The following is a 113,506-nucleotide window of genomic DNA, read 5'->3' as shown; positions in this document are numbered from 1 at the left end:
CGGGCAATGCTTCAAAGGATGCCCGCAAAAGGCCGAGATCTTTGGTGCTGGTTGCGGTGGGCATCAATACCACCACGGCAGGCAGTGGGTTGTCACTGAGGGTGTCGAGCACATCGCTAAACCCCGAGATACGTGCAAACTCACGTAAGCCTTGCTCACGGCTGATCATATCTATGGCGGCGATATCATCGCGCAACATGAGTTGGCGCCCGAAGCGGTCGGCGTCGGCATCGCTAAGGCTTGGTTGTAGATAGAGTGAAATGCGGGTTTCCCCTTCCCAGCCGGTGGCGATGGTACGCATATTATCGAGTGCAGAGAACAAAAAGCCCGGCAGCGTCAGTGCGATCGCGAGTACGGCGATGGTCATTGCGGATGCCACCGGTGTTGTCAGCAATTTTCGCAGTGCGCTTTTGCATACATCCACATGGTGGCGTCGCCAATTATCGCTATGCCCTTTTCGGTCGATATGATGATGTTCTGCACCGCGCGGACCTTTAGGCTCAGCCACCGGTTTTGGGGTAGGTTGGACGCGAACCGCGCCACGTTTTTTATCCATCGCTGAGAAGCCTGCCTGATTGGAGGGTGAGAACACGTCGGCCCATGCTGCGAATCAGTGCAATATCATGGCTGGCGATCAGTACGGTGGTGCCGACGCGATTAAATTGGGTAAATAGCTGCATGATCTCTGCGGATAACTGGGGATCGAGGTTACCGGTTGGCTCATCGGCGAGCAAAATCTTCGGCTTGTGGACAATCGCCCGTGCGATACCAATGCGTTGCTGCTCACCACTCGAGAGCGCCAGTGGGCTCATCTTCTCTTTTGTTAGCAGCCCAACTTTATCAAGTGCTGCCCGCACCCGCCGTGCTGCATCGTCGGGCGCAAAGCCACTGATTTGAAGCGGTAGCAAAATGTTGTCGAAGACCGACCGGTCAAAGAGTAGCTGGTGATTTTGGAAGACCACGCCGATTGAGCGGCGCAGATACGGTATATCACGGCGGCCCAACGCGTTGAGCTGTTGCTCTCCCACCTGAATTTGGCCTGCAGAGGGGCGTTCCATCAGCATGATCAGCTTTAGCAAGGTACTTTTGCCCGCACCTGAGTGGCCCGTTAAAAAGGCCATCTCCCCCGTGGCGAGTGTGAAGTTCACATCTTTCAGGGCATCATGCCCCTGAGCATAACGCTTGCTCACATGATTAAACTGAATCATGGTCGGTCGACTCTATCTTCGAATGTGCGCGATATCTTATCATAGCGTTATCAATCTGCGATCCTTGGTGCCTTATGGAGTCAGAATATAAGCCGTTGTTTAACCGAACCTATCTAAAGATCTTGTTGTGGCTTGTTGCGGTCGCCATTGTGCTGCTTTCGGCGCTCAATCAGCAGAACCGCATCGCAAGTCCTGAGCCGTTTCAGGAGCAGCCATGGCTAGCGAGTTTAGAGGATGAGCAAGCGACCCAGGCACGGATATATCTGACCTATGCACTGCCTCCTGCCTATAACCCTACGGCACAGCTGCGCCAGCGTGCCCTGCGTGATGCATTGACGCAGGTGTTGCAACGCGCTGACCAGTTGCAAGGCCAGTTATTTGCGGATCGTCTGCAGCTCTCGATAGCCGTGCAAGATATCGATCAATTGGATACGCAGCTGCAACGCCTCGCTGAGAGTGTCACGCGGGCCCTGCCTGATGCACTGAGCAGAGCGCAAGCGACTCAATACCTAGAAACACAGGCCAGTGAGGCATTTGCGCTTTATAACCTGAAGTTACAACTCGCGAATAGTGGCCCCGCGATCACCGACAGCGTTCAGTTGTTCAACTATCGCCCGACCGTTCTCGTGGTGGCTCAGCAGCAAGACCAGACACTTCTAAAAAGGTTGCAGCAACGTTTTGATAGCTCACCTATCTATGGTGAATCACGCCACGCTACAACGGCGGCTACCCAAGTTGTGTTACAACACCGCGACCGTAAAGCGCTGACGCTATTAGCTGCCGATATTCACAGCGCCACTGCCCCGCCACTGGTATGGCCGCTGGCGCTGCGCTATCTGCAGCAAGAACTGCCCACACTCTTTTCGGGAGCGGTAACATATCGTCTGGTGTTAACACCGGGCGCGCCGGGATTTGCCGCTCTGGTGTTAAGCGCAGATAGTTCTCTGAGCCGTGAGCAACAGCGTAAGCTCTGGGAGCATTTCGAGGCCTTAAGTACATCACAGTTAGAGGTGGGTAAAGCCCAGCTTGCGAAGCTCAATGATCGCCAACTCAGCGAGCTGGAAGGGCGTGTCGCCCGCTTCGCTGCCACGCAGTTTTATGGGCAGCCGCTCAACCTACCGGTTGCGTTTCGTGATACGCTAGCGGCCATCGATACGGCTCAAGTGCAGCAAGCCTTGCAACGGTTACTTGATCCCAACCAGAACATCCGCATCCTTGTTGAACCTCAGTAAAGTAGTGTCTATGCCTCGTAAAAACAGTGTGAAACGCAGCTCTCCACGTAGTCAGTCCGCCGCGCAACTTCGCATTATTGGTGGACAGTGGCGCAGCCGCCGTGTGCCTTTTCCTGATGTTGAGGGTCTACGCCCTACGCCAGATCGAGTCCGTGAAACGCTTTTCAATTGGCTACAGGTGGCCGTGCCCGGCGCGCGTTGTTTAGATCTCTTCACCGGCAGTGGAGCACTCGGGTTAGAGGCCCTCTCGCGTGGTGCAACGGCGGTGACGTTTATCGATCAGTCACCGGCTGTTATTAAGCAGCTTAAAGCCAATTTGCAGCTATTGAAGGCTCCGCAGCATGAGGTTGTTCAGGCGTCTGCGCTAGATTGGCTACGCCAACAACCCGAGGATTTGGGCGTGCGTTATGATGTGGTGTTTTTGGACCCGCCTTTTCACAAAGGGCTGGTGAGCGAAGCGGTTGCGTTGTTGGAGTCGAAAGCATTGTTGGCAGACAACGCCTTGATCTATATAGAGACAGAGTCCGAGCTGCGCGTATTAGATCTGCCGGCACACTGGCATGAACACCGAGCAAAAACAGCAGGCCAAGTGACATATCGTCTGTTCACCCGCGCGTCCGCTCATTAGTGCCTTAACCCATCCAGTGCTCGCTGTACGCTTTGCCGTATCAATGTTTTGCGATCAGCAGGCTTAGGCTGGTAATGGCTGCTGTCTAGCAAGCCGAATATTAAACACAATAGCAGCTCAGCATAGGGCTGCTCTTTCGTGCTTTTACTCAATTGCTTTTGCTTGCGTGCTTGTTTCAAGAATTTATTGATGTAATCAGTCCAAGTTTGCCAGTCTTGCTGAAGTAGCGGCTCTAAGTGTGGTACTTGGCTCAGTTCGCATGAGCGCTTGTGAAAAAGTGTGTAGATTTGGTGATAGTGCGTATTAGCTTCGATCTGGGTAACGATATCGATCAGCAGGTTTTTTAGCGCTTTGAGGGCGTTTTGGTCAATCGCTTGAAGATGCTCGAAGTAATGCTCGGCGAACGGGAGGGTGTAGTGCTCTTTTAAACTGAGCACAAGATCATCGCGGCTTTTGAAATGCCAGTAGACAGCGCCGTGCGTGACGCCGGATTCTGCGGCAATACGCTTCAGGCTCACGCTATAAATTCCGTGCTCTGCGTATAAGGCTAAAGCTGTTTCGAGCAGCGTTTTCCGAGTTTGCTCCGCTTCTTCAGGTGTTCGCCTGGCCATGATCTCCTCCGTGTCATGAATGGCTCAGCGAACATTCTACCCTAATAACGTTTTTATCTCTTTACAGCTTGGCATCATCTAAATAGTAGCGAAGCTGCATGTGACGCAGATCAGCAACTTTATGATTTTTAAGCGTGAAAGTGCCGGAAAACGACTGGCCTGGCCGGATGTTACCTTTAATGTGCGTGATCAGTCTTGAAACATTCCCTTTGGTATCTTTGAGTAATACACCCATAATGACATTCTTTAAGGTATGTTTATTTCGATTCTGCCATGTCACGCGCCACGAGCGTTGATTGATCACCTTCTCTTGGCGTACCACAAGCTGCTTCTCTAGTGATCTCAGCATTTGCATCTGCTGGCTTTGACGCTGGGCCTCTTGCTTTGCTGCATGGTGTTGCCCATAGGCGTTCAATGCCGTTGATAGTAAGGCTGCAAACCCACCTCCTTGCCCTGCTGCCGTTTCTGATTGTTGTTTCCGCCACAAACTGTTGCTGTTGAGTAGTTGTGCAAATTGTGGGTTTTGGCGCCCGCGCTGATAATAACGTTTCACCTTATCGGCAACGCTGCGTGTCAGAGCTGCCCTTTCTGAGTTAACTGGGTGGTCGTGGAAAAAGAGGCTGCGTGCGGCGCCCTCTTTTCTATATTGGCGTGCCCAGATACGGCTTGCTGCGTAAGGGTCATAGCCGGCGAGTGCAGCGTAAAGGATGCCTACTTTGTCCGCTTCGATCTCGCTTTCATGGGTAAACGCGGCTTGATAGCTGTTTTGTCGGGCGGTTGAGGAACCGCTTAAAACCGCAGCGGTTTGGTGAGTCTGGCGCTCAAATACATGGTTGGCGACCGTGTGAGCGATCTCATGGCCGATAACGGCTGCTAGCTCTGCATCATCAGACAGCTGATCCATAAGGCCGGTGTGAACCACGATATAGGTGCCACCGGTGGTAAAGGCGTTAAACGAATCACGTTTAATCAGGACAGGTTGCCAACGTTCATGGCGCAAGTGGCTGATTTGGTGAATGCGATCGAAAACGCGTACCAGACGTTGGTAGGCTTTACGGTCGAGTTTTGCGTTAATTGGCCGCCCTGCTTGGCGCTCTTTTTTCAGAATTTGGTCGATATAGGCGTTGCCTTGGGCGATCTGTTGTTGGCGTGATGCCATACTTAAAGAACGGCGGCCTGTTACGCGGTCTTTTTCGCTGATGGCGTCGGCGACGGTATACAGTCCTTTATCGACATTTGCTAATGTTTGACAGCCGTTTAGAATGAAAAAAGCGGCTAAAATCGTAAAAAATTGCGTGATCTTCTTTAAAGTGATCGGTATCATAGCCTATAACCTTATATTCTATATTGAAATATAGAATAAGTTTTTTATAACTGATCGAAATCAATACATTCCTTTAATGTATTTGTGCGGACTCAGCAATTTAGATAATATGCCGCACTTGCATTAGTGCTAATATGCACAGCAAAACAAGGCTAGAGTGAATCTCTTATGAACATTGCCATCTACCCCGGAACGTTTGACCCCATCACTAACGGGCATTCGGATTTGGTGCATCGAGGAGCACGTCTCTTCGATAAAGTTGTGGTTGCTGTTGCGGCTAGCCCCAAAAAGAAACCTCTACTTCCTTTAGATGTCAGAACAGGACTTGCCCGTGAAGTTCTGGCTGATTTAGATAATGTCGAAGTGGTGGGTTTCGATTGCTTGCTGGCTGATCTAGTGCAAGAGCAGAATGCGAATATTATTTTGCGCGGCTTACGAGCAGTGTCGGACTTTGAATATGAGTTCCAGCTTGCCAATATGAACCGCCAACTGGCGCCGCAAGCGGAAAGCTTGTTCCTGACACCAGCAGAAAAACTCTCTTTTATCTCCTCAACACTGATAAGAGAGATCGCAGTGCTAGGTGGTGACGTAAGTAAGTTCGTCCACCCATCCGTCGCCGCTGCGATGAAAAACTATACATAATAACGATATACGACAAAAGAACCGTTAAACCTTGTGAGTAAGTGAGGTAGCCAAAATGGCATTAATTATTACCGACGAATGCATCAACTGTGATGTATGCGAACCAGAATGCCCGAACGAGGCGATTGCTCCGGGTGAAGAGATCTATGAGATCGATCCAGGTAAGTGCACCGAGTGTGTAGGTCACTACGATACACCACAGTGTGTTGAGGTGTGTCCGGTCGACTGTATCCCTAAAGATCCTGACCACGAAGAGACACAAGACCAGCTGATGGCTAAGTATCAGCGTCTAACTGGCCAGTAATCTGGCTTGCAGCGTGGGCACTCGCCTACGCTGCTCCTTCCTCTTCCTCTCCTTTACATCCTTCCCTGCTGCTTGATAACAAACGTTTGTTGATCAGCACGTCCGCCAAACAGTGTGACGAGTTGCTGCTGTAGCGTTGCGTCTTGAGTTTTGAGCTGCGCGTCTAGCTGGTAAGCGCCTTGTGCAGACAGCGTAGCGCTGCCGGTAAGAGATATCGGCGCATTCGCGTTACGAAACTCAACATAGTAGCGGTTACCTTGGCAGTTGATATCGCCCGAGACCGTCCCGAAAGGTAGCTCAAACACTTGGGTGCGCGCCAGTATAATCTCCCCTTGCGTTGCCTCGCAGTTGCCAGCTGTCAGGTTTTGCAGCTGCATATCCAGTTGGGTAGCAACGCCTGCTAAAACAGGAAATTGACGCTGAATAGGTTGGCTATCTGCCGTGAGCTCAACGCTGGATAGGCGAGGCAACTGCCAAGGTTTAGCGGCAATCAGTGCGTTCGCACCTAACTGCGGCAGGGTTATCTGCCAGCCTGTTTCTAACCTGATCAGGCGCGGTACGGCAAAGCGCCACGTGACTGGCCCGACTTCGAAGCGGTCCACTCTCAGCTGCGCGTTGCCGCGCCATAGCGTCCCATTTAGCTGAGTAACTTGAGTACCTTTGGGCAGCATGGGGGCCACAAATGGATACAGGTAGCTGACCGGTAAATGCGCCACTAAGGAGATTATGAGTACGCCTATAAATAGCCCGAGCGCGCGTTTCATTGTGAGCCTCCAACAAAGGTTAGTCGTGCACTCACGATCCCCGGCTCAGTCGTCTGGTTGATCTGCGCCTTTTCAATGCGCAGTCCTTCCCTAACCGCTTGTTGCATGGCGCTCAGGAGCTGATTGAATGAGGCTCTCTCTGCCCAGACATTAACGCTATCGTCGTTACCCTGCTCGATACGGCTCAATGTGACGCCATACTGGCCCAAGGCTCGCGTGACGCGTTGGCGTATCGAGCCGCTATTGACAGGCTGTTGGCCAGAGACGCTTGGCCGAATCTTGGTTGCCGCTTCTTTCATCCAAGCAATATCCGTTTGCTGACGTGTGATTCGATCTTGTAGTTGGCTGCGCGAGTCGAGCAATGGCCGAAAGACCGCCAGCCAGAGTACCAAGATAACGACAACCGGTAGGGCGATCAGTAAAGTGTGCTGCTCGCGTTGGGATAAATTACTAAACCTATCTTTGAGCACTTTGGCCTCCTGAAATGGTTACCAGACCGGAGACGCGGCTGCCGTTCTTCACGAGCGTACCCAGTTGTATTTCGAGGCCAGCCGCTGTTAGCTCTTCGCTGAGTTGCTCGACACGGCGATAGTCAGGGGCCTGAATCTGTATGCGTAAGGCATTAGCGGTATAGCGAAAGTTAAGCAGTTCTATATCCGCTTGCCCCAGTGCTTTTGCGCCTTGATTGAGCCACTGTAACAGTAGGTTTTCACCCTCATTACTCGTTACCTGCTTTAGCTGCGCCCGCATCTGGCTAACCGGATTTACAATGCGTCGTGCATTGGGGAATGTTGCGCGGTAGATCTCCGTTTGTGCTTGGGCTAGGGCTTCGGATTGGCGTTTGAGCATCATGTTGTCGACGATCAGTCCACCGAGTACAACCATAACCAGCGCAATAGCAGCCACCATAGGCCAGCGCAGTCCGCTCCATAGGTTCTCTAGCGCACCCTGTTGTTTATACCTTCCTTGTAGCAGGTTTGTTAGTGTGGACTTAGGTAGCCACTGCTTAGCGGCTAACTCCAGCAACGAGGCTGTTTGTGCAGTTGCTTCAACGTTGGGTATAGCTACTGGTGTGCGATCGGGAGCGTGATAGTAAACGAGCTCTTTGGCGCCAGTGCGCGCTAGTACCAGTGGAAGCGCTGCCTCCGAGACGGCGCATTGGGTTTGATCATCTGCATAAAGAACATGCTCGCCCTGCTGCCAGATTATGGCGGGCTCTTGTTGGATCGCCGTGAGTAGTTGGTAATCGGCAATGACCCATTGCGGCTCAATCGCTGCGTGTGCCAATGGTTCCAGCCAGCGCTGCATTGAGGTATTGAGCACCGCGTAGCAGTGAGCATGCTGCTGAGTGGGTGCGCTGCACGCAATATGGTATTGCTCAAGTGGCTGGCTGAGCTGCTCTTCGATCATGAAGGGTGCTGCTGCCAGCAAGGCGCGCTTATTGCCGGGTATATCGATCAGGACATGCCGTACATCACAGCCAGGCAGCACCATAATGATATGGCATCCCGTGACATCCAGTTCAGACAAGGCCTGTGCGCTGGTCTGTCCCTGCTCGGTTTGGCCGGTAGCATCGCTGCGTAGCCACTGCCATTGGATCGCATCCCGATCAGGATAGAGAAAAATTCGTTTACTCAAGAGTTAACTCCGTAGCGTCTTCCCAGTACGCGGGTTTTCTTGTTCTCGTCCACATGCAGTAAAGAGATCAGACGAAAGCGTGCAACGCCAAATTGTACTTCTGTTATCAGTGAAAAATAGTGCCGCTTCATGACAATCGCTGCTTTGCTGGCCTCGCTAACCGATAGGTCTTTTAAGACCGGTTGCTGCCAAAACTCAGCGGCATTGCTCCAGCCCTCGCGGGGGCGATCTTCGATAATATTCAACGCGGTGCGTGCGTCGATGGCTCCGCCCATCAGCGCTTGCAGTAGCGGTGCATCCTGCGGTTGGAGATCATTTGGGTTGATGGCGATAGCCAAATCGTTAGGCCGCGCGCAAATGAGCGGCAGTATTTGCTGCCGTGGCTCGGCGGCTAAGGCCTCTAGGTAGCGAATCTCGCTGGGTAGCAAGAAGGTGCGATTAGCGGGTCGCTGCGCAGGTGCCTGGCTGGCATAGAAACTCGATTCAGCTCCGTAAACACCGGTGGGCAGCTCGTCTGGATCGGTCCAGTCATGGGCGCGCTGGATAAGCTGATCGGCACTCACCGTGTCGGCTTGGGCGTGCTCGGTGATGAGATAGCGCCAAACCGCTTCGGTATAGCTTTGCTGTGCCTTTTGTTGCTCTCGCTCGGCTGCGTTCTCTTTGGGCTCGGGCAACTGTAACGAGTTGAGATTGAGACAACGATGCAGCGAGGTTAGCTCGTAGCGGATAAAGCCCTGTTCGATAGGAAACTGGACTTCGCGGTCTTTAAGTGCCAGCTGTTTTTTATCGATATAGTCGCCAAGTTTGCTGGTGGCGTAAAACTCGCCCGCCCGAGCGTACCAGCGGGCCTGTTGCAGATCTCGCTGGGCTTTGAATGCCTGTGTGCTCTGGCGGCTGGTCTCAAGGATTTGGGTGGCGAGGATGCTGATCACTGCCATCACACCTAACACGAGGATTAACGCAGCACCACGCTGTTGTTTGCTGCGTCTGTTCATGGTCGCGCTCCCGTCATGCTGACCACCTCAAAGGTTTGCCAGCGCTCGGTATCGAAAGCGAGCCGCAGTGCCGCCAGTGGGGTGTTATCCGTTGCCGTGAGCTGTTCCGACCATCGCTGGGCCAGAAAGTAGGGCGTCACACGGTTAACGCTATCCAGCAGTTGATGGCGATACCAGCCATCCTCTTGGGCGGGTTGGGCGACGGGTAAACTGTAGCGCACGAGGGTGTCTGTCTCGATGACGTATCTAACGCGCTCGAGTAGATCCGTTGTTGCACCAGCGGCCGGAGTGGCACGAAAGCGGGTAAATTCCAAGATCAGCCCCGGAATGTTGGTGCGCTCGGCGGTGGTGATATCTGCGCTCAGCCGGCGATCCGATAGCGCGATTTGGTCAAGATCTGACTGGATGATGGTCAGCGCGCGCTGCAACTTGGCAAGCTCCGCTGTGTGCGTTTCTAGCTGTTGGTTGTTGGTGATCATACCGCTGAGCATTTGGCTTGCAATCACACCGACCAATGCTGTGATTGCAATGGCGATGACCAACTCAATCAGCGTCATACCCCGTTGTCTAGTCACGATGGCGGTACCCCGTGAGGCTCGTCAGGATATAGCCGCGCTGTTCTGCTGTACTGACATCGACGGTGATACGCTGAAAGTCTGCCAGTTCTGTGGCGGCTTTCGAGGCTTTCCAGTAGAAGTCGAAACCTGCAAAGGTCACTTCGCCGTCAAGCTGTTGCTCCGTTTCGAGCAACACGAGCGCGAGCTGATTCTGCGCGACCCATGTTGCATGCTGGCGTATCTCAAGCGCAGCCACCGTTTGAGTGGACTGGCCTGCAGCGCGGCTTAAAGCCGCCGCCGCTACCGCGAGTATAAAGATCGCGACCATCACTTCGAGCAGCGTAAACCCGCGTTGGCTATTCGATGGCGCCATAAGGATCACTAAGCGAGAAGCGTTGATTATCTTGTGATAGCTCAAGCCGAAAGGGAGTGAAGAGGCCATCGGGGGATAATTGGATCTGTGGTGCTTTCGCCTCCTGCTGCTCGCTGGTAGCGGAGGTTAACTGGATAAAAATGGTATCGGCCAGCGTCGCTGCACTGGCGGCAGTGCTTGGCTGCCATTGGCCTGCACTAAATTGCATAACGCGGTAACGTTGCTCATCGAAGCGTACCCCAAACCAGCGCTGCTCCTGCGTCGCGCGTAGGCTCACGGCCTGCAACTGAACCTTAAGCTGTTGCAGAGCTGCCAGTGCTGAGCTCTCGGGGCGGCTGCTGGGCAAGGTGACAACAACTGTGGCAGAGATGAGTCCGACCAAGGCGACCACAACCATCAGCTCCAGCAACGTGAAGCCGGCTTGATTACCAGTTACCGATGTCTGCGGCTTGGCCTTCACCACCGTTCTCACCATCAGAGCCTAAAGAGTAAAGATCGAATGCGCCGTTTTCCCCCGGCTGTAAGTACTGATATTCATTGCCCCACGGGTCGTTTGGTAAGCGCTTAATGTAGCCATCGGGGCGGTAGTTTTTGGGCTCTGGGCTAATGGAAGGGCGCTCAACCAAGGCTTCTAAGCCTTGATCGGTAGTGGGGTGCTGGTGGTTATCCAGCTTGTACATATCCAGCGCTTGCTCCAGTGCCGCGATGTCAGCTTTCGCTTTTTCCACCATCGCTTTGTCTTGGTTATCCAAAACATTTGGGGCTACAACCGCCACTAACAGGCCAAGAATCACCACAACAACCATGATTTCAAGTAAGGTGAAGCCGCGCTGGCGATGATTGCGGTCTTTCATAGGACGCTCCTGCAATTAAAACTGGGTCAGATTATTAAGTTGTAAAATCGGTAGCAAAATCGCTAACACGATGGTGAGCACAAGCGCACCAAAGATGATGATGAGCATCGGCTCAATTAAGCGGGTCGCGATATTGATCACACCGGTCAGAAGGCTCTCTTGCTGCTGCGCAGCTTGGCCCAGTGCATCCCCTAACTCCCCGCTGTGCTCGCCATTGGCAATCATGTAGACGGCGATCGGTGGGAAGATCTTCGCATCAGTCATCGCTTTGCTGAGCAACTGGCCTTCACGTACGCGCTCACTCGCCTCAGCGATAGCTTGTTGGACAACAAGGTTGTTCAGGGTGTCTTTGCTAATACGTAGCGAATCCAATAACGGTGAGCCGCTCTGCGTCATGATGCTGAGGGTATTAAGCAGCCGCGCAGTTTCTAAGTTGATGACCAGTGAGCCGATCGCGGGCATTTTTAGCAGTGACTTATGCACCTTGAAGCGAAACGCAGGGTAGGTGAGTAATTTTTTCCACAGCACCGTAGCAACAACGATCATCAACAACACCAGCCAGCCGGAGTTCACGATAAAGTCAGACACAGTGATCATGATGCGCGTTAAGAAGGGGAGCTGCTGGCCCATATCTGCAAACTGTTCCACAACTTTGGGCACAACATAAGCCATCAGCATGGTGATGACGCCGATCGAAACCAGCGTCAGTACCGCCGGGTAGATTGCCGCCTGCGTGACGGTGCCCTTGAGCGCCTGAGCACGTGTTGTGTAGTCGGCAAGGCGCATCAGAACTTTGCCAAGATCACCGGAGTGCTCGCCCGCGGCAACCAGCGCACGGTATACCGCTGGGAACACTTTGGGATGCTCTTTGAGCCCATCGGCGAGCGAGTGACCCTCTAGAATTTTGCTGCGCACGGCTTGCAGTGTGCGGCGTAGTGCTTTGTTGCGGGTTTGCTCCGCCGCTACCCGTAACGCTTCTTCGAGCGGAATAGCGGACTGAATCAGCGCTGCAAACTGCTGTGTGAACAGCGCGATATCGCGCGCGGGTACGCGGCCAAAATGGCTACTTTGGCTCTGTGTTTTGGGGGTGCTCGCGCTGAGGGAGATCGGTATCAGCTGTTGATCGCGCAGTAATTGGCGCGCATGGCGCTCGGAGTCTGCATCGATATAGCCCTTGCGCTTTTTACCGTTGGGCGCTGCTGCTTGGTACTCAAAGGATGGCATTGTCCGCAGACTCCTTCACCATTCTGAGAACTTCGGAAGGTGATGTCTGACCCTCCAGTACCATTGTGCGGCCTTGATCGAGCATGGTGATCAGATGTTTATTCACATGCTGAGCCATCGCGTGTTCGCTGGTTTTATCGTGGATAAGTCGAGCTAAACTTTTATCCACAACCAAGAGTTCATAAAGCCCTTTACGGCCACTATAACCGGTGTTTTGGCAGGCCTCGCAACCTTGGCTCTCTTTGACCGTTGTGCCCGCTAAACTGATATCACCCAGTGCTTTAGCATCTTCACTATTGAGCTGGTAATCCTGTTTGCAGTGGCTACAAAGGGTACGTACTAAGCGTTGTGCTAACACGCCTTTTAACGAAGAGGCAATGAGATAGGGCTCAACGCCGATATCCATTAATCGTGTCACAGCACCTAGCGCATCGTTGGTGTGCAGGGTGGATAGCACCAAGTGGCCTGTTAAGCTGGCCTGTACGGCAATTTGTGCGGTTTCTGGGTCACGTATTTCACCCACCATCACCACATCGGGGTCTTGTCGCAAAATGGCGCGCAACCCTTTGGCGAAGGTCATTCCGCTCTTGGCGTTAACCGGGGTTTGGCCCACGCCCTCAAGCGCATATTCGACCGGATCTTCCACCGTGAGAATATTGCGGCTGCGGCTATTGATCAGCGTTAAGCCCGCGTAGAGGGTGGTGGTTTTACCCGATCCTGTGGGGCCGGTTACCAAAATAATGCCGTTGGGTTGATGCAGTAGCTCTCTAAACTGAGCCAAGGTGGCCGCGGGCATACCAAGATCTGCGAGGTCCATACGAGAGGCTTGTTTATCGAGCAAACGCATAACCACGCGCTCACCATGGATAGAGGGCATAGTCGAGACCCGCACATCCAGTGCTTTGCCAGCCATCTTTAGCGAGACACGCCCATCTTGAGGCACACGACGCTCGGCAATATCGAGCTTGGCCATGACCTTAATACGCGAGATCAACAGCGGCGCTAGCGGGCGGCTAGGGCGCAGAATCTCTTGGAGTACGCCATCTACGCGCAGGCGCACCGACATGGTTTGCTCGAAGGTTTCAAGGTGGATATCCGATGCCTGCTTTTTCAACGCTTCGGCAAAAAGTGCGTTGATCAAGCGAATCACAGGGGCGTCGTCTTGAGCGTCCAATAGATCTTCGGATTCGGGGATGCTCTGCGCTAATGCATCGAGATCGATGACATCGTTGATCTCGGAGATGCTCTCAAGGGCGTTGTCTGCTGCTTGATAAGCGAGGCTGATGGCATCATCCAGTGCGTTCTCTTCAATCTCGATAAACTGCGCTTGGCCTAAACAGAGACGATCAGCCTCCAAGATGCCATCCAAGCTGGTAGCTGCGGTAAAGCGCACCTGTGCAGGCTGACCCTCTTGGCCAGTTGCAAGGATCTTGTGCTTACGGGCAAACGCAAAAGGGAAGAGTGGCTGGGCAATCATCGCCTTAGTCGTCCCCGTCCAACATTTTGAAGATTAGGTCTTCATCGGATTGCGATGTGGCCTCTTCAACACGCAGTGGGTTATTGCGCGTCTTTGGCCAGGCTGGCAGCGTTGAAGGCTGGTTTTTCATACCGGTTTTGCTGTTGCCAAGTAGTACTTGGCGCGCGTGAATATAGTTATATTTCTGGCGGCTAACAGAGGTGGCAACTGTAGAATCGCGGATGATGGTCGGGCGGATAAATACCATCAAATTACGTTTTTTCGTTGTGTTGCTATCGGTTCTGAAAGCGCGGCCAACGTAAGGGATATCGCCCAGCAATGGCACTTTCGAGGTGCTAGCTTGCTCATCCTCTTGAATCAAACCACCAAGCGCTAGCGTGGAGCCATCATCGATCAAGACCGTGGTTGAGATCACGCGCTTGTTGGTCACGATATCAGAGGCTTCAATGCCCGTTAACGAGGAGACCTCTTGCTCAATGGTTAGGCGAACCGCATCGCCTTCGTTGATTTGCGGGGTCACTTTGAGCTTAACGCCAATATCTTTACGCTCAATTGTTTGGAACGGGTTGCTGTTGCTGTCGCTCGCGGTTGACCCTGTGATAATCGGTACTTCTTGGCCGACTTGAATGTAGGCTTCTTCATTATCCATGGTGACCAGACTCGGTGTTGAGAGCACGTTGGAGTCCTGATCATCGTCGAGTGCGGTGATAAAGGCCGCAAAACTGAAGCCATCTTCGTTGAAACGCCCAAAGCCCAGCGAGATGCCGTTACCAATCACACCGGGAGTGATGTTGTCGGATGCTGCCGCCGCGGCAATATCGACGATACCTGGGCGTGTTTCTGAACCGAAGTCGATCGCACCTGCCGGCACCGTGCCATCGCCGCTGCCGTCAAAGAGCAGCCACTGAACACCGAGCTCTTTAGCTTTGTTGTCGGAGACTTCTGCAATGACCGCTTCAACCATCACTTGGGCGCGGCGAATATCGAGCTTCTCGATAATACCCTCCAGCGTTTTGATAATGTGAGGGCTACCCGAAATGACCACGGTGTTGGTTTGTTCATGTGCATCGATGTTGAGGTTGCTTCCCTGAGCCGCAGCGCCTTTTGTCGTGCCCTGTTGGCCTTTTTCCTCTTTGATAATGGTATCGCTAACGCCCTTAAGAACGGGTACCAAATCTTTTGCTTTTGCGTACTTGAGATAGACCACACGGGTATTTGAGGTGGTTTGTACCTCGCCATCAAGGTCTTTAACGATGCGGCGAATACGGCTGCGTGTGGTGGCGTCTGCGCGCACGATGAGCGTATTGGTGCGCTGATCGGAGGTAATAAGTGGCGAAGGCCCGGTTTGCTCTTTACGCGAGTCCTTTAGTACGCTGCTAAGAATACGCTCAAGCTCGCTGGCTGAGGCGTTAGTAAGCGGCATCATCTCTAGTGATTGGGAGTCGGCTTGGTCGACTTCGGCGATGATCTTCGCGATGCGGCGCACATTAGCGGCGCGATCGGTAACCAGAATGACGTTCGATGTTTCATAGGCTGCAATAATGCCTAAACGGTTATCAATCAATGGGCGCAACGTTGCAGCTAGCTGATTGGCGTTGACGTTCTGCACTGCGACAACGCGAGTGACAACCTCTTCACTTGCACGCGCCGGTGTACCGATCTGTACATCCGTGCCCTCTAGCTTAGCGCCCTGTGCAGGAATAACCTTCAGAATGTTATTGCCGGTATCGACAACGGCGTAGCCTCGAATGCCCAGTTGTACAAGGAACACCTCGTATAGCTCATCGGCGGTGAGCATGCTCGGGCTTTGAATATCAACCTTGCCGCGTACCTTATCGTCGACGACGATTGTTTTGCCCGTCATCTTCGAGATGGTGTTGATGAATTCGCGAATATCCACACCGCGCATATCGAGTGTGTAGTCCTCAGCGATAGCCGCTGAAGAGAGCGAAAGAAGTACAGCAAGGGAGAGGGATTTAAGGTTAATCATTACAACCGGATGTCCATTGTCACAGGCTTGCCGTTGCGCTGTAGCGTCAGAGAGACGGCCGCTGTGTTGCTAATTATCTGGTATAGCTGCGGGATATCGAGATTCGCAGCCGGAATATTGTTGATATGGGTAATGAGATCGCCGCTGTTGAGGCCTGCACGTTCCAGCAAGCGGGTATCACGCCCTGCTTGAATACGATAGCCCGCTAAGCGATTGCCATTGCGCTGGGGCGCAAGTGACATAAACCGAGTCAATGCTAATGGGTTTGAGGTGAGGGTGCGCTTGGGGTTTTGCCCCAGTAGTTCAGTAAACGCGGGGTCACTCAAACTAACCTCTCTGGGTGTTGAGCTGGCACTTGCGACCGCCGCTGAGCGTGCGGCTTTCTTCGGTAGCAGCAACTTTTCTGCCACATCGTTGTTATAAATAATCACGTGATCTTGGGCGATAGCGGCCAGCGTGACGCGGCGGCTGCGCTTATCGGAGATAACCTCATCGATCCGATAGGCGCCCTGTTTACCTTCAAAGTTAATAACGGCAACGCCGTTTTGGCCCGATACCAGACCGAGCAATTTGATATTGAGGCGTGTCTGTTTCACCTCTTGTGTCGCTGTAATGACTGCCGCGGGTTTATTCTGCGCGGGGCGCGCTGCTTGGCCAAACAGGTGATGTGCTTGAATCTCAGCAACCAGTGATGCGGTATCGGTATTGGGTGCGCTAATAGCTGCGCTTGAGGTAACACTGGCAGGAGAAAATTGCGGCGTTGGGACGTCCTTAAAGAGTGCGGCGATCTGCCAAATCAGCGGTGCCAATAACCATGCTGTAAGTACCACAAGCACGCCAGTGACGAGCTTGCTGAGTTGAAGAAAACCCATTGATAAATCCAATTTAAAGTGACGTCCGCTTGAACAGAGCAAGCACGCTATTTTTGCCAGCATCTGTTACAAAAACATGACACAAGCAAAGCATCCATAATACAAGGGGTTTTCGCGAATTGAAAAGAGCCTTGTTCACCAATGTACCACGGCCGCTCGATTGGCGTAAGTGCGCGTTAAATCGGCGCGTATCCGGTACGCAGTGCATGAGCCCAGTCTGCTCGGTTACGTGCTAGCGCTGCCTGCGCGGCAGGTTCAAAATCATAGGCAATCGCGCGCTGCTCGCAGTGCCATTGCTGGTTAGCAAAACTGATGATCGCATATTGCGCGCAGTTTGATCTGGTCTCCATGCGATGAGGGGCAGGCTCGTCATCGGCATAAGCCGGTAGGCCGACACTTCCGGGGTTTACGATAGTGAGGGTTGTATTAAGCTCGACTTGGCGTGGCAGATGCGTATGCCCACACAACAGCAGCCGAGTAGCAGGTGGTAGTTTACCCACTAACGCCTCGATCTCAGATGTTGAGCGCAGCGTAGTGCGCATATTTTGGATCGTCTCAAGCAGGTAGATTAAATCGCTCTGAGGTGTCCCGTGGCACAGCTGTAAACCATTTGGTAAATGCGCGTCGAAGGGGAGGCTGCTTAACCATGCTAAGGCATCGTCGCCAAGCTCTGTGTGGATAAAGCGCAGCGTAGGGTTGGCAGCCAATGCTGCCTCCGTTGCAGCAACAATATCTCGATCCTGATTGCCGCTGATGGTGGTGACAGCATAGTGTTTTTCCAGATCGACCAAGCGCTGATACGTGGCGTGTGGAGCTAACGGCCCGTAAAGGATATCGCCTAAATTAATAAACTGGGTAATGCCGCTGTTCAGCGCATCCTCTAGGACGGCGTTGAGCGCCCAGATATTGCTGTGAATATCCGAGAGCACCGCATAGCGGCTCACTGGGTATACTCCTGTTGGTGCAGGCCGAACTGCTCATCAAGTAACGCGCCGATGACGTTACCCTCTGCAAGGTGATGCGCATATTGCATGTGTAGGCAGCGCACCTTGTCCCATTGGGAGATGCCGCCGATGCCATAGCGCTCGAACATCTCGGTAAAGCCGAGCGCTTCGATACGTGCTTTATCTTCGGGTTGCATCAGCTCCCAGCGGCGGGCCACGTAGTCGCGCTGGTTTTGTAAATAGGCTTCACGCAGGGCCTCATCCGTTTGCAGGCGGGCCTCGATCTCCTTAACCCACCCCTGTGTCTCGATGCTACCAATCGCTTTGCAGAGCGCTTTTGAAGTGAGCCAATAGAGCGTTGGAAACGGGATGTCATCCACTAACGAGCGCATCTGAACAACCAAGGGGACCCCTTTTGGTGTTGCGACGGTGACCGCCACTAACCCTTTGGGCTCTCGGCCAATCTGCTGGCCGACCAGCGCTATCTGTTCTGCTGTTAAACTCATATTTCTTACCTTGGCTGGTTAAACGTGGCCGTACTCTTCACCCTGTGCTAACCAGCGACGAGTAATCGCGCTGGTGAGAGTTGGCTCTTGGGTTAGTTGGGTGGCGGCATCTCGTACGGCATCTAACAGATCAGAGTCGCGCTGAAGGTCGGCGATACGAAACTGCATATCGCCGGTTTGGCGTGTGCCGAGCACCTCACCGGGGCCGCGCAGCTCTAGGTCTTTCTCGGCGATCCGGAAACCATCGGTGGTTTGGCGCATCACCGCTAAACGCTCTTTACCCTGTTTGGAAAGGGGCGCATGGTACATCAGAACGCAGTGGCTCGCGACCGACCCACGCCCGACGCGGCCGCGCAACTGGTGGAGCTGTGATAAACCGAGCCGCTCCGGGTTTTCGATGATCATCACGCTGGCGTTGGGTACATCCACACCCACTTCGATAACGGTGGTTGCAACCAAGAGATCAAGCTCAGCTTGTTTGAAGCGCTGCATCACCTCGGCTTTTTCCGCAGCTTTCATACGGCCATGAACCAAACCAATGCGTAACTCCACAAGCTGCTCTTTCAGCTGTTCGGCGGTGACTTCCGCTGCTTGGCATTGCAGCGCCTCGGACTCTTCAATCAAGGTGCAGACCCAGTACACCTGCTTACCCTCTTGGCAAGCGGCGCGCACGCGACTGATCACTTGGTCGCGGCGTGAGTCATCGATCACCACCGTGTTGACCGGGGTACGCCCCGGCGGCAGCTCATCGATGATAGAGCAATCCAGATCCGCATAGGCACTCATGGTCAGTGTGCGTGGGATTGGCGTGGCGGTCATTATCAGCTGGTGCGGTGTTTGAATGCCATCACGGCCTTTTTCGCGCAGACTCAAGCGCTGATGAACGCCGAAGCGGTGCTGCTCATCGATAATGGCAAGCCCTAGGTTGTAAAAACGCACCTCATCCTGAAAGAGTGCATGGGTGCCAACCACCACCTGTGCGCTACCATCTGCGATGCTCGCGAGCTGTTGCTCACGGCGTTTGCCCTTGAGCTTACCCACGAGCCACGCCACCTGAATACCCAGTGGCTCAAGCCACGCCTGAAAGTTGTTGAAGTGCTGCTCAGCCAATATTTCGGTGGGCGCCATGATCGCAGCTTGAAAACCGTTCTCCACCGCTTGCAGGGCCGCCAGTGCAGCAATCATCGTTTTACCTGAGCCAACATCGCCCTGAATCAAGCGTAACATGGGGCGCGGTTGGGCAAGGTCTACTGCCACCTCTTGGCTAACACGTTGTTGAGCGTTAGTGAGCGAAAAGGGCAACTGGGCAAGAAAGGGCTGCGAGAAATGCCCCGTGGCTGCCATGGCAGGGGCTCCATCTTGTTGGATCTGCTGGCGCAGTTTCAGCAACGTTAAATGGTGTGCTAGCAGCTCTTCAAAGGCGAGGCGGCGCTGCGCAGGGTGTCGGCCTGCCAACAGTAGGTGCTGATCGGCATCCACCGGAGGTGTATGCAGGTAGCGCAGTGCGGCTTTTAACTCAGGCAGTTTCCAGTAGCTACGCACACTGGCGGGCAGGAGCTCCTCGATATGGCCGGTATCCAGCCAGCTGAGTGCTTGCTCCATAAGTTTGCGCAGTTTGTTTTGCTGTAAGCCCTCGGTCATCGGGTAGACGGGCGTTAGGTGTGTATCAGTGGGCTGTAGTCCATCGTTACCGCTGGCGCGATACTCAGGGTGCACCATCTCGAGTCCGTTGGGGCCTGGGCGTGCTTCGCCAAAGCAGCGTACGCGCTTGCCAGGTGCAAGGCCGTTTTTTTGTGCAGCGCTAAAGTGAAAAAAGCGCAGTGTTAATGTCCCTGTGCCATCTTGAATACGACACAGTAGCGCGCGACGGCGTCCCATCTGAATATCACTAACGCGTACTTCGCCCTCCACGACCACTTCATCGCCGGGCTGCAATGAGCCTATGGGTACGATGCGCGTGCGGTCTTGATAGCGTAGTGGCAGGTGGAACAGCAGGTCCTGAATCTGCGTAATGCCCAAGCGCTCAAGTTTAAGCGCCATCGCTGCACCCACCCCTTTGAGCTGGGTGATATCGTTTGCCGATGCCATGATCTTGCGGTGTCCTTAGTGGGGCGTCACGTTGCACAAGCTGACGGCGTTGATCAGCACATCGATCGCCTGTGGACGTGGGAAGCTTGCACGCCATGCCACGGCCACGGTGCGGGTGGGCTGCGGCTGCTTAAACGGCTTGGTGATGACCAGATCAGACTGGTAGTGTCCATCGGTCGCAGAGATCGGTAATACACTTGCGCCAAGGCCTGTAGCCACCATCATGCGGATCGTCTCTAGCGAGCTGCCTTCGGTCACGCGATGTTGCTGCTGAATCGCTTGTGTGAGCGTTGGGCAGGACTCAAGCACTTGGTCGCGGAAGCAGTGACCCTCGCCGAGCAATAGCAATTCGGTGCTGCTGAGGCTGGCTGCATCGATCTGGCGCTGATCTTTCCACGGGTGTTGCTTGGGCAGTAGCATGACGAAAGGCTCGTCATACAGAGGCCGAGTGACCACATCGGGCTCCTCAAAGGGTAGGGCGATGATAATCGCGTCTAGCTCCCCTTGACGCAGCTTTTCACGTAGGCGGGCGGTAAAGTTCTCTTCGATATAGAGCGGCATATTGGGCGCTAGTTGGCGTACCTGAGGTACCAAGTGTGGAAACAGGTAGGGGCCGATGGTGTAGATGGCACCAACCCGCAGCGGTGCCAGCAGTTGGTCTTTACCGTTTTGCGCCACATCTTTTATGGCATCCGCTTGTTGCAATACCTTTTGTGCTTGCTCCACCACTTGAGCGCCGACATCCGTTAAGTGCACGGAGTTCTTAGACCGCTCAAACAGCGCCACGCCCAACTCCTCCTCCAGCTTTTTAACGGCAATCGAGAGCGTGGGTTGGCTGACAAAGCACTGCTCAGCGGCACGTCCAAAGTGCTGCTCTTTTGCTAGCGTTACGATGTAGCGCAGCTCAGTAAGTGTCATAGTCGGTCCTCTGTTATGATGCAGCTGCAAACCAAAAGGAGAACGAGATGCCGCAACGTGTTTTGATTGCTGGATGTGGTGATGTTGGCAGCGCTCTAGGTGTGTTGCTGGCCGAACAAGGGCTAACGGTTTGGGGGATACGCCGTGATATCACCAAACTACCGGCCGCTATCCAAGGGATATCAGCCGACCTTGGTGATAAAGATACACTATCAAACCTGCCTGAGATAGATGTTTTGATCTATTGTGCCGCCGCATCTGGCCGCACTGAAGAGGCCTACCAACGTGCGTATGTCGATGGCGTTAAACACGTGGTTGCAGCACTGCCCAAGCCGCCCAAAACGCTGCTCTTTACATCCAGTACGAGCGTTTATGGCCAAGCCGACAGTACAACGGTTGATGAGCAGTCTCCCGCTGAACCGCGCACGGCGACCGGCAAAATTATGCGTACAGCTGAGCAACAGGTTCAGGCGCTAGGCGGCACTGCGGTGCGCTTTAGCGGTATCTATGGTCCTGGCCGTGGTTTTCTACTTGAGCGGGTGAAGCAGGGCATCTCTGCCCCTCTGGAGCCGGTGAGTTTCACCAATCGTATCCACCGCGATGATTGCGCAGGTGTTTTAGCGCATCTAGTGAAGTTGGCGACTCAAGGGGAGCGGTTAGCGCCCGTTTATCTTGCCTCTGACGATCAACCTGCACCCCTTGCTGAAGTGATGGATTGGTTAGCGGATGAGTTAAACGTGACGATTACCGAGCGCTCGATGAGTCGTGGCACGGGGAGTAAGCGCTGCAATAATGGCTTCTTGAGAGCAAGCGGCTATCAGTTTATCTATCCAAGCTACCGCGAAGGCTATCGCGCGTTGTTAGCAGCTGCGCCCCCTGCTTAACGCTTTAGCCTTACATTAAAAAACCGCTCAATAGAGCGGTTTTTTATTTACTGCTTTTCAACACCGAGTGGGTCGATAGGCGGTTTGTAATACTGGTAGCGGTTGAAGTAGCTTTCCATCATGCGGAACAGCCCGATAACCAAAGCCGCCATCACAAGGTAGATCACACCCGCGGCGGTAAACAGCTCCACCGGCGTGTAGGTTCTGGCTTGGATGGTGCGCGCCATACCGGTCAGGTCGAGCAGAGTGATGGTGGATGCCAGCGCACTACTTTTCAGCATCAGTACCACTTCATTGCCGTAGCCCGGTAGAGCAATACCAAAGGCACGCGGCAACACGATGCGGCGCGTCTTCTTAAACCAACTCATACCAAACGCGTCAGCGGCTTCTAACTCTCCGCGCGGTATCGCCTGAATCGCACCGCGGAAAAGCTCGGCACTATAGGCTGCGGTATTGAGTGAAAACGCGATAATGGCGCACCAGTACGGCTCTTTCAGAATTGGCCACAGGCTCGACTCTCGAATCGCCTCGAATTGCGAAGCACCGTAATAGATCAAGAAGATCTGAATCAGCAATGGTGTACCGCGGAAGAAGTAGATAAAGCAAAACGGCAGCGTACTGATCAAACGGTTAGGCGAGACGCGGGCCAGTGCGGTAGGTACAGCAAGCGCCACCCCGATAAAGCCAGAGATCAGAACCAGCTCTAATGTTAGTAATGCACCATCAAGGAGTTTTGGGTAGTACTTGATGATAACGTCCCAATCCCAGCTCATCCTTTGTACCTCGCTTGTGGGTTGCTCAAACGCTCAAACCAGTGTGTTGTACCTGTGGCTATGGCAGTAAGAATCAAATAGATACAGGCTGCGGCTAGGTAGAAGGTGAACGGCTCTTTTGTTGCTGCGACCGCTGTAGATGCTTGGCGGATAATATCCTGAAGACCCACAACCGACACCAGCGCCGTGTCTTTGAGTAGCACTTGGAACAGGTTGCCAAGGCCCGGCAGCGCAACACGCCAAACCTGCGGTAAGATGATGCGGAAAAAGGTTTTAGAGGGCGTCATCCCCATCGCTTGTGCAGATTCCCATTGCCCTTTAGGGATCGATAGAATCGCCATGCGGAACACTTCGGTTGCATAGGCACCGAAAGCGATGGAAAGGGCAGTGACACCGGCCATAAATGGGTTGATTTCGATATACTCGTCATACCCAAACCAGCTGGCGATCGCCATAACGATCGCTGAGCCACCGAAGTAGATCGCAAATACGATCAGCAGCTCAGGAATACCACGCACCAGCGTTGTATAAGCGGTGCCGATACCACGCAAAATTTTGTAGTCAGATAGCTTTGCCGCTGCGCCCAATAGGCCAAAAATCAAGCCAACAATAAGACTGACAACGGCCAGTTTTACCGTGACCCATGTGCCGGCTAGCAAAAGATGCCCGAAACCATGAAGATCAATCACGTTAAAATACTCATGCGTGGAAAAGTGGGAGAGTCCACTTGTGTTTACGGTACGCTAAGCACCGTAAACGATGCTCAGCGTATGTGTTGCTTTGCGTTACGCGTAACGGCTTAGTAGATCGAGAATGGGAAGTACTTAGCGTTGATTTTCCCGTATGTACCGTCTTGTACAATCGCTTTCAGCGCCTTGTTGAACTTCTCTTTCAGCTCGTTATCGCCTTTACGGATGCCGATACCGATTTTATCGACCGTCGCTGTTTTGATTTCGTCGCCTTTGAACTCGTAGCTTTTACCGGCGTCTGTACGCATCCAGTCGTATGCTGGGAATTTGTCAGATACCAAACCATCGAGACGGCCTGATGCAAGATCAAGATAAGCGTTGTCTTGCGTGTCGTATAGCTTCACATCAACGATATCGCCAAGCTCATCTTCTAAGTACTGACCCGCGATAGTGGCACGCTGTGCACCAAGCGTTTTACCCTTCAAAGAAGCTTTGTCAGTTTTGAACTCAGCACCTTGTGCGGCAACGAATGCCAGCGCGTTGGTGTAGTAAGGGTCGGTGAAGTCGATCGCGCGCAGACGCTCTTCAGTGATCGACATAGACGCGATGATTGCGTCGAACTTCTTACCGCGCAGCGCTGGGATCATACCGTCCCAATCCTGCTCAACGATTGTGCAGTCAGCTTTCATTTCAGCACACAGCGCTTTAGCGATCTCTACATCAAAGCCGATCAACTCGCCCTGTTCGTTTTTCATATTGAAAGGTGCGTATGCGCCTTCCGTTGCGATGCGGATTTTATCGCCTGCCAGTGCTTGTGTGCCTACCAGTGCGGTTGCTGCCAGCGTTGCCGCTGCGATAATTTTACGTACACTCATCAGGTTTCTCTCTATATTGTGAAATTATTATGTCTATAGATGGATGGAGATCATACATGGCTCGACATGAAGTCACGCACACGTTGTGATTTCGGGTTATCGAATACCTGTTCTGGCGGGCCTATCTCTTCAATTTGCCCTTGATGCAGGAAAACGACCTGGCTTGAAACTTCGCGGGCAAAACGCATCTCGTGGGTCACGATCAGCATAGTGCGCCCCTCTTCAGCCAGCTCTCGCATAACGCTCAGTACTTCATTGACCAGCTCGGGATCCAAGGCCGACGTCGGTTCGTCGAATAGCAAGACTTGTGGATCCATCGCCAGTGCACGGGCGATTGCGATGCGTTGCTGCTGACCACCGGAAAGGTTGCCAGGGTAGGCATCTTTCTTCTCATACAACCCAACCTTTTTTAACAAGGTTTCGGCACGCTTAACGGCTTGCTCTTTGGAGTGACCCAAGACCTGCATAGGCGCTTCGATAATGTTGTTAAGAATGGTTTTGTGAGGCCATAAGTTGAAGTTCTGGAATACGAAACCGATACGTGAACGCATCGATTCGAGTTGCTTGCGGTTGGCCGCTTCGAGCTCGTCGTTTTTGCCAGGTTTCAGCAAAAGCTCCTCGCCACTGATCACAACTCGGCCACTGGCCGGTTTTTCCAGAAGGTTGATGCAGCGTAGCAATGTACTCTTTCCTGAACCACTCGAGCCCAGAATCGAGATGACGTCCCCGTCTTTCGCCTGAAGGGAAACACCTTTCAGAACTTCTAGATTTCCATATGACTTGTGAATGTCGACCAGTTCTAGCGCGATCGAGGAATCGGACATAGTGTTTTCCATTATTGGGCGAATGAGATAAGCCTTTAGTACAGGACTAAACGCTAATGATACGCCAACTTTTTTCTTATATGAAATTCTTGACCACAGAGTCTACTCTGTTGATGGTCTGTTCGTCATCATGTCAAAACAGATAAAAAGTGGTCAAATGGGCACGTCGCTGGAGTAGATGTTTTCTAAAGAGCAGGTCGCTATAACTGAAAATGGGCATCGAAAGATGCCCATTTTGGTCGATTTTGCTGCTTAAGTCGCAAAATCTTGTAGTAATTGTTGTTGTGCACTGAAAGGTTCTTCACCCTCCTCGGGTAGATTCAGGGTATAGCGGCCATCTGCCTGCAGCTCCCAGCTTTGCGTATTGTCTTGCAGGTAGTAATCGAGCTCGCGTTTGACGCGATCAGCCAGTTTGCCGGTGAGCGGGAAGCCGGTTTCAACACGGTTGAGCATGTTACGCTCCATCCAGTCGGCGCTCGCACAGAACACTTCATGCTTGCCGTTGTTACCGAAATAGTACACACGCGTGTGTTCTAAGAAGCGGCCGATCACCGAGCGTACGGTGATGTTTTCTGAGATCCCTTTTAGGCCCGGACGTAGGCGGCACATGCCACGGATAATCAGCTCAATTTTTACCCCAGCCTGTGATGCCTCATACAGTGCACGAATCATTTTGGGCTCAGTGAGGCCGTTGACCTTCACAATGATGTGCCCCGGCTTGCCGGACTTCGCGAGTTTCGCTTCGTGCTGAATGAGCTCGATCATTTTTGCGTGCAGTGTGAACGGCGCGTTATAGAGCTTTTTCAGGCGCTGGATTTTGCCCATGCCCGTGAGCTGCTGAAACACTTTGTGGACATCTTCGCCGATATCGTTATCGGCGGTCATGTAGCTGTAGTCGGTGTACAGGCGTGCTGTGCCTGAGTGGTAGTTCCCCGTGCCTAAGTGGCAGTACCGCACGAGTTTGTTCCCCTCTTGGCGTACTACTAACACCGCTTTTGCGTGGGTTTTGTAGCCTACAACCCCGTATACGACCAAGCAGCCTGCCTCTTGGAGACGGCTTGCAAGGTGCAGGTTGCTCTCTTCGTCAAAACGGGCGCGCAGTTCGATAACTACGGTCACCTCTTTACCGTTACGCGCGGCTTCAACCAGTGCATTAACGATGTCGGACTTGTCGCCGGTGCGGTAGAGCGTTTGCTTGATTGCCACCACATCTGGATCTTTTGCGGCTTGGCGTAGCAGATCAATAACCGGCGTGAAGGACTGAAACGGGTGCATCAACAACATGTCACCGGTTTTCAGTGCTTGAAACATGTCCTTCTCTTTCTCTTTCTTGATCTTGCCGGGTAACCCAGGTGAGAAAGGCGGCCAACGCAGGTCTTTGCGCTCGATAAGATCTCTTACCGCCATCAGACGTGTGAGGTTCACAGGACCATCCACCCGATAGACTTGATCATCGGATAAGTTGCATTCGCGCATCAGAAAGTCGATCAACTCTTGTGGGGTGCGGTTATCCACCTCAAGGCGCACGGCATCGCCATATTTACGCGAGTGCAACTCGCCACGCAGTGTGCGTGCAAGATCGTCGACCTCTTCGTAGTCAAAGGTGAGGTCGGCGTTACGGGTAATACGGAACTGATAGCAGCCCTCTACCGTCATACCCGGGAATAACTCATCGGCAAACTCGTGGATGATCGATGAGAGGAAGATTAGGTTATCGCCCTCTTCACAGAGCTCGTCGGGTAGACGAATCAAGCGTGGTAGCGAGCGCGGCGCGGGAATAATCGCCATACCTGTTTCACGGCCAAAGGCGTCCTTACCTTCCAGTTCCACAATGAAGTTGAGGCTTTTATTGACCAGCCGTGGGAATGGGTGGGCCGGGTCTAACCCGATGGGGCTAATGACAGGGAGAATCTTCTCTTCGAAATAGGTGCGTATCCACGCTTTTTGCTCATCAGACCAATCACGGCGGCGCAAGAAACGTATCCCTTGCGCGGCCATCTCAGGGAACATGATCTCATTTAAAATGCGGTACTGACGATCCACATTGGCATGGCAAATTTCGGAGATCTTCTCCAATACTTTGCCCGGATACATGGCATCTGGGCCGACGGCCTCACGGCCATACTTCAACTGACTGAGCTGATCGGCAACACGAATTTCAAAGAACTCATCCAAGTTACTGGAGAAGATCAGCAGGAACATCAGCCGCTCTAAAAGCGGATGGCGCTCATCAAGGGTTTGTTCCAGCACGCGAACGTTGAACTGCAGGTGGCTCAGTTCGCGGTTGATGTAGAGCTCGGCGGCTTTGAGATCAACCGGTTCGACTTCGTCGGGATGGTCGACCGTCGGGAGTATCTCCCGGCTATCAACCAATGCTTGTGCGGCTTGATTTTGCATCTCTTCTGTCATTTGCTGTTCCTGCTCCGTCAGTGAATCCACCTGCCCTGTCATCTTCGTCTCCAGTAATGCTTGAGACCGATCCTACTCGTTTAGCAGTTGGGCAGCACGTTTCGCAAAGTAGGTCAGAATACCGTCACAACCGGCACGCTTGAATGCCAGCAATGATTCCATCATTACACTGCGTTCATCGAGCCAACCGTTCTGAAATGCTGCCATATGCATGGCGTACTCACCGCTTACCTGATAAGCAAAAGTCGGTACTTTAAATTCGTCTTTCACCCGGCGCACGATGTCGAGATAGGGCATGCCTGGTTTGACCATGACCATATCTGCACCTTCAGCAAGATCGAGAGCCACTTCATGCAGCGCTTCGTTGCTGTTAGCCGGATCCATTTGATAATTAAACTTGTTACCTTTGCCTAGGTTTGCGGCGGAGCCTACGGCATCTCGGAACGGCCCGTAGTAGGCACTCGCGTATTTAGCAGCGTAGGACATAATCCGCGTATTGCAGTGGCCCTCTTCCTCCAAGATGTCGCGGATCGCGCCGATTCGGCCGTCCATCATGTCGCTCGGTGCCACGACATCTGCGCCCGCTTCAGCGTGTGACAGCGCTTGCTTCATCAATGTTTCAACGGTGCGATCATTCAGCACGTAACCTTGGTCATTCAAGATGCCATCTTGGCCGTGCGTTGTGAACGGATCGAGCGCAACATCGGTGATGATCCCCATCTCTGGGCACGCATCTTTAATCGCTTTCACAGCGCGCTGAGCTAACCCGTCTGGGTTATAAGCTTCTTCGGCAAATTCAGACTTTGCGGTCAGCGGTGTGACCGGGAAGAGCGCCATCGCAGGTACGCCAAGCTGATCCAGTGCCTTCGCTTCTTTAACCAGTAGATCGATGCTCATTCTCTCAACACCCGGCATCGAAGCGACCTGCTCGGTCTGGTTCTCACCTTCGAGTACAAACACAGGGTAGATCAAATCGTTTGGCGTCAGCACATGCTCTTGCATCAAGCGGCGTGAAAAGCTATCAGCACGCATACGGCGCATACGGGTATCTGGGAAGTAGCGTTGGGAGTCGTTAAAAGCCACAGCGTTATCCTTTCAAAGGTAAGTGAATTGGACTCAAAAAATATGACAAAAATATGACGAATGCCGATTAGATAAGCAAACGCTTATCACATAGGACATTATCAGGCGTGTAAAAGCGGGGCAAATGGGGGCGCTAAGCCCCCAGTGAATTAACCAGCAGGGTGCGAAGGTACTGAGCCCGGCTTAGCCCGGCTGATTGCGCGGGCCAGCAATGCTGCGATGAGCGCTTTGATCAGATCGCCCGGGATGAACACCAAAATCGCTTTTGCCGCCGCACCAAAGGTTAAGGATGTCATCAAAGCCATACCCGGCACCCCGAAGAGGTAGAGCACTATAATGCCGCCGCAGACGGAAGCGATTAAAGCGGCAATAAACAGCTGATTTTGACGTAACTGCTGCATCAGCCACCCTGTCACGAATGCAGCCACAGGGAAACCAACCAAAAAGCCGACAGTGGGGCCTGCAAACACGCCGAGACCACCACGGCCACCGGCAAGCAGAGGTGCACCAAGCGCAACCACAAACAGGAACAACAGCACTGATAGCGCGCCACGTACTGGGCCCAACATAATACCTGCCAACATCAATCCAAGCGTTTGTGCCGTAATAGGCACACCACCTGCCAATGGGATGTTGAATTTTGGTAGCAAACCGAGTGCGGCGATAATGGCGGCATAGAGGGCGATTTGTACTAATGAACGATCTCTATTCATGGTGCGTTGTTTCCTTGTAAGTTAAATGCGCTTATTGAGCCCGGCACTACCGCCACGAGCGGCGAGGGCATCGGCTACATGCTCAGATAGGGTAATCCCTTGAATAATTAGCGGCACCAGTAGACGCCACTTTTGTTTGCCGCCGCCGCGTGCACGCCAAGCCTCATCGAGACTCTCCAGTACTTTGGCCAGTACAGGAGCAAAGCGGATCATCAGTGCAATCGCCAAGGCCAGTGAGCGCGGCTGAATACCAAACAGCTGCAACGGTTTAAAGCATGGTTGCAGGGTGTTGATCATATCATTCATTCGTGTGGTTAACGTAACCAGGTTGGCGATCAAAAACAGTGTGAGTAGCCGTCCCAGTGAAACGCAACCCTCGACGAGGGTGTCGGTGAAGTAGTGGATCACTAAAATCGCAAGCAGGAACGGAATCAGTGGCCGTGCGGCGCTGAGATGGCGCCAGCCTTGCGGTGCCAGCGAGAGGTAAATCAGTATCGCACCCAGCAGCGCAGCTAGCATGATCCATGGGCTGGCTACCGTCAGCAGCGCAACACTTGAGAGCGCTAAGGCGATCAACTTAGCGCTGGTGGGCAAGCGATGTAGCCAGCTTTGTTGCTCCAAGTACAGACTAATCATGCCCGTTCCTGTGTTACCGCGTTGCGATAGGCCTCGATTACATCGGCAGGTTGGCCATCGGCACGAATTTGGCCTGCATCTAGCCAGATGAGACGGTCAAACTGCTCGTACACACTGAAGTCGTGACTGATCAGCAAGAGGTGGCAATCGCTCTGCTCGAGCAGAGCCATCAGCTGTAGGCGTGTGGGTAGGTCCAGTGCAGAGAAAGGCTCATCCAAGACGAGCAGCTTAGGCTCCATAATCAGGATGGCGAGGATACACACTTTTTGCTTTTGCCCCTCGGATAGCTCACTTACCGGGCGGTTTGCCCAGTCCTGCATCGAATACTGGGATAACAGATTGAGCGCTTTTTCGCGCGCAGTGTGTGGCGAATCCCCTAGCTGCTGGCAGCCAAAGGCGAGCTCTTCAGCAACCGTTGGAAAAATGAGCTGGTGGTCTGGGTTTTGAAAAATAAAACCAACCAAAGAGGGTAGTACTTCCGGCTGCTGCTGGGTGTTGTAGCCAAATACCTCAACCTGCCCTTGATCGGGCAGCAGTAAGCCGTTTAGTAGACGAATGAGCGAGCTTTTACCTGAGCCGTTATTGCCGATCAAGCCTACTTTTTTCTCGTGCCAATGCAAATTTAGGCCTTTGAGCACGTCGTGTTGTCCACGGCGTAAATGCACACTTGAGAGCGTGATATGATCGCTCTGTTGTGTGGAGGTAGGTGGTGTTTGTTGCCACGCTTTTGTGTGTTGGGTTTTCCTAAACCAAGCCACCGATCGCCCTTGCATCACTGTCCAAAAAGGGAGCTAAGTATAAAAGGCCGATAAGCGATTGGGAATCTTGCGAAAAGGCTATTAAAAACGGCACCTTAGTCGGTGGTGCTTTTACATCTGGAAAAAGTCTGCTTAGATCAATTAGAGGGAACAGGAGAGTCGAATGAAAAATATCGCGGTAATTTTATCAGGCTGTGGTGTGTTTGATGGTGCGGAGATCTATGAGTCAGTACTGACGCTATTACGTATTGAGCAGCAGGGCGCCAAGTATCACTGCATGGCACCGAATAAATTGCAGATGCATGTTGTAGATCATCGAACGGGAGACGCCGTTGAGGGAGAATCTCGCAACGTTTTGACGGAAGCTGCACGTATTGCCCGTGGCGAGATTATCGATCTTGCCCAAGCGAATCCTGATGATTACGACGCGCTCATTATCCCAGGCGGATTTGGTGCGGCAAAAAACCTCTCTGATTTTGCAGTAACAGGGGCTGACTGTACGTTAGACCCTGAACTGACGCGATTTACACAAGCGATCCATCAGCAGGGTAAGCCCGTTGGCATGATCTGTATTGCACCGGCGATGGCGCCGCGCCTGTTCGGTGAAGGGGTGGCATGTACGATTGGCTCTGACGAAGGTGCTGCAGGTGCCATTAATACCATGGGTGGCGCACATCAGACCTGTTCGGTGAGTGATATCGTGGTAGATGAGCAGCGCAAACTTGTGACAACCCCCGCTTACATGCTGGCTGGGTCGATCACAGAAGCGGCCAGTGGAATCAATAAGCTAGTCGATAAAGTACTTGCGATGAGTTAACAGCACTTGGTGCCAGCACGTTGTTGATAGCGCCCGAGATGCTGCCGGTTTCTCTTTATTTAGGAAGTTAAAGATGCGAACAGGTTTTTTTAAAGCCACATTGTTATTGATGATTGTTGGGTGGCTCGGCTTTTCCCAAGCATATGCGCGGCCTATCGTGCTGGCACAGGTCAGTGATCGCCCTAAAAAGGACTTCAAACAGCTGCGCCCGATGGCAGCGGAAGTCGCAAAACGATTAAGCCAATACGGCATTACAGAAGGGCAAGTTCAGCTATATCCTAATGTTGAGGAGTTAACTCTTGCCATGCAGCGAGGTGAGGTAGATTGGGTCACAGAGACCCTCTACTCCGCCGCTGTTTTAGTCGCGGAAGCCAACGCTAAGCCGCTGGTGCAAAAGTGGAAAGGCGGGGATCACGAATACCGCAGTTTCCTTTTCACCCGCCGTGATAGTGCACTGAATAACCTGAGTGATCTTGTGGGCCGCTCGGTTGCCTTTGAGCATCCGGCATCATTCAGTAGTTATTATCTGCCACGTCATCTTTTTGATAGCCAAGGTCTTGTTACTCACTATCTGGAGAACATCCGGGCGCACCGAAAACCGGATGTGGTCAATTTTCTTTTCAGCCGCAATGAGAAAAATAATGTGCTTTGGGTTGAGAAAGGGCTTGTTGATGCAGGGGTCATCAGCGAAGCGGATTGGAAGGATGAAGCGCGCGTCTCTGCGCAGCAGCGCCAGATGTTCAAAGTGATCCACCGCTCAGAGTTTTACCCCAGAGCACTGGAGCTTGTTAGCCCTCATTTAGATGCGCAGGTTGCCGAAGGTTTACGATCGGTATTGCTAGAGATGTCACCGGTCGCTGATAGCGATGTGATGGCGCGTTATGAAGGGACAACGGGCTTCAGCAAAATCTCCAACCACCTTTACCGGCAGTTGGAAGAGATCTATCAGCACCAAAAGGCGTGGGGCGTGAATTGAAAGTTTCACTCGCGACTCGCTACGGTGTGATCTTTGCGCTACTTGCAGCGCTGATCGGTAGCGCCGTTATGCTTGTTAATTTCTATTACCTTGAACGCTACTCTCAAGAATCAACCAGCTTTGCCCAGCAACAGCTGACGGCGGTGATGGAAAAGCAACTCATCAATGATGCCGAGATTGTTACGGAAACGATCGCCAATAATATTGATGTGGCGGTATACAACTTGGACTTCAGCGAGATGTACCGTCAGCTCAGCTTTTTGAATGAAGAGGGTGATGTGCTCTATGCGTTTATATACGACAGTGACTATCGCGTTATCCATGACGATACCGCGGAGGCAGTGCGCTTTGGCCAATCGGTAAAGCCTTGGCTACCCGACACCGTACCGCGTGATTTTAGCGAATACACCCAAAAGCGCGGCCGTTTTGTGCATGTTGGGCGCTATATCACCGCAGGTGGTGAACGTATCGGGATGCTGAGTGTTGCGATCAGTTATACCGGAGCGGAGGAGGATATTCGCCAGTTTACCGCGGGGTTGGCGAGTAAAAGCCTGACGTTACAAAAGCAGATCACAACGTGGCTGCTGGTGTTGATCTCGGTTGGGTTATTAGTGGCGGGTATCGCCGTTTTTATCTTCTCTCGGCGGTTGTTGTCACCGTTGCGCGCATTAGCAGAGTACTGCCGCCGTTACGCTGATGGCGATAAAAACATGGTGTTTTTGTTAAAGCGTGACGATGAGATAGGTCAACTTGCTGAAGCGTTGGAAGAGATGCGTACAGCCATTGCGTTGTCACAATCTAAGATTGAGGCGCTCGCTTACCAAGACCCGCTGACCCTGCTGCCGAATCGGCGCCACTTTAATCGTGCCATCGAAGATATGATTAGCGCATCACGCGAGCGCCGCCGCTCGGCTGCGGTGGTGTTTATCGACTTAGATCGCTTTAAAGAGGTGAACGACACCGTTGGACACGTGCTTGGCGATCAGCTTCTCAAAGATGCTGCACAACGCTTGATGCACTGTTTGCGGGATCTTGAAGGGCATTATCTCAATAAGCCTGAGTTCTACCTTGCCCGTTTAGGGGGCGATGAGTTTGTACTGTTGGTACAAAACTATAGTGATAAAGCCTACTTACGCACGGTAGCTGAGCGTATTTTGGCAACTTTTAAAGCGCCGTTTACCATGGATGAGCACCGCTTTTCCCTATCGGCCAGCGTAGGTATCACCCTATATCCTGACAACGCAAACAACGCCATTGATCTGCTTAAGCAAGCGGACATAGCGATGTATGACGTGAAAAGCTCTGGCCGTCATGGTTATCGTTTTTATGACGAGCGTATGGATGTGGATGTGGCCCATGACTTGATGATCCGCACCGATATTCTCGAAGCGCTCACAACCGGTCAGCTTTTCTTGGTTTATCAGCCCATCGTGAATTTAAAGACGGGAGGCACCGAAGGGGCTGAAGCGCTGATTCGCTGGAACCATCCCAAAAAAGGTCTTATGAATCCCGCCAGCTTTATACCGCTCTTGGAGAAAAGCGAACTCATTGTGCCCTTGACGCTGTGGGTTTTGCGGCAAGCCTGCTACGACCTGAAACACGCGCTGTTGCCGCTCAAGCCCGATTTTAAACTGTCGGTTAATGTCTCGGGTAAAGCAACCGAAGACGAGATGGTTCGTCACGAAGTGACCGAGTTGATGCAGCGCTATGAGATTCCACTCAACTGCTTACATGTCGAGCTAACCGAAACGAGTTTGATGGAAAACTTAGGCACCTGTACGCGTACGTTACAGGCGTGGAACGATGCGGGCGCTGATATCTGGGTGGATGATTTTGGGACGGGGTATTCGTCGTTAAATTATCTGCATCAATTGCCCATCAATGGCCTCAAGATCGACCGTAGTTTTGTGGAAGGTATGGATGATCCCGCTTCGTTACGGATCGTTGAAACCATTATCAATTTAGCGTCGGCACTGCACCTAGAGATCGTCGCGGAGGGGATCGAAACAGCCGAACAGCATGAAACCTTGAAGCGGCTCGGAAGCCACTGTGGGCAGGGCTATCTGTTTAGCCGCCCCATTCCTTTGGAAGAGTTTAAAGCGCGTTTAGTCGCCGAAGTAGAGAGAGCGAATGAAACGAGCTAATACAGCCACTGCTGCAGCGCTCATGGTGTGTTCGCACCTTGCGGTTGCCGGAGAGTGGGAGCTAAAAACAGATGCCACTTATCGTGATGGTGCTCGTCTAGATCAGACCACATACGAGGCTGATGGCAGCTTCGATAAGCGTAAAATCAAAGAGAAGCACAGTAAGGAGTTTGAAACCCAGCTAGTCCACTACTGGCTCTATCAGGATGATTTGAAGTGGGGTGTGCGGGTGGGACATCGCTACAAAACACAGCGCGACCGAGAGCTGCAGCTTAAAAAAAGTGGCAAGGTCAAAAAAGACAAAAGCCGCACTGAGATTGATCGCACGACCTACTTGGGATTAACCGGTGAGGCCAAGGTGTATCAACAGTTGGGTGCTGATGTATGGATCGCATCATTCTACTACGATCATTATCTGCAGCGTGAATACAGCGCACACCGTCTTGGTAAAGACGCCAACGATCGTCGGGGAAGCGTATCAGGCTATGAGTGGCAAGCTCGTCTGTACGCTGAGTATTCAACTCCGTGGCCAAGCATCTTCGTACTGCCTTACGTGCAGTTTAAAGAGGAGCGTTTAGGGTTATGGTACAACAGTGCCCGCGACAAAGTTGAAGAGGCCGAGCGAGAACTCCAATACGAAGCGGGTATGTCGCTGAGTTGGGTGATGCCAGCGCCGGGTTGGGAGCTTAATATCGGAGGGTACTGGCAGCGTGAGCGTGATGCCGAGCGGCGTGAAAATGAATCACGTTGGACATGGCAAGATGACGAAAGCGGCGTGGCACGGATCGTTTTAGAGTATGAAGCACCGATGCCAGGGTTCGAGTTTGAGGCGCGCTTTGAAGAGACGCTGCGCGGCCCAGAAGAGGGCAAGCAGCGCTTCAATGTAGAGTTAAGTTACGAGTTTTAATTAGGGCGTGATCGAATCTATCGCGCCGCTACAGGTTTTATAGGACTCTGTAAAAGTTTTTTGAAAAAGCGCCCGCCTGGGCGCTCAACATATCGAGTCAAGACACTGGCCAGCAGAATTGAGCAGATAACCGCGATCAAAATGGCTAAGTCGGGCGCCATGCCTTGTGCTTCGAGCAAGTGAATCACCTTAAAGCCCAGCATCTGGTGGGTGAGATACAGCGTGTACGAAATGGCACCCATGTACAGAAGCGCTGGATGCTTGAGAAGCGTTAGCTGCCCGCGAATCGCGAGTAAAAACAGCGCGAAAAACGCCGTAAAAAAGATAAAACTGGTGATGCTTACACAGATGAGCTCTAGCACCAAGCACGCGATTAGCGTTGCTACGCGCAGCACGCTAAATCCATGATGATAGATCTGATAAAACACAATCCCCGCCATAAACGCGTTGGTGTATTTTAGAACGCCCAGCAGTTGCAAGCGCCATGGAATCTCGAAGCCTGTGTAGGGCAGCAAAAAGTTGGCTAACATTGCGCTGAGCCACACTATGATCAGATACTCCATCGCGTGTAACTGCCTTGATAGAAAGATCATGAGCATTACAAAATAAAAGCTCAACTCAAATGCTAAGCTCCAATAGACTCCGTCGACGGATGGAATGTAGAAAAAGGCTTGCAGCATCGACAAGTTTACCAGTAGCTGTGTCATGGTTAGCTCCTGATTAGGCAGCGGTGCAAAGTAGCCTACAGAGAAGGTGATTAACACAGCGACCCAGTATGCTGGAAAGAGCCGACAAAAACGCGACACGAGAAAATCTCGTGATGAAGTGCATTTTTCGAGGGTCATAAAGATGACAAACCCCGAAATCATGAAGAAAAACTGCACACCATAGTCGCCATAAGGAAGCGAGAAAAAAGGTATCTCGTTATGGTGATAAACATGCTCATACCGCAGCGTAAAGTGATATAGCACTACAGCGAGTGCTGCGAGCCCCCGAAAGCTATCAAGTTCTTCAAATCGTTGGCTATTGGTCAGCATTTAACCTCTCCATTACTGCCTGCTTAAGTATTGCATAGCCTTGTGCATTCAAATGAATGCCGTCTGGTTCATAAAGGGAAATGTCGGTTTTACCTCGCGTGTGAAAAAGTGAGGCAATATCGAGCGGCTTGCAGTGTTGGTAACGAGCGCAAACTGAAAATGAGTCTTTATTTAACTGCTTGATGGCCTGGTTATTTATGTCAGTTCCCTCGGCCGTTGGTAATACCGAAATCAGGTGAATCGAGACACTTGGAGGGATGCGTTTAATCACTTCCTCAATATGACGAGCGGTACCCGTTACTTGTCGCATCAGGTCATTGATGCCAACTAGCAGAAACACGTGTGATGCAGCATCGAGTGAGTGCATTCGCTTTGTGCGCTGCGCCAAGAATTCGGAGGTATCGCCTCCTATACCGAAATTTTCAGCCGGTTGAGGGAGGTCAGCAACAGACATTCCCTGGGTAATGCTATCACCAATGAAGAGAATGGCCCCGGCGGGTGTATTATCATCGCGGCGCCTTAAATGGCCCGCCATTTCATGCTGGAAATTCGTTACAGCGGGAGGCTTATAAAGCCCCATATTCTTCTGAATAAGCTCAATAAAATTACTTTTAGCTAACACCGCGCCCATCGCCAGTGTTAGCAGGATGCAATAGAGCCATAAGCCCCAGTGAATTGGTGTCTTCTTCTGCATTCTCTTGGCCTGCTGGCTAAATAATCCCGATGTTCGACCTTCGCCTAGTTCCCGAATTTTATTGATCTATATCTGCATAAGTAGATACCCCTAAATCGTAGACTCGAACCACTGCTGCTTATTTGCAAAGCGCGGCACCTAGGTCGAAAGGGGATCAGAACGATGTCAGCTCAAGAACAAAATCTTATTAATCAGGCCTGTTTTGTCTCAGGTAATGAAGCGGTTGCGCTAGCAGCACGGGATGCTGGCTGCCGAGTTGCTGCGGCATATCCGGGCACACCTTCGACCGAAATTCTTGAGTACATATCCCATTATACGGATGTGTACAGTGAGTGGTCTATTAACGAGAAAGTCTCGCTGGAGGTCGCGATTGGTGCCTCGTTAGCTGGTAGTAGAGCCCTCTGTGCGATGAAGCATGTGGGCATGAATGTCGCTTCTGATGCGTTGATGACGCAAACACTGATCGGTGCGGTTGGTGGTCTCGTGATAGTGGTGGCAGATGATGTGGGCCTATCTTCATCTCAAAACGAGCAGGATTCACGCTATTGGGGACGCTTTGCCCACCTGCCGGTACTTGAGCCGAGTGATGCTCAAGAGGCGTATCAGATGGTCCGGGAAGGCTTTGCGCTTTCTGAGGAGTACCAAGTTCCGTTTATCGTCCGCTTAACGACGCGAATTTGCCATGTCAAAGGGTTGGTGCGCTGTTATCCCGCTGAGCTTGCCGCGCAACAGGGGGCTTTTGAGAAAGATGTATCGCGGTACGTGATGGTGCCGGGCAATGCTAAGCAGCGCTTGCCGTTAATGTTAGAGCGTGACGCAAAGCTGCGTGCTCTGGCGGAACGAACCACCCTCAACGCAGTGCAGCAAGGATCTGATAAGCGCGTCGGTTTTGTTACCTCTGGTGCGGCATATTGCCATGTGAAAGAGGCGTTTCCAGAGGCTCCAGTGTTAAAGCTGGGCTTAAGTCATCCTGCGCCGCTCGACAAAATCGCGGAGTTTGCTAACAGCGTAGCGCAGTTAGTGGTGGTTGAAGAGGTGGAGCCGCTGCTTGAAACAGAGCTACGGGCAGCGGGGGGTGAGGTTATCGGTAAAGAGCATTTGCCGCGCATCGGCGAGCTCACGCCAAGCGTGTTGTTACCTGCGGTGAAGCCGCTGCTCGGCGAAACCTATAGCAGTCCGAATCTGCAGTCGTCAGTTTTTCCGCGCCCGCCTACGATGTGTGTGGCGTGCCCGCACTTGGGTATCTATTACTGCCTATCTCATGTGAAGAACACGATTATCTCGGGGGATATCGGTTGTTACACGCTTGGCGCAGGACACCCATGGAACGCACTGGATACCTGTATCAGTATGGGGGCTTCACTCAGTGTTGCTCAAGGGTTGGATAAGGGGCGTACTGCAGCCGACGAGAAGAAGCGTGTCCTGGCGGTTATAGGCGATTCCACCTTCTTGCACATGGGGATGCAAGGCTTGCTCGATATCACCTATAACCGTGGCAACGTGACCGTATTGCTGCTCGATAACCGAGCTGTTGGTATGACCGGAGGGCAAAACGCACCCTCCTCTGGTTTGAACTTGCAGGGCGATGAAACGATTCGAGTCGACTTCCGCAAGTTGTGCGAAGCGTTAGGTGTTCGTTCGGAGCGTATCCGTGAAGTTAACCCTTATGAGCTGCCGACCTTATTTAAGGCGTTACGTGAGGAGGTGAAAGTTGAAGCGCCATCGGTCATCATCACCAATCAGCCCTGTGTGCTCACTGAGCGTTACGCGAAACAGCCGCCGCTTGCGGTCAACGCGGATGATTGTACCGGCTGCGGGAACTGCCTCGATGTGGGGTGCCCCGCCATTCATGTTACCCACCGTGAACAGGTGATCAAACCGAACGGGCGCGAAAAGACGCTTGCGTTCGTGAAGATCGACAGTGCCGCCTGTACGGGATGTAACCTGTGCTTAGAAACCTGTGCGCCAGATGCCATCGTTCCACTTGAAAATGTTAATCGAATCAACGCAGTGGAGGTGTGAGATGTCTGGTGTTTTCAATATTCTTGTAGTTGGGATAGGCGGGCAGGGGGTCATGACCGCCGCAGATATCATTGCTCATGCGGCCATCGCAGAGGGTTTAGATGTCAAAAAAACTGAGGTTGCTGGCATGGCGCAACGTGGCGGTGTGGTGACATCCCATGTGCGGATTGGCAAACAGGTGCTGTCACCTGCCATCACTCCCGGAGAAGCCGACATTATGTTGGCCTTTGAGCCAGCAGAAGCGCTGCGTTGGGTGAGCCATATGCGTCCGGGGGCGACGGTCATGGTAAACAGCTATCCGCAAAGCCCACCGGTCGTATCGATTGGACTATTCGACTATCCCGAGGCGCCGGAACAGCAGTTGCGTGACTCGCCTGTGAATGTGATCAGCTTTGATGCTGGACAAATGGCGATCGAGTTGGGTGACCGTCGTTTGGTGAACTCCATCATGCTCGGCGCGATTGCACCCCATTTGCGTTTGAATGAAGCTAGCTTAAAGCAGGCGTTGTTGGGGCGCTTCCAATCGAAAGGTGAGCGTTTACTTGCGCTCAATGACCAAGCATATCAGGCAGGGCATAGCGAGGCAGAAGTGGCGGCTTAGCATTGAATTCCGTTTAGTCCCGTTATAGTGTTGGCTTATTGACACATTGCGCAACTGCCAGTTATTGGCTGGATGTCCAATCGAGAAGGAGTTCGCTTGACCAATCAGCCTTTGCCACGCCCTAGCGGGCTTCGCGAGCTGGGCCGGCTCAAAGAGTATGTGGTACCAGCTATCTTCAGTCTGACGATGACTTTTATCATCGGCGCAGCTTTTCTTTTTGATCAAATCAAAGAGAGCAAAGCTGAGCGTTTGCACAGCTTGCAATCACGCGCTGAAGTCACCGCCCAATGGATCGACCAAAACTTTAGTGAGATTAATCAGCAACTGATTGGTTTGGAGCGCTTTGCTGGCCGCTGTGATGATGAGGTCTTGTTTCAAATGCGCTCGACCCTCTTTTCGTTATCGCAAGTGGTCGAGCTAGGCTTTGTTAACCCGACAGGGGAGCTTGATTGCACCAGTTGGGAGCAGTTGGATCAGCCGCTCAAGGTATCGAAAGCGCCGCAGCAGTATGGCCTGCGCTTTCTCGGCCCGCTGGTGGTTGAGTTTATGCGCCAGCCCGCGTTTGTATTAGCTCGCACCATCCGCGATAAAGGCGAGATCAACGCGCTGTTGCGGGTCAGTTGGTTACGCGAGCAGATTCGTAACCGCACCAGTAATCTTGGGTTTATCGCGCTAATTGATAGTGATACCGGTGTGCCCATCGTGCTAAATGGCGATTACACCTTACCGCTCAACTCCAAAGAGAAGCTGTTTCCCGTCGATGGGATCCAAACATTCGAGGGTATATTTGATAACGGCCGAGAGCAGGTTATCCACTTTGCGCCGTTGCTGACATTACCGCATCTCAGTGTGGTTGTGAGCGATGAATCGAATGTGTTGTACACCAATTTGGTGACAGTACAGCCGATGTGGTTCTTGGCGGGTAGTGGTGTCTTTCTGTTTTTCCTAGCGCTTTCGATACTACTACAGCGTTATATTCTAAATCCCGCTCATCAGCTAAAACATGCCATTCAACAGCGTGAGTTCTTTAATCTTTATCAGCCTTTACGATGCTCTGAGACCGGTCAGTTAGTCGGTGTGGAGGTGTTGGTGAGGTGGCTCCATCCAAGTGAGGGCCTAAAAAGTCCGGTCACCTTTATACCGGAGGCCGAAAGTACCGGGCTTGTTAAACAGATGACGGCCTTGCAGCTAGAGCAATGTGCAGAGGAGTTGGCACCCGTGTTAGCCGAGCTGCCTGAGCTTTGGGTGCACGTTAATATCAGCGCGCAGCACTTGATCGATCGCCGCTCCATCGAGCGCTTCATTGCATATAAGCAGAAGATACCGGGGCTGGTGCTGGAGATTACCGAAGGTCATATGTTGGCGCTCTCATCGGATCTGATTCGTCAGTCCCTACAGCAGTTGAAAGCGGCTGGCGTGCGGATTGCCATCGACGACTTCGGCACCGGTTATTGCGGCTTAAGCTACTTGCGTGAGCTTCCTGTGGATATCTTAAAAGCGGATAAGAGCTTTATCGCCGCGATGGGAACGGATGCCGTCAATGCTGATGTTCTCAAAACGATTCTCACCTTAGCGCGTCAGCTTAACCTGACCACCGTCGCCGAAGGAGTGGAGACGGCAGAGCAGGATCAACAGCTCCGCACCATGGGTGTTGATCTTCAGCAAGGCTGGCATCACGGTTACCCCATGACCGCGGAGGCGCTGCTCAATACCCATCTTCGCGCTGACACATCAAGCGGTTGATGCTTGGTACACCAGATGCGCTGCAGCAAGATCGGAGAGTGCGCTACCGACCGATTTAAACAGCGTGATATCGTTGTGCTCGGTGCGGCCCTCGATTTTACCGCGGCACAGATCGGCTAGCTCGCCCAGTACATGGGCTTCGGTAATCTCTCCCTCCTGCAGCGGAATTAACAGCTCTCCGGCTTCATTTAGTACGTTCAGGCGGCTATCAACAAAAACCTGTGCCGTAGCAACCGTGGCTGAGTCGCACTCGCGGCGATCACGATGATGGTTGCCCACCAGATCGATATGTACACCTGCGCGGATATCCGCATAGCTAAACAGGGGTGTCGGCGAGCCTGTGGCGCAGCTGATAAGATCAACTTCCGGCACTATCTGTGCTGGATTCTCGATGCTGATGACATCGCAATGGGGCAGGTGCGCCTTTATATCAGCAACGGTTTTGGCGGTTTTATCTTCACTACGGCCCGCGACATAGATAACTTCGATACTAGGGCGCACCGCCGCGTGCGCGCGCGCCATAAAGGGGGCGAGGCGCCCCGTGCCAAACAGCAACAGGCTGCGGCAGTGAGCGCGGGCAAGGTAGTCCGCAGCTAGCGCGGAGGTGGCTGCTGTGCGCCACAAAGTCAGCTCGGTACCATCGACCACCGCTAATGGCGCGCCAGTATCGCGTGAAAACAGCAGCACTTTAGAGGCTAAAATGTCGTGTCCAAACGCTGCGTTATTTGGAAAGTGGGTGAACGCTTTGACGCCGATGACGGCGTCATTCCAAGCAGGTAACAGGGCAAAGGAGTCTGCTTGATCGGTGCCGTTTGGTAGATGGAAGAGGCTGCGCTGGGGCATCCCGAATTCACTCTCAAAGGCATGACGCAAGGCTGGAATCAGGGTGTCAAACGTCAGTGTTGCGTTGATGTGTGGTGCGTCAATCACGCGCATCGATACTCTCCTCTACGACACAATAAGTACTTAAAAGCGCAAGCTCCCTTCAGCAGACAGCGCGAGAGCGCATTTGCTCCGCACGGCTATACCATTGGTACGCTTTTCTTATGTTTTCGGCTCATAAACAGTCGATAGAGCAGCGGAACAACAAAGAGCGTCAGCAGTGTAGAAAACGCCAATCCACAAACGATAGAGGTGGCAACCGGCCCCCAGATCAACGACTTACCGCCCAACCCCGTCGCGAGGGAGAAAAGGCCAGCAATCGTGGTTAACGAGGTGATCAAAATAGGGATAACACGGCGCCGAGCAGCATAAAGCGTTGCATGTAAGACACTCATACCAGCCGCTAAACGCTGATTGGCGGCAGAGATCAGCACGATAGCAGCATTGACGGCGATACCCGCAAGCGCCACAACTCCGTAAAGTGTGTAAAGGCTCAAAGGATTACCTGTGAGCCACAAACCCAGTACGACGCCGGTAAAGGCCATCGGCACCGTTGCAATGATCATAAAGGGCTGCCAGTAGCTGGAAAATTGCGTGCCCAAAATCAGATACATCAAGCCCAATCCAAATAGAAACAGCACGGCAATCGAGTCCATGCTTTCTTGGATATCATCCAGCTCGCCAGAGAAATCGAGGTTAATGTTAGGGTAACTGGCTTGCAGCTTTTCTTCCCACTGTGCCACTAGCCACGCGTTTGCTTGTACGGTATCCATACCGCCCTCGACGAGATCCGCCTCCACGGTGATAGCGCGGCGGAAGTTATAGTGGCGAATATTTCCTAAACTCTTCGCGTAGTTGGCATCGACTAGCGCTGATAGTGGGATCAAAGCACCTTGGTTATCAGGAATACGGAACTTCAATAGATCATCGATATTGGCATAATCCCGAGCGTTAGCGCGCACACGAATCTCGAGCTTTTTGCCCTGCGATTGCATATCCGCAACCACTTCGCCATCCACCAACAGCTGCACAGTGCGCATTACATCACTGGGCTGTAAACCTGCGGTGGTGATAGCGCTGTAATCGGGTTTGACCGTTAACGTCATACGACCGGCACCGGCATCATCGCCGATATCCCGTATATCGGGCTGTGTGGCGAGGATGGCTTGGAGGTCGTTTGCGGCGCGTCGAATCTCAGCATAGTTGTCGCCGCGCACCTTGACGCTAATCGGCTTAGAAACGGGTGGCCCGCCTGCCATACGCAAAAATGAGATGCGCAGAGGCCCAGCCACCTGCTGTACCGCATCCCGCATACTATCCATCACGGCATCCACATCACGGTTTTCGGGCGTTTTCGGGTTTAAGCCGACTAAAATTTGACCGTATTGGTTGCCGAAGAAGGGCTCTGTCTCGGTGAACATCTGGCCGGCATAAGTGGCCACTGCACGAGCTTCATCGGGTGCTAGGTGGCGCTTAACAATCGCCTCCACTTCGATCACTTTGGCTTGGGTTTTTTCCAGCGGATAGTCGGGTGGCATCTCCACGTTGACATAAAATAGACGCAGCGGGTCTGAGGCAAAGAAGTCCATCTTGATCTGCCCCGAGGCGATCAACCCTCCGGTGCTTATGACTAACACCCCTATTCCCATGAGCGTGAGCACAGGGCGGCGCAAGCTGCGCAGCAGCAGACGTAGGTAGGTACGTTGAATTTTTGCTGTCATCCGCTCACGCAGCTGTTGGGAGCGTTTGGGTTGGGTGACATTGACCTTGGCGACGACAACGTGGGCCGGCAGCATCCAGAAGGCTTCGAGCAGCGAGATCGCCAACGCCAGTGTGACAACCATGGGAATGACGCGCATAAAGTCGCCAAGAATACCCGGTAATAACATCAGCGGTAGAAAGGCCGCCATCGTTGTTAAGACCGCGCTCAAAACGGGCTGAGCAACTTCATGTAGGGCGTTCACTGCTGCGGCTAGCGGTGCTTCGCCATGTTGCAAGCGATAGTAGATCGCCTCAACAACCACGACAGCATCATCTACCAGCATCCCTAGCACAATGACGACGCCCAATAGCACCACAACATTGAGGGTTTCACCCATCATCCAGAGTACCCAGAACGTGCCTGCCAAAATAAAGGGGATCCCGATGGCTGTGAGTAGGGCGATGCGAAAACCTAAGAACAGCCACGCGACCAGCAACACCAACAGTAGCCCGATGGCGGCATTGTTCTGCATAAGATTGATCGCTTCTCGGGTCGGCACGGTTTGATCGTCCACCAAGGAGAGCTGCACACCCGTCTCTGCAGTGAGCGCATTGCGGCCTGTTACGTAGGTTTCAACCCGCTCCACAAGGGAAAGCGTATTTGCGCTGTCTTTCTTCATCACTGCCATCAGCACGGCGGGTTGGCCATTCACTGTGGCGAGTTGCGCCGCTTGCTCTCTGGCGCGCACGACATCGGCAATACGCTCAAGTCGAATCTCACCTACTTGGGTGGTGAGTGGCAAAGCTTTGATGGTATCGGGCTGTTCACTGCGGCCAACCAGACGCACGAGCCAGCTTTGGTCGCCAACATTGACGCTACCGGCAGAGATATCCTTAAACCATTGCGCTACGGCATCCGACACCTGTGCTGGATTGATGCCGAGGCGTTCTAGCTGCGGCAGATCCAAGTTGATGTGAATTTCTGGGTCATCTAATGCGATGGCATCGACGCGATCGACCCCTTTGATGCGCTCAAGATCGTTTTCGATATTCACCGCTTGGCGGCGCAAATTCTCATCCCGAGCCGGGCCTGTTACGGCCACCATGACGCTTGGGAAGGCGTTGGCTGAGGTGATCTCTAAGATAAATGGATCGCTGGCTTGTTCGGGGAGTTCATCTTCGGCGTTTTGTATCTCGCGGCGGATTGCACTCAAGTGTTTGTCGAAGGTGCGCTCGTCAATATCGTTAAAGCGGATAAGCAGGCTTGAGATGCCTTCGCGGCTGTTGGATGAGACGAAGCGAATGTCGGAAATCCCCTGAACCGCCTGCTCTAGTGGATCAGTTACGCGGCGTTCGACATCGCTGGCGCTAGCACCCGGTAGCGCCGTAACGATACTGATCCAGTTAAAGTTAATCGTCGGGTCTTGCTGGCGCGGCAGCATTTGATACGCGATGATGCCAATGGCAAGCACCAATACAAAGGTCAAGTTCGCCAACACATGGTTGGTCAGTAGGCGTGACCACATCAGCGTGACTCCGGCTGCTTCACAGTGATGGCAGCGCCATCCTCTAAACCATGTTGCCCCGCGACAATAACGTATGTGTCTGTGGGTAGATCGATGATCGTGCGCTGGCCTTCACGGGCATCTGGCAAAGGCAGAAACTCAGCTCGGTCGTTGTTTGCGATCATAACACCGAGCTGCTTGCTGCGGCTAACCAGCAAATGCGCGGGTAAGGCGCGAGTTGCTAGCTGCCAAACTAATTCGCCTGTTGCTCCGCTGGTGGCCGGTTGCTGGGTAAAGGTTAAGCGTATCTCTTGGGTGCGGGCGCTGCGCTGGATAAGCGGCACGGCTTGGCGAATCTTGACGGGATATTGGGTATCACCAAGTTGGAAGAAAACCGCCTCTGCATCTTGCAAGGTGGCAAGTTGCTCGCGGCTCAGTGCTGCGCTTAACTCGGCTTTGGTGGGGTCGAGTACTTCCAACAGTGGCGTTCCCGCAACCACATAACCGCCTAGTTGGTTCATCACGCGGGTGATAACCCCGTTAAAGGGCGCCGTTACTGCACAGCGGCTGAGATCAAATTCGGCTTGGGCAATACGCGCTTGTTGCTCGCTGACTTGTGCACTCAACGATTGGAAGCGCGCCTCACGTTCATTCAATTGCTCTTGTGAGGTGCTGCCACTGCGTTTTAGCTGTTTAGTTCTGTTGAGCTGTTGCTGAGCCAAGCGGCGCTCACTTTGCAGGCTCCGTAAACGCTGCTGATATTCCGTTAGGCGCAGTGTTGCCGGCGTACACTCTATTTGGGTGAGTTCGTCCGCTTTTGCAACGATCTCGCCCACTTGCGGTAGGGCTGCTGTTAAGCGCCCGTTGCGCTCGGCACTGACGGTGATGAGATAGTCATTTACCACCTCCGCTGGAGCACTATCGCTCACTGGTTCAGCAACGGCGTGCCATGCTTTTATCTCGACAAGGCTTGCCGCGTGTAACGACTGACTCATCAATAATCCCAATAGCGCGGCAGTGGCAAAGCGGCTCATCACGGTAGTCCTTTCTCTGATGTGAAAGAGGATGATACTAAAGTTGAGGTCTATTACCAGTCAGTGATTAGCGTGTGCAATGACCCTTGTCGCGCATTATTACCAGAACTAGTGATAGGTTCGTTAGCTAGGATCGAATAGGGTCTGTATGGCTATCGAAATGTCTGCTTATGGTAACAAGAGTGCGGCTATGTATGAGAGTTGATTCTGAGTTATCCATGCGTAAGGAGACAGTAGATGATAAGCAATTTGTTTTCGACCTGTTTTCTCAAATCCACTCCGAGCGTTTAGGGCTCAGTGATTATGCGCTGCTGGCTCCCTTATTACAGCAACAGTTTGCGGCCCAAACACGCAGCTTTGAGCAGCACTTTCCAAGTGCGACTTATTTTGTAGCGCAGGTAGGCTTTCAACCGGTCGGGCGGCTTGTGCTTCATCGTGAACACGGCTGTTTTCGGGTAGTAGATATCATGATATTGCCTGCGCAACAGGGGCGGGGATTTGGGCGGTGGTTACTGAACAATGTGTTAGATGAGGCGAACGAGGCGGGGGTTGCGACCCGCTTGAGTGTCTCACAAGACAATATCCACGCGAAGCGCCTCTATAAAAAGCTTGGTTTCCGAGCTGAGCTTTCTCGTGGCTTACACGAAGAATGGGTGAGAAGTCATACCGTAGTAAATGCCGTTTAAACGGCGGGAGTTGTTGTTATGTTGCCACGTTCTGCTAAGGACAGGCCCGACGATGGGCGGCGTAGATTACTAAAAGCTATACCGGCAGGGATTGCGGCAGGTTTGGTGAGCCCTGTGGTTGTCGCTCAAGCCCAGACCGACTCAGACTCGGATTTGGGGTTCCTTGCTGCTGATTTTGAGGCGGGGGACTGGGTGCAAGCCTATCAAAATATGGCCTGGTCAGAACCCTTGCCGAGCACCAATGGTGTGCAGCTTACGGTTTCAGGACAGGTGAGCGAAGATTTTCCCGAGTCTTTTGTATCGTTAGCATTGTATCTGGTTTATCCGCGCGATAAGGGCGAGCCTACGCGGCAAACGGTCTGGAGTTATACGCGAGATCAGATTGTTTCGCAGGGCGCTGAAGTGACCTTGTTGCACCCTCTCACAGGTGGTGAGCTGACACTGCAATTAGTGGGTAGACGCAGCCAAGCAAATGGTGCGGAATTTCACTGGACAAAGCAGGTTCACTTTTCGGTCAATAAAGCTTCGGAGCATGAGCTGCTACTGCGTGAAGGCCACTATTTTCTCCCATGCAGAGACGGGCTAACTGATATTCAGTGGCAGCAGTTTGGTGCTCGGGCCATAGAGTCACAGGCATTGCCAGTGATCTATCCATTGTCAGATACCGCTCCGTTGTCGTTTATCCAGCTTCAGATAAGGCCGGTGAGTGATACATCAAATGTCCAGGAGATCTCATAATGTCTGAGCCGTATGTTGGCGAAATTCGGATGTTCGCAGGTAACTTTGCACCCCGTGGTTGGGCATTTTGTGATGGACAGCTGCTGGCGGTTTCACAAAACGATGCTCTGTTTTCTTTGCTCGGAACGATCTATGGTGGCGATGGTAGAACGACCTTTGGGTTGCCAGATCTGCGTGGGCGAGCGCCGATTCATGCAGGGCAGGGTTCGGGTCTCACCAATAGAACGCTGGGTGGTTCTGGCGGTCGCGAGAACGTATACATAACGGCAAATCAGCTTCCGCCTCATAGCCACTCTCTGCTCGTATCAAGCAGCCAAGGTAATCAGAGCGACCCGACAGGACATTACTTCTCCGATACATCGGTGGCAGGTCGAGATTTAGACGGCTATAGCAGTACAGATAATAGCGGCATATCAGTGCTGTCTTCTTCATTGCAAGGTGGCTCCCGGAGTCATACGAATATGCAACCCTCTTTAGCGGTGCATTACATTATCGCTTTAGTAGGTATCTACCCTTCACGTTCATAGCTACGACTCAGCAGTTAGAGATTGATATGTCAGAACCTTTTATCGGTGAGATTCGAATATTCTCCGGAAACTTTGCGCCACGTGGCTGGGCGTTTTGTGACGGCCAATTGTTAGCGATCAATAACAACACTGCGTTGTTCTCTATCTTAGGAACAACTTACGGTGGTGATGGGCGCACAACCTTCGCATTGCCTGATCTTCGAGAACGAGTGCCTATCCATCCAGGGCGAGGACCGGGGCTTACCTCAAGATATTTGGGCGAGGCTGTCGGTGTATCTGAGGTGACACTCTCGCAAGAGCATTTGCCCTCGCATGAGCACGGTGAGCTACCTGTCGCTAACGGGGCTGGGGATACGTCACTGGTGCAAAACGGGGCGTTGGCTCAGACAGAGCTTGCCGGGCTTGATGCCGAGCGTTTTGCCGCCACCAGCGATACACGTATGGCTGACTTAGCCGCACAAGGTGGTGGACAACCGCACAACAATATGCAGCCCTATATCGTCGTGAACTACATCATTGCGTTAGTGGGTTTATACCCATCACGTAGCTGATTGAGGAGTCAGTCATGTCAGAACCTTTTCTAGGTGAAATTCGTGTATGCGGCTTTAATTTTGCGCCGCGTGGCTGGGCTTTTTGTGATGGACAGATATTGCCAATCAACCAGAACCAGTCACTCTATGCGCTATTAGGTACAACTTACGGCGGTGATGGGCATACTACGTTTGCGCTGCCCGATTTGCGCGGCCGGTGTGTTGTTCATCCAGGAGACACTTTGAGGATAGGGCAAACCGCTGGTGAGGAGGCACATGCGTTATCGTTAGCAGAGATGCCTCAACATAGTCATGCGTTGCCGGCGACGGGACAGTTAGCAGATCGCGCGTCACCTACTGCGGCTTATCCAGCTGTCGGTGCATTAGCTGGCAGGCCGATTGCCGCATTTAGTGACAGTAGCGACCAAGCGATAGATGCATTAGCCAGTGTAGGTCTCGGGGATGCACATGAAAATATGCAACCCTACTTGGCCGTAAACTACATCATAGCGCTACAAGGTTTGTTCCCTAGTAGGAATTAAAGTTGCGTTAGCAAAAGGAAAACTTGATGCGGACAATGTTTAAAAAACTACGCGAGTTGAGAGCTCTTGCGGCAGTGGTAGTTTTTTCGCCTCTTTCGATGCCTGTGTGGGCTGTACCTAACAGTGTAAGTTTTGATAATCCGGCAAAGCCTTCAGTGGTGGATAACACTCTAATCGAGGGAGATTGGGCGTTTCAGCTCATTGATGATGCGAGCGTGTCAGATAAGGGTACATTTAGCATTAACGATAATGGCGTTAGCGACCTTGGAACTGACCCAGATCTATACCTGATTGCAACCGGAAACCTTAACGACACTGATGGTATATTGGCGACGCCTCACACGGATACTGATGGATTCAGCCTTACTAGCCTTGCTATAGCGAAAGGGCTTTTTGGAGAGGCGGGTATTACGTTTCGTGGCTTATTAAATGGTCAGGTTGTTGCCGTTCAGAGTGTTGTAACTACTAATACGAGTCAGGTCGTTAACTTTACGGGTGCGGGCTGGGGAGCACTAGATTCTATCCGTATAGAGACCTCGACCTCTAATCCAGATTTTGATGTTGAAATAGATGACATGGTCGTTGCCGCACCCGTCGCTGCGGATGTCAGTATCACACCGTCGACTCTGGGTCTTGCCGAGGGGGACAGTGGCAGTACTGCTATGAACTTTACTGTGACTCGCTCCGGTACGACCACCGAGGGTAGTGTGGTTGCATTTAGTGTCACTGGCAGCGGGGCAACTCCCGCGACAGCTAGCGATTTTGGTGGCACGCTTCCTTCAGGGACAGTGCTGTTCTTGCCAAGTGAGGTCAGTAAAACGATTACGATATCTGTCAGTGGTGATGCCGCTCCAGAGCCTAATGAAACCTACAACGTTACACTGACCAATGTGACCGGTGCTAATGTGGTGGCGGGGGTTGCGCAGGGTACGATTCAGAATGATGACCCTTTCCCAACAGTGGCGCTGGCGACGAATACGTTAAGCCGCGCTGAAGACCAGCCTGGTCTGTTCAGCTTCAGCGTTACGCGTAGCGGCGATACCTCGGTTAGCTCCTCGGTTGCTTACGCGGTGACAGGTAGCGGTGCTTCACCTGTTGTTACGGCAGACTTTTCGGGTGGGGTACTTCCCTCGGGTACGGTTTCTTTCGCTGCCGGTGAAACCAGCAAAACAATCGATTTTGGCGCTGCAATGGATAGTGTTATTGAGCCTGATGAAAGCTTCACTCTGACACTTAGCACGCCAGTGAACGCTAGCCTCGGCACAAGCACAGCACTAGGCACGATTGAAAACGACGATTTTCCGCAGATAACAGCGGTGAGTATCCCTGATGTAACAATGTATCCAGGTGATGTTGTCACGGTAACGATCAATGTCGTTAATGATGCTGGGGATACCTACACTAACGTTAGCGGACAGATAAGCGGTTTGTCTTTGAGTAACCTTGTGCGCGTTGATAGCACCACCTATTCCGCCGAGTTTACAGTACCGCTCTCTTCTTCGGGGGTTGGAGCTGCTCAAGATCACCCTGTTTCAGTACGCATAGATAGCAGTAGCGGCGTACCGTCGGCGTTGTACACTACCCCTATTAACCAAGCGAATGACCCAATTATTGCAGGTGAGGTGAAAGCAATCCCTCTGCTGCCGTGGCCATGGATGCTAATGCTAGGCGCTGCCTTAGCGATGATGGTGAGGCGGAAGTTGTAGTGCAAAAAAGGAGAGCTAAGCTCTCCTTTTTTATTGCTTGGTAACGACTTACACGCGAACTTCGATCTTACAGGCGAACTTCAATGCCGCGCTCTTGCATGTAGCGTTTGGCTTCAGGAATGCTGTATTCATTGAAGTGAAAAATGGATGCTGCTAACACGGCATCGGCTTTCCCTTCGATGCAGCCTTCAACCAGATGGTCTAAATTTCCCACCCCGCCCGATGCGATGACCGGAACGTTAACTGCCTCAGAGATGGCACGCGTCAGGCCGATGTCGTAGCCGTTTTTCACACCGTCTTGATCCATGGATGTCAGCAAAATTTCACCCGCGCCAAGGTCTACCATCTTGCGTGCCCATTCAATCGCGTCAATCCCAGTTGGCTTACGGCCACCGTGAGTAAAGATTTCCCAGCGCCCGGGCTCATCTTTTGCGGAGACGCGCTTGGCATCAATCGCCACGACGATACACTGGGAGCCAAAGCGTTCTGCGGCTTCGCGCACGAAATCTGGATTGAAGACCGCTGCGCTGTTGATCGATACTTTATCGGCGCCAGCATTCAGCATGGTGCGGATATCGTCACAGGTGCGGATACCGCCACCGACGGTAAGCGGAATAAACACTTGCGATGCCATGCGTTCCACCGTCTGTACCATGGTGTCGCGCCCTTCGTGCGTGGCCGTGATATCTAAGAAGGTGATCTCGTCTGCGCCTTGCTCGTCATAGCGCTTGGCAACCTCTACAGGGTCACCAGCATCGCGGATATCAACAAATTGCACCCCTTTCACAACGCGGCCGTTCTCCACGTCCAAGCATGGGATGATGCGTTTTGCTAATGCCATCTAAATTCTCCGTTATAGCGTTGCAGGACAACTAAGGACTAGAACTGTCCATCCCAATTGAGGAAGTTTTTCAGCAGCTGTAAGCCCACTGTATGGCTTTTCTCCGGGTGGAACTGCACGCCAAAGACATTTTTATGTGCCAGCGCGACGTCAAAGTCCACGCCGTAGTGGCAGCGGCCAGCGACGTGTGCTGCTTGCGCCAACTTTACGTAGTAGCTGTGGACAAAGTAGAAGCGGCTACCCTCATCGATGTTGTGCCAAAGTGGGTGATCGATGCTTTGTTGTACTTCATTCCAACCCATGTGAGGCACTTTCAAGCGCTCCCCTGCTTCTTGCAGGTCGTTGCCGAAGAACTTCACTTGGCCATCAAACTCATTGAGGCAATCAACCCCACCGTTCTCTTGCGAGTGGCTCATCAACGCTTGAAAGCCAACACAGATGCCTAAAAAGGGGCGGCCAGAGCGGATCGCTTCAGCGACCTCTTTGTCCACATCTTGGCGGTAGATTTCAGCCATGCAGTCACGAATCGCGCCAACGCCTGGTAGCAGAACACGGTCGGCCTCGGCAACGACTTTAGGGTCGTTGGTAACTTGTACTCGGACATTAGGTTCAACGTGTTCTAGGGCTTTAGCAACGGAGTGTAAGTTGCCCATGCCATAATCGATAACAGCGATGCTGCTCATTTACAGCACTCCTTTTGTGGATGGCATCATGCCAGCCGCGCGCTCGTCATGTTCGAGTGCCATGCGCAGTGCACGTCCAAAGGCTTTGAAAATCGTCTCGGCCTGGTGGTGCGCGTTGAAGCCTTTGATGTTATCGATATGTAGCGTCACGCCAGCGTGGTTCACAAAGCCTTGGAAAAACTCCCAAAACAGTTGTGTATCCAAGCGGCCAATCGTGGCGCGCGTGAAGTCGCACTTAAAGTCCAGCCCTGGGCGGCCCGAGAAATCGATCACAACACGCGAGAGTGCTTCATCTAATGGCACATAAGCGTGGCCATAACGACGGATACCTTTTTTATCGCCCACGGCTTTGTGGAACGCTTGGCCAAGCGTGATGCCGATATCTTCAACGGTATGGTGGTCATCAATATAGATGTCGCCATTGGCTTCGATATCGAGGTCGATTAGGCCATGTCGAGCGATCTGGTCCATCATATGCTCTAGAAATGGCACGCCAGTATCGGCACTGAATTGGCCGGTGCCGTCGAGATTAATTTTAATCTTAATCTGCGTTTCCAGAGTTTCGCGATACACTTCTGCGATGCGCTCAGACATGCTGTTCTCCACTGATACTGAGGTAAAAAAGCTATTATATAGCGAGCCGCTTAAGGATGCACCGCACAACAGCGCTGTGCGATGTAGAACTTAAGCACGGGCTGGTGCGCGCCTTAACCTGTGGTTCACATCCCTTGGGCACCCTAATACACTACGAAGCATCGTCATAGGATGATCGAATAAAGGAGTTTGGTATGGGAAAACTGCTCAAAGGGTTGGTTGGTATTGTTGCTGTTTTGGTTGTGCTCGTGGTCGCTGCAGGTGTAGCACTTGGCCTATTAGTAGACCCAAATGATTACAAGCAAGAGATTCAACAGGCAGCACGTGATCAAGCGGGTGTTGAACTAGAAATTTTGGGCGATATCGGTTGGTCGGTTTTCCCGCGTTTGGGTTTGTCGGTGAGTGATATAAAAGCCGGTTTCGCTGAACGTGATACCTTAGCGCAGTTAGCGAGCGCCAATGTTGCCGTGCAACTGCAGCCGCTGCTCTCTGGCAAAGTTCAGATGAGTGCCGTGTCGATTGATGGTTTGCAGCTGTATCTGAATCGCGATAAAGCGGGGCAGGTTAACTGGCAGGGGAAAAACCTTCCAGCGCAAGCTAAAACACCTGAAACAGAAAAAACACCTAAAACTGAATCAGCAGAGCCACAAACTGCCGCGTTGCCGGCTGAGATCGACATCGAGAGTGTGACCGTCTCAAATGGCGTAGTGGTCTACCAAGATGCCCAGTCTGGCCAACGTTTTGAAGCTAAGCAGATCAACCTAACAACAGGGCGTATCCAAAATAACCAGTTTATCCCCGTCACGTTAGCGATGCAGGTGGCGCAACAGGGCGCGGAGCAGCCGCTCAATATCGGACTGGAGACGCAAGGTGAGTTGCGTTTTGATTTGGCAGCTCAGAGCTATCAACTACGCGGTTTTAATGCCGTAACTGAGTTGTCAGGCGCCCAAAACCTTACCGCTGAAACGGCGTTTGATCTGAGTGCCGATATGGCCAAAGGCACTGTGAGTGTTAACCCTCTCAAGCTTTCGGTGGGTGATCTCAATGTGACCGGCCAAGTGGCGGTAACCGACCTTGAAAAGATGGCGCTGACAGGAGAACTCGCTGTAGCACCCTTTGCGCTGAATCCGCTGCTGAAAAGCTTAGGGCAAGCTGAGTTTGAAACGGCGGGGGATGTACTGCAAAAGATTAGTTTATCCACACGCTTAGAAGGCGATGCTGCGCGCATCAATGCTAAAGATCTAAAAATTGTTGTGGATAACACCACGCTCAAAGGTACCGCGGGTTTTGCCACGGAATCAGGGCGTATCTTTGCGGATCTTAAGGGTGATGCGATCAATCTGACCGACTATCTTCCGCCTCAAGCGGCCAACGGCTCTCCTGCTGACGCACAAGCAAACAGCCAGCAAAAGAGTGGCGAACGTTACTCGAAAGCCGAGGTTATTCCCCTTGCGCCGCTGCAGGCACTGAACATGGATGTGCAACTGAAGTTTGCCAAGGTTCAGCACGATAAGTTACAGCTGAGCAATGTGGATGTGGCGATCGACGCTGCTAACGGGTTAGTGAAAGCGCCACGTATCAATGCCGCTGTGTTTGGTGGACAAGTGAGCAATCGGATTACGCTGGATGCGCGTAAGAAACCGCTGACGATTCATAGTGTTAAATCGGTCAAAGGCCTCGATCTGGAGCAGATGCTAACTACCTTGACGGGCGATGCGCCCATTACCGGGACGCTGGAAACTCGCTCTGATGTGCGTATGAGTGGCCAATCAGTGCATAGCTTTGTTAACACCCTCAATGGTACGGCCAATGTCGCGCTGAGCAACGGCGTGGTGAAAGGGATCGATATGGCGCAGCAGATGTGCCAAACAATGAACAATCTGACGGCGCTAGGTTCACTGCAAGCGGCTGAGCAGGTGGACCAATCAACGCCCTTTGCGAAGATGGGTGGCCAGTTCAATATCCGCAATGGTGTGGTGAGTAACAAAGACCTCAAAGTTAGCTTAGATGCGATCGAAGCAACGGGACGCGGCTCTGTAAATCTGCCCAGCGCGCTTATTGATTACCGCTTAGGGCTGCTAATTCAAGAGAATCTCTTTAAAAAGAGTTGCTCGGTGAACAATAAAATTCAAGGGATTGAGTGGCCAGTAGATTGTAAAGGCGCGTTTGATACGCCCCCTGCACAGCTATGTAAACCCGATCTTTCAGTGATCAAAGATATCGTGCGTAACTCAGTTAAAGAGAAAGCGGAAGATAAGCTTAAAGAGAAGCTGGAAGAGAAACTTAAAGACAACGAGAAGGTAAAAGGGCTGTTAAAAGGCCTATTTAAGTAGTTAATGACACCCTCACAATTCCATAACGCCGTGTTGGAGTGGTTTGACCAACACGGCCGCCACAATCTTCCTTGGCAGCAGCATAAAACAGCCTATAACACGTGGATTTCCGAAATTATGCTGCAGCAAACGCAGGTAAAGACAGTTATCCCTTATTATGAGCGTTTTATGGCGCGCTTTCCCACCGTGGAAAGCCTAGCCGATGCCGATACCGATGAGGTCTTACACCTCTGGACGGGGCTTGGATACTACGCACGTGCGCGCAATCTGCATAAAGCGGCCCAGCAGGTGGCTTATGAACTGGGCGGAGTGTTTCCAGATACCGTCGACGGCCTTGAGGCCTTGCCCGGCATTGGCCGCTCGACCGCAGGGGCCGTGCTATCTATCTCTACCGGTAAACGCGCCGCAATACTAGACGGAAACGTCAAGCGTGTTTTAGCCCGTTTCTATGCGCTGGAAGGTTGGCCAGGTACCACGGCGAATCAGAAAACGTTATGGCACTATGCCGAGCAAAATACACCGCATAAGCGTGTGGGTGATTACACGCAAGCGATGATGGACCTTGGCGCAACGCTATGCACGCGCTCTAAACCTAGCTGTCTGTTATGCCCGCTGCAAAGCGACTGTGAGGCGTTAAAGCAGGGTGATCCTGCGAGTTATCCTCATCCCAAACCGCGCAAAGCGATACCCGAGCGCAAAACCTACATGCTGTTGCTGCAAAACGCCCAAAGCCACACGTTATTGCAACAGCGGCCGCCAACGGGTTTATGGGGTGGATTGTGGTGTTTACCGCAGGTGGATGACCTGCGCGACAGCGATGCGGTGCTCGGCTTGCCGCTTGATTTAGATACGATTGAGGTGCTTGAGCCATTGCGCCACACCTTTAGCCATTTCCATTTAGATATCACTCCAGTGAGGGTTGTGCTAAATACCCCTACAGATCGTGTCATGGAAGCTGCGCCATCACTCTGGTATAACATACAGCAACCGCAGAATGTCGGGTTGGCGGCGCCTGTAAAGCGTTTGCTGGAAACATATGCCCGCAGCAATGATTAATCTGGAGAAGAACACCATGAGCCGTACAGTGATGTGCCGTAAATACCAAACTGAGCTGGAAGGGTTGGACAAGCCGCCGTACCCAGGTCCGAAAGGTCAGGAGATCTTCGAAACGGTCTCTAAAAAAGCATGGCAAGCGTGGTTGGACCACCAAACGATGATCATCAATGAAAAACACATGAGCCTGATGGATCCCGCGACGCGCACCTTCTTGCAGGAGGAGATGGAGAAGTTCATGGATGGTGGCGAACTCACTCAGGTTGAAGGTTACGTACCGCCGAAAAATTAATTGCGAAAAGGTGCTTGACCTCATTCGTAGGATGGGGTTTAATACGCGCCTCTTGAGTTGCCCAGATAGCTCAGTCGGTAGAGCAGGGGATTGAAAATCCCCGTGTCGGTGGTTCGATTCCGCCTCTGGGCACCATTCAAGAACTCTTTTTAGAAGCCTCGCTAATCGCGGGGCTTTCTTGTTTTTAGCGTTAAGCTACTGTTGTCCGTGAATCCTTCTCAAGTTGCAATGCTTGCAATCTGCCATTCCCGAGTAATGCTTAAAGAACCCAATCGCTCCACTTAAGATGAGGCACGTATGCTCGTTCGCTATTGCTGCATACTACTTTTATTGGTTTCTACGGCGGCTGCAGGCGTTGTAGGAAATACCGACACTCGCCCGCTGCACCTGTTGACGCTAATGGACTTCAGGCCCTTTAGCTGGTGTGAAGATGGTGAAGTCAAAGGTGCTGACCAAGCGATCATTAAGCGCCTATTTGCCCGTATCGGACGGCCCGTCACGCTAGAGTGCTTACCTTGGAAGCGCGCGCTGTCGATGGTTGAGAGTGGCAGTGCAGATGGCCTTTTTGCGGGCTATCGTACACCCGAGCGTGAACGGTTTGCTGATTTTCTGGCCAAGCCGCTGCACTACAGCAAATTTAAGGTATTCGTGTGTAAGAGCGCTCCCTTTCCCTTCGAGCAGCTAACTGACCTTCATGGGCGCCGTATCGGCTTGCAGTTGGGCTATTCAGTTAATCCTCAATTTGATGCCGCGCGCGCAAGTGGCAAGGTCGATGTGCAGGAAGCTTCGGATACCTATAGCGGTCTTGGGATGTTGATGAATGGCCGTGTGGAAGCCTTTATCGGAGGCGAAGAAGCGATCTGGTATGCAGCGCATAAGATGCGCCGCCAAGATGAGCTGCTTATGCTTGAGCAACCCTTGCATCCTGCCCGCCCTGCGTATCTGATGTTATCGAAAGCTGCGCCGATTGATGATCGTGAGCAGTTGATCGATGCGCTGAATCAGGCGCTTGAACAGATGTGGCAGAGCGGTGAGGTGGAGGCTGTTATCGACCGCTATGTTGCGGCTGATTAAATCCTATTATTGATGCGTGAAGCACTGCACGCGGTTCCTGCCGTTCTGTTTGGCGAAATACAGCGCTTTATCTGCGTTGCGATATAGCGCTTCGCCATCATCCCCTTCATGCAGTTGGGCACATCCATAGCTAGCCGTCACATGCATGGCAATGGGGGATTGGGGGTGTAGGATATTCGCACCATTCACAGCACTGCGAATCTGCTCTGCTAACTGCGCGGCTTGCTCGATATCGCTGCCCGGTAGTACGAGAGCAAACTCCTCTCCGCCGAGTCGGGCGGTAACATCAATAGCGCGCTTGGTTGCGTTTTGTAGCAGGCTGGCAACCTGAGTGAGGCACTTGTCTCCGGCGGGGTGGCCAAGTGCGTCGTTATAGTGTTTAAAGAAATCGATGTCGATAATGACCAAGCTTAGGGGCTCACCAAAACGCTCAACGTGGTTGAGCGCGTTGCTCAGCGCTTCATTAAATCCTTTACGGTTTAACAGACCGGTCAACTCATCCGTGCGTGTGATGGCCTCGAGCTGGCGTACAAGGCGCAGATTTTCCACGTAACGCCGTTCACCAATAACAAGTCGCTTACGTATGGTAACGAGAAAGAATGCCAGCAACACCGGAAAGACGGATAGCGAGATCAACATCGCAAGTAGTGGTGCATCGGTACCATGGACCATCAAAAATGCATAGGTTGCGAAGAGCGCTGCTAGGGTTGTTAGTAATAGCCCGATGCGTGAATAGAACCCCAGCATGAAAACAAAAAATCCCACCAGTAGCAGTTTCTGAGCCGTGTTTTCATTGTTCGTGCAGTAGTAAACCGATAGCGCAGCACAGGCCCATGCACCCGCTAACGCGAGGGCGCTAAGGTCCCATGTATCTAAGTGACGCGTTAGGGAGCGCGGGTAACGAAATAGCGCTGCCGCTAACACACACAGGCTGACCGCCGCATAAGAAAAATGGTACGCAGGCTCTGCAATTTGAGGTGTGCGCAGAAAAAAGAAAGCCACAGTGAGTAAGCTGATAAGCGTCGTAAGACTGACCCACTGAAAGCCTGTACGCAGGATACGTCGAGCGACAAGATCAGCAGTGCGACGAGCGGTAACAGGCATGGACTAGCGTCTCCTTCTGAGCAGACTAGGCGGCTTCTATATTTTACAAATGATCATCTTTTGATCACCTTCAGTGTAATACAGAGTCCCTAAATACGCTGGTTTGCGTGCGATTAGTTTTATTAAACCCAACCGCTTGCTTTAGAATGGCGTTTTTTGTGCAGGTAGATGCCATCGAAATGTCGAAGTCGAGCCGCTTTGTTCCACTTTTGCTTGTTGTTGTTATGCTCTCGTTGGCGGGTACATGGCAGCTAGGGCAATACGCGCGCGACTGGTCGATGCGGCAGCTGAAAACAGAGGGTGAAGATCGCCTGTTAGATACTGTCAGTGAGATTCGCTTGCTGCTGGCGCGTTTTAGGTACCTGCCGTTTTTGATCTCCCAAAATAAAGATGTACATACACTCCTCAAGGCTCAGACACCGAATCAGGTTGAAACGGTCAGCCGTTTTCTGGAGCAAACGAATCTTGTTGCAGGCTCAACCGCTCAGTTTGTATTGAATCGTGAAGGGTGGCCGGTGGCGTTCAGTAACTGGCGCGAGCAGCAAGATTTCTACCAAGTTTCCCATAGTGCCAGCCCCTACTTTCAGCAGGCGTTAAAGGGGGATCAGGGCCTCTATATTGCGATTCCAGAAGGGCCCTTTCGAGGGGCGTTTTACCTCTCGGCTCCGGTCTATGCTGCGGGGAACTTTGCTGGAGCTGCTACGGTGCGGGTTGATCTGAGTCAGCTACGCCCTGATCTGCCCCAAGTACGTGACTATCTGTTGAGCTTGCAGGATAAAATTCTGCTCGCCAGCCAAACCAAATGGCAGCAACGCCCGATGGCTGAGGTATTGAAAGCGGCTCAGACGCAACAACTCAGTGATGGCAGTACCGTTGAGTTACGCTATCTACCCGATGGCCAGCGTGTATTGAGCCAAAGCGTATTGCTGGACGATTTAGGCTGGCGAGTCACGGTGCTGAGCGATATTTCCACCGCGCAGCGGGTCGGGCGCACCGCGGTGCTCTATGGCTTGGGTGGTTCAGTGGCGCTGCTCTTACTATTGCTGTATCTGCGCGAGCGCCACCTAAAAAACCTCTCCCGACAAGAAACCCGTCAAGCGCTGGAGCGCAACGCCCGCCAGCAACGACGTATTATCAATACCACTCAAGTGGGTATGATCACGTTGGATGCGCAAGGGCGTATCACCTTTATCAACCCGATGGCGCGCCAACAATTTGGTGCGGAGATGTCGCAGCTGTTGCAGCAGCCGATTACCGCGCTGATCGCAGATCAGCCTGAACAGCAGAGCCTACGTGCAGCGTTAGTCTCCCTCCCGAGCGCCAGCTTTACACCGATCACAGCTCTGGAATCAGTCGCGTTGCGCCAAGATGGCCGTACCTTTCCGATGCTGTTTTCCTTAAAGCCGATGGAGCAAGGGGTGAACGCTACGTATTTGGTAACGGTGATCGATATTACACCGCGAAAGCGAGCTGAAAAGGCACTGCAGCGCGCCAATGATCAGCTCGAGCACAAGGTAAAAGAGCGCACCCGTGCACTCGAAGAAGCCCAGTCTGAGTTGGTGCAAGCTGAGAAAATGGCTGCGCTGGGGCGTATGTCATCGGCGCTGGTGCATGAGTTAAATCAGCCGCTGACGGCGCTACGCACTTATATCGCTATCAGCCGTGCATTAATCGCCCGAGAAGAGACGGTGCAACTGGGGCAGAACCTAGATCTTATCGATGATCTGACTGGGCGTATGGCGCAGATGACTCGCCAACTCAAAACCTTTGCGTTCAAAAAGCCTGAGCAACTGATTACGCTCGATCTGGTGACCGCACTCGATCCGGTGCTGCAACTCTTTGCTGAAACATTTCGCCAGCAGCAGATCGACGTGGTGTACGAGCGGCCAACGGAGCCGATCTATGTTGCCGCCGATAATGCTCGTATCGAGCAGGTCCTGACAAACTTGATCACCAATGCCTGTGATGCGGTTGCTGAGATAGCAGCGCCACGCCTTGTACTCACGCTAACCGCTGATAGCGATATGGGCCGCTTTAGCCTGCAAGATAATGGCTGCGGCCTTGCGGACCCCAGCCAACTGTTTGAACCCTTTTACACCACGAAAAAGATGGGAGAAGGCCTCGGCCTTGGGCTATCGATTGTGCGCACGATCGTGCGGGATTTAGATGGCACCATTCAGGCGAGCAATCGTCCTGAGGGCGGTGCCTGTTTTACCTTGTTACTGCCACTGATTAAGGAGCGTCCAGAGTGATTCGAGGCGAAGTGTTATTAGTTGATGATGACCCACTCATTCGTCAATCCACCGAGCAGTGGCTAACCATGAGCGGCTTTGCTGTCACCTGCTGTAGCACTGCTCATGAGGCGCTTAGCCATTTAAGCATGGAGTTTGGCGGTATCCTTGTCTCTGATGTGATGATGCCCGATATCGATGGTCTGGAGTTGATGGCACAAGCACAGGCGCGGATACCCAATCTGCCCGTGATCTTGATCACCGGCCACGGTGATGTGGATATGGCGATCAAGGCTGTACGCGATGGCGCTTATGATTTTATCGAGAAACCCTTTGTGCCTGAGCGGCTGGCGGAGGCGGTGCACCGTGCCTGTGAAAAGCGCCAATTGATGTTAGAGAATGTGCGCTTGCAGCAGAATTTAGCCACACAGAGTGGGTTGGACACGCGCCTGATCGGTATTTCGCCGTCGCTGCAAAAGCTGCGCTCTGATCTACTCAAGTGCGCTGAGCTGGATACGAATGTCATCATCTATGGTGAAACGGGCACCGGCAAAGAGCTGGTGGCGCAGTGCCTGCATGAGTTCAGCAAGCGCCAAAAGAAGCCGTTTGTGGCGTTAAATTGCGGTGCGATTCCCGAATCTTTGATTGAGAGTGAGCTGTTTGGTCATGAGTCGGGCGCATTTACAGGCGCAACGGCAAAACGGATTGGCAAGTTTGAATATGCTGATGGCGGCACTTTGTTGCTTGATGAGATCGAAAGTATGCCGCACCACCTGCAGATCAAGCTGCTACGTACCTTGCAAGAGGGTGTTATCGAGCGCTTAGGGTCAAACCAGCAGATCCCTGTTGATCTGCGTATCGTGGCCGCATCGAAAGCTGATCTGAGCATCGATGATAATTTCCGCCAAGATCTTTTCTATCGCTTGAACGTTTCAACGCTGTATCTGCCGCCGCTGCGCGAGCGTACCGAAGATATCCCGCTGCTGTTTGAGCACTATGCGCGCCTAGCCGCAACACAACACAGCCGTGAACCGCGCCGTATTAGCGGCCAAGATGTGCGGACTATCCAACAGTATCGCTGGCCGGGCAACGTGCGTGAGCTGAAAAATATCGCGGTACGTTATGCGTTAGATGGTGAGCAAAGTGCGGCTCAACTACTATACCCGCAGCAGGGAGAACTGACCCACGAACGCTTTGTAGACACCTCGCTGCCACTAGCTGTGCAAGTGGCTAATTTTGAGAGTGCGGTGATTCAACATGCTTTGATGACACACCAGGGCAACATCAAAGCGGTGATGGATATGCTTGATTTACCGCGCCGTACCCTGAACCAAAAGATGGCGAAGTATGACCTTAACCGCAGTGATTTCCTGAGTGACGCTGAACGTGAAACGCAGAGTGATTAACCGGTCGGCAAAAAACGGCCTATAGCGGCTGAGCGATGGCTTTTACCCCGTTGTGAGCGCATTACCGGCGTTTCTTATACGACAAAAGTCGCGACTTGGCAGCTGTTCGAACGGCGTGACAGAGGTGATGTGCTGAGCTTGACCCGGTTATCGGCAAGTTTTTGCTTATCCAAAGCGACAGTTATCAGCAAAAAAGTGCCGACCGTGCTAGCAATGGCTGTTTTTTAAAATTTTAAACCAATAAAAACAAAGGGTTATAGTTTTTTCTGGGTTGGCATTTCGTTTGCTATGCCTACGTAGGTAAAACAATAACAATGTCTGCACGATAGGAATGCATCTATGAAAATCAGCAAACGTAACCTGTTAAAGAAAGCCGGTATTGCAGCGGCAGTCGCGTCCGCAATGAGCTTAACAACACTGGCACACGCCGAAGATAAGCGCTCTTACATCATGGCAACGGCCACAACAGGTGGTACTTATTACCCCGTGGGTGTTGCGCTAGCGACGCTTACCAAAGTGAAGCTAGAGCCTAAATACAAGATGTCGTTGTCGGCGATTAACTCTGCAGGTTCAGGCGAAAACGTTAAGCTACTGCGTGAAAACGAAGCGCAGTTTGCGATCTTGATGGGTGTTTACGGCGCATGGGCATGGAGCGGTGAAGGTAAAATTGCTCAATCTGGCCCGCAAAAACACCTCCGTTCAGTGACGATGCTGTGGCAGAACGTTGAACAGTTCATCGTGAAAAGTGATCTGGCGAAGAGCGGCACGGTAAAAGACTTAGCTGACTTCGGTGATGAGAAGTTCTCAATCGGTAAGAAAAACTCCGGTACGGAAGGGGCTACGCAAACGATTTTGGGTAACCTTGGCATTGATACCAGCAAAATGTCACTGGCGCACCTTGGCTATGGCCCATCGGCTGATGCACTACAAAACGGCACGATCTCCGGTATGAATATTCCATCGGGTATCCCGACATCGGCTGTTACGCGTGCTTACGCCGCGATGGGCAATGACATCACGATGCTGAGCTTCACTGATGAGCAGATTAAAGAAGCGAACGGTGAATATGATCTATGGACGCGTTATGTGATCCCAGCGAACAGCTATCCTGGGCAGACCAAGGCGATCAACACCATGGCGCAGCCAAACTTCCTTGCGGTGCGTGATGATGTGTCTGAAGAGGACGTATATCGCCTGACGAAGGTAGTGTACGAGAACCTCCCGTTCCTGAATGGTATCCACAAAGCGACCAAAGCGATGTCTATCGAAAAGGCGATCGCCGGTTTGCCAGTACCGCTGCACCCAGGTGCTGCACGCTACTACCAAGAGCAAGGTATCGAAATTCCTGCTCACCTGATTGCGGATAAGTAATACGCCGCACCTCAGAGGCGCTTATTTAGGCGCCTCTGACCTCTTGGTTGCCCTAGCTGGCAATATCGATTGAGACCACAACTGACGGAATGATTTTGCTATGAGTGCGAGTGCATCAGTTGCAGATAAGTCGCTGGATCCTGATCAGGAAACGGCGGATAAATTAAAGAACCTTGAGCTGATCCAGCGCCCTGAGCAGTCTTTTGTGGGGCGGAGCATCTATTGGGCTGGCGTCCTGTTTGCGCTGGCGCATATCTATTTTAATACGCTGGGAACACTACCAGAGCTGTGGGTTTCGGCGATCCACTTTGGCGGCTTTGCACTCTTGTGTGCACTGATGGTGCCAGCCTTTGACAGCCAAAGTGCTGCAGGCCGACGCATGGCGCTGCTGTTGGATGTATTGCTCGGTGTGGCAGCGATCATCTGCACGCTCTATTTGATTGGCTTCGAAGATGCGCTCTATGACCGTGGTGTGAAATATATACCCACCGATTGGGTCGCCTCGATCGCGGCAATCTTTATTTCACTCGAGATGGCCCGCCGCACCACCGGTTGGTTTATCCCCTTGATGATTCTTACGGCGCTGACCTACGTATTTTGGTGGGGGCAGTATCTGGGCGGAATCTTCAACTTCCCGGGCCTCAGCTTAGAGACCGTGCTGTACCGCAGCTATTTCTCATCTGAAGGGATGTTTGGCTCAATTGCGCGCATTTCGTGGACCTATGTGTTCATGTTTATCCTGTTCGGTGCCTTTTTGGTGAAGTCCGGCGCCGGTGATTTCATTATCGAGCTTTCACGTTGTGCGGCAGGCCGTTTCGTTGGTGGGCCGGGCTTTGTGGCGGTACTGGGTTCTGGCTTGATGGGCTCGGTATCAGGCTCTTCGGTGGCCAATACGGTATCAACTGGTGTTATCACTATTCCATTGATGCGCCGTGCAGGCTTTCCCGCGCGTTTCTCTGCTGGTGTTGAAGCGGCTGCATCCACCGGTGGGCAGTTGATGCCTCCCGTGATGGGCGCTGGTGCGTTTATTATGGCGTCTTACACACAGGTGCCTTACGTGGATGTGATCGCAGTGGCGGCGCTCCCAGCATTGTTGTACTTCTTATCAGTGGGTTTCTTTGTTCGTGTGGAGGCGATGCGCAGCCATGCCGAAGCGGTGGAACTGGATACACGACCGATTGGTGAAGTATTGAAAGATGGCTGGCACTACCTGTTACCGTTGGTGGTGTTGGTGGCACTGCTTATTTACGGCTTTACGCCTACGTATGCTGCGGGTATCGCGATTATTTCAGTGGTAGCTGCATCTTGGCTCTCTAAGCACCCGATGGGCGTACGCGATATCTTAGATGCCCTAGCCCAAGGTTCAAAAAACATGGCGACCACGGCGATGCTGTTGATAGCGGTGGGGCTGGTGATCAATGTGGTTGCGATGACCGGTATTGGTAACACCTTCTCGCTGATGGTGGCTGAATGGGCCAATGGTAGCTTGCTGATTACGCTCGTACTGGTGGCGCTCGCGTCGCTGATCTTAGGCATGGGGCTACCTGTGACCGCCGCCTACATCGTGTTGGCCACGCTGTCTGCTCCGGCGCTTTACAACTTGATCGCCGAAATGCAGGTGATCGAGATGATGGTGAATGGCACGCTGCCCGAGGTAGCACGGACGATTTTCCTCCTGGTCGATGCTGAGAAAGCCGCTCTGTTAGCAGCGCCGATGAGCGAGGTGGACGCGCAGCAACTGTTGGCATTGGTGCCGGGCGACTTTAAAGGTCAACTTTTAGAGCAAGCCATTGCACCTGAAAAGTTGGCTATGATTCTGCTAGCAGCGCATATGATCATCTTTTGGTTATCGCAAGATAGTAATGTCACCCCACCGGTGTGCTTAACGGCATTCGCTGCCGCTGCTATTGCGAAAACACCGCCCATGGCGACAGGTTTTACGGCGTGGAAGGTGGCGAAAGGCTTGTATATCGTCCCGCTACTGTTTGCTTACACAAACTTTATCGGCGGTAGCACTGAAGAGGTGTTACGTATCTTCTTCTTTGCGGTCTTTGGTATCTATGCACTGGTTGGCTTTATGGAAGGCTACCTAGAGAGCGAATTAAATATCGCTTTGCGCCTGTTATCCGGTGCTGCCGGTGTGGCGATGCTGTGGCCCCACGCTATGTTGTGGCTTGATTTTGCAGGCCTTGCGGTGTTCATTGCGCTGTTTATCTACAGCCGTAAACAAGGCCCTGCTGCAGCGACCGTGTAAGCACTTTAGATTGGCCAAAACCCGCCTTAGGCGGGTTTTTTTGTATCTATGAAAACCGAAACGTAGCAGGGTACGTAAAGGCAACGCTAACTAGGAGATCATACGATGCACAATGCCGCTGACCAGTCGCGTATTATCGAGATGGCTTGGGAGGACCGAACCCCTTTCGAGGCCATTGAAACTCAGTTTGGCTTGTCGGAGCCTGAGGTTATCCGGCTGATGCAGCGTAGCTTAAAGCCGAGTAGCTTCCGTTTGTGGCGCCGCCGCGTTTCTGGGCGCGCAACCAAGCATCAGCAGCGCAGACCGGCGGGCGTCATTCGCGGCTATGCACCGGGCCAATATAAGCAGCGCTAACCTAATTGCTCTAAGGTTTTTATCGCCGGCGCTGTGGTGCATATGCGGCTTTTTGTTGCCGCCTGCCAGCACCTCTCGTAAACTCAACAGTCTAATATTGAGGGCTGTCTGATGTTTGAAAATTTTGCTTGGCTTCCTTTCTTGGTGGCGATTACGGCGCTAACGATGGTGCCTGGTGTCGATACGCTGGTGGTAATGCGCAACGCCGCGCGCGGCGGAGTACGCGACGGACTGCTAACAAACTTAGGTATCTGCTCAGGACTGTTCTTTCATGCATTGATCTCGGCGGCGGGGTTATCTGTCATTCTGTTGGGCTCTGCCGAGCTATTTATGCTGCTAAAAGTGGCCGGTGCCTGCTATCTGATCTGGTTGGGTGTGCAAAGCTTACGAGCCGCTTACCGAGCGAAGCCTCTGCCAATCGACGCAGTGAGTACTCCGATGCCGCAGGTGTCAGGCTGGGTGTCGTTGCGTGAAGGACTGCTCTCAAACGTGCTTAACCCCAAAACTATCATCTTCTATATGGCGTTTTTGCCCCAGTTTATCGACCCGAACTACCCCGCGATGCCACAAGCGATGTTGATGGCAGGTATCCACTTTGTGATCGGTTTATGCTGGCAAGGCTCGCTAGTGTTGATGGTGCATAAGGCACGTATCTGGTTGCAGCGCCCCCGCGTTGCGAAAACCATGGAAGCGATTACCGGCTCCCTACTGGTGATCTTTGGCCTTAAACTGATCACCAGTCGTTAACCTGTTAGCGCTGTGCTTGATCTTTGCGATAGATCGCAAGTATCACTCCCGCAAGGATTAAGCTCGCGCTGAGTAGATGAATACTGCCCAGCGTCTCACCTAAGAATAGATATGCGGCCAAGCCGCTGAAAATTGGTAAGCTGTAATAGATAATGGCGGGTGTCGTTGGCCCCAGCAATGCGATTGCATGGCCCCAAAGCACGAACGCCAGCAGTGATGCGGCGACTCCCACATAAGCAATAGCGGCGAGTATGGAAAGGTCGGCTTCGTGGATCTGAAAGTGGGTGTTGCTGGCCTCCCATAGATAAAAAGGCAGCAGTAATACCCAGCCAATGATAAAAGTAATGAGCTGAAAGGCCCATGCCCCAAGTGCTGCGGGTTTGCGCTTTACCATCACACTGTAGAGTGCAAAACAGATCGCCGCTGCCAGCATCCAGATATCGCCCTGAGCAAACTCGACACTCAGTAGTTGAGAGGGCTTTCCCTGTGTGACCAAATTGATCACCCCAATAATCACTAAGCCAACCCCGATCGCTTTGGGCCGAGTAATACGCTCATGCCAGTAAAAGCGGGCGAGCAAGATAACGAAGATCGGAAAGGTGATGGCGATTAACGAGAGGTTGATCGCGCTGGTGCTATGGCTGGCGATATAGATAAGGGTATTGAAGAGCGTTACACCGCACAGGGCGGTCAAGGTTAAGTAGCCAAGGTGAATGCGGATAGGCTGCCATGCGCGCAGCATTGGTTTAAGCGCAAAGGGCAGAAACACCAGAATAGCCAGCGTCCAGCGCCAGAATGCCAAGCTGATGGGCGGTACGCCATCGACTAAGCCGCGGGCGATAACGAAATTGCCAGACCAGATAATGGTGGCGGCCAGTGCACAGAAGCCACCGATAAAAGCTGAGGAGCGCAGAGAAAAATTCATAGAGCAACTATAGACCAGCACGATAAATAAGCCCCTACCGACGGACGGGTCGGCAGAGGCTAGTATGCACTTCTAATTATGCAGCGAGGTGCTGCGCATGAAACCGCAGATGGTCCTCAATGAAGCTCGCGATAAAGTAGTAGCTATGGTCATAGCCTGCTTGGCGGCGCACTTCTAGCGGGTAACCTGTTTGTGCCACCACGCCTTCGAGCACATCAGTATTTAGCTCAGTGGCCAAAAAACTGTCGGCTTCACCCTGATCTACCAAGCCAACAACCGGTTGCTGTGCGTTGGGCAGTAGCACTGTGGTGTCGTATGGCGCCCATGTATCACGGTTATCACCGAGGTACGCCGTGAACGCTTTTTCACCCCAGGGGCAGTTAATCGGGTTACAGATCGGGCTGAATGCTGACATGGAGCGGTAACGCTCGGGGTTACGCAGGGCGATCATCATCGCACCATGCCCACCCATCGAGTGGCCAGCAATGGCGCGTTGCTGATTAACCGGGAAGTGGGTTTCAATTAGCGCAGGTAACTCATCTACGATGTAGTCATACATGCGATAGTGTGAGTTCCATGGCGCTTGGGTTGCATTGACGTAGAAACCTGCCCCTTGGCCTAAGTCGTAGGCTTCATCGTTGGCGATATCCTCTCCGCGAGGGCTGGTGTCGGGCGCGACAATGGCGACACCTAACTCGGCCGCAATACGTTGTGCACCCGCTTTCTGCATGAAGTTCTCATCCGTGCAGGTCAGGCCTGAGAGCCAGTAGAGTACTGGCACTTGTTGGCCACTCGCCACTTGCGGTGGAAGGAAAATCGCAAAGCGCATGGCACAGTTCAACACCCCGGAATGGTGCTGATACTGCTTATGCCAGCCACCAAAGCAGCGGTTTTCGCTGAGGTTTTCAAGGTTCATATCAGCGCTCCCAATTAGGCCGGATCGTAGTGGATAACGCTACGAATACTCTTGCCCTCATGCATTAGGTCAAAGGCCTCGTTAATGCCCTCAAGGCCCATGGTATGCGTGATGAAGTCGTTGAGTTTAAACTCGCCAGCGAGGTAGCGCTCGACGATCTCTGGTAACTCAGAGCGGCCCTTCACACCACCAAATGCGGTGCCGCGCCAAACGCGTCCAGTCACTAGTTGGAATGGGCGGGTGGAGATCTCTTGTCCAGCTCCCGCAACACCGATGATGACGGATTCCCCCCAACCCTTGTGGCAACACTCCAGCGCTGAACGCATAACATCGACATTACCAATACATTCGAAACTGTAATCAACGCCGCCATCGGTTAGCTCAACAATCACCTCTTGGATCGGCTTGTCATAGTGTTTTGGGTTGATGCAGTCGGTGGCGCCAAGCTGCTTAGCTAGCTCAAACTTACTTTCATTGATGTCGATAGCGATGATGCGGCTTGCTTGTGCCATCGTCGCGCCGATAATGGCCGATAGACCGATGCCACCTAAACCGAAAATAGCGACCGTTGCGCCGGGCTCCACTTTGGCGGTGTTCAGGACCGCACCCATCCCTGTTGTGACGCCACACCCTAAAAGGCAAACCTCTTCAAGCGGGGCAGTGGGATTCACTTTGGCAAGGGAGATCTCAGGTAAGACGGTGTACTCAGAGAAGGTTGAGCAGCCCATATAGTGATAGATCGGCTGGCCATCTTTTGAGAAACGGGTCGTGCCGTCTGGCATCAAGCCTTTGCCCTGTGTTTCGCGAATCTTTTGGCACAGGTTGGTTTTACCTGATTTACAGAACTTACACTCGCCACACTCTGGTGTGTAGAGTGGGATGACGTGATCGCCGACTTTTACGCTAGTGACACCCTCGCCCACGGACTCCACGACACCGCCGCCTTCGTGGCCTAAGATCGCTGGAAAAATACCTTCAGGGTCTTCACCAGAGAGTGTAAATGCGTCGGTATGGCAAACGCCGCTGGCAACAATACGTATCCGTACTTCGCCCTTTTGCGGCGGCATGACATCGACCTCTTCGATAGATAGCGGTTGATTTGGGCCCCAAGCGATTGCTGCGCGCGATTTAATGACCTCAGCCATGATGATGCTCCTATGGTTTGTCTTGGTAGATGCTCTAACGGCATGTTCAGTAGCGTTAGTGTAATTGCTCTGCTTCAGTTAATAATCAGGGATATGTAAAATCACTTTTACTGTATGGTAATAGTTGGGCGTATTGCGGGGGGCGTATCGATGTATAACTGGGAAGGTATCTCAGAGTTTGTTGCGGTAGCCGACACCGGCAGCTTTACAGCGGCAGCGGATAAACTGGGTGTGTCTACGGCCCATGTCAGCCGCCAAGTTAGTAAACTTGAGCAGCGTTTAGCGGTAAAGCTGCTGTATCGCACCACGCGTAAGGTGTCGTTGAGTGAAGATGGCCGCAGCTTTTTTCAGCAGTGCCGCACCTTATTGGAGGGGCTGGAAGATGCCGAGCGGGCGCTCTCCGAACGCCAAGGAATGCTGCGCGGTAAGCTGCGCCTAACAGCCCCTGTCACCCTCGGTGAGCGAGCCATCGCACCGCTGGTGAATCAGTTTCTTGCCGAGCATCCAGAACTTGAGATCACGCTGCGCTTAACCAACCAGCCCCTTGACCTAGTTGAGGGTGGTTATGATCTTGCGATTCGTTTGGGTAAGCTCGAAAGCTCGTCGATGATGGCCCGAAAGCTGGCACCGCGTATCCCCTATGTGTGTGCTTCTCCAGATTACTTGGCGCGTTGTGGTGTGCCGAATACGCTGGCCGAGCTTGAGCAGCATAACTGCCTACTGGGGACGCTGGATTATTGGCGCTTCCAAGTGGAGGGACGCGAGCGAGTGGTGCGCGTGCGCGGTAATTTAAGCTGTAATAGTGGCCATGCCTTGCTGGATGCGGCGCTGCAGGGGCTAGGCATCGTGCAACTACCCGACTACTACGTTGAAAATGCGCTCGCTCAAGGGCGGTTGGTCTCGCTGTTGGCACAGTATCGTATCCCCGATGAGGGGATTTGGGCGCTCTATCCCAATAACCGGCAGCTCTCACCAAAGGTACGGCAGTTGCTTGATCACTTTGCCAAGGCGTTTGAGAATAAGTTGATTTAAATAGACCCTTTGGTACGCGATACAGATGACGGCGTGGCCGTTTTCCCGCAAGATGGGCACTCTTTTCTGGGGTGTTAACGAAGAGATTCACAATGCAGTTAGAGACAATCGATAAAGCACGCTATAACAAACACGTCAAAATCACCTTTTTCGCCATCTGCGGATTTATGCTGGTGGTGGCTTTGGGTACCTCGGCGGTGTTGATTCACTTTTGGGGTGGGCCGGAGGGCGATAATTTCTGGCTCAACGCCTTGGGTGTGGTTATCGCTGCGTTGGCATTAGCGCAGATTCTTTCGATGCTGCGTCATCACCCATTTTTATACGAAGTGGCGTACGTGCGGCGCGTTAAAGGGGAACTCAACCGCATCTACCGTAAGCAGCAAAAGATAAAAGCGGCAGCCGAGAAGGGTGACCCGGTGGCGATGACCATCCTTGATTTTAGCTACCGTGCCTCGCGACAAGTCTATGAGCTGGATAATAATACGCTCACGCTGGAAGAGCTTGAGCGGGCACAACGTACCCTAGATGAGCAGCGTGAAGCATTTAGTGTGGCATCTTTGATGGACTACTCAGGCGATTTGCTGGAGCGCTTCTGAGGTCGGCTTCGCTGCTTAAAGAGGCTCGCATTCCATTGGCGCATCGCCATAACTAGCGTGGTGCCGTGGCGCTCTTCAACCGGTAGCGCCATATCTTCACGCATAAGTTGGTTAAACTCTTCGGCCAAACGCTGCATTTTCCGCTGCAGTAGCGCGTTGTTGGCAGCACTTAACAGCGCATTGGAGACCAGCAATTTTTCGGTGCTACGATCAAAGCGCGAACTAAAGAAATCCTGCTCGATTTTGTCATGGAAAAAGCGCTGAATTGGCCCATCGGGACGCCAGTGAAAGTTAGGTGCGATGCGTAACTTAACGCGATTGCCTGGCAATAGATCGATGATCTTTAGACGATCAAGCTTCGCCAGTTTACTGATGCAGTCAACTTCACTGAGGTCGTAGTAGCGCAAGATATCCTCAAAACGCATCCCGTTGATCACGTTGATCGCCACCAAAAGCAGCTCCACATCATCGGCAATCTCTTGCTCCTGCTCTCGGGTGAGTTGGCTCAGTTGCGCGTGATGATAGGTCATACGCTGAACTAAATCCGATAACTCAATCCCTAGTAAGGTGCACACCGCTTCGAGGCGTTGCAGGGTAAAGCTGCGCTCGGCAAACAGGCGCTTGACGGAGGCTTCGCTCAGATTGAGATGTGTAGCGACATCCGCGTAGGTTTTGCCGTGGGCTTTTAACTCGCGTTTTAGCGTATCGATAAGGGCGGTAACCTGAGCCATATCTCATCCTTGTGGAAACTGAGTGTGCGAGTATAAGGGATCTGAGCCAGTTTAGCTGGCTTGGAAACTGTCGCTGATTGTCCTCATCTTGCTTTTGATAGATGTGCACGCTGTAATTGCTCACTCAATCGCATAGGAGGCACACAGTGGCAGATCAAGAGTGGGACCCGCGTTTTGCAGCGGTAAAAGAGTGGGAACTGTTGCAAACTCAGGTGGAAGATTATGAGAAGCATGGGCTCTATATCAAGCTTGTTGCGACTGCGCTCGTCGCGATAGCACTATTGACTGCAGCGGGCAGCAGTATTTTGATGGCCGCTATGATTGCACTGCTATGGCTGCAAGAGGGGATCTGGAAAACTTTCCAGAGCCGTTTGGAAGCTCGCTTGCTTGAACTTGAGGGCATGATCGCAGGGGATAAGCCTGTGGCACCATGTCAGTTACATAACCAGTGGCAAGCAACGCGTCCAGGCCTGGTGGGTTTGGTGCAAGAATATGTTAAACAGTCGTTGCGTCCAACGGTGGCGTATCCATATGTGGCGCTGATAGCTGTATTGGCACTGCGCTGCTGGTGGTAATATCGGTTGATCAGCAGCAGGGCTATGCCTGCCGCTGATCATGATGACCGCTAGCACTGATCTATAGCGGTTTCCATCTCGGTTACGATCTCATCTGATAACTCGCAAACGCGCTGATAACTGCGTTCTGCTCGTTGCAGGTCCCCTTGTTCTTTTGCGCTTACGATCTCGCCTATTAAGCGGTGTAGCTCTTCGTGTGGCTTTTCGATAGCGCGTAGCGGAGAGAGTTGGCTACAGATGCTGTGCCCATCGCCATAGTACCAGCGCCCAAAATCACACTCTTTATGGGAGACGGCCTGCTCTTTGGACAGGGTGCTCTTGCCATCTAAGAAGGCGCGTAAGCGCATCTTCCACGCTTGGTGTGCACTGAGCGCAACGGCAAGCTCAATTTTGGGGTCTTTGGTGACTTTAAAACGGCGTACCACGCCCATCAGGCTGGTAAGCTCCAAGCCAACGTTCGCAGAGGCGTCTAGTATTTGGTCGGCCCCGCTTGCCACATTATGGGCACGGTCTGCGATCTCAACCACATTGCGATTGATCTCTTCCGATACTTGGCTTTGCTCTTCAGCCGCGGCTGCAATTTGCAGCACCGCATTATTCACCTCAGCCATTGTGGCTCGAATTTGCTCCAGTACGCGGCCCGATTCGCTAGAGACATCGACGGTTGCCAGCGCCTGAGACTGGCTTTCGTTGATAACGTTTACGGTTTGTTGGGTACCGGATTGCAGATGTGAAATCATCGCGTCGATTTCTGAGGTAGAGGCTTGTGTGCGTGAGGCTAGCGAGCGCACTTCGTCGGCTACTACGGCGAAGCCGCGGCCATGTTCACCCGCGCGAGCGGCCTCGATCGCTGCGTTGAGTGCTAACAAGTTAGTTTGCTCCGCGATACTTTGAATCACATCCAAAATAGTGTGAATGCGGTTGCTTTGGTCGCCCACATCACGCATCAGCTCGACTGTTGACGCGACATTGGTGGCTAAACGGTTGATATTGTCGATCGACTTTTCAACAGATTGATAGCCTTGGTCTGATTGCGCCTGGGACTCGGTGGTGAGCGTGGTCGCACGTTCCGCATTATGGGCAACTTCATGGGCGCTAGCGTTCATTTCGTTAACCGCTGTTGCGATCTCGTCGGTTTTCGCCTGCTGCTCGCGTACTGAGTTAATGGTGCGCTCGGTAATGCTGAATAGCTCAGAACCGTTGCGGGAAACGCCGGAGATCGAGCGCATCAGCAGTTTAATCAGCTCCTCGGTATTACCAACAAAGTGGTTGAACGCCGTCGCGATATCTGCCAGTTCATGCTTGCCGCTATCATCCAAGCGTTGTGTTAGATCGCCATCGCCACTGGCAACATTCTCCATCGCATCGCGCATCTCCTTAAGTGGCTTGACGATACTGCGGGTAATGAGCATGGCTATAAGGCCACCCAAAACAAGGAAAACAACGCCGATAATCACGGTGTGGATAAACGAGCGATCCAAAATTTCGAGGTAGTCGGTACGAGGTATGGCCACGGTGATAACGCCAATACCGCGCCCGGAAAAGTCTTGTAGCTGATCGGCATAGAAGGCGTACTCTGTTTTTCCAATCGCACCGTTGACGATCTGTGGCTGGCCATCTGCAGCTTGATTCAAGACCTGAGCAGAAAGTACAGCGGGTGCTTTAAAGGTGCTGGCAAAGGGCTCGAGGGAGCGCTGCTCCTGTATGTGGATCGCCACTTCGGTGCCCTGTTTGCCTTTAAATTGGTCGAGCATCGCTTGGCCAAGAGAGAAACCAAACTCCAACGACCCCCAGTGCTCGCCGGCGATTATCACGGGCACCACGCCGCGGATACCGAGGCCAGCAACGCCTTTCTCAACTCCTTTTACGGGCTGGCGCTGTTGGTTGGTCTGTACCACTGTACGGCGGAAGCTGGACAGGTCATCTCCAAACTTGGCCGGTTTATGAACACGCAGGAATGAGGTGGCTGGCGGTTTATGGAACTGTAGTTGGCGCAAACCGTATTGGCTTTTCAACTTGGCAAAGCTGCGCTCTAGTGTTTGCAGTAGCGCTTGGCGATCACCCGATTTGAGTTGTGCTTGTACTACGGGCATCTCTGCGATGAAAGACGCTAATGCAGTCGCGACACGCTCCTCTTGATGTAGTTTTTCGTTGAACTTCAGATAGATTCTCGACAATTCACGCTTTTCCGCTTCGCTGATAATGTGCTTCATATCACTGAGCATAAAAGGCATGACAACGGCACAAACTAACGCGATTAATAGTGTGAAGCCCACTAATAGGCGCGTTCTTATCCGCAACTGAGACAACATCGACGATATCCTTGCAGGTATTATGGAAATTAAATAAGTGTATTCTAATTGAGTCGGCAGCGGATTAATAAAAATTACTTTTTTTCACAGAGTGAACGTGGTGACTGACAAAGCGAATGTGGGTTTTGGTCGCACGGCGCGCTGCAACCGGATCGCGTTGCACAATGGCTTCATACATCTGTTGCTGCTGTGACCTCACTTGGTTTTGTACCTCAGCGTCTTGTATGAGCAACGGCAGGCAAGTTTGGATGGCCTTACAGAGCAAGGCTTTGAGCTGGCACAGAGTTTGAACCAATATAGGGTTATGGGAGCAGAGGATGACCATATGATGGAAGTTAAAGTAGGTATCCATCGTTAGCTCAGTGTCAGGGGAAGCCAGCCTTTCGTAAGCTTGGGTCAATTGATACAGGTCGGTTTGTGTTGCGCGCTGTGCCGCCAGAAACGCCGCGTGGCTCTCGAGTTGCTCTCTGACATCAAGGAGATCGAATAAGGTCCGCTCATGGCTATCGAACAGGTGGACAAGAGGGTCGATAAACTCCTCTTCTATGCTGTGAAATACCTCAACAACATAAGAACCGATACCTTGATGTGTGATAATGAGCCCCTTCGCCTGCAATTGGCGTAGGGCCTCTCGAATCACGGTGCGGGAGTATCCAAAACGCTGCGCGAGTCTGCGCTCGGAAGGCAGTTTATGGTTGGGCCGCCAGACGCCTTCAAGGATCATCTCCTCTAATTGATAAACCAGTTTACCGGTGGCAGAGGTGTTGCTGTTGGTCATCGGGCACTCCGTCCTATCACGCCACGTACTACTGTCTTAGAAAACATGCATTAACTATATAGTTTATAGGGGAATTCACCACCTCTGAGCAATCCGGATAGTGGTTTGGATATTAAATTACTGGTCATACCAGTGTTTTAAACCATCATTTAGATCGCTAGGATGGGCCTCCACGTGCAATGCACCACATTTTTATGCCGGTTAGTGTCAGATGTTGCCATCCATTTGCTCAATCCCGTTACGAGCGGTGATGGTGACATCTGACCCCTTTGTCCCTACCCATGCTGTTGTGAATATGGTAACTCTAACGTCACGATAAACCTCTCGGTGGTAGAGCCAAGGAGGCAGTGTGCAAGATGCAAGGTCTGCGCTGCGGCGTGAGTTAGCTGCGGCGTTTGCGGATTTTATCGATCCTGAATATGTTATTGCCGATCGCGAAACGCAGAAGCCATATGAGTGCGATGGCCTTTCGATGTACTGCGAGATGCCGTTGCTGGTTGTTTTACCAGAGACGCTCGCGCAAGTGCAGCAGGTGATGACACTTTGCCATCAACAGGGTGTGCCTGTTATCGCAAGAGGCGCGGGAACTGGGCTGTGTGCGGGTGCCATGCCCCATCCCGACGGCGTTGTCTTATCGCTGGCCAAGTTTAACCGTATCCTCGCTATCGACCCATTAGCGCGTACCGCGCGTATTGAGCCAGGCGTTCGCAACCTTGCGATCAGTGAAGCAGCGGCTCAGCATGGCCTCTATTATGGGCCAGACCCTTCCTCACAAATCGCCTGCTCAATCGGTGGTAATGTCGCTGAGAACTCTGGCGGCGTGCACTGCCTCAAATATGGTCTTACCGTGCATAACGTGTTGAGTGTGCAACTGGTTACCGTGAGTGGCGAGCTGGTGACATTGGGAAGCGAAGGTTTGGATAGCTCCGGTCTTGATCTAATGGCACTGATTAATGGCTCTGAAGGCCTACTGGGTGTGGTGACCGAGGTGACAGTTCGTCTCCTGCCGATGCCCGAAAAAGCACAAGTGGTGTTAGCTGGTTTCCCCACCGTTCAAGCGGCGGGAGATGCGGTGGGAGCGGTGATTGCCGCTGGCATTATTCCAGCAGGTCTTGAGATGATGGATCATCATGCGATTGTGGCTGCCGAAGCCTTTGCGCAAGCGGGATATCCGCTCGATGCTCAGGCCTTGCTGCTATGTGAGCTTGATGGCACTGCTGCTGAGGTAGATCAGTATATTGCGGCAGTTGCCGAGATCTTCACCGCACAAGGTGCCTCCTCTATTCGTGTATCCCAGAGTGAAACGGAGCGTGCGGCGCTCTGGAAAGGCCGTAAGTCGGCGTTTCCTGCGGTTGGGCGTATCTCGCCAGATTACTACTGCATGGATGGCACGATCCCGCGTAGCCAGTTGGCCTATGTCCTGACCCAGATGCAACAGATGTCGCAGACGTTTGGTCTACGCGTGGCAAACGTCTTCCATGCAGGCGATGGCAATTTACACCCACTTATCCTGTTTGATGCGAATAAGCCGGGCGAGTTTGCGCGTACAGAGGCATTTGGTGCGCGTATTCTGGCGCTATGTGTTGAGGTCGGGGGCTGCATCACAGGTGAGCATGGTGTGGGCTTAGAGAAGATTCGCCAGATGGCTGTGCAGTTCAATGATGCCGAAATTGCGCAGCTTCATCGTTTGAAGTCCGCTTTTGACCCCCACGGGACGCTTAACCCAGGAAAAGGTATCCCGGTGCTTGGCCGCTGCCAAGAGTATCGGGCGTTGGCGAAAGGAGAGACCTCCTAATGGATAAAACGACCCAACTCGTTGCTCAGGTTGAGCATGCCATTGCCACGGGCCAGCCGCTCTCCATTCGTGGCAACGGCACCAAGGCCCATTTAGGGCGCACCACGAGCGGACTAACCAGTTTAGATCTATCTGAACATACCGGTATTGTCAGTTATCAACCGGTTGAACTCGTTATGACCGCACGTGCTGGAACGCGCCTTGATGAGATTATCGCCCACCTCGACGAACATAATCAGATGCTGCCCTGTGAGTCTCCGCTGTTTGGTGGCGCAGCAACCATTGGCGGAACTTTGGCTAGTAACGTATCTGGGCCTGCAAGACCGTGGGGCGGGTCCATTCGTGATCTGGTGCTAGGGACACAGCTGATCAATGGGCAAGGTGAACGCCTGCGCTTCGGCGGCCAAGTGATGAAAAATGTCGCAGGCTACGATGTATCGCGGTTACAAGCGGGAGCGCTGGGTACGTTAGGAGTGATCACCGAAGTCAGCTTTAAAGTGTTACCCAAGCCCGAGGCAACCACTTATCTCGGGCTAGCGCTTACGGCAGAGGATGCCGTGATCCTGATGAGTCAGCTCGCCGGAACCTCCGCGCCAATCAGCGGTGCTTGTTGGTATGCGGGCCAACTTCACATGCGTTTATCGGGGGCTGAGGCTGCAGTAACGCAGACGATGGCGCAGTGGCAGCGTGATTACACTATGACAGAAGAAAACGGTAGCCAGTTCTGGCGCTCGTTACGCGAGCAAAACTTATTGCTAGGTGCTGATCCTCTTTGGCGATTCAGTGTGCGCAGCAGTGCCATGCTGCCCCATGATGCCGACAGTGTGATTGATTGGTGTGGCTCACAGCGTTGGCTACGCGGCGAGTATGAGCTTGAGACGTTGTCGCTTATCGCTCAGGAGGCCGGCGGCAGTATAGCGAAGTGGCAAGGCGGTGATCGTCAAGCCGAGGTGTTTTCTCAGCCCAATGCGGTTCTGAAGCATTTACAGCGTGAGGTAAAACACGCGCTGGACCCACATGGCATCTTCAACCCCGGACGCCTCTACGGCTGGATGTAGGAGCGCTGTATGCAGACGAAAATTCACAAGCGCTGGAATAAGATTCCAGCCGTTCAGGAAGCTGAAACCATTTTGCGCAGCTGCGTACACTGTGGCTTTTGCACGGCCACGTGCCCAACGTATCAAGAGTTATCGGATGAGCGTGATGGCCCGCGTGGACGCATCTATCTAATCAAGCAATTTTTGGAAACGGGCACATTAACAGAGCGCTCGCGCCGCCATCTCGATCGCTGCCTCGCATGTCGTAGTTGTGAAACCACCTGCCCTTCGGGGGTGCGTTACGGCAGGCTGTTGGATATTGGTCGGGCACTGGCTGAGCAAACACTGCCAAGGGGGTGGTTAGCGCGTGCGCAGCGATACCTATTGAGAACGATTGTCCCCAAGCCTAAACGCTTTCGGACCTTGCTGCGGGTGGCTCATTTATTCAAGCCCGTGCTTCCTAAGTCCCTGCAAAAGCAGGTTCCTCCGTTAGTCAGTGCTAACACTTGGCCTGCACAACGCCATAACCGCGTTATGTTGGTGTTACAGGGTTGTGTGCAATCAGTGTCGAGTCCGCAAACAAACGAAGCAGCCACACGGGTGTTGGATCGATTAGGTATTAGTTTGGTGGTCGCGCCGGATGCGGGTTGCTGCGGTGCGCTCACACATCATTTAAGTCATGAGCAGAGTACGCTGTTGGCGATACGCCAGAATATTGATGCGTGGTGGCCAGCGGTGGAAGCGGGCGCTGAGGCGATCGTTGTAACGGCTTCGGGATGTGGTGTGACGGTCAAAGAGTACGGTAAGCTATTAGCCGCTGACCCTCAGTATGCTGAAAAAGCAGCATGTGTCAGTGCTATCGCCAAAGATATTGCCGAAGTGATCGCCTGCGAGGATGTGAACTCGTTAGCTGTTAAGTTGCCGAAAAAAACGGCCCTGCATTGCCCTTGTTCACTGCAGCATGGGCAAAAACTGCCCGATATTGTTGAGCAATTGGCGTTGCGTATGGGGGCAAACTTAGCGAAAACACAGGAGAAACATCTGTGTTGTGGCTCTGCAGGAAGTTATTCTTTACTACAGCCTGAGTTAAGTGAGCGTTTACTTACACGAAAGTTAGCGGCTTTGGCTGCCGATAATCCTGAGCAAATCGTGACGGCGAACATCGGGTGTCAGTTACACCTTGGTGCGCATGCCGACGTACCTGTTAAACACTGGATTGAATGGCTTGATGAAGCGCTCAGCTAAGCTGCTCTTGAAAGAACTGCTTGGGTGGCTTACCTAGTGTTTGCCTAAACATCGCTACAAAAGCGCTGGGGCTTGCGTAGCCAAGAGATAATGCCACGTTGGTAACGCTGTCACCGCGGCTGAGACGGTTGATCGCCTCTTGCAAGCGCAGCTGCTTGCGCCAAGCGTTAAAGCTCATATTGGTCTCTTTCTGAAAGAGCCGTGTGAGGGTGCGGCGGCTTGCTCCCACCTCTTGCGCCCATGCTTGCGCAGATTGCTCGTTAGCTGGGTCCTGCATAAGGCGCTGCATAATACGTAAAATGCGGCGATCTTTAGCCAGTGGCAGGTATAGCTCGGCTGGCTGTAATGCTTCAAGCTCATCCATAAGCACGTGAACTAAGCGCGCCTCACGGCCATCAGGTGAATAGTGCTGTGTAAAGTTAACCACACGTTTGATCAGCTCACGCACCAGCGGCGGCACATCCATGACAGCACACACGGTTGGATAACGTGCTGCAACCGAAGCATCAATATGTAGGTGCCGCACTAACACATCGGTTTCGGCGACCACATGGTGCAGAATATTTCCTGGAATCCATACCGCCTGTTGGGGTGGAATCAGCCACGTACCGGTATCGGTTATCACCCGTATGACACCCTCTGCAGCAAAAGCCAACTGCGCGCGAACATGCCGATGGGGCACAACTTCTAGGCCGCTATTCATCTGCCCTTGCGTCCCAATGATGGGGCGGCTCGGGTCTTCGATATCACCGGAACCCGAGGGCTGGCGATGTGTCCTTTTCTCGCTATTCATTGTCTTTTTGTCGCTACTGCGCCATCTGAATTGATGCCAGAATAACGCTTTTACTCTTTCTGTAAAGTTGTTGGTAGCACCATGTCGACTCGTAAACCTGGGGTTTTATCGGCGTTAGGGCCGCTCTCTGTTGCCCATTGGGCCAGTATCATCATCGTCAGCGGCGCCCTGCTGCTTGGGTATATTGCACCCGCTGGGCTGACTACGCAGCAAAGCTGGAGCGCTGCACTGGTGGTGGCTGCTCTTGGGTTGATGGCGACAGCTGTTGTGGCCGATTACCTAATAGCGCTGCTGTTCTTTTTGGCAGCAATGCTCTTTGCAATAGCCCCTGCTGAGGTGGTCTTTGCGGGGTTTTCGGCTGGCGCAACTTGGCTCATCATTAGCGGGTTTGTGATCGGTATGGCGGTAAAGTCCACCGGGCTTGGGCAGCGGCTTAGTGGCTATCTGATGGTGTTTGCCTCGAGTTATACGCGCCTGACCAGTGCGGTGGTTGTGCTAGGGGTCGGTCTCGCATTTTTGATGCCATCTTCAATGGGGCGGATTGTGCTGTTGATGCCTATTGTCCTGCTGTTGGCAGAGCGTTGTGGCTTAAAGCCGGGATCACAAGGCTATGTCGGTATGGCGTTGGCTGCAGGCTTCGGCGCGCATGTGCCCTCGTTTGCTGTGCTGCCTGCCAATGTGCCCAATATGGTTTTGGTGGGCGTGGCTGATACGGTGCATGGTTTAACGTTGGGTTATGCCGAGTATCTGTGGCTGCATTTTCCGGTACTCGGCGTCTTAAAAGCGGTGCTTATTATCTGGCTGATTATCAAGATGTTCCCGGCAGGTTCGTTGGTGGCCACGCAATCTGAGATCAAGCCGCTCCAGCGCACCGAGATCTATCTGTTGGGGTTACTTTTGGTGGCCTTGGGGTTCTGGTTAACCGATAGTGTCCACCAACTCTCTCCGGCTTGGGTGGCGTTAACGGTGGCGGTGATTTTGTTGCTACCGAGGATAGGCTTGGTATCAAAGCAGCAGTTCTCTGAGCAGTTCAACTTTAATACGGTGCTGTTTATTGCCGCTATTTTAGGCATTGGTGCGGTGATCAATCATAGCAGTTTAGGCGCTTGGTTCGCGCACTTACTAGCGCCTGTTTTACCGCTTGCGCCCAATGAGCCATTACAAAACTATCTCTCGTTATCACTTCTTTCGATGAGTTCTGGGGTGGTGGCGGGGCTGCCGGGTATTCCGGCGGTGTTAACGCCGGTGGCAGCTGAGTTTGCCCAAGCATCTGGCTTACCGTTGAAAGCGGTTTTGATGTCTCAGGTGGTGGGTATATCGACCTTCCTCTTTCCCTATGAGTCAGGCCCGCTATTGCTGGCGTTGAGCATGGCCAATGTGCCGATGCGTTTGGCGCTCAAGTATACGCTCGTGCTGGCGGCCATGAGTGTGGTTTTGCTTTGGCCGCTGAACTACCTCTGGTGGCTGCTGCTAGGCTGGTTGTAGCGGTGCAGAGGTTTCCTCCTCAGTTGTTTCGGTATCAGCATACGTTTTCGCGATCGAGATAAAGTCTGCCTCGGTGGCTAAAAAAGCATCCACAATGGCTGGGTCAAAGTGGCTGCCTCGACCTTCGAGGATAATCGACTTGGCTTTATCGTGAGAGAAGGCTGGTTTGTACACACGTTTAGAGATCAGCGCGTCGTAGACATCCGCGAGCGCCATCAAGCGGCCCGCCAAAGGGATATCGTTGCCTGTGAGTCCTTGTGGATAACCACTGCCATCCCACTTCTCGTGGTGGGTGAGGCTAATTTCGCGTGCCAAACGCAGGAACGAGTTACTGCCCAACTGCTGCTCTGCTTTCCATAGCGCATCTGCACCGATCTGGGCGTGTTGCTTCATAATCGCAAACTCATCATCTGTCAGCTTGCCGGGTTTCAGTAAGATCGCGTCGGGGATACCGACTTTGCCCACATCATGCAGTGGTGCCGATTTGTATAGGAGGTCGATCACCTCGTCAGTGAGCTGCTCGGCAAATGCGGGTTCTGTTTTAAGCTGATTTGCTAAAGCACGCACATAGTGCTGAGTGCGGATGATATGGGCGCCTGTCTCGTTATCGCGGGTCTCTGCGAGTGTTGCTAAACCTAAAATACTGACATCACGCGTCTTATGTAGCTCTTGAGTACGGTCGGCGAGCTTCGCAATGGTCGCGTTAGTGCTGGCAGCGATGTGGCCAAACTCATCGTTGGACGCAACCGGCACATGCACATCGAGCGATCCTTCTGCCACTTGGCTGAGGGCCTCATGTTGGAAAGATAGGAAGCGCTTTAAGTTGCGTGAGTAACCTAAAATAATGGCGAGCACATAGCCCATAACCGCTGCAACAATAAAGAATATCTCCGTCAGAATATAGCGCTGCGAGGTGCTCAGTGGGATTTTATCACCGGTATGGATCAGCCACTCAAGGTCTTTGTTGATCACCAAAAAGACAACACCGACAACAGCAAATGCACAGGCAGATGCGAACAGTGTGAACTTGCGGCTGATAGGAAAGTGTGAGGCCGATAGCGGCAAGCTTTGTTGGCTCGCGCGCAGTTGTTCTGCGATCGTATATTCACGATAGAGTGCTAAATCGCAAGCGATAAAGAATCCGAGCACCAACATGCCAATCATGACTTTACCGGTGCTTTCTAAGGGGAAGCTATACACAATGCTGTTGTAGCTAGCGAGTACCGCACCTGCGATCAAGAAAAGCCCAAGATCTGTCTTGAACTGTACCCGCACCTGCTCTGCGAGAGGGCGGCGTTCTATGTAGCGGGTGACATAGTGTCGAGCAAGACTTTTTCCAGCAAACACCAGCAAGATAGGGAGGAACAATTGCAACGGGGTAAGGGAGTCCAAAAAGGGACACACCTGCATCCCGTAAATGGCGAACAGTAGGAGCGCGATACCATCATGAAGATGGGCGCGTTGCGATGTCGTGATCACCCGATGATCCTCTTATTATCTTATGACTGCTGTGTAAGGCGTACACACAGAACAAAAGATAGTACAGCTCGGGCAATTTGTAGAAAAAATGCGACGACCTAACGTTAGCTCGCCGCCTGTTTGAGAATGCGTTGCTTCACGGTTAGCACAATATTGGTAACCTCGGTATGGAGCGGGTGGCGGAACAGATAGAGGCCACCTAACCATGCGGCTACAAAGCAGATACCTGTTAATAGCAGGGACCAAAACTCATTCCATGTGGCCGTGATACCGCTGAACTGGATCGCTACGATTGTTGCGATACAGAGCAAGGTGACACCGCCACTTTGTACAAACATGGGCTTAAAGTCAGCGAGGGTAACTGACATACATTTGCCTAGTTCGCGATAGAGAATAATGGCACGAATCGCCTTTTCAGCAACAAACGCCGCGGCGACTGCATACAAGCTGATCTGCGCTGTGATGATAAGTAAAATGATGGTGATGATCAGATAGAAGGTGTGCAGCTGAGCGACTTTCCCTGTTTTACCTTGGGTCACTAGAATTCGCTCTGTCAGCGTAATACTGAAATAGATCATCGCCGCCAATGACGCGAGCTGCAGTAATGGTGCAGAAGCGGTCCATTGATCACCGAAAAGGAACAATACGACTTCATCGGACATTAAAATGAAGAAGCTAAAGAATGGCCATGCGACGGCGGTAAGCGCTGTTGTCGAGTAGAAAAATACGCCTTTCAGGTCTCCATCACTATGCTTAATTTGCGCGAAATATGGCTGTATGACTTGCAGCATCCCCTGATACACCAGATCAGTAAACATGCTAGTGGTTGCCAGACCTTTACCAAGTAAAGCGACGGCTTGTGCATCAATTGCTTTACCAACAATGATCTCAGGTGCCGAGCGGGTTAGGTGGTTAGCGATATATGACCAGCTCATCTTCCAGCCAAAAGAGATAACCGCAGGAATGGATCTAAAACCGGGAAGCCAGGGAATGATGGCAGGTCTAAAGAAGATGAGTAGCGCAATCGTGGTCGCGGTGCCTGAGATAGCGGCCCATCCCAAACTCATATAACTAAAGCCCAGATAAGCTAGGCTGATGGAGACGGTACAGTTAACGACTGTAGAACTCACCTCAACCAGCATTAGCTTTTGAAACTGCATCTCACGCTTTAATACTGAGAGTGTCAGTGTGCCAAACGGAATGAGCAAAAAGTTAATTAGCAGTAGCGAAATAACATCCTCGATCTCTGGCCGGCCGTAATAGCTGGCGATCGGTCCTTTGAGGAAGTAGAAGAGCGCAACAAGGGAGTAACAGATCGATAACGATATCGTAAAGGCGGATGCCAACTTCGATTTGGTGAGATCTTTTTCGAGGATAATATAATCTGAAATACCGAAATCACGAATGACTTGCCCGATAGCGAGCAGAGCAACTGCGATAGAGAATATCCCGATCTCTTCTGGCGTTAATAAACGAGCCAGCACAATCACAGAAACAAAATTTAATGAGATTACTAAGTAGCGCGAAGCGAAGGACCACGCGAAGCTCATCCTAAGTTTGTTGGTCACCAGTTGTTCCTGTTCTGTGGGTAGGTTTTAGCAGATAATATTACAGTATGGCGCTTGCATCATTAATGAACCATTAAATGTGATGAGATATTCGCGCTGTTCGGTCTAATCAGTTGATGTCTAAGGTGATTAGTCGCGGCTATCGAGTAGCGCGTTGAGCATTAATTACCGGTTAGTGATGGCGGTAACTGCGCACTTGCACGTTATCTATGGACACTAGAAACGTGCAGAATGGCGCGCAGTAGTATGATTACTCTTCCAGCTCAGGGATTGGTGTGGGTTTACCTGCGCTATCAATCGCGACAAATTTAAAAATCGCTTCTGTTACTTTCTCGCGGTGTCCGATGCGTCCACGTCGTACCCATGCTTCCACATGGATATTCATTGATGTGCGGCCGACGGACTCGACTTCGGTATAAACACCTAAGATATCCCCAATCTTAACGGGGCGGATGAAGCTCATGCTATCTAGCGCGACGGTTACCACGCGGCATTGAGCGCGCTCTCCGGCGCAGATACCGGCTGCCATATCCATCTGTGACAATACCCAGCCACCAAAAATATCGCCCGCCGGGTTTGTGTCTGCGGGCATAGCTACGGTGCGGGTTGTCAGGCGCCCTTGTGGTTGTTCACTCATACATCACCTCCAGTGCTTAAGTGCTCATCATGCCTTTTCCTGATTTAGCTGAAAAGGCAACACTGTTTTTCGCACCGATTCATTTTAACTCTGTCACACTAGGGGTAATGAGCTTATAGGGAAGGTTTATGGGTCTGAAAAAGCGCCTTAAGGGGCTACTGGGTGATGATCTGGTAGATGACCTGCACGGTCAGGTTAAAGATGTGTTGGAGCACGGGTTAGATCGTCATGTGCGTATTGCTGTGACGGGCATGAGCCGCAGTGGAAAAACGGTGTTTATTACCGCACTCACTCAGCATCTGTTGGCATCTGACAAGGGAGAGTCGTTACCATTTTTTGCGCTATCAAGTAGCGACCAAATTATCAGTGTAAAGCTGTTGCCTGTGGATAAAGACCACGCGTTTCCATTACAAACGGCGGTGCAAAACCTTGCGGCAGAGCCACCCACATGGCCAGCGTCCACAACGGGCCTGTCAGAAGTCCGTTTGGCGATACGCTACCGGCCCGCGAGCCGTTTGCAGCGTTTAGTCAGTGATATAGCAACGTTGTATGTCGATATTATCGATTACCCCGGAGAGTGGCTGCTCGATCTGCCGTTGCTGCATAAGTCCTTCGAGCAGTGGTGCAGTGAGCAGCGGGAGCTCTTTGCCTTGGCGCCGCGCGCCGCTCTGGCAGCTGATTGGCTGGCGGCTCAAGCGGCAATCGATTGGTCGCAGCCGGTCGATCAGGCGCAACTAAGTATTTTGAATCGTGAATACGTTAAGTTGCTCCACCTCTTTCGCAGTGAGCAGTACGGCATGAGTGTCATTCAGCCCGGGCGGGCGGTGCTGCCTGCTGAGTTAGAGAACGACACACTCATCGAGCTATTTCCACTGATCGCGACGAAACCGGCTGGGACACTTGAGGATAACAGTGGCTATCGAGTCATGGAGCAGCGTTATCTTGATTACCGTGAGCAGGTTATCAAGCGCTTTTATCGCGAGCATTTTGCCCGTTTCGATCGCCAAGTGGTGCTTGTGGATTGTTTGAAGACATTAAACAAGGGGCAGCAATGTTTTGATGATATGCGCTTGGCTGTAACGGATGTGTTGCAAAGCTTCAATTATGGTCCATCTGGGTTTTTACGGCGCTTGTTGAGTCCGCGTATCGATAAGGTTCTCTTTGCATCGACCAAAGCTGATCATGTCACAGCGAATCAGCACCACAACCTCGATCGCTTTCTTGAACTAATTATCGCGGATGCTCGACGGGAGATGCAGTTTGAAGGGATAGAGACCACCTGTATGGCGTTGGCATCGGTGCGCTCTACCGAAGCGGCTGAAGCGGTGTTAGATGGACAGACGATCTCGTGCTTGAAGGGTTATAAGAAAGCGAGTGGTGAGCCCGTGGCACTATTTCCAGGCGAGGTGCCTATTGAGCTACCCACAGAGAAAGATTGGCACAGTCAGCGTTTTCGCTTTGTTGATTTTGCGCCGCGTAAGCTACCAATGCAGCAACTACGGCCTGAGCACCATATTCGCCTCGATCAGGCGATCGAGTATCTATTAGGAGACCTGTTTTAATGTCGGACAAAAAGCAATGGCAAGCCCCTGTTGATATCCCGCTTGATCAGGTCGATCACCAACCAGCGCAGGAGGAGTCGTTTGCTCACGCGCGCGAAGTGCCTGTGGAGCAAGTGGTATCGGTCACCGAAGAAGCCCCCAAGGTGGAGCGCGAACCTGCCGTACGAGTGCGGAAATCGCGTTGGCGTAAAGTGTTTGCGTTGTCGGCAGGTGTCGTCCTCTTTGCTGCCGTTGTGAGCGAAGTGAACCGCTTGGTTGATTGGGCATTTTCGCTTCATGTGACGGTGGGTTATGCGGCGGTTGCTGTTGTGACGACGGCGGTTGTCAGCGCAGGCATGTGGTTGTTGCAAGGGATGCGAGGGCTGCGGCAGTTAAAAGCACGCGAGGATATTCGGGCACGCGCACAGCAAATGACAGAAGGCCAAGGTGAGGCCATCCAGTTGATCAAAACGATCGAAGCTCACTATCAAGATAATACCCGGGGCGCTAAGCAGGAGTTTCTTGCAGCAGTCCACCAACTTGATAGCGCTTACAATGACAAAGAGGTTGTGCGTTATCTATCAGCACACGGGCTGACGCAACAAGATGAGGCCGCAAAACGCTGTATTCAGCGCTATAGCGTCCACTCGGGGGTCTTGGTCGCCGTTAGTCCCTTTGCCACCTTTGATATGTGGCTGGTGGGATGGCGTAACTTGAGAATGCTCCGTGAGCTTGCGGAAATTTATGGTATCTCTGCGGGGGCAACCGCGCAGTGGCAGTTACTCAAAGGCGTGCTGCACAACATTGCGTTTGCGGGTTTGAGCGAAGTCACAATACATGCAGGGACTCACGTGTTGGGTGGGTCATTGAGCGGTGCGGTATCTGCACGTATTGGACAAGGTATTGGTGCGGGGTTATTCACAGCTCGATCAGGTTTGCATGCGATGCGATTGTGCCGACCATTGCCGGATGATGGACATGTGAAGTTAGACCTATCCACAATATCGGCGGCGATACAGCAAGACCTCAATAGAAAAAGTGGATAAACCTTGTGTATATGCTGGGAATAATGTGTATAAGCGTAATGGGCCTCGTTAAGTGTCCGTTATCAATAGAGTAAGGTGTTGATAACTATTTAACGCTACTTTGTGAATAACAACGGATATGATTATTGTTATCCCCGTTTTTCCATAGGTTATGCACGTAGTTTGACTGCGTTATTAACATTATGAGGCGTGCATTTATCAAGCTGCTTTGTGAGTCGTTAGGGTAGCTGATTGCGATAACGGTCGATGATGCTTTGTATCTCGCCGTTCGCTATGAGTGCTTTTAACACGCGATCCACTTTTGCTCGAAACTGGTCACGAAAGGGGTAACGAACGGTGTCAGCGCTGTAACCGAGGTGGCCCGATTGGCCAATTTGGGTGCCGGTAAAGTTAAGCGTTGTCAGCTTTTTTTCGAGCTCGGGTTGTTCTTTCGTCAGCTGGTCAAGCTCCCATCGCGTAGGTAGCTCTGCATGCATAAAGCAGTCGGCTCGGTTTAGTAACATCATATGGATAGCACTGCGTGCACCAGAAACTTCGATATGGGTAATACGGTTAGTGGCGATGCTCTGTAGAAAGTCTGGTGTGAGGAGATAGCCCTTGTTGGCCGTAATGCGTTTGCGCTTAAAGTCTTGCGGCCAGATGAGTGTCTGGGTACCGCTCACGCGGCTGGAATCGCACATCAAGACCACATGCTCGGTTAAGATGGGGATGGAGTACGCACCAATATAGGGTCGCTCTTTTGGGAAGTAGTAGGGTGGGAAGATCGCGAGAGCTCGGCTATTTTTAATCTCTGCCAAGCCCCGCCGCCAAGGCATCATCATGATATCGATATCGTACTCTGGCAACTGAGCGAACACCTTTGTGAGTACGTCGACATAGATACCGCTTGGTTTTCCCTCGTCTAAAAAGGAGAAGGGTGGATAACTTTGATCTCCAATAACCGTTATCTTGGTGGGTGCATCTGCGGCCACAGCGTTAGCCCAGAGCAGCAAGCTAATGAGCGTTAGTCTAGCTGCGTGTCTCATCATTGGAGGCAGACTCTTCTGTTTTTGTTGTCGCCGCTTGTTTTGCTTGCCAAGCGTTTAACTCAGCGTAGTAGGTGTCCCAGACGCATGGCTCGCAGCCTGACTCGCAACACTCATAATCGCCAGGTGGTGTGGGGCGCTCGGGGTTACTCATGTTATACCTCGTTACATCGTATTATGATTTAAGTCTAAACCGATTTTTGTAAGTCTCAACTGCTCGCTGTGCATTCCTTACCCAGAGGGTGAGCAGCAGCGATGCCGTTGAGCCATCACAGGAGGATCTATTATGACGCGTTTAGCCATCAGTTTTCTCTTAGCTTTTGGGTTGATCGGGTGCTCATCCGTGCCTAAGCCGGTGGACGTTGAGCAAACTCAGCCGCTGGTGAGCTACATAGAGGCGCAATCGCTAACCCAGCCTTCGCAGGGTGTCATGGCGCGCTGGGGTGGTACGATCGCTGCAGTTACGAACCTTGCCGAGCACACTGTGATCGAGGTGGTGCACTTTGAGCTAGATAGTTCAGCTTATCCGAATAAGGGGTCTGACCAGAGTGCGGGTCGTTTCAAAGCCTACGTGAACGGTTTTCTCGACAGTGAAATTTATAAACCGGGCCGTTCGATTACTATTCTTGGCACGGTGTCAGCTCCCGAGACCGACAAAATAGGCGAGTACACGTATCGATTTCCGGTATTAAAACAGGCTAAAGTTCATCTTTGGCCGGAGAAAACGCCTCAAATAGAGCCGGTGTACAGAACCCCGTTTATTCTGCACACACCCATTTACTATCGGTACTAAGCGGCTTGGCCTGAATCTTTTGACCTTCGCAAACGGCGCATATTACTACAACGCATATCGAGCGAGACTGACATGACATTTGAGAGTGCCTTAACGTTTTTTGTAGCGATCTTCATCTTTGGCATTACGCCAGGGCCGGGTATTTTTGCAGTTCTCGCGCGCGCGCTGGTGTTAGGAGGGCGCTCTTGCTTTTGGCTTTCGTTTGGCATGGTGATCAGCGATATCTGCTACCTAATCTTCGCGTGTTTAGGCTTGGCAGCGATTGCAGAGCACTGGGGCGAGCTGTTTACCGTCATTCGGTGGGCGGGTGCGGCATACTTATGCTATCTGGGCTGGAAGCTATGGACCACGCCACTTGATACTGAAGGTGAGGCGAGCAGCACTGCAGTACCTGGGCGTACCGGCAGTTTTGTGCAAGGGTTCTTAATCTCGGCGTCCAACCCAAAGGTGATTCTGTTCTATATTGCGTTTTTGCCAACCTTTATGGACCTAAACGCGCTGGTGTTTAGTGATATTGTACTCGCATCTGTGCTGACGCTGGTGGCATTGATGATGGGGCTAACCCTTGTGGCTGGATTTGCGTCTATGGCCAGACGTCAGTTTAGCTCCCCTGTAGCCATGCGCCGTTTGAACCGCTCAGCGGGGTCGTTGATGATTGGCGCGGGTGCTTATTTAGCAACCCGCTCCAGTTAATGTGTGATGAGTCACTGTTAATCAGACAAGCTTGGTGGCGATATCGATCTCGCCCTCAAGTGTTCTATGTACGGGACAGCGGTCTGCAATCTCGAGTAGCCGCTGTCTTTCCGCTTCTGTTAGCTCGCCGCTCAGTCTAATTTCACGAACAAACTGATCGATCTTACCGCTTGTTTGTTCGCACTGGTCGCAATCGGTAGCGTGGATTTTGTCGTGCTTAATATCCACCTCGACGTGTTCTAATGCGATCTTCTTACGGCGCGCATACATACGAATTGTCATTGCGGTGCAGGCGCCTAGCCCCGCAGATACCAATTGGTAGGGCGTTGGGCCTAGGTAATGGCCACCGTAGCTGGCTGGCTCGTCGGCGATCAAGTGGTGGCCCGATACGCTGATATCTTGTGTGAAGCTGGTTGGGTCTGCTTCGCTAACGCGGGTTACACCTTCGGGTGCATCCATGAGCTTAGGCAGTGTTTGGATATCGATGTAGCGCTGCACCCATGTTGAGATCATCTCGGCGGCATACTCTGCGTCAGCGGCTTTGGTGAGCAGATGGTCGGCATCATCTAACGTAATAAAGCTTTTCGGGTGGTGCGCTTGCTGGAAGAGTGTTGCGGCGTTATCGACCGTAACGGTTGTATCCAGCGGCGCGTGCATGATTAGCAGCGCTTTGCGCAGTTTCCCGACCTTTTCACTCAGGGACTGAGCGGAGATATCGTCCACAAAGTCGCGCTTAATCTTAAAGGTGCGCCCCGCCAGATCAACATCGGCTTCACCTTGCTCACAGATCTGTGGCAGATCTGCTGAGAAATTGTGCAGCACGTGGTCTGGGGATGCCGGTGCATTGAGCGTAACAACAGCTTTGGCTTCAGGAATAGCGTCGGCGGCGGCTAATATCGCAGCGCCCCCTAAAGAGTGGCCAATGAGCAGCTGTGGTGCTTGAAAATCGTTGCGCAGTAGGTCTGCTGCCAAGATCAAGTCGTGGATATTTGAGCTGAAATTGGTATTAGCAAACTCGCCATCTGAGTGCCCAAGCCCCGTAAAGTCAAAGCGCAACACAGCAATTCCCAATGAGGCCAAACGACGTGCTATGCGTCGTGCTGCGGGAATATCTTTAGAGCAGGTAAAGCAGTGTGCAAAAAGCGCGAATGCAGCGGGTGTGCCGCTGGGCAGGTCTAGTCGAGCGGCAAGAGTAGAGCCATCATGTCCTGTAAACTCAAGGCGTTGCGTCTTCATCGTCTTCCTCACAGATTGAACTCGGATGAGAGGCAGTATTGACGATGCCCTAACGCAACACCAGTAAGAATTTGCTATCGAGGTGATAGTTTATTTAGTGAGCAGCTTCTCTTTTAAAGAGTTTGCTGCCCAGCGTCACCAAAGTGACGGCGACTGCACCTGCCGCAATACCAAAGAGTGCCTCTAGCAGAGTCGGCACTAAAAAGCTCAATACGCTGCCAATGCCCTCGATGCTCGCAGCATAAGTGCCTGCCGCTTCTATCGCATGGTGCACCACCGCAATGCCATGGCTAAGAATACCGCCACCCACCATAAACATGGCGGCTGTACCAACAACTGCTAGCGTTTTCATTAGCCAAGGAGCGGCAACTAATATCTTTTCGCCCACGGCTTTTTTAAACGCGCTCGATTGTTGGGTGAGGTAAAGTCCCAGGTCATCTAACTTGACGATGCCGGCAACAAGCCCATAAACACCAATGGTGATCAGTAGCGCAATACCCACCAGTACTGAAAACTGTGTCACTAAGCTTGCACCAGCCACGGTACCTAGCGTGATAACGATAATCTCAGCCGAGAGAATAAAATCGGTGCGAATAGCCCCTTTGATCTTCTGCTCTTCAAACGCGACAAGATCCACTTGTTGGTCGTGAAAGGCCGCCTTGAGCGCCGCTTTTTCGGCCTCTTCGTCCTCGTGAAGGTATTTGTGAGCGAGCTTTTCGACGCCCTCAAAGCAGAGAAATAAGCCACCTAGCATTAGTAATGGCATGATCAGCCACGGGATAAAATAGCTAATCGCGAGCGCGCCTGGCACCAGAATCGCTTTGTTCTTGAGCGACCCCTTTGCGACCGCCCAAACGACCGGTAATTCGCGTTCGGCTCTAACACCGGACACTTGCTCCGCGTTGAGGGCCAAATCGTCACCGAGTACCCCGGCTGTCTTGCGTGCCGCAACCTTAGTCATGGCTGCAACGTCGTCTAGCAGCGTGGCAATATCATCAAGTAGAGCGAGTAAGCTAGCACCAGCCATGACTTTCCTTCCTTAACTATAAACAGCGCGTCACATTAGCACAGGGCTATGAACCCTGTATTACTTGCGCGGTGTTGGGTTAGTAACCTTTCTTGAGTTCTTCTGATGTTAAGTTCACAACGCCATCGATGAGTTGGTTAATGACAGGCGTAGCTATTTGGCGCTGTACCCGAGGATAGCGTGGCTGGGCACGGTCGTTCAGGGTGGGGAAATGCCAGCCTTGGGTATGGTTGAGAAACTCCTGCGCAAAAGCGGCACTGATCTCATGACAGCCTGCAAGGATCACATCAGCATAGCTAAGCACAATGGGGTTTTGAGGGCAGGGTGCGGTGATCACATCGGTATGATAGATCCAAATATGGCCCTGCGGCAGAGGCGCTTCGGAGAGTGATGTTAAACGCGAAAGAGGCACTGCGCTGCGTTGATAGCCTTGCTCACGATGATCAAAAGCCGGTAACTCTGACTCCGCTACCTCGACGATAACGCCGTTGCAGTGTGCCGAAGCTTTAGGCACAACGGCCACCGAGCTCATGCCAAACTCATCACTCATCACCGACCAGTGGCGCTCGTAACCGGCCACGCGAGCTGGCCAGCTTTGACCTGTCTCACCCGTGGCTGAGCGGCTAATGCCATTGATCAAGCTGCCATAGCCAAAGATAAAATGCCTGCTCATTCCTACCTACCCAATTGATGATAAACGGCTATTGTAACCTGCTCTTGGATATCGCGTACAAGCCAGCAGCGGAGTTGGCTTCGCTTTTAATACTAACCTCGTTACTATATGGACTTCGCAAAACGACCTATTCGAGCTACCTCACGACTTTATGCGGCAACTTCTTCTCAGCGCTGACCAGTTTTGGTCGAGCTTACCCAAATTACATAAACTGCTCTCATCCGTACTGGCAATCATGGTGTTCTTACTGCTGCTTCTGTCGTCACAGACCGCGGAGCGTAATGTGCGGTTGCCCCTGCAGATTAGCGAAGCTGAGTTTGGTGATATGACAGCGGATAACAGCCAGCGTGCACGCCTAGCCGATTACGAATATGAGATTGCCAAGGGCGATGTGCTCAGTGGTATTTTTGATACCTTGAGAATCCCGCAAAAAACCATGTACGAAATCTTGGAAACGGATCTTGCGGTACTTGCGCTGGATACGCTGAAACCCGGTAATAAGCTGAGCTTTTGGCTAGATCCTGCCAGCCGTGAGCTGAGCAAGCTTGAGATTGAGTTTAGTTTGGCGCATCGCGTGACTTATGTGCGTGCGCCGGGCAAGGGGTTTGAGTACAACGTCACCATTTTACCGGGCGACTGGCAAGAGGAGGTCTTGAGTGGCGAGGTGCGGGGTAGCTTTTACCTGTCAGCTAAGCGCAGTGGCTTAACCGCGGGCGATATCATGTCTATCTCGGCGCTGTTTAAGAATAAGCTCAACTTTAACAAAGGCTTTCGAGCAGGTGATCAGTTTCAGGTTGTGCGTGCAAAGCAGATGGTCGATGGACAAGAGACCGGCGAAACGCGGGTCGAAGCTGTGCGCATACTCAACCGCAAGCGCGAGCTTACCGCATTCCTCTATAAAGATAGTTACTATGACGAGACGGGAACGGGCCTAGAGCGCGCATTTTCGCGCTATCCGCTGAAGAAGCGTTATCGTATCTCTTCTCCCTTCAATCCTAAACGCCGTCATCCGGTAACGCGTTTAATACGGCCTCACAATGGCACTGATTTCGCTACCCCGATTGGAACACCGATCTATTCGACGGGCGATGGTGTAGTGATTGAGTCCAAACGCCATCCTTATGCTGGGATCTACATCAAGATCCGCCACGGTCAGAAATATAAAACCCGTTATCTGCACCTCAGTAAGTCTTATGTACGCAAAGGGCAAACGGTTTCTCGTGGCCAGAAAATTGCGCTATCAGGTAATACAGGTCGCTCAACAGGCCCGCATCTACACTATGAGCTGCATATCAATAATCGTCCTGTGAATGCGATGTCTGCAGATATCCCAATCATGACTGAGATTGAAGGAAGAGAGCGTAAACCTTTCAAAGCGAAGGTGGCTAAGGAGCTCGCGCTGATGAAAGCCAACGCAAGCTGATATTTTAATACGCTTAGAAAGGCTGCCAAAAATGGCAGCTTTTTAATTTAAACTGTCGATTATGTCAGTTTTTGCTTTGCGCCAATCATAGCTACGCTACTCGATATATTCTTTATCTTTTAAAATCAATGTCTTATTGGTTTTGTAAAAGTTGGTATATCGCTTGCTATCTACTGAGTAACTCACACAGTTATGAAAGGAGTAGAGCCATGGGTAGTGCACATGATGAAAGCGGCGTAGAAGTGATCGGTATTGTGCCATCGGTATTGATGGTTTTGGTCGGGCTACTCGTTGCTATCTTTCCAGCGATTATGCAGTTGGTGTTGCTGTCTAATTAAACACCGAAGTCTCCTACCAACTCTTTTAGCCGGGCTTGCTCGGCTTTTTTGGTTTTGAGAGCAGCGAAAGTGACATTGTCTACGCAAGCGGCGCATGTTTGCCAACGAAGTTGAGCGCGAAGTGAAGAGTTAAGTGCGAAGTAAGATCTTGGCGGAAAACAATGATTGGTGCAGATGGGGAGACTCGAACTCCCACGCCCGTGAAGGCACTAGCACCTGAAGCTAGCGTGTCTACCAATTCCACCACATCTGCTCGAAAGAGGGCAGCATTATATAGAGCGCCTTTTTGTTTGTGAAGCACTTCAAATAAAAAAATGGCACGCTAGACAGCGTGCCATTTTTGGGTGTTTGGGTGGGCTAAACTATTGGCCGAGACAATCAACAAATTGCTGGCTGAACTGGGTTAGAAACGTGATATACGCGCCCTTTTCAGCGCTCACATCCTGCCCTAATGGGTCTAGCTCTGCCGTTTTAATCGGGTTGCTACCGATGATGGAGCGCACTAGTGCGTCGCTGAACTGTGGCTCACTAAAGATGCAAACCGCTTCACTGGCAGCGATCTTGTCGCGCAGTTGCGCAAGATGTTTGGCACCAGGTTTGCGGCTTGGATTCACGGTGAAGTTATCGATCTGCTTTAAGTTATAGTGGCCAATAAAGTGCTGATAGGCATCGTGGAATGTGATGAAACCTTGACCGCTAAGTGGGTTCAATTGGCGTTGTAGTTGGCGGTCAACGGCGATCAGGCGTGCTGCGAAATCGTCGTAGTTGCTGTTCAGTTGCGCTGTATATTCCGGCTGAATCGCGATGACTTGGTCACGCAGCTTTTCTGCTGCGGCCAATGCATTGAAGGGGTCTAGCCAGATGTGTGGGTCTACGCCACCATGGTCGTGACCTTCGTGACCTTCGTGACCTTCGTGACCTTCGTGACCTTCGTGACCTTCGTGACCTTCGTGACCTTCGTGACCTTCGTGACCTTCGTGACCTTCGTGACCATCTTCACCTGCGTGCTCTTGCGCGTGCAGTCTGGCCTGATCATCCAGCAACATGAGCTTTGTCGCGCTGGATTGGCTGATTGGCTTTGTTAAAAACTGCTCCAGCTCAGGCCCTACCCAAACGACAAGGTCGGCATCATGAATTTTACGGGTATCGGATGGGCGCAAAGAATAAGCATGGGGAGAAGCGCCGGGTGGAATGAGCACCTCAGGCTTCGCAATACCATCAAGAACTTCGGCTGCGATGAGCTGTAAAGGCGTTATACTAGCCACAACGCGAACCTCAGCGGCCGCGAAAGGCGCAGAGAGTAGAAGAAAAATAGGGAAAAAAAGTTTTCTAAACATCGCAACTGTTTCCTAAATAATTAGTTGTTACAATATAACAAAACATAAAGATGCTGCCTATGAAGAACAGTGAAGTGGCGTTTCAGCCAGAGCATGATCACTCAAAATGTGTTGATACCGCGCTACGTGAGGCTGCCGAGCGCTGCCGTGAGCGTCAGCTGCGCCTGACACCGATTCGTGAGTTGGTGCTTAAGTTGATTTGGCAAAGTCATCGGCCGCTTGGGGCTTATGAATTACTTCCTGCTATGGCAGAGGCGGGTTTTAACTCGGCGCCGCCAACCGTGTATCGCGCGCTTGATTTTCTGCAAGAGCAAGGACTGGTGCATCGTATAGCTTCCTTGAATGCGTTTATCGGCTGTAGCCACCCAGATCATCGCTGTACGAATAGTTTTTTAATCTGCACGCAATGCAAAAGCGCGGTAGAACTCGACGCGCCCGATGTATTGACGGCTGTTAGCCGCCGAGCTGAAGAGGTGGGCTTTAGGGTGGAGTCAGAGATCGTCGAAATCGCTGGCACGTGCCCGAACTGTCAGAAAGGTACTGAACATGGCTGAGCCAGTGGATTTGGTTCGCTTGGAGCATGTGGATATCCGTTTTGGAAGCAACCATGTGTTGCAGAATATCTCACTCAACTTGCACAAAGACTGCATCACAACGCTGATTGGCCCTAATGGCGCAGGTAAAACCACGTTAGTGCGGGTCGTTTTAGGTTTGATGAAGCCGACGCTGGGTGTTGTTTGGCGCCAGCCGAACTTGAAAGTCGGCTACATGCCTCAGAAGCTACAAATCGATCGGACTTTTCCCCTTACTGTGCTGCGCTTTATGCAGACATCGGGTATTAAAGCGATGGCTGAGATTGAAGCGGCGCTCGCGGCAGTGCGCGCAGATTACCTGCTTAACCACTCGATGCATGACCTATCTGGCGGCGAGACGCAGCGTGTTCTGCTGGCAAGAGCGCTGCTGCGTAACCCTGATTTGTTAGTACTGGATGAGCCGGTGCAGGGTGTTGATATTAACGGCCAGGTTGAACTGTACGATTTGATTGCGCAGATCCGTAAAGCGCGGCGTTGCGGTGTGTTGATGATTTCACACGACTTACACTTGGTGATGTCCTCAACTGACCATGTGGTGTGCTTGAACCACCATGTCTGCTGCTCGGGACGTCCTGAGCACGTGAGTAATGATCCTTCCTTTGTTGAACTCTTCGGTCAGCGCGGTGCTGATAGCTTGGCGCTTTATAGCCATCATCACAATCATCGTCATAACACACATGGTGACGTGATTGCTGACCAACCACAGCCATCGGAGTGCTGCCGTTAGATGTACGATTTTCTGCTATATGCCGTGCTGGGCGGCTTAGGTGTCGCGCTTATTGCTGGGCCGTTGGGTGCGTTCGTGGTGTGGCGGCGCATGGCCTATTTTGGCGATAGCTTGGCGCACTCTGCACTGCTGGGTGTCACGTTGGGCTTCTTGTTGGATATCAACATGAATTTGGCCGTGGTGCTCTGTTGTTTGGTGTTGGCAGTGTTACTGGTGAGTTTACAAAAGCAGCGGATTATCGCCACGGATACGCTGCTGGGTATTATGGCGCATAGTGCTCTGTCGCTGGGTTTGGTGGCGGTCTCGTTTTTAGATGGCGTGCGCGTGGATCTGATGGAGTTTCTGTTTGGTGATCTATTAGCAGTTGGCCTGCAGGACTTGATTTGGATTGTCGTGGGGGGCGCGGCGGTACTAGGAATGCTCAAATGGTGCTGGGATGATCTGCTAGCCATTACCATTAATGAGGAGCTCGCTCAGGTCGAGGGTGTCAATGTGGCCCGTACACGTTTGATTTTGATGCTGCTGATCGCGTTGGTGATCGCGATCGCCATGAAGATCGTAGGTGTTCTGCTGATCACGTCGCTGATGATTATTCCCGCCGCTGCGGCACGGCGTTTGTCTTCAACGCCAGAGCGGATGGCACTGTTTGCATCGCTCATTGGTTGTGTAGCGGTGTTGGCGGGGATCAGCGGTTCGTGGCAGTGGGATACCCCTGCCGGACCAACCGTTGTGGTCGCTGCGCTGATCCAGTTTTTAGCGATCTATCTACTGCCACTTAAGCGTGCCCGTATCTAACGGGCTAACGCTTCCAGAGTAGGTTGATCAGGGCTCCAAGGATGATCAGGCTACCGCCAACCCATGTCCAAAGCGTTGGAATTTCAGCAAAGCAGATCCACCCCAACAGCATCGAAAAGATCACCTGCACGTAGGCATAGGCGCTAGCCTTACCGGCCTCTTCTGTTTGCATCGCTTTGGTGAGTCCCACTTGTCCCACTTGAGTAAACACGCCGACCAATAACAGCAGCGCAAGCGTACTGAGCGAGGGCATAACAAATGTATTTTGTATCACTATCAGCGTCAGCGATATTGGTAAAGCGATCAGCGGGAAATAGAAGATAATGACCGAGCTATCTTCGCTTTGGCTCAAGCGGCGTACGAGAACATAGGCGACAGCACTACCAAATGCGCCCACTAACGCAGCTGTGACACTCAGAATCGGCAGCGTCATTGTGCCGCCAAACAGGAACTCTGGTCGGACAATAACAATCAACCCCGTGATCGATAGCAATAAGCAGAGCGCGGTGGCGCGCTGAACACGCTCGTTGAGAAAGAGCAGTGCAAGAAGTGCCGTAAACAGCGGATAGAGGTATTGAAGAATCGTGGCTTCTGCCAGCGGTAGTGTCGATACCGAGTAGTACACGCAGATTAAGGCAAAAGTTCCCGCTACGCCGCGCGCTGTTAACAGTGCATGGCGCTCACCCCAAACCGAGATGCCCTTGCGCTTCACATCAACATAGCTAATTAATAACGAGACAAACGCGCGGGCCGCAACAATCTCTAAGACAGGGATACCTTGCAAGCTAACGGCTTTCACGCATACCGCCATCAGAGCAAATCCTAAAGCAGAGAGCAGCATATAGCGGACGCCGATGGGCACTAGCGATGCAGAAGCAGCGGTGTTCATAGAGTTCTCTTAGTTATGTGTAGCTTACGGTGAAGCTATTGGGGCCGTTGGAAGGTTTCGCCAGCGATGCGGCAGGCGTCGTAGCGGTGGCAACTGACTTCATGATCGTTAACCATACCGATTGCCTGCATGTAGGCATAGCAGATGGTTGGCCCAACGAACGTCATGCCTGCCTTTTTGAGTGCTTTGGACAGGGCTTGTGACTCGGCGGTTTCAGCTGGCACGTTACGGTAATCATCCACATGGTTTTGCAGTGGGCGGTTATCCACAAAAGACCATAAGTAGCGTGCAAAGCTACCGTATTCGGCTTGAATAGCAAGAAACGCACGCGCATTTTTCACCACCGATGCGATCTTCAACTTGTTGCGGATAATGCGCGAGTCTTGTTGCAACTGAACCAGGTATTCATCGTTGTAGTGGACTATTTTAGCGGGGTCGAAGTTATCGAACAGCGCTCGATAACCCTCGCGTTTTTCCAATACGGTGCGCCAACTCAAGCCGGCTTGGGCACCCTCCAAGACAAGAAACTCAAACAGCAGGCGATCATCTGTTTGGGGCATCCCCCACTCAGCGTCATGATAAGCCTGTTCTAGCTCTGAATGGGTAGCCCAATAGCAGCGTTGGCACATGGTAATCGCCTATCAGTGGTCGCGGCGTTGCGAACCAGGGTTTGCAACAAAATTGAGTGGTTGAGCGGGCTCAAGCTCTACTTTTTTGTTCACGCGCGTTTCAAGTTCTGCGACATCCTCAGGCGTGCCATCGAGGTTTTGACCGTCGACATAGTCGCAGCGCACACACTCGCGATACTCGCGGCGTTCGTTACGATACACGCGAATCGTGTCCATCTCACCACAGCGTGGGCAAACTGCCCCGGCAACAAAACGTTTTACCACTGACATAGTGGGTTCCTCCTAGGATTGAATACCTGAATGACGCAGCAATGCATCGACGCTTGGTTCACGGCCACGAAACGCGACAAACAGTGCCATTGGCTCCTGCGATCCGCCTTGTTCGAGGATCGTCGAGCGGAAGCGCTGTCCAGCTTCTTGATTAAAGATACCCACCTCCTCAAAGAGGGAGAAGGCATCGGCCGAGAGCACTTCCGCCCACTTGTAGCTGTAATAACCGGCCGCGTAACCGCCTGCAAAGATATGGCTAAAACTATGCTGGAAGCGGTTAAACGCTGGTGGTGTCACCGCCGCTACTTGCTGTCGAACATCGTCTAACAGCGCTTGTATATCGGTGGCCTGCGGATCGTACTCATGGTGCAGGCGGAAGTCGAACAATGAGAACTCCAATTGGCGTACCAACATCAGTGCCGACTGGAAGTTCTTCGCCGCGAGCATTTTATCAAGTAGTGATTGTGGCAGTGCCTCGCCTGTTTCATAGTGGCCTGAGATCAGTGCCAGCGCTTCGGGTTCGTAACACCAGTTCTCCATAAATTGGCTCGGTAGCTCCACCGCGTCCCACGCAACTCCATTGATACCGCTGACATCAGCGACTTCAACTTGGGTCAGCATGTGATGGAGACCATGCCCAAATTCGTGGAACAGTGTTGTGACTTCATCGTGAGTCAGCAACGCCGGGTTATCTCCGACAGGCCCGTTGAAATTGCAGACAAGGTAAGCAGTCGGTAGCTGCAATGATCCATCTTGTTGGCGGTAGCGATTGCGGCACACATCCATCCAAGCGCCGCCACGTTTGTGTGAGCGGGCAAAGGGATCAAGGTAGAAGCTTGCAATCTGCTCACCCGCACGACTGATCGTGAAAAAGCGGGCATCTTTGTGCCAACTATCAAACTCAGCAACCTCTGTGATCTCAATATCAAACAGCTTCGCCGCCACCGCAAACATGCCCTCTACCACTTTTGGAAACGGGAAGTAGGGGCGCAGCATCTCTTGTGAAATAGCGTAGCGTTGCTCTTTTAATTTCTCGGAATAGTACGTGACATCCCACGCTTGTAGATCAGCTAGGCCGTCGGTCTCTTTGGCAAACTCGGCAAGCTCACTGAGCTGCGTACGCGCTGCGGTGACACTTTTGTCTGCAAGGTCATTCAAGAAACCAAGCACTTGTTCGGGTGACTCCGCCATTTTTGTGGCAACCGAGTAGTCGGCGTAGGATTCAAAACCTAGCAGCGCCGCGAGCTCTTTACGCAGGTTGAGCGTTTCTTGCATCACTGCGCTGTTGTCCCACTGGCCGGCGTTAGGGCCTTGATCGGACGCGCGTGTTGCATTGGCTTCATAGACTTCACGACGCAGCTCGCGGTTATCACAATGCGCCATCACAGGATAGAAAGAGGGGAACTCAAGCGTAATCAGATAGCCCTCTAGGGACTTCGCTTGTGCCGCTTGCTCAGCCGCAGCTAGCGAGATGTCAGGTAAGCCGGCGAGCGCATCTGCATCGGTGATATGTTTGGTCCAGCCCTGCGTTGCATCCATCACATTTTCGGAAAACTTAGTCGAAAGTTCCGATAAACGCTGGCGAATTTCGGCGAAACGCTGTTTTTTCTCATCCGGCAGGTCAATGCCTGAGAGCTTGAAGTCCCGCAGGTTGTGGGCCAGCGCTGTTTGCTGTGCGGGTGATAGGTTTGGCTGCTGTGCAACGCGTTGATAGGCTTTAAACAGCGCTTCATTTTGGCCAAGCTCGGTCCAATATTGGGAGAGTTTGCCGAGGTTTTCGTTATACGCTTCGCGCAGTTCATCACTATTCACGACGGCGTTCATATGGGAGACCGGCGACCACGCATTAGCAATCGCATCGTTTACCGCGTCGAGTGGCGCAACAACGCTGTCCCAGTCGCTGAGCTGATCGTTCTGCGTCACATCCGCCACAACGGAGCGTGCCTGCGCGAGTAATTGATCGATCGCTGGTGTGACGTGCTCTGGTTTGATGGCTGCGAATGGGGGCAGTGTGGCGCTATCCAATAACGGGTTACTCATCAATCTCTCCGGTCGTCATCTGAGTCATATTGATAGTATACAATGGGGTCATTTCATCAGTATGCAAGCCGGAGGTGTGTTGTGTCGATCAGAAGTTTTCAAGGAAAAACGCCCGTCACGGGGGAACAGGTCTTTATTGATCCAACGGCTGTCGTGCTGGGTGATGTCACCTTAGGTGATCATAGCTCTGTTTGGCCGCTGGTGGTCATTCGTGGTGATATGCACCGTATTCGCATTGGCCATACCACCAGTATCCAAGATGGCTCTGTGCTGCATATCACCCATGCAGGCCCCTTTAATCCAGACGGATTTCCGCTCACCATTGGCGACCACGTTACCGTGGGGCATCAAGCAACCTTACATGGCTGCACCGTGGGCAACCGCGTGTTGATTGGGATGGGCGCTATGGTGATGGATGGTGCAGTCATTGAGGATGATGTGGTGCTAGGTGCAGGCAGCTTAGTGCCACCGGGTAAAGTCTTGAAGAGCGGCTATCTCTATGTGGGTCGGCCAGCAAAAGCCGCTCGTGAATTGACTGAAAAAGAGCGCTCGTTTTTTACCTACACCGCCGAGAACTATCGTAAGCTGAAGGATCAGCATCTTGCTGAGCTTCCCAGCCAAGCCTAAACATAATGTAAGGAGTTGATGGTGAAACAACAGGACTATGCAACGCTGAGCGATTACCCCATCGCTAAACGCTGGCCCGCGCAGCATCCAGAGCGCCTACAGCTTTACTCGTTTCCGACACCCAACGGCGTGAAGATCTCGATCATGCTTGAGGAGCTAGGCGTCGATTACGAAGTGCATCGTGTACGATTAACCGATGAAGATGTGAAGAGTGATGCGTTTTTATCCCTTAATCCCAACAATAAAATCCCCGCTATCATTGATCCGAATGGCCCAGATGGTAAACCGCTTGGTTTGTTTGAAAGTGGTGCGATTTTGCTCTATCTGGCGGAAAAGTACGGAAAACTGTTGGGAAATAGCGCTGCTGAACGGCTTAAAATCACCCAATGGTTGATGTTTCAGATTGGCGGTGTTGGGCCGATGTTTGGGCAATTGGGTTACTTCTGTGCGTTCGCTGGCAAAGAGATCGAAGATCCACGCCCGCGTGAGCGCTACATCAATGAAGCGAAGCGCTTGCTCGCGGTGATAGATGCCGCACTAGCGGATCAAGAGTGGTTGGTGGGTGAGTTCTCGATCGCTGATATCGCGGTGGCGCCGTGGCTACAGACGCTATCGAAGTTTTACAAAGTTGATGACCAAGTGGAGCTACACCGCTTCCCTCATGTGCAGGCCTATATCGCGCGCTTTGACGCTCGTGATGCTGTGCGCCGCGGTTGGCAGATACCCTCAAGAGAGGGGTAGCGCTCAGGCTCCCCTTATCTAACTTACAGCATGGCTTGAGCCATCTGATCCTTGAACTGGCTAAAAGGTATTGCGGCCAGTTCAGGGTCTTTTCCCTGATCGTCCCAGTAGCGCAGCTGCAAACTCTCGGTGAAGAAGGGCTCATCCTCGAAGGCATCTAGCTCCTCATCCGTCATCAGCCCGCCTTGATACTTTAGCGAGTAACGTGAAGCTTCTGAGAGTGTCTCTAGATAGCCCTGCTCCATCGTGCACAGGTAGCGTTTAGCTTGGGCATGTAAGCGAATGGGCTCGGTCACCGCTGGGGGAAATAGGTCTTGGAGGTAGTCGGCACCGGCTTTGTCATGCTTAAAGTTGCCGTGCTGTGGGTGGATCTCATCAATAAGGTGGCCGATGTCGTGCAGCAGCGCTGCGGTTACCATCTCAGGTGGCTGTTGCGCGAGCACTGCGAGTTGTGCGCACTGTACTGCGTGTTCGGTTTGCGAGATACCTTCGCCGTAGGTTTTCTCGCCATGTTCGGCATAGATAGCAACTATCTCGTCGATCACGTTTTGCATGGTTTGTCTCATCTTAGTTGGTTGGATAAACGGTGCCGCAGTTTATCCAACCGGTATGAAAACCATGTGACAGGTGGGCTACTGCGCTAGTAGATGCTCGTAGCGCTTATCGGTGAGCGTTTTTAAGAAGGCCACCAGCGCATCGATGCGCTTATCATTAAGCGCTGGCCCCATCTCTAGCGTGTCGATCGAGAGGTTCTCAGCGACCTCGGGGGCAGCCCATGTTGCGCCGGTCTCCGGGTTGATTTGGCGCTTAGCGCTTTTGCTGTTGTATTTGTTGTAGAACAGCACCACGGTGCGCAGATCTTTAAAGACGCCGTTGTGCATGTAAGGGCCTGTCACCGCGACATTGCGCAGCGTAGGTGTTTTGAATTTCCCCTTCTGTTGGGGATCATCGATAGCTGGGTGCTGCCATAAGCCCAGATCCGGACCTGAGGCTCCATTCAGCGCTCGCAAAGCGGTGTTCTCGGGAACGCCGATATTGTGGTACTCGTAGTTGCTGAATGTTTCTTGCTTGCGGCCAGGTGCATCGCGCAGCTGGTGGCATTGGTTGCAGTTAGTGAACTGTTGCGAGAAAAACAGTGTATGGCCCAACTCCTCCTGAGGGGTGAACTCATATTCGCCGCGCAAAAAGCGGTCGTATTTGGAATCAAAAGGGGAGAACAGCTCTGTTTTTTCAAACGCTTGGATCGCATCCGCCATGGCAGTGTAAGCCGCTTCAGGTTGAGAAAAGATAGCGTCCCCGTAGATCCCTTTGAATTGCTCAACATAGTGGCTGTTCGCCATGATGCGCGCCACCACTGCGGCACTGTTGGGCATCCCCATCTCAATAGGGTTGGTCGGTGGTCCCATCGCTTGCTCAGCTAGCGTGTTAACACGTCCATCCCAGAATTGCCCGCCCGCATAGTTACCCGCTTTGTTCCGATGAAATACCGGTGTAAATGCGGCATAGCTGGCCGTTGGTGCACTGCGATCACCCAATGAGTGCCCATCGTCCCCTAACGATACGGCGGCAGCAACGCCTTGACCACGCGGATCAGCAAAGCCTGCGTTTGGAGCATGACAGGTAGCGCACGATTGCGTGCCGTTCTTCGACAGATTCGCGTCAAAGTAGAGCTGCTGACCAAGCAACACTTTTTGGTTGAGGTGCTTTTCATCCGAGTGAGTCTCATCTTGTGCACAAGCACTGGACGCGACAACGGCTAGAAGAAGGGCAGCTGGGTAGAGTTTTTTCATGGGAGTAACCGAAAGTATAGAAAGCGTAAGAGTAGCGAAGCTGCAAAGCTTTTTGTAATGATCTCAATCAATTTTGTTAGGTTCAAGGAAAAACAAAATTGAAACAAGAATGGTTATCGTTTATATTCCCGAGCAAATATCAATCACAAGATGGAGTGTGTCCTGATGAAAGCTTTCTCAACGCTAGCGCTTGCTATCTCGCTTGCGTCTGCGCCTGCTGCCTTTGCAGCCAATGTTTCTGATGTTCTGAATACATACGGAAATATTGCTCAGGCAACGTATGCGGATTCACTGACAACCGCTAAAGTGCTGAAAACAAAAATTGAAGCGCTACTGAAAGAGCCAACTGAGGCAAACCTGCAAGCCGCGAAGCAAGCTTGGATCGACGCACGTGTACCCTACCAGCAGACGGAAGCTTATCGCTTTGGTAATGCGATCGTGGACGATTGGGAAGGCAAAGTGAATGCATGGCCGCTGGATGAAGGCCTGATCGACTACGTTGATGCAGGATCTTATGGCGAAGAGTCTGATGAAAACGGTTTATACGCAGCTAACGTGATTGCTAATAAGCAGCTTAAAGTCGGCAGCAGCACCGTTGATGTATCTAACATCACGCCTGAGCTATTAGCAGAAACATTGCATGAAGCTGACGAAGTTGAAGCGAACGTTGCAACGGGCTACCACGCCATTGAGTTTTTGCTGTGGGGTCAGGATTTGAATGGCACCGACAAAGGCGCAGGTAAACGCCCGGCAACGGATTTCAGCACAGACAACTGCACAGGCGGTCACTGTGATCGCCGCCGCGACTATCTGATGGCGGCTACCAATCTATTGATCACTGATCTCGAAGAGATGGTAGGTAACTGGCAAGAGGGCGGCGCAGCGCGCCAAGAGCTAGCGGCGAAAGGTGAGAAAGGCGGCTTGGCGACCATGCTAACAGGTATGGGTAGCTTGTCTTACGGTGAACTTGCAGGCGAGCGTATTAAGCTGGGCTTGATGCTGCACGACCCAGAAGAGGAGCATGATTGCTTCTCGGATAACACGCACTGGTCACATTACTATGATGCAAAAAGCATCAAAAATGTTTACCTAGGTGAGTACACGCGTGTTGATGGTTCTAAAGTGTCTGGCCCAAGCCTATCTGATTTGCTGAAAAAGCAAGCGCCAGCAGTTGATAAGCAACTGCGTGCTGAGCTGAATTCAACAGAAGCTGCGATGCAGAAAATGGTTGATGAGGCGCAAGACGGCAATACATTCGATGTACTGATTGCAAGCGGCAACAAAGCGGGCAACCAAGTGGTACAGAATGTTGTCGATGCACTGACAACGCAAACCAAGTCGATCGAGAAAGCGATCGAAGCGCTAGAGCTTGATAAGATTGAAATTGAAGGCTCTGACAGCTTGGACAATCCAAAGGCTGTGCTTGAGGGTTAATTAAACCGATATGCAGACCTTAACATCACGCTGGTACTTTGCTGCCAGCGTCCTCCTGACCTCTGCCCTTATGGCGGAGGTTGCTGTTTCTGGGGATCACGTCGCACCCGCGTTTGATCCGACTGAGCGCTTACCGGCTGGCAGCGCCACCTATCAGGGCAAGCTCAGCAAAAAAGCGCTGATGCATCCTGCACCCAATATCTCCTTTGAAGATCGCATGGATTTCAATCTAGGCAACAGTCTGTTTGAAAAGCTTTGGGTCTCCTCGCCCTCTTCAACAACGGCCAGTGATGGCCTTGGGCCATTGTATAACGCACGTTCATGCGCGCGCTGCCATGCGCGTGTGGGGCGTGGTCACGCACCGGATCCAACGGTCCAAAATGATTCGCGTACCTCGATGCTAATGCGCCTAAGCATCCCCGCTCAGACACCACAGCAAAAACGTCTGTTAGCTGGGTTTCAGGCCGGTGTGATCGATGAGCCGATGTATGGCTCTCAGCTGCAAGATCTGTCGGTGCAAGGTTTACCGGCGGAAGGGCAGTGGCATGTTACCTACACGCCGCACGAGGTGGTTTATCCCGACGGGCGCAAGGTGGTGCTACGCAAGCCGAGTTATCGGGTTGATCAGCTTGCCTATGGCGATCTACATCCAGATGTGATGTTATCGCCGCGGGTTGCTCAGCCGATGATCGGTTTGGGTTTGCTCGCGGCAATCGAAACTGACGATATCCTTACGTATGAGGATGAGCTGGATCGCAATCATGATGGGATCTCTGGGCGGGCTAATCGGGTTTGGAACCAAACTCAGGGACAGATCGAGATCGGTCGCTTTGGCTGGAAAGCGGGACATCCCACACTGTTGCAACAAAACAATAGCGCGTTCTTAGCTGACATCGGTATCTCCACAACGACGTATCCCTATGGCCAGGGCGAGTGCACACACCGCCAAGAGGGTTGTTTAGCGCTGCCAAACGGTAACAGTGAACACCTAGATAGTGTGGAAGCGTCAGCCGAGATGGCACGGTTGGTCACGTTTTACGTCGGTAACCTTGCGGTACCGGCGGCTCGGAATGTGAGTTCACCGGCGTATAAGGCGGGTCGTGAAGCGTTTTACACGGTGGGCTGCCAAAGCTGCCATCGTCCAAGCTACCTGACATCAACAAATGCGCCGAAACCGCAAGCACAGCAACGTATCTGGCCGTATACTGACCTCCTGCTGCACGATATGGGCGAAGGGTTAGCGGATAACCGTCCTGAATTCTTAGCGAATGGGCGTGAATGGCGCACGGCTCCCCTTTGGGGTGTTGGCTTGACTGAACTCGTCAACGGCCACAACCAACTACTGCACGATGGCCGCGCGCGTTCGGTGGAAGAAGCGATCCTTTGGCATGGCGGCGAGGCTGAAGCTGTGAAACAGCACTTTATGCAGTTGCCTAAAACGCAGCGAGAAAATTTGATTCGATTTGTGGAGTCGCTCTAGATGATGAATAAAGGGATGGGTATTCGCTATTCTTTAGCGCTGTGCGCAGCACTGATGGTACCTAAAGCGCATGCCGTTCTAAGTGATGAACAGTTTATTGGCCTGACCGAATCGGTTGTGGATCAGCATGTTCTACCGCGCTACCAAGCGTTAGCCGCCAGCTCCAAGGCGCTATCCACGCGTGTTAGAGCGCTCTGTGCTGCCAAGCCGCAGGCCTCGCTGGCTGAGGCGCAGCAAGCGTTTATTGCAGCATTGCAGGATTGGCAGCAGGTTCAGCATATTCAGTTTGGCCCGGTGACGCTGCTGATGCGTAACTACAGCATGCAGTATTGGCCGGATAAGAAAAACTTAGGTGGCAAGCAGCTGCGTGCTGCGTTAGCTGATACCAATGCTGTTTATGATGCCGCCTACTTACAGCATGCCAGCATTGCGTTAAAGGGTTTTTCCGCCATGGAGCGTTTGCTGTTCACCAAGCACGCCCAGCAGTTGACATCAGGCACGCCGACATGCCGGCTGAGCGATGGCATCGCGCAGCATATCGCCACGAGTAGTGCCGCGATTGTATCTGAATGGGCGGCTGAACGTGACGGGATGCTCAACGCCAGTGAAGATAGCGACTACTACGAGTCGCCGGAAGAGGCCGCAACGGTTCTGTTTAAAGCGCTGGTGGAGCCCGTTGAGGCGATCCGTGACAGCAAGATCCTTGCACCGCTAGGTGAGACTTACGATAAGGCGCGTTGGACCCGCAGCGAATCATGGCGCAGCGACCAGTCTGTACCGAATATGGTGAGCAACGTATTGGCGTTACAAGCGTTATATCAGGCGACTGCGCCGATCAGTATCAAAGGGTTGTTACATAGCGTGGATGCCCCGCTGGCTGCCGCGATCAGTGAGCAGTTTGCTGCGGCGCTAGCGGCTTTGCAGGCGGTACCGCAGGTTGAAGGTAAAACCGTATCTAAGGAGGCCTACGATCAGCTTAAAGTGGCTGAACGTGCACTGCGCACGCTGCAGAGCTCCCTGCTGGCTGCCACACGTCAGTTGGATATCCAGTTAGGATTTAATAGCCGTGATGGAGATTAATCGCCGCGCCTTCTTAGGGCTTTTGACAGCTGCGGGGGCTGTGGCAGCAATGCCTGCGCTGGCAAACCAGAGCCGAGCAATCCCTGGTGTGTATGCATCGGCTAGTCGTGGTGAAGATGGCCGTTACTATCTGAATGTGGTGGCGCAAGACGCGTTACGCGTTACCCATCTGCTACCTGAGCGAGCTCATCAGGTGCTTTTTCATCCTAAGCAGCCTTGGGTTATAGCGGTGGCACGCCGCCCTGGTACATTTATCGATATTGTCGATTACGACAGCGGCCTGCTGGTGAAGCAGATCGTGCTTGCTAAGGGCCACTATCTTTACGGGCATGTTCAAGTGACCGCTGATGGCCGCTACCTGTTAACCACAGAAAAACACCCCGACCAGCAGGAGGGGCAGGTGGTTGTGCGCGACTTACGCGCTAATTTTGATGTGGTGCAGCGGTATTCGACTGGCGGTATCGGACCCCATGAGTTAAAGCTCACTGCGGATCAATCCGAGGTGGTGATTGCCAATGGCGGTATTTTGACCGAGGGCCGTGAAAAGCTGAATCTCGAGACGATGCAACCATCATTGGCCTATCTCAACTTAGCCAGCGGTAAGATTGTTGAGCAAGTGGCATTAGATGAGCGCTACCATCAATCCAGTATTCGCCACTTTGATCTGTCGGCCAATGGCGATGTGTTAATTGCGATGCAGTACCAAGGCCACCCGGCCGATGATGTACCACTAGTTGCTCATCATCGCCGTGGGCAACCGCTTACTGCATTGGACATACCTACGCCTGTGCGTACACAACTAAAACAGTACTGCGGTAGCGCATGCTTTGATAGCACAGGGCGCTTCGGTGCTGTATCTGCTCCACGTGGCAATCGCGTGATGTTCTGGGATATGACCTCAGGGCAATATCTGAGTGATGTGAAAACAAAAGATGGCTGTGGTCTTGCACCGACAGATGTGGCTAGCGAGTTTATTGTGAGCACAGGGCGTGGCCGCTTCTACCGTGTGAACGCTGCTACTGCAGAGCGCCAGCGCTTATCGCTACCGGGTGAAGCGATATGGCAGTGGGATAATCACATGGTGCGCCTAGCTGGTTGAGCGCAACAACCCCACGCTAGTGCAGTGGGGTTGAACAGGACTTTACTCAGCTTTTTACGCTCGGGTCATGGTGTGGGGGTTGCCGACACGTTGATAGTATAGGTGGTGCCGGTTGCTGAGTCGGTTAGCGAGGTTTTGATCGTATCGCCCTGATAACTAACTGCTGGCGCGAAGCCTCCCTCTTTGCGAATTTGGCGGCCATTTATTGAGAAATAGGTATGACCTTGCGTTATACCCTCCTTGCCGCTTGACGTTTTCAGGATATCGTAGCTGTTAATAAGAGAAGCGATAGCGCCATTTTCTCCGTACAGCTTCATGTTGAGCTTGTGACGCCATACTTCGGGGGTTTGATCGCCATGTGGGTCTTCGCGGCTTATTTGCATTTCGATACAGTTTATCGATGAAAGTGTAGACTCGCCGTTGCGTTCCGTTTTGACAGCGGTTTGCGCGAGCATCGATCTATTGATCGGTATGAGCGTGCGCTCAAACTGCGTCGTAAAAGACTCGTTAACCTCGCCGAGTTCGTTTCCTACTAAGTCGTAGAATATGAAACTTCTATCGGTCGTATGTTCAGGGCAATCGACCTTTAAATTACCATTCGGCGCTCGATAGAAGCGAGGCTCCACATCGCCGCCGAAGCTGACGGTATTAAAACTCACTAAGCAACTGGTTAAAGATGAGATAGGTTCCACCGTGTATGGACCAGACTCGCATCGCTGTAAGTTACGGTTGGCATCAATCGTATATTGCTTTATGTCTAGTGCCTCTTGCTCGAAGTAAGACACAGGGTAAAGCACTGCTGAGGAGCTGCCTGTCTGCTTCGTCCCCGCATAACTCCCCACCCGACGAGACTGCCACTGTGTTCCGGGCTCAAGCGCGGCTTCGAATTCCAAACGCGTAATCTCTGTCCATTCTGTCTCTGGCGGATTAAGTACAGCGAGTTGCTGGGCGTAGAAGTGCTCAAGGGCATCGAGCGGTGCTACAAGTTGGTCCTTGCCGAATAGGCGCAGTAGATCTTGGATAGCGGTTTGCGCAGCAAAGTCAGTTTCGCTCAGGTCAAAGTTGATCGTTTGCCCTGCTAAGTAGTTGTGTACTTGGCTGTAGAGCTGTATTCCGTTATCGGGGTTTGCGTCGCTATCGAGTGTTTGGAGCAGGCGCAGTTGGTTGGTCAGGCGGCGATCAAGGCGGTTCTCAAGGCCGGGGAGTAAT

111 protein-coding genes and 2 tRNA genes (2 of these 113 only partly in view) are annotated in these 113,506 nt (G+C 52.4%); 51 read left to right on the top strand and 62 right to left on the bottom strand.

Features of this window, described 5'->3' with window-relative positions; genetic code table 11:
- Positions 1 to 556: the 5' portion of a permease-like cell division protein FtsX gene (gene ftsX / locus EOE65_RS06840; protein ID WP_127693546.1), read on the bottom strand. The gene continues 461 nt to the left of window position 1, outside the view; only the first 556 of its 1,017 coding nucleotides appear in the window; its start codon is at positions 554 to 556; its stop codon lies beyond the left edge, outside the window.
- Positions 549 to 1,208, bottom strand: coding sequence for a cell division ATP-binding protein FtsE (ftsE, locus tag EOE65_RS06835; protein ID WP_127693545.1), 660 nt, complete (start codon positions 1,206 to 1,208; stop codon positions 549 to 551). Before ftsE ends, ftsX begins: the two co-directional genes overlap by 8 nt.
- 74 nt (positions 1,209 to 1,282) lie before the next feature.
- On the opposite strand from ftsE, the gene EOE65_RS06830 reads away from it, so the two are divergent.
- Both EOE65_RS06830 and rsmD read left to right on the top strand, forming a co-directional pair.
- Positions 1,283 to 2,440 carry a hypothetical protein gene (locus tag EOE65_RS06830; RefSeq protein WP_127693544.1) on the top strand — a complete coding sequence of 386 codons (1,158 nt, stop codon included), beginning with the start codon at positions 1,283 to 1,285 and terminating at the stop codon, positions 2,438 to 2,440.
- A gap of 10 nt (positions 2,441 to 2,450) precedes the next feature.
- On the top strand, positions 2,451 to 3,068 hold the full coding sequence (gene rsmD, locus EOE65_RS06825) for a 16S rRNA (guanine(966)-N(2))-methyltransferase RsmD (protein ID WP_127693543.1): 618 nt from the start codon (positions 2,451 to 2,453) through the stop codon (positions 3,066 to 3,068).
- On the opposite strand, the gene EOE65_RS06820 is transcribed toward rsmD, so the two are convergent.
- The gene (locus EOE65_RS06820) at positions 3,065 to 3,679 is read right to left on the bottom strand and encodes a TetR/AcrR family transcriptional regulator (protein ID WP_127693542.1); all 615 of its coding nucleotides are present in this window, start codon (positions 3,677 to 3,679) and stop codon (positions 3,065 to 3,067) included. The two genes, rsmD and EOE65_RS06820, sit on opposite strands and share 4 nt — an antisense overlap.
- 61 nt (positions 3,680 to 3,740) lie before the next feature.
- On the bottom strand, positions 3,741 to 5,003 hold the full coding sequence (locus EOE65_RS06815; RefSeq protein WP_127693541.1) for a M48 family metallopeptidase: 1,263 nt from the start codon (positions 5,001 to 5,003) through the stop codon (positions 3,741 to 3,743).
- Between the two features lie 168 nt (positions 5,004 to 5,171).
- Between EOE65_RS06815 and coaD the strand changes: the two genes are divergently transcribed.
- Positions 5,172 to 5,645: a pantetheine-phosphate adenylyltransferase gene (gene coaD / locus EOE65_RS06810; RefSeq protein WP_127693540.1), complete on the top strand. Its 474-nt coding sequence runs from the start codon at positions 5,172 to 5,174 to the stop codon at positions 5,643 to 5,645.
- 55 nt (positions 5,646 to 5,700) lie between these two features.
- Positions 5,701 to 5,949 (top strand): YfhL family 4Fe-4S dicluster ferredoxin, encoded by a 249-nt coding sequence (locus EOE65_RS06805; RefSeq protein ID WP_127693539.1) that lies wholly within the window; start codon positions 5,701 to 5,703, stop codon positions 5,947 to 5,949.
- Positions 5,950 to 6,002: 53 nt separating this feature from the next.
- Here EOE65_RS06805 and gspN read toward each other — a convergent pair whose 3' ends face one another.
- From gspN to EOE65_RS06725, 16 genes are all read right to left on the bottom strand, one after another.
- Complete coding sequence (gspN, locus tag EOE65_RS06800; RefSeq protein ID WP_127693538.1) at positions 6,003 to 6,713, bottom strand: type II secretion system protein N; 711 nt, start codon at positions 6,711 to 6,713, stop codon at positions 6,003 to 6,005.
- Complete coding sequence (gene gspM, locus EOE65_RS06795; protein ID WP_127693537.1) at positions 6,710 to 7,183, bottom strand: type II secretion system protein GspM; 474 nt, start codon at positions 7,181 to 7,183, stop codon at positions 6,710 to 6,712. The genes gspN and gspM overlap by 4 nt, the downstream gene beginning before the upstream one ends.
- Positions 7,170 to 8,351 (bottom strand): type II secretion system protein GspL, encoded by a 1,182-nt coding sequence (gene gspL / locus EOE65_RS06790; RefSeq protein WP_127693536.1) that lies wholly within the window; start codon positions 8,349 to 8,351, stop codon positions 7,170 to 7,172. Before gspL ends, gspM begins: the two co-directional genes overlap by 14 nt.
- Positions 8,348 to 9,346: a type II secretion system minor pseudopilin GspK gene (gspK, locus tag EOE65_RS06785; RefSeq protein WP_127693535.1), complete on the bottom strand. Its 999-nt coding sequence runs from the start codon at positions 9,344 to 9,346 to the stop codon at positions 8,348 to 8,350. The genes gspL and gspK overlap by 4 nt, the downstream gene beginning before the upstream one ends.
- On the bottom strand, positions 9,343 to 9,921 hold the full coding sequence (gspJ, locus tag EOE65_RS06780) for a type II secretion system minor pseudopilin GspJ (protein ID WP_127693534.1): 579 nt from the start codon (positions 9,919 to 9,921) through the stop codon (positions 9,343 to 9,345). Before gspJ ends, gspK begins: the two co-directional genes overlap by 4 nt.
- A complete protein-coding gene (gspI, locus tag EOE65_RS06775) occupies positions 9,914 to 10,276 on the bottom strand; it encodes a type II secretion system minor pseudopilin GspI (protein ID WP_164847036.1) in 363 nt (120 codons plus the stop codon). The genes gspJ and gspI overlap by 8 nt, the downstream gene beginning before the upstream one ends.
- On the bottom strand, positions 10,260 to 10,739 hold the full coding sequence (gene gspH, locus EOE65_RS06770) for a type II secretion system minor pseudopilin GspH (protein ID WP_164847035.1): 480 nt from the start codon (positions 10,737 to 10,739) through the stop codon (positions 10,260 to 10,262). Before gspH ends, gspI begins: the two co-directional genes overlap by 17 nt.
- Complete coding sequence (gspG, locus tag EOE65_RS06765) at positions 10,702 to 11,130, bottom strand: type II secretion system major pseudopilin GspG (protein WP_127693531.1); 429 nt, start codon at positions 11,128 to 11,130, stop codon at positions 10,702 to 10,704. Before gspG ends, gspH begins: the two co-directional genes overlap by 38 nt.
- Positions 11,131 to 11,145: 15 nt before the next feature.
- Positions 11,146 to 12,354, bottom strand: coding sequence for a type II secretion system inner membrane protein GspF (gspF, locus tag EOE65_RS06760; protein WP_127693530.1), 1,209 nt, complete (start codon positions 12,352 to 12,354; stop codon positions 11,146 to 11,148).
- Positions 12,341 to 13,831, bottom strand: a complete 1,491-nt coding sequence (gspE, locus tag EOE65_RS06755; RefSeq protein ID WP_127693529.1) for a type II secretion system ATPase GspE — start codon at positions 13,829 to 13,831, stop codon at positions 12,341 to 12,343. The genes gspF and gspE overlap by 14 nt, the downstream gene beginning before the upstream one ends.
- 4 nt (positions 13,832 to 13,835) lie before the next feature.
- Complete coding sequence (gene gspD, locus EOE65_RS06750) at positions 13,836 to 15,821, bottom strand: type II secretion system secretin GspD (protein WP_127693528.1); 1,986 nt, start codon at positions 15,819 to 15,821, stop codon at positions 13,836 to 13,838.
- Positions 15,821 to 16,693 carry a type II secretion system protein N gene (locus tag EOE65_RS06745; RefSeq protein WP_164847034.1) on the bottom strand — a complete coding sequence of 291 codons (873 nt, stop codon included), beginning with the start codon at positions 16,691 to 16,693 and terminating at the stop codon, positions 15,821 to 15,823. Before EOE65_RS06745 ends, gspD begins: the two co-directional genes overlap by 1 nt.
- A gap of 176 nt (positions 16,694 to 16,869) precedes the next feature.
- Positions 16,870 to 17,637 (bottom strand): metallophosphoesterase family protein, encoded by a 768-nt coding sequence (locus EOE65_RS06740; protein WP_127693526.1) that lies wholly within the window; start codon positions 17,635 to 17,637, stop codon positions 16,870 to 16,872.
- Positions 17,634 to 18,143 (bottom strand): DUF501 domain-containing protein, encoded by a 510-nt coding sequence (locus EOE65_RS06735; protein WP_127693525.1) that lies wholly within the window; start codon positions 18,141 to 18,143, stop codon positions 17,634 to 17,636. The genes EOE65_RS06740 and EOE65_RS06735 overlap by 4 nt, the downstream gene beginning before the upstream one ends.
- 18 nt (positions 18,144 to 18,161) lie before the next feature.
- The gene (recG, locus tag EOE65_RS06730) at positions 18,162 to 20,231 is read right to left on the bottom strand and encodes an ATP-dependent DNA helicase RecG (protein WP_127693524.1); all 2,070 of its coding nucleotides are present in this window, start codon (positions 20,229 to 20,231) and stop codon (positions 18,162 to 18,164) included.
- Positions 20,232 to 20,246: 15 nt separating this feature from the next.
- A complete protein-coding gene (locus EOE65_RS06725; protein ID WP_127693523.1) occupies positions 20,247 to 21,149 on the bottom strand; it encodes a hydrogen peroxide-inducible genes activator in 903 nt (300 codons plus the stop codon).
- Positions 21,150 to 21,196: 47 nt separating this feature from the next.
- Here EOE65_RS06725 and EOE65_RS06720 point away from each other — a divergent pair, with 47 nt between their 5' ends.
- Positions 21,197 to 22,033 (top strand): SDR family oxidoreductase, encoded by an 837-nt coding sequence (locus EOE65_RS06720; RefSeq protein WP_127693522.1) that lies wholly within the window; start codon positions 21,197 to 21,199, stop codon positions 22,031 to 22,033.
- A gap of 47 nt (positions 22,034 to 22,080) precedes the next feature.
- On the opposite strand, the gene EOE65_RS06715 is transcribed toward EOE65_RS06720, so the two are convergent.
- The 9 genes from EOE65_RS06715 to EOE65_RS06675 form a co-directional block, all read right to left on the bottom strand.
- A complete protein-coding gene (locus EOE65_RS06715; RefSeq protein ID WP_127693521.1) occupies positions 22,081 to 22,806 on the bottom strand; it encodes an ABC transporter permease in 726 nt (241 codons plus the stop codon).
- On the bottom strand, positions 22,803 to 23,495 hold the full coding sequence (locus tag EOE65_RS06710) for an ABC transporter permease (RefSeq protein WP_127693520.1): 693 nt from the start codon (positions 23,493 to 23,495) through the stop codon (positions 22,803 to 22,805). The genes EOE65_RS06715 and EOE65_RS06710 overlap by 4 nt, the downstream gene beginning before the upstream one ends.
- A gap of 110 nt (positions 23,496 to 23,605) precedes the next feature.
- A complete protein-coding gene (locus EOE65_RS06705) occupies positions 23,606 to 24,370 on the bottom strand; it encodes an ABC transporter substrate-binding protein (protein WP_127693519.1) in 765 nt (254 codons plus the stop codon).
- Between the two features lie 50 nt (positions 24,371 to 24,420).
- On the bottom strand, positions 24,421 to 25,194 hold the full coding sequence (locus EOE65_RS06700; RefSeq protein WP_127693518.1) for an ABC transporter ATP-binding protein: 774 nt from the start codon (positions 25,192 to 25,194) through the stop codon (positions 24,421 to 24,423).
- A gap of 252 nt (positions 25,195 to 25,446) precedes the next feature.
- A complete protein-coding gene (ppk1, locus tag EOE65_RS06695; RefSeq protein WP_240656929.1) occupies positions 25,447 to 27,645 on the bottom strand; it encodes a polyphosphate kinase 1 in 2,199 nt (732 codons plus the stop codon).
- A 30-nt stretch (positions 27,646 to 27,675) separates the two neighbouring features.
- The gene (gene hemB / locus EOE65_RS06690) at positions 27,676 to 28,686 is read right to left on the bottom strand and encodes a porphobilinogen synthase (RefSeq protein ID WP_127693517.1); all 1,011 of its coding nucleotides are present in this window, start codon (positions 28,684 to 28,686) and stop codon (positions 27,676 to 27,678) included.
- A gap of 149 nt (positions 28,687 to 28,835) precedes the next feature.
- The gene (locus EOE65_RS06685) at positions 28,836 to 29,399 is read right to left on the bottom strand and encodes a biotin transporter BioY (RefSeq protein WP_127693516.1); all 564 of its coding nucleotides are present in this window, start codon (positions 29,397 to 29,399) and stop codon (positions 28,836 to 28,838) included.
- Between the two features lie 21 nt (positions 29,400 to 29,420).
- A complete protein-coding gene (locus EOE65_RS06680) occupies positions 29,421 to 30,035 on the bottom strand; it encodes an energy-coupling factor transporter transmembrane component T family protein (protein WP_127693515.1) in 615 nt (204 codons plus the stop codon).
- Positions 30,032 to 30,808, bottom strand: a complete 777-nt coding sequence (locus EOE65_RS06675) for an energy-coupling factor ABC transporter ATP-binding protein (protein WP_127693514.1) — start codon at positions 30,806 to 30,808, stop codon at positions 30,032 to 30,034. Before EOE65_RS06675 ends, EOE65_RS06680 begins: the two co-directional genes overlap by 4 nt.
- Before the next feature lie 148 nt (positions 30,809 to 30,956).
- On the opposite strand from EOE65_RS06675, the gene elbB reads away from it, so the two are divergent.
- From elbB to EOE65_RS06655, 4 genes are all read left to right on the top strand, one after another.
- A complete protein-coding gene (gene elbB / locus EOE65_RS06670) occupies positions 30,957 to 31,610 on the top strand; it encodes an isoprenoid biosynthesis glyoxalase ElbB (RefSeq protein WP_127693513.1) in 654 nt (217 codons plus the stop codon).
- A 73-nt stretch (positions 31,611 to 31,683) separates the two neighbouring features.
- Entirely contained in the window at positions 31,684 to 32,586 is a 903-nt protein-coding gene (locus EOE65_RS06665; RefSeq protein WP_127693512.1) for a phosphate/phosphite/phosphonate ABC transporter substrate-binding protein, read from the top strand.
- On the top strand, positions 32,583 to 34,730 hold the full coding sequence (locus EOE65_RS06660) for an EAL domain-containing protein (protein ID WP_127693511.1): 2,148 nt from the start codon (positions 32,583 to 32,585) through the stop codon (positions 34,728 to 34,730). The genes EOE65_RS06665 and EOE65_RS06660 overlap by 4 nt, the downstream gene beginning before the upstream one ends.
- Positions 34,717 to 35,637, top strand: a complete 921-nt coding sequence (locus tag EOE65_RS06655; RefSeq protein WP_127693510.1) for a hypothetical protein — start codon at positions 34,717 to 34,719, stop codon at positions 35,635 to 35,637. The genes EOE65_RS06660 and EOE65_RS06655 overlap by 14 nt, the downstream gene beginning before the upstream one ends.
- A gap of 17 nt (positions 35,638 to 35,654) precedes the next feature.
- Here EOE65_RS06655 and EOE65_RS06650 read toward each other — a convergent pair whose 3' ends face one another.
- Together EOE65_RS06650 and EOE65_RS06645 are read right to left on the bottom strand one after the other, a co-directional pair.
- Positions 35,655 to 36,674, bottom strand: a complete 1,020-nt coding sequence (locus EOE65_RS06650) for an acyltransferase family protein (RefSeq protein ID WP_127693509.1) — start codon at positions 36,672 to 36,674, stop codon at positions 35,655 to 35,657.
- Complete coding sequence (locus tag EOE65_RS06645; RefSeq protein WP_127693508.1) at positions 36,661 to 37,368, bottom strand: GDSL-type esterase/lipase family protein; 708 nt, start codon at positions 37,366 to 37,368, stop codon at positions 36,661 to 36,663. Before EOE65_RS06645 ends, EOE65_RS06650 begins: the two co-directional genes overlap by 14 nt.
- Before the next feature lie 162 nt (positions 37,369 to 37,530).
- Here EOE65_RS06645 and EOE65_RS06640 point away from each other — a divergent pair, with 162 nt between their 5' ends.
- The 3 genes from EOE65_RS06640 (at position 37,531) to EOE65_RS06630 (ending at position 41,734) form a co-directional block, all read left to right on the top strand.
- Positions 37,531 to 39,390 carry a thiamine pyrophosphate-dependent enzyme gene (locus EOE65_RS06640; protein WP_127693507.1) on the top strand — a complete coding sequence of 620 codons (1,860 nt, stop codon included), beginning with the start codon at positions 37,531 to 37,533 and terminating at the stop codon, positions 39,388 to 39,390.
- A 1-nt stretch (position 39,391) separates the two neighbouring features.
- Entirely contained in the window at positions 39,392 to 39,991 is a 600-nt protein-coding gene (locus EOE65_RS06635) for an indolepyruvate oxidoreductase subunit beta (protein WP_127693506.1), read from the top strand.
- Positions 39,992 to 40,087: 96 nt separating this feature from the next.
- Complete coding sequence (locus EOE65_RS06630) at positions 40,088 to 41,734, top strand: EAL domain-containing protein (RefSeq protein ID WP_164847033.1); 1,647 nt, start codon at positions 40,088 to 40,090, stop codon at positions 41,732 to 41,734.
- Here EOE65_RS06630 and lhpI read toward each other — a convergent pair.
- From lhpI to EOE65_RS06615, 3 genes are all read right to left on the bottom strand, one after another.
- Positions 41,723 to 42,670 (bottom strand): bifunctional Delta(1)-pyrroline-2-carboxylate/Delta(1)-piperideine-2-carboxylate reductase, encoded by a 948-nt coding sequence (gene lhpI / locus EOE65_RS06625; protein WP_127693504.1) that lies wholly within the window; start codon positions 42,668 to 42,670, stop codon positions 41,723 to 41,725. The two genes, EOE65_RS06630 and lhpI, sit on opposite strands and share 12 nt — an antisense overlap.
- Positions 42,671 to 42,756: 86 nt before the next feature.
- A complete protein-coding gene (locus tag EOE65_RS06620; RefSeq protein WP_127693503.1) occupies positions 42,757 to 45,843 on the bottom strand; it encodes an efflux RND transporter permease subunit in 3,087 nt (1,028 codons plus the stop codon).
- Positions 45,843 to 46,856, bottom strand: a complete 1,014-nt coding sequence (locus EOE65_RS06615; protein WP_127693502.1) for an efflux RND transporter periplasmic adaptor subunit — start codon at positions 46,854 to 46,856, stop codon at positions 45,843 to 45,845. Before EOE65_RS06615 ends, EOE65_RS06620 begins: the two co-directional genes overlap by 1 nt.
- A 194-nt stretch (positions 46,857 to 47,050) precedes the next feature.
- Here EOE65_RS06615 and EOE65_RS06610 point away from each other — a divergent pair, with 194 nt between their 5' ends.
- The 6 genes from EOE65_RS06610 to EOE65_RS06585 all read left to right on the top strand — a co-directional run bounded on the left by EOE65_RS06610 (position 47,051) and on the right by EOE65_RS06585 (position 51,585).
- Positions 47,051 to 47,542: a GNAT family N-acetyltransferase gene (locus EOE65_RS06610; protein WP_164847032.1), complete on the top strand. Its 492-nt coding sequence runs from the start codon at positions 47,051 to 47,053 to the stop codon at positions 47,540 to 47,542.
- Between the two features lie 18 nt (positions 47,543 to 47,560).
- Positions 47,561 to 48,280: a hypothetical protein gene (locus EOE65_RS06605; protein ID WP_127693500.1), complete on the top strand. Its 720-nt coding sequence runs from the start codon at positions 47,561 to 47,563 to the stop codon at positions 48,278 to 48,280.
- Positions 48,280 to 48,807, top strand: a complete 528-nt coding sequence (locus EOE65_RS06600; protein ID WP_127693499.1) for a phage tail protein — start codon at positions 48,280 to 48,282, stop codon at positions 48,805 to 48,807. Before EOE65_RS06605 ends, EOE65_RS06600 begins: the two co-directional genes overlap by 1 nt.
- A gap of 26 nt (positions 48,808 to 48,833) precedes the next feature.
- Positions 48,834 to 49,358, top strand: a complete 525-nt coding sequence (locus EOE65_RS06595) for a phage tail protein (RefSeq protein WP_127693498.1) — start codon at positions 48,834 to 48,836, stop codon at positions 49,356 to 49,358.
- Positions 49,359 to 49,372: 14 nt separating this feature from the next.
- Positions 49,373 to 49,879 carry a phage tail protein gene (locus EOE65_RS06590; protein WP_127693497.1) on the top strand — a complete coding sequence of 169 codons (507 nt, stop codon included), beginning with the start codon at positions 49,373 to 49,375 and terminating at the stop codon, positions 49,877 to 49,879.
- A 158-nt stretch (positions 49,880 to 50,037) separates the two neighbouring features.
- Entirely contained in the window at positions 50,038 to 51,585 is a 1,548-nt protein-coding gene (locus EOE65_RS06585; RefSeq protein WP_164847031.1) for a Calx-beta domain-containing protein, read from the top strand.
- A 67-nt stretch (positions 51,586 to 51,652) separates the two neighbouring features.
- Here EOE65_RS06585 and hisF read toward each other — a convergent pair whose 3' ends face one another.
- The 3 genes from hisF to hisB are packed head-to-tail and all read right to left on the bottom strand — an operon-like array spanning position 51,653 to position 53,703.
- Complete coding sequence (hisF, locus tag EOE65_RS06580) at positions 51,653 to 52,426, bottom strand: imidazole glycerol phosphate synthase subunit HisF (RefSeq protein WP_127693495.1); 774 nt, start codon at positions 52,424 to 52,426, stop codon at positions 51,653 to 51,655.
- 38 nt (positions 52,427 to 52,464) lie between these two features.
- Positions 52,465 to 53,109 (bottom strand): imidazole glycerol phosphate synthase subunit HisH, encoded by a 645-nt coding sequence (gene hisH, locus EOE65_RS06575; protein ID WP_127693494.1) that lies wholly within the window; start codon positions 53,107 to 53,109, stop codon positions 52,465 to 52,467.
- Positions 53,110 to 53,703, bottom strand: coding sequence for an imidazoleglycerol-phosphate dehydratase HisB (gene hisB / locus EOE65_RS06570; RefSeq protein ID WP_127693493.1), 594 nt, complete (start codon positions 53,701 to 53,703; stop codon positions 53,110 to 53,112). It lies immediately after the preceding gene.
- Between the two features lie 194 nt (positions 53,704 to 53,897).
- Between hisB and EOE65_RS06565 the strand changes: the two genes are divergently transcribed.
- The 5 genes from EOE65_RS06565 (at position 53,898) to EOE65_RS06545 (ending at position 58,455) form a co-directional block, all read left to right on the top strand.
- Positions 53,898 to 56,036, top strand: coding sequence for an AsmA family protein (locus EOE65_RS06565; protein ID WP_127693492.1), 2,139 nt, complete (start codon positions 53,898 to 53,900; stop codon positions 56,034 to 56,036).
- Positions 56,037 to 56,039: 3 nt separating this feature from the next.
- Positions 56,040 to 57,092 carry an A/G-specific adenine glycosylase gene (mutY, locus tag EOE65_RS06560; RefSeq protein ID WP_127693491.1) on the top strand — a complete coding sequence of 351 codons (1,053 nt, stop codon included), beginning with the start codon at positions 56,040 to 56,042 and terminating at the stop codon, positions 57,090 to 57,092.
- Positions 57,093 to 57,108: 16 nt separating this feature from the next.
- The gene (locus EOE65_RS06555) at positions 57,109 to 57,381 is read left to right on the top strand and encodes an oxidative damage protection protein (protein ID WP_127693490.1); all 273 of its coding nucleotides are present in this window, start codon (positions 57,109 to 57,111) and stop codon (positions 57,379 to 57,381) included.
- A gap of 59 nt (positions 57,382 to 57,440) precedes the next feature.
- Positions 57,441 to 57,516, top strand: a tRNA-Phe gene (locus EOE65_RS06550).
- Between the two features lie 162 nt (positions 57,517 to 57,678).
- Positions 57,679 to 58,455 (top strand): substrate-binding periplasmic protein, encoded by a 777-nt coding sequence (locus tag EOE65_RS06545; protein WP_127693489.1) that lies wholly within the window; start codon positions 57,679 to 57,681, stop codon positions 58,453 to 58,455.
- A gap of 6 nt (positions 58,456 to 58,461) precedes the next feature.
- Here the strand turns inward: EOE65_RS06545 and EOE65_RS06540 are convergent, their stop codons facing one another.
- Complete coding sequence (locus EOE65_RS06540) at positions 58,462 to 59,559, bottom strand: GGDEF domain-containing protein (protein ID WP_127693488.1); 1,098 nt, start codon at positions 59,557 to 59,559, stop codon at positions 58,462 to 58,464.
- A 158-nt stretch (positions 59,560 to 59,717) separates the two neighbouring features.
- Here EOE65_RS06540 and EOE65_RS06535 point away from each other — a divergent pair, with 158 nt between their 5' ends.
- The 6 genes from EOE65_RS06535 (at position 59,718) to EOE65_RS06510 (ending at position 67,922) form a co-directional block, all read left to right on the top strand.
- On the top strand, positions 59,718 to 61,811 hold the full coding sequence (locus EOE65_RS06535; RefSeq protein WP_164847030.1) for a sensor histidine kinase: 2,094 nt from the start codon (positions 59,718 to 59,720) through the stop codon (positions 61,809 to 61,811).
- Positions 61,808 to 63,196 carry a sigma-54-dependent transcriptional regulator gene (locus tag EOE65_RS06530; protein WP_127693486.1) on the top strand — a complete coding sequence of 463 codons (1,389 nt, stop codon included), beginning with the start codon at positions 61,808 to 61,810 and terminating at the stop codon, positions 63,194 to 63,196. The genes EOE65_RS06535 and EOE65_RS06530 overlap by 4 nt, the downstream gene beginning before the upstream one ends.
- A 339-nt stretch (positions 63,197 to 63,535) precedes the next feature.
- A complete protein-coding gene (locus tag EOE65_RS06525; protein ID WP_127693485.1) occupies positions 63,536 to 64,567 on the top strand; it encodes a TAXI family TRAP transporter solute-binding subunit in 1,032 nt (343 codons plus the stop codon).
- A gap of 100 nt (positions 64,568 to 64,667) precedes the next feature.
- Positions 64,668 to 66,821, top strand: a complete 2,154-nt coding sequence (locus EOE65_RS06520) for a TRAP transporter permease (RefSeq protein ID WP_127693484.1) — start codon at positions 64,668 to 64,670, stop codon at positions 66,819 to 66,821.
- A gap of 105 nt (positions 66,822 to 66,926) precedes the next feature.
- Positions 66,927 to 67,175, top strand: a complete 249-nt coding sequence (locus tag EOE65_RS06515) for a TIGR03643 family protein (protein ID WP_127693483.1) — start codon at positions 66,927 to 66,929, stop codon at positions 67,173 to 67,175.
- 111 nt (positions 67,176 to 67,286) lie between these two features.
- Positions 67,287 to 67,922: a LysE family translocator gene (locus EOE65_RS06510; RefSeq protein ID WP_127693482.1), complete on the top strand. Its 636-nt coding sequence runs from the start codon at positions 67,287 to 67,289 to the stop codon at positions 67,920 to 67,922.
- A gap of 4 nt (positions 67,923 to 67,926) precedes the next feature.
- Here EOE65_RS06510 and EOE65_RS06505 read toward each other — a convergent pair whose 3' ends face one another.
- From EOE65_RS06505 to EOE65_RS06495, 3 genes are all read right to left on the bottom strand, one after another.
- The gene (locus EOE65_RS06505; protein WP_127693481.1) at positions 67,927 to 68,847 is read right to left on the bottom strand and encodes a DMT family transporter; all 921 of its coding nucleotides are present in this window, start codon (positions 68,845 to 68,847) and stop codon (positions 67,927 to 67,929) included.
- 76 nt (positions 68,848 to 68,923) lie between these two features.
- Entirely contained in the window at positions 68,924 to 69,763 is an 840-nt protein-coding gene (gene fghA, locus EOE65_RS06500; RefSeq protein ID WP_127693480.1) for an S-formylglutathione hydrolase, read from the bottom strand.
- A 14-nt stretch (positions 69,764 to 69,777) separates the two neighbouring features.
- Complete coding sequence (locus EOE65_RS06495; protein ID WP_127693479.1) at positions 69,778 to 70,908, bottom strand: S-(hydroxymethyl)glutathione dehydrogenase/class III alcohol dehydrogenase; 1,131 nt, start codon at positions 70,906 to 70,908, stop codon at positions 69,778 to 69,780.
- A gap of 150 nt (positions 70,909 to 71,058) precedes the next feature.
- On the opposite strand from EOE65_RS06495, the gene EOE65_RS06490 reads away from it, so the two are divergent.
- Entirely contained in the window at positions 71,059 to 71,940 is an 882-nt protein-coding gene (locus EOE65_RS06490) for a LysR family transcriptional regulator (RefSeq protein ID WP_127693478.1), read from the top strand.
- A 92-nt stretch (positions 71,941 to 72,032) separates the two neighbouring features.
- Positions 72,033 to 72,536, top strand: a complete 504-nt coding sequence (locus tag EOE65_RS06485) for a DUF3087 family protein (RefSeq protein WP_127693477.1) — start codon at positions 72,033 to 72,035, stop codon at positions 72,534 to 72,536.
- On the opposite strand, the gene EOE65_RS06480 is transcribed toward EOE65_RS06485, so the two are convergent.
- A complete protein-coding gene (locus tag EOE65_RS06480) occupies positions 72,506 to 73,267 on the bottom strand; it encodes a helix-turn-helix domain-containing protein (RefSeq protein ID WP_127693476.1) in 762 nt (253 codons plus the stop codon). The two genes, EOE65_RS06485 and EOE65_RS06480, sit on opposite strands and share 31 nt — an antisense overlap.
- A gap of 146 nt (positions 73,268 to 73,413) precedes the next feature.
- Between EOE65_RS06480 and EOE65_RS06475 the strand changes: the two genes are divergently transcribed.
- The gene (locus EOE65_RS06475) at positions 73,414 to 73,842 is read left to right on the top strand and encodes a hypothetical protein (protein WP_127693475.1); all 429 of its coding nucleotides are present in this window, start codon (positions 73,414 to 73,416) and stop codon (positions 73,840 to 73,842) included.
- Positions 73,843 to 73,892: 50 nt separating this feature from the next.
- Here EOE65_RS06475 and EOE65_RS06470 read toward each other — a convergent pair whose 3' ends face one another.
- Complete coding sequence (locus EOE65_RS06470) at positions 73,893 to 76,154, bottom strand: methyl-accepting chemotaxis protein (protein WP_127693474.1); 2,262 nt, start codon at positions 76,152 to 76,154, stop codon at positions 73,893 to 73,895.
- A gap of 64 nt (positions 76,155 to 76,218) precedes the next feature.
- Entirely contained in the window at positions 76,219 to 76,932 is a 714-nt protein-coding gene (locus EOE65_RS06465; protein ID WP_127693473.1) for a FadR/GntR family transcriptional regulator, read from the bottom strand.
- Positions 76,933 to 77,281: 349 nt separating this feature from the next.
- Between EOE65_RS06465 and EOE65_RS06460 the strand changes: the two genes are divergently transcribed.
- Genes EOE65_RS06460 through glcF form a run of 3 tightly spaced genes read left to right on the top strand, consistent with a single transcriptional unit; the run spans position 77,282 to position 81,009 of the window.
- On the top strand, positions 77,282 to 78,727 hold the full coding sequence (locus EOE65_RS06460) for an FAD-linked oxidase C-terminal domain-containing protein (RefSeq protein WP_420846522.1): 1,446 nt from the start codon (positions 77,282 to 77,284) through the stop codon (positions 78,725 to 78,727).
- Positions 78,727 to 79,785: a glycolate oxidase subunit GlcE gene (glcE, locus tag EOE65_RS06455; protein WP_127693472.1), complete on the top strand. Its 1,059-nt coding sequence runs from the start codon at positions 78,727 to 78,729 to the stop codon at positions 79,783 to 79,785. The genes EOE65_RS06460 and glcE overlap by 1 nt, the downstream gene beginning before the upstream one ends.
- Before the next feature lie 9 nt (positions 79,786 to 79,794).
- Positions 79,795 to 81,009, top strand: coding sequence for a glycolate oxidase subunit GlcF (gene glcF / locus EOE65_RS06450; RefSeq protein ID WP_127693471.1), 1,215 nt, complete (start codon positions 79,795 to 79,797; stop codon positions 81,007 to 81,009).
- Here the strand turns inward: glcF and EOE65_RS06445 are convergent.
- Positions 81,002 to 81,802 (bottom strand): AraC family transcriptional regulator, encoded by an 801-nt coding sequence (locus EOE65_RS06445; protein ID WP_127693470.1) that lies wholly within the window; start codon positions 81,800 to 81,802, stop codon positions 81,002 to 81,004. The two genes, glcF and EOE65_RS06445, sit on opposite strands and share 8 nt — an antisense overlap.
- An 81-nt stretch (positions 81,803 to 81,883) precedes the next feature.
- Here EOE65_RS06445 and EOE65_RS06440 point away from each other — a divergent pair, with 81 nt between their 5' ends.
- Positions 81,884 to 83,287, top strand: a complete 1,404-nt coding sequence (locus EOE65_RS06440; protein ID WP_127693469.1) for an SLC13 family permease — start codon at positions 81,884 to 81,886, stop codon at positions 83,285 to 83,287.
- Here the strand turns inward: EOE65_RS06440 and EOE65_RS06435 are convergent.
- From EOE65_RS06435 to EOE65_RS06425, 3 genes are all read right to left on the bottom strand, one after another.
- Positions 83,273 to 84,766: an HD domain-containing phosphohydrolase gene (locus tag EOE65_RS06435; RefSeq protein ID WP_240656928.1), complete on the bottom strand. Its 1,494-nt coding sequence runs from the start codon at positions 84,764 to 84,766 to the stop codon at positions 83,273 to 83,275. The two genes, EOE65_RS06440 and EOE65_RS06435, sit on opposite strands and share 15 nt — an antisense overlap.
- A 104-nt stretch (positions 84,767 to 84,870) precedes the next feature.
- Positions 84,871 to 86,334 (bottom strand): lipopolysaccharide biosynthesis protein, encoded by a 1,464-nt coding sequence (locus tag EOE65_RS06430; RefSeq protein ID WP_127693468.1) that lies wholly within the window; start codon positions 86,332 to 86,334, stop codon positions 84,871 to 84,873.
- 250 nt (positions 86,335 to 86,584) lie between these two features.
- Entirely contained in the window at positions 86,585 to 86,971 is a 387-nt protein-coding gene (locus EOE65_RS06425) for an acyl-CoA thioesterase (protein ID WP_127693467.1), read from the bottom strand.
- A 128-nt stretch (positions 86,972 to 87,099) separates the two neighbouring features.
- Here EOE65_RS06425 and EOE65_RS06420 point away from each other — a divergent pair, with 128 nt between their 5' ends.
- Both EOE65_RS06420 and EOE65_RS06415 read left to right on the top strand, forming a co-directional pair.
- On the top strand, positions 87,100 to 88,533 hold the full coding sequence (locus tag EOE65_RS06420) for a YcjX family GTP-binding protein (protein WP_127693466.1): 1,434 nt from the start codon (positions 87,100 to 87,102) through the stop codon (positions 88,531 to 88,533).
- A complete protein-coding gene (locus tag EOE65_RS06415; RefSeq protein WP_127693465.1) occupies positions 88,533 to 89,558 on the top strand; it encodes a TIGR01620 family protein in 1,026 nt (341 codons plus the stop codon). Before EOE65_RS06420 ends, EOE65_RS06415 begins: the two co-directional genes overlap by 1 nt.
- 218 nt (positions 89,559 to 89,776) lie before the next feature.
- On the opposite strand, the gene EOE65_RS06410 is transcribed toward EOE65_RS06415, so the two are convergent.
- Both EOE65_RS06410 and EOE65_RS06405 read right to left on the bottom strand, forming a co-directional pair.
- A complete protein-coding gene (locus EOE65_RS06410; protein ID WP_127693464.1) occupies positions 89,777 to 90,586 on the bottom strand; it encodes a substrate-binding periplasmic protein in 810 nt (269 codons plus the stop codon).
- Positions 90,567 to 90,737, bottom strand: coding sequence for an oxidoreductase-like domain-containing protein (locus EOE65_RS06405; RefSeq protein ID WP_127693463.1), 171 nt, complete (start codon positions 90,735 to 90,737; stop codon positions 90,567 to 90,569). The genes EOE65_RS06410 and EOE65_RS06405 overlap by 20 nt, the downstream gene beginning before the upstream one ends.
- 132 nt (positions 90,738 to 90,869) lie before the next feature.
- On the opposite strand from EOE65_RS06405, the gene EOE65_RS06400 reads away from it, so the two are divergent.
- A complete protein-coding gene (locus EOE65_RS06400; RefSeq protein ID WP_127693462.1) occupies positions 90,870 to 91,376 on the top strand; it encodes a Slp family lipoprotein in 507 nt (168 codons plus the stop codon).
- Between the two features lie 72 nt (positions 91,377 to 91,448).
- Positions 91,449 to 92,069: a LysE family translocator gene (locus EOE65_RS06395; RefSeq protein ID WP_127693461.1), complete on the top strand. Its 621-nt coding sequence runs from the start codon at positions 91,449 to 91,451 to the stop codon at positions 92,067 to 92,069.
- A gap of 21 nt (positions 92,070 to 92,090) precedes the next feature.
- Here EOE65_RS06395 and EOE65_RS06390 read toward each other — a convergent pair whose 3' ends face one another.
- The 3 genes from EOE65_RS06390 to EOE65_RS06380 form a co-directional block, all read right to left on the bottom strand.
- Positions 92,091 to 93,305 carry a bifunctional alpha/beta hydrolase/OsmC family protein gene (locus tag EOE65_RS06390; protein WP_127693460.1) on the bottom strand — a complete coding sequence of 405 codons (1,215 nt, stop codon included), beginning with the start codon at positions 93,303 to 93,305 and terminating at the stop codon, positions 92,091 to 92,093.
- Positions 93,306 to 93,399: 94 nt separating this feature from the next.
- Complete coding sequence (locus tag EOE65_RS06385) at positions 93,400 to 94,332, bottom strand: DUF808 domain-containing protein (protein WP_127693459.1); 933 nt, start codon at positions 94,330 to 94,332, stop codon at positions 93,400 to 93,402.
- Between the two features lie 79 nt (positions 94,333 to 94,411).
- Positions 94,412 to 95,005 carry a gamma-glutamylcyclotransferase family protein gene (locus EOE65_RS06380; protein ID WP_127693458.1) on the bottom strand — a complete coding sequence of 198 codons (594 nt, stop codon included), beginning with the start codon at positions 95,003 to 95,005 and terminating at the stop codon, positions 94,412 to 94,414.
- A 151-nt stretch (positions 95,006 to 95,156) separates the two neighbouring features.
- Between EOE65_RS06380 and EOE65_RS06375 the strand changes: the two genes are divergently transcribed.
- Together EOE65_RS06375 and EOE65_RS18305 are read left to right on the top strand one after the other, a co-directional pair.
- The gene (locus EOE65_RS06375; RefSeq protein ID WP_127693457.1) at positions 95,157 to 96,428 is read left to right on the top strand and encodes a peptidoglycan DD-metalloendopeptidase family protein; all 1,272 of its coding nucleotides are present in this window, start codon (positions 95,157 to 95,159) and stop codon (positions 96,426 to 96,428) included.
- A gap of 209 nt (positions 96,429 to 96,637) precedes the next feature.
- Positions 96,638 to 96,766, top strand: a complete 129-nt coding sequence (locus EOE65_RS18305; RefSeq protein ID WP_276317499.1) for a hypothetical protein — start codon at positions 96,638 to 96,640, stop codon at positions 96,764 to 96,766.
- Between the two features lie 166 nt (positions 96,767 to 96,932).
- Here EOE65_RS18305 and EOE65_RS06370 read toward each other — a convergent pair.
- Positions 96,933 to 97,019: transfer RNA gene (locus tag EOE65_RS06370), tRNA-Leu, on the bottom strand.
- Positions 97,020 to 97,128: 109 nt separating this feature from the next.
- Positions 97,129 to 98,103: a zinc ABC transporter substrate-binding protein ZnuA gene (gene znuA, locus EOE65_RS06365; RefSeq protein ID WP_127693456.1), complete on the bottom strand. Its 975-nt coding sequence runs from the start codon at positions 98,101 to 98,103 to the stop codon at positions 97,129 to 97,131.
- A 59-nt stretch (positions 98,104 to 98,162) separates the two neighbouring features.
- Between znuA and EOE65_RS06360 the strand changes: the two genes are divergently transcribed.
- From EOE65_RS06360 to znuB, 3 genes are read left to right on the top strand one after another with little or no spacing between them, the layout of a single operon-like run.
- Positions 98,163 to 98,657, top strand: coding sequence for a Fur family transcriptional regulator (locus tag EOE65_RS06360; protein WP_127693455.1), 495 nt, complete (start codon positions 98,163 to 98,165; stop codon positions 98,655 to 98,657).
- Positions 98,650 to 99,423: a zinc ABC transporter ATP-binding protein ZnuC gene (gene znuC, locus EOE65_RS06355; protein WP_127693454.1), complete on the top strand. Its 774-nt coding sequence runs from the start codon at positions 98,650 to 98,652 to the stop codon at positions 99,421 to 99,423. The genes EOE65_RS06360 and znuC overlap by 8 nt, the downstream gene beginning before the upstream one ends.
- Positions 99,424 to 100,218 carry a zinc ABC transporter permease subunit ZnuB gene (gene znuB, locus EOE65_RS06350; RefSeq protein ID WP_127693453.1) on the top strand — a complete coding sequence of 265 codons (795 nt, stop codon included), beginning with the start codon at positions 99,424 to 99,426 and terminating at the stop codon, positions 100,216 to 100,218. It begins immediately after the preceding gene.
- A gap of 4 nt (positions 100,219 to 100,222) precedes the next feature.
- Here the strand turns inward: znuB and EOE65_RS06345 are convergent, their stop codons facing one another.
- From EOE65_RS06345 to prlC, 4 genes are read right to left on the bottom strand one after another with little or no spacing between them, the layout of a single operon-like run.
- A complete protein-coding gene (locus EOE65_RS06345; protein WP_127693452.1) occupies positions 100,223 to 101,107 on the bottom strand; it encodes a DMT family transporter in 885 nt (294 codons plus the stop codon).
- A 35-nt stretch (positions 101,108 to 101,142) separates the two neighbouring features.
- Positions 101,143 to 101,736, bottom strand: coding sequence for a DNA-3-methyladenine glycosylase I (locus EOE65_RS06340; protein ID WP_127693451.1), 594 nt, complete (start codon positions 101,734 to 101,736; stop codon positions 101,143 to 101,145).
- A 12-nt stretch (positions 101,737 to 101,748) separates the two neighbouring features.
- On the bottom strand, positions 101,749 to 102,006 hold the full coding sequence (locus tag EOE65_RS06335) for a YheV family putative zinc ribbon protein (protein WP_127693450.1): 258 nt from the start codon (positions 102,004 to 102,006) through the stop codon (positions 101,749 to 101,751).
- Positions 102,007 to 102,018: 12 nt separating this feature from the next.
- On the bottom strand, positions 102,019 to 104,046 hold the full coding sequence (gene prlC / locus EOE65_RS06330; protein WP_127693449.1) for an oligopeptidase A: 2,028 nt from the start codon (positions 104,044 to 104,046) through the stop codon (positions 102,019 to 102,021).
- A gap of 81 nt (positions 104,047 to 104,127) precedes the next feature.
- On the opposite strand from prlC, the gene EOE65_RS06325 reads away from it, so the two are divergent.
- Complete coding sequence (locus EOE65_RS06325; RefSeq protein ID WP_127693448.1) at positions 104,128 to 104,673, top strand: gamma carbonic anhydrase family protein; 546 nt, start codon at positions 104,128 to 104,130, stop codon at positions 104,671 to 104,673.
- An 18-nt stretch (positions 104,674 to 104,691) separates the two neighbouring features.
- Positions 104,692 to 105,414 (top strand): glutathione S-transferase family protein, encoded by a 723-nt coding sequence (locus EOE65_RS06320; RefSeq protein ID WP_127693447.1) that lies wholly within the window; start codon positions 104,692 to 104,694, stop codon positions 105,412 to 105,414.
- A gap of 23 nt (positions 105,415 to 105,437) precedes the next feature.
- Here EOE65_RS06320 and EOE65_RS06315 read toward each other — a convergent pair whose 3' ends face one another.
- Together EOE65_RS06315 and EOE65_RS06310 are read right to left on the bottom strand one after the other, a co-directional pair.
- Complete coding sequence (locus EOE65_RS06315) at positions 105,438 to 105,968, bottom strand: HD domain-containing protein (protein WP_127693446.1); 531 nt, start codon at positions 105,966 to 105,968, stop codon at positions 105,438 to 105,440.
- 78 nt (positions 105,969 to 106,046) lie between these two features.
- Complete coding sequence (locus tag EOE65_RS06310) at positions 106,047 to 107,204, bottom strand: cytochrome-c peroxidase (RefSeq protein WP_127693445.1); 1,158 nt, start codon at positions 107,202 to 107,204, stop codon at positions 106,047 to 106,049.
- A 165-nt stretch (positions 107,205 to 107,369) separates the two neighbouring features.
- On the opposite strand from EOE65_RS06310, the gene EOE65_RS06305 reads away from it, so the two are divergent.
- The 4 genes from EOE65_RS06305 to EOE65_RS06290 are packed head-to-tail and all read left to right on the top strand — an operon-like array spanning position 107,370 to position 112,297.
- A complete protein-coding gene (locus EOE65_RS06305; protein WP_127693444.1) occupies positions 107,370 to 108,638 on the top strand; it encodes an imelysin family protein in 1,269 nt (422 codons plus the stop codon).
- Between the two features lie 10 nt (positions 108,639 to 108,648).
- Positions 108,649 to 110,118, top strand: a complete 1,470-nt coding sequence (locus EOE65_RS06300; RefSeq protein WP_127693443.1) for a di-heme oxidoreductase family protein — start codon at positions 108,649 to 108,651, stop codon at positions 110,116 to 110,118.
- A complete protein-coding gene (locus EOE65_RS06295) occupies positions 110,119 to 111,198 on the top strand; it encodes an imelysin family protein (RefSeq protein WP_127693442.1) in 1,080 nt (359 codons plus the stop codon). It begins immediately after the preceding gene.
- On the top strand, positions 111,188 to 112,297 hold the full coding sequence (locus tag EOE65_RS06290; protein ID WP_240656939.1) for a DUF1513 domain-containing protein: 1,110 nt from the start codon (positions 111,188 to 111,190) through the stop codon (positions 112,295 to 112,297). The genes EOE65_RS06295 and EOE65_RS06290 overlap by 11 nt, the downstream gene beginning before the upstream one ends.
- 65 nt (positions 112,298 to 112,362) lie before the next feature.
- Here EOE65_RS06290 and EOE65_RS06285 read toward each other — a convergent pair whose 3' ends face one another.
- A protein-coding gene (locus EOE65_RS06285; protein ID WP_127693440.1) for a hypothetical protein crosses the window boundary here: on the bottom strand, positions 112,363 to 113,506 show its 3' portion. 290 nt of this gene lie beyond the right edge of the window; only the last 1,144 of its 1,434 coding nucleotides appear in the window; its start codon lies off the right edge, out of view — the gene reads right to left on this strand; the stop codon is at positions 112,363 to 112,365.

The sequence above is a fragment of the Neptunomonas marina genome, assembly GCF_004005935.1.
Taxonomy (GTDB): Bacteria; Pseudomonadota; Gammaproteobacteria; order Pseudomonadales; family Balneatricaceae; genus Neptunomonas; species Neptunomonas marina.
This window is presented reverse-complemented; position numbering and strand designations above follow the sequence as displayed.

Excerpts from the sequence above, each read along its gene's own strand:
- ftsE (WP_127693545.1), bottom strand. The coding sequence starts at position 1,208 with ATGATTCAGTTTAATCATGTGAGCAAGCGTTATGCTCAGGGGCATGAT.
- EOE65_RS06830 (WP_127693544.1), top strand. The coding sequence starts at position 1,283 with ATGGAGTCAGAATATAAGCCGTTGTTTAACCGAACCTATCTAAAGATC.
- rsmD (WP_127693543.1), top strand. The coding sequence starts at position 2,451 with ATGCCTCGTAAAAACAGTGTGAAACGCAGCTCTCCACGTAGTCAGTCC.
- EOE65_RS06820 (WP_127693542.1), bottom strand. The coding sequence starts at position 3,679 with ATGGCCAGGCGAACACCTGAAGAAGCGGAGCAAACTCGGAAAACGCTG.
- EOE65_RS06815 (WP_127693541.1), bottom strand. The coding sequence starts at position 5,003 with ATGATACCGATCACTTTAAAGAAGATCACGCAATTTTTTACGATTTTA.
- coaD (WP_127693540.1), top strand. The coding sequence starts at position 5,172 with ATGAACATTGCCATCTACCCCGGAACGTTTGACCCCATCACTAACGGG.
- EOE65_RS06805 (WP_127693539.1), top strand. The coding sequence starts at position 5,701 with ATGGCATTAATTATTACCGACGAATGCATCAACTGTGATGTATGCGAA.
- gspN (WP_127693538.1), bottom strand. The coding sequence starts at position 6,713 with ATGAAACGCGCGCTCGGGCTATTTATAGGCGTACTCATAATCTCCTTA.
- gspK (WP_127693535.1), bottom strand. The coding sequence starts at position 9,346 with ATGAACAGACGCAGCAAACAACAGCGTGGTGCTGCGTTAATCCTCGTG.
- gspI (WP_164847036.1), bottom strand. The coding sequence starts at position 10,276 with ATGGCGCCATCGAATAGCCAACGCGGGTTTACGCTGCTCGAAGTGATG.
- gspG (WP_127693531.1), bottom strand. The coding sequence starts at position 11,130 with ATGAAAGACCGCAATCATCGCCAGCGCGGCTTCACCTTACTTGAAATC.
- gspF (WP_127693530.1), bottom strand. The coding sequence starts at position 12,354 with ATGCCATCCTTTGAGTACCAAGCAGCAGCGCCCAACGGTAAAAAGCGC.
- gspE (WP_127693529.1), bottom strand. The coding sequence starts at position 13,831 with ATGATTGCCCAGCCACTCTTCCCTTTTGCGTTTGCCCGTAAGCACAAG.
- gspD (WP_127693528.1), bottom strand. The coding sequence starts at position 15,821 with ATGATTAACCTTAAATCCCTCTCCCTTGCTGTACTTCTTTCGCTCTCT.
- EOE65_RS06745 (WP_164847034.1), bottom strand. The coding sequence starts at position 16,693 with ATGGGTTTTCTTCAACTCAGCAAGCTCGTCACTGGCGTGCTTGTGGTA.
- EOE65_RS06735 (WP_127693525.1), bottom strand. The coding sequence starts at position 18,143 with ATGAGTTTAACAGCAGAACAGATAGCGCTGGTCGGCCAGCAGATTGGC.
- recG (WP_127693524.1), bottom strand. The coding sequence starts at position 20,231 with ATGGCATCGGCAAACGATATCACCCAGCTCAAAGGGGTGGGTGCAGCG.
- EOE65_RS06725 (WP_127693523.1), bottom strand. The coding sequence starts at position 21,149 with ATGACACTTACTGAGCTGCGCTACATCGTAACGCTAGCAAAAGAGCAG.
- EOE65_RS06720 (WP_127693522.1), top strand. The coding sequence starts at position 21,197 with ATGCCGCAACGTGTTTTGATTGCTGGATGTGGTGATGTTGGCAGCGCT.
- EOE65_RS06715 (WP_127693521.1), bottom strand. The coding sequence starts at position 22,806 with ATGAGCTGGGATTGGGACGTTATCATCAAGTACTACCCAAAACTCCTT.
- EOE65_RS06705 (WP_127693519.1), bottom strand. The coding sequence starts at position 24,370 with ATGAGTGTACGTAAAATTATCGCAGCGGCAACGCTGGCAGCAACCGCA.
- EOE65_RS06700 (WP_127693518.1), bottom strand. The coding sequence starts at position 25,194 with ATGTCCGATTCCTCGATCGCGCTAGAACTGGTCGACATTCACAAGTCA.
- ppk1 (WP_240656929.1), bottom strand. The coding sequence starts at position 27,645 with ATGACAGGGCAGGTGGATTCACTGACGGAGCAGGAACAGCAAATGACA.
- EOE65_RS06685 (WP_127693516.1), bottom strand. The coding sequence starts at position 29,399 with ATGAATAGAGATCGTTCATTAGTACAAATCGCCCTCTATGCCGCCATT.
- EOE65_RS06680 (WP_127693515.1), bottom strand. The coding sequence starts at position 30,035 with ATGATTAGTCTGTACTTGGAGCAACAAAGCTGGCTACATCGCTTGCCC.
- EOE65_RS06675 (WP_127693514.1), bottom strand. The coding sequence starts at position 30,808 with ATGCAAGGGCGATCGGTGGCTTGGTTTAGGAAAACCCAACACACAAAA.
- elbB (WP_127693513.1), top strand. The coding sequence starts at position 30,957 with ATGAAAAATATCGCGGTAATTTTATCAGGCTGTGGTGTGTTTGATGGT.
- EOE65_RS06665 (WP_127693512.1), top strand. The coding sequence starts at position 31,684 with ATGCGAACAGGTTTTTTTAAAGCCACATTGTTATTGATGATTGTTGGG.
- EOE65_RS06655 (WP_127693510.1), top strand. The coding sequence starts at position 34,717 with ATGAAACGAGCTAATACAGCCACTGCTGCAGCGCTCATGGTGTGTTCG.
- EOE65_RS06650 (WP_127693509.1), bottom strand. The coding sequence starts at position 36,674 with ATGCTGACCAATAGCCAACGATTTGAAGAACTTGATAGCTTTCGGGGG.
- EOE65_RS06645 (WP_127693508.1), bottom strand. The coding sequence starts at position 37,368 with ATGCAGAAGAAGACACCAATTCACTGGGGCTTATGGCTCTATTGCATC.
- EOE65_RS06640 (WP_127693507.1), top strand. The coding sequence starts at position 37,531 with ATGTCAGCTCAAGAACAAAATCTTATTAATCAGGCCTGTTTTGTCTCA.
- EOE65_RS06635 (WP_127693506.1), top strand. The coding sequence starts at position 39,392 with ATGTCTGGTGTTTTCAATATTCTTGTAGTTGGGATAGGCGGGCAGGGG.
- lhpI (WP_127693504.1), bottom strand. The coding sequence starts at position 42,670 with ATGCGCGTGATTGACGCACCACACATCAACGCAACACTGACGTTTGAC.
- EOE65_RS06620 (WP_127693503.1), bottom strand. The coding sequence starts at position 45,843 with ATGTGGTCACGCCTACTGACCAACCATGTGTTGGCGAACTTGACCTTT.
- EOE65_RS06615 (WP_127693502.1), bottom strand. The coding sequence starts at position 46,856 with ATGAGCCGCTTTGCCACTGCCGCGCTATTGGGATTATTGATGAGTCAG.
- EOE65_RS06610 (WP_164847032.1), top strand. The coding sequence starts at position 47,051 with ATGAGAGTTGATTCTGAGTTATCCATGCGTAAGGAGACAGTAGATGAT.
- EOE65_RS06605 (WP_127693500.1), top strand. The coding sequence starts at position 47,561 with ATGTTGCCACGTTCTGCTAAGGACAGGCCCGACGATGGGCGGCGTAGA.
- EOE65_RS06600 (WP_127693499.1), top strand. The coding sequence starts at position 48,280 with ATGTCTGAGCCGTATGTTGGCGAAATTCGGATGTTCGCAGGTAACTTT.
- EOE65_RS06595 (WP_127693498.1), top strand. The coding sequence starts at position 48,834 with ATGTCAGAACCTTTTATCGGTGAGATTCGAATATTCTCCGGAAACTTT.
- EOE65_RS06590 (WP_127693497.1), top strand. The coding sequence starts at position 49,373 with ATGTCAGAACCTTTTCTAGGTGAAATTCGTGTATGCGGCTTTAATTTT.
- hisF (WP_127693495.1), bottom strand. The coding sequence starts at position 52,426 with ATGGCATTAGCAAAACGCATCATCCCATGCTTGGACGTGGAGAACGGC.
- hisH (WP_127693494.1), bottom strand. The coding sequence starts at position 53,109 with ATGAGCAGCATCGCTGTTATCGATTATGGCATGGGCAACTTACACTCC.
- hisB (WP_127693493.1), bottom strand. The coding sequence starts at position 53,703 with ATGTCTGAGCGCATCGCAGAAGTGTATCGCGAAACTCTGGAAACGCAG.
- EOE65_RS06565 (WP_127693492.1), top strand. The coding sequence starts at position 53,898 with ATGGGAAAACTGCTCAAAGGGTTGGTTGGTATTGTTGCTGTTTTGGTT.
- mutY (WP_127693491.1), top strand. The coding sequence starts at position 56,040 with ATGACACCCTCACAATTCCATAACGCCGTGTTGGAGTGGTTTGACCAA.
- EOE65_RS06555 (WP_127693490.1), top strand. The coding sequence starts at position 57,109 with ATGAGCCGTACAGTGATGTGCCGTAAATACCAAACTGAGCTGGAAGGG.
- EOE65_RS06545 (WP_127693489.1), top strand. The coding sequence starts at position 57,679 with ATGCTCGTTCGCTATTGCTGCATACTACTTTTATTGGTTTCTACGGCG.
- EOE65_RS06540 (WP_127693488.1), bottom strand. The coding sequence starts at position 59,559 with ATGCCTGTTACCGCTCGTCGCACTGCTGATCTTGTCGCTCGACGTATC.
- EOE65_RS06525 (WP_127693485.1), top strand. The coding sequence starts at position 63,536 with ATGAAAATCAGCAAACGTAACCTGTTAAAGAAAGCCGGTATTGCAGCG.
- EOE65_RS06520 (WP_127693484.1), top strand. The coding sequence starts at position 64,668 with ATGAGTGCGAGTGCATCAGTTGCAGATAAGTCGCTGGATCCTGATCAG.
- EOE65_RS06515 (WP_127693483.1), top strand. The coding sequence starts at position 66,927 with ATGCACAATGCCGCTGACCAGTCGCGTATTATCGAGATGGCTTGGGAG.
- EOE65_RS06510 (WP_127693482.1), top strand. The coding sequence starts at position 67,287 with ATGTTTGAAAATTTTGCTTGGCTTCCTTTCTTGGTGGCGATTACGGCG.
- EOE65_RS06505 (WP_127693481.1), bottom strand. The coding sequence starts at position 68,847 with ATGAATTTTTCTCTGCGCTCCTCAGCTTTTATCGGTGGCTTCTGTGCA.
- fghA (WP_127693480.1), bottom strand. The coding sequence starts at position 69,763 with ATGAACCTTGAAAACCTCAGCGAAAACCGCTGCTTTGGTGGCTGGCAT.
- EOE65_RS06495 (WP_127693479.1), bottom strand. The coding sequence starts at position 70,908 with ATGGCTGAGGTCATTAAATCGCGCGCAGCAATCGCTTGGGGCCCAAAT.
- EOE65_RS06490 (WP_127693478.1), top strand. The coding sequence starts at position 71,059 with ATGTATAACTGGGAAGGTATCTCAGAGTTTGTTGCGGTAGCCGACACC.
- EOE65_RS06485 (WP_127693477.1), top strand. The coding sequence starts at position 72,033 with ATGCAGTTAGAGACAATCGATAAAGCACGCTATAACAAACACGTCAAA.
- EOE65_RS06480 (WP_127693476.1), bottom strand. The coding sequence starts at position 73,267 with ATGGCTCAGGTTACCGCCCTTATCGATACGCTAAAACGCGAGTTAAAA.
- EOE65_RS06470 (WP_127693474.1), bottom strand. The coding sequence starts at position 76,154 with ATGTTGTCTCAGTTGCGGATAAGAACGCGCCTATTAGTGGGCTTCACA.
- EOE65_RS06465 (WP_127693473.1), bottom strand. The coding sequence starts at position 76,932 with ATGACCAACAGCAACACCTCTGCCACCGGTAAACTGGTTTATCAATTA.
- glcE (WP_127693472.1), top strand. The coding sequence starts at position 78,727 with ATGGATAAAACGACCCAACTCGTTGCTCAGGTTGAGCATGCCATTGCC.
- glcF (WP_127693471.1), top strand. The coding sequence starts at position 79,795 with ATGCAGACGAAAATTCACAAGCGCTGGAATAAGATTCCAGCCGTTCAG.
- EOE65_RS06445 (WP_127693470.1), bottom strand. The coding sequence starts at position 81,802 with ATGAATAGCGAGAAAAGGACACATCGCCAGCCCTCGGGTTCCGGTGAT.
- EOE65_RS06440 (WP_127693469.1), top strand. The coding sequence starts at position 81,884 with ATGTCGACTCGTAAACCTGGGGTTTTATCGGCGTTAGGGCCGCTCTCT.
- EOE65_RS06425 (WP_127693467.1), bottom strand. The coding sequence starts at position 86,971 with ATGAGTGAACAACCACAAGGGCGCCTGACAACCCGCACCGTAGCTATG.
- EOE65_RS06420 (WP_127693466.1), top strand. The coding sequence starts at position 87,100 with ATGGGTCTGAAAAAGCGCCTTAAGGGGCTACTGGGTGATGATCTGGTA.
- EOE65_RS06415 (WP_127693465.1), top strand. The coding sequence starts at position 88,533 with ATGTCGGACAAAAAGCAATGGCAAGCCCCTGTTGATATCCCGCTTGAT.
- EOE65_RS06410 (WP_127693464.1), bottom strand. The coding sequence starts at position 90,586 with ATGATGAGACACGCAGCTAGACTAACGCTCATTAGCTTGCTGCTCTGG.
- EOE65_RS06405 (WP_127693463.1), bottom strand. The coding sequence starts at position 90,737 with ATGAGTAACCCCGAGCGCCCCACACCACCTGGCGATTATGAGTGTTGC.
- EOE65_RS06400 (WP_127693462.1), top strand. The coding sequence starts at position 90,870 with ATGACGCGTTTAGCCATCAGTTTTCTCTTAGCTTTTGGGTTGATCGGG.
- EOE65_RS06395 (WP_127693461.1), top strand. The coding sequence starts at position 91,449 with ATGACATTTGAGAGTGCCTTAACGTTTTTTGTAGCGATCTTCATCTTT.
- EOE65_RS06390 (WP_127693460.1), bottom strand. The coding sequence starts at position 93,305 with ATGAAGACGCAACGCCTTGAGTTTACAGGACATGATGGCTCTACTCTT.
- EOE65_RS06385 (WP_127693459.1), bottom strand. The coding sequence starts at position 94,332 with ATGGCTGGTGCTAGCTTACTCGCTCTACTTGATGATATTGCCACGCTG.
- EOE65_RS06380 (WP_127693458.1), bottom strand. The coding sequence starts at position 95,005 with ATGAGCAGGCATTTTATCTTTGGCTATGGCAGCTTGATCAATGGCATT.
- EOE65_RS06375 (WP_127693457.1), top strand. The coding sequence starts at position 95,157 with ATGCGGCAACTTCTTCTCAGCGCTGACCAGTTTTGGTCGAGCTTACCC.
- EOE65_RS18305 (WP_276317499.1), top strand. The coding sequence starts at position 96,638 with ATGGGTAGTGCACATGATGAAAGCGGCGTAGAAGTGATCGGTATTGTG.
- znuA (WP_127693456.1), bottom strand. The coding sequence starts at position 98,103 with ATGTTTAGAAAACTTTTTTTCCCTATTTTTCTTCTACTCTCTGCGCCT.
- EOE65_RS06360 (WP_127693455.1), top strand. The coding sequence starts at position 98,163 with ATGAAGAACAGTGAAGTGGCGTTTCAGCCAGAGCATGATCACTCAAAA.
- znuC (WP_127693454.1), top strand. The coding sequence starts at position 98,650 with ATGGCTGAGCCAGTGGATTTGGTTCGCTTGGAGCATGTGGATATCCGT.
- znuB (WP_127693453.1), top strand. The coding sequence starts at position 99,424 with ATGTACGATTTTCTGCTATATGCCGTGCTGGGCGGCTTAGGTGTCGCG.
- EOE65_RS06345 (WP_127693452.1), bottom strand. The coding sequence starts at position 101,107 with ATGAACACCGCTGCTTCTGCATCGCTAGTGCCCATCGGCGTCCGCTAT.
- EOE65_RS06340 (WP_127693451.1), bottom strand. The coding sequence starts at position 101,736 with ATGTGCCAACGCTGCTATTGGGCTACCCATTCAGAGCTAGAACAGGCT.
- EOE65_RS06335 (WP_127693450.1), bottom strand. The coding sequence starts at position 102,006 with ATGTCAGTGGTAAAACGTTTTGTTGCCGGGGCAGTTTGCCCACGCTGT.
- prlC (WP_127693449.1), bottom strand. The coding sequence starts at position 104,046 with ATGAGTAACCCGTTATTGGATAGCGCCACACTGCCCCCATTCGCAGCC.
- EOE65_RS06320 (WP_127693447.1), top strand. The coding sequence starts at position 104,692 with ATGGTGAAACAACAGGACTATGCAACGCTGAGCGATTACCCCATCGCT.
- EOE65_RS06315 (WP_127693446.1), bottom strand. The coding sequence starts at position 105,968 with ATGCAAAACGTGATCGACGAGATAGTTGCTATCTATGCCGAACATGGC.
- EOE65_RS06310 (WP_127693445.1), bottom strand. The coding sequence starts at position 107,204 with ATGAAAAAACTCTACCCAGCTGCCCTTCTTCTAGCCGTTGTCGCGTCC.
- EOE65_RS06305 (WP_127693444.1), top strand. The coding sequence starts at position 107,370 with ATGAAAGCTTTCTCAACGCTAGCGCTTGCTATCTCGCTTGCGTCTGCG.
- EOE65_RS06300 (WP_127693443.1), top strand. The coding sequence starts at position 108,649 with ATGCAGACCTTAACATCACGCTGGTACTTTGCTGCCAGCGTCCTCCTG.
- EOE65_RS06295 (WP_127693442.1), top strand. The coding sequence starts at position 110,119 with ATGATGAATAAAGGGATGGGTATTCGCTATTCTTTAGCGCTGTGCGCA.
- EOE65_RS06290 (WP_240656939.1), top strand. The coding sequence starts at position 111,188 with ATGGAGATTAATCGCCGCGCCTTCTTAGGGCTTTTGACAGCTGCGGGG.